Origin of the sequence: Methylibium rhizosphaerae, assembly GCF_006386545.1 — a bacterium.
GTDB lineage: Bacteria > Pseudomonadota > Gammaproteobacteria > Burkholderiales > Burkholderiaceae_C > Pseudorivibacter > Pseudorivibacter rhizosphaerae.
On the sequence record NZ_SWAR01000002.1, the window covers coordinates 1 to 110780 of the forward strand.

Below are 110780 nucleotides of genomic sequence, written 5' to 3' on the forward strand. Positions count from 1 at the left end.
GGGCCGGCTTGGGAGCGGCCCGGCGCTCGGCCCGCAAAGATGTCTGCCCCTCGTCCGGCGGGTACGCCGGCCGATCCCCCGGGGGGATGCGGGCCGGCTTGGGAGCGGCCCGGCGCTCGGCCCTCGACATCCAGGTTGACACAGGGTGTCTCATGCGTGACGCCCCGCGTAGTCGCGCGCGAACTGGTAGGCCACCCGGCCGGAGCGCGAGCCGCGTTCGAGCGCCCAGACCAGCGCTTCGGGCCGGGCGGCCGCGATGGCCTCTTCGCTCACGCCGAAGCTGCGCAGCCACTGTGCCGCGATGGTGAGGTATTCCTCCTGGCTGAACGGATAGAAGCTGATCCACAGGCCGAAGCGTTCGGACAGCGAGATCTTCTCTTCCACCACCTCGCCGGGGTGCACTTCGCCGTCGTCGGTGTGCTGGTAGGTGAGGTTCTCGCGCATGTACTCGGGCAGCAGGTGCCGGCGGTTCGACGTGGCGACGATCAGGACGTTGTCGCTGGCCTGGGCCACCGAGCCGTCGAGGATGGACTTGAGCGCCTTGTAGCCGGGCTCGCCTTCGTCGAAGCTCAGGTCGTCGCAGAACACGATGAAGCGCTCCGGCCGCGGCGCCACCAGGTCGACGATGTCGTGCAGGTCCACCAGGTCGCTCTTGTCCACTTCGATGAGGCGCAGGCCTTGCAGCGCGAACTCGTTGAGGCAGGCCTTCACCAGCGACGACTTGCCGGTGCCGCGGGCCCCGGTGAGCAGCACGTTGTTGGCGCTGCGGCCGGCCACGAACTGCTGCAGGTTGCGGGTGAGCCGGTCCTTCTGCGGATCCACCTCCTTCAGGTCGGCCAGGTGGATGGTGGCCACGTGCCGCACCGGCTCGAGCCAGCCGCCTTGCAGCAGGCCGCTGCGGCGGCGGTAGCGGAAGGCGATGGAGGCGGCCCAGTCGGGCGCCCGAACCGGCTGCGAGTCCGGCCCGGGCAGCAGGCCGTCCAGGCGCTGCAGCAGCGTCTCGGCACGCTGCAGGAGTTGATCGACGGAAGACATGGTTCGCGAGTTTAGTGGGCGGGTGACGGGCCCGGCCGGCCCGGTCACGGCAGGCGGACCACCTGGCCTTCGGCCACCGCGTACACCTGGTCGCCTTCTGCAGGGCGAATGGGGTGCATGCCGGTGAATTCGCCGAACGCGGGCAGCACGCCGACGGCCTCGCCGAACCAGAAGCACGGCAGCCGCAGCCGATCGAACGCCCGCCCTCCCACACTCACGCACGGATGCCAGTGACCGGCCAGCACATAGGCGCCCGGCAGGGCGCGAGGGTGGTGGCACAGCGCGAAGCCGCCCAGCGGCAACGGCTCGTCCACCACGCAAAACCCCAGCGCCGGCGGCGGGTCTCCGGCACGGTCGTCATGGTTGCCGCGCACCAGCGTCAGCGCCAGTTGCGGCTGCTCACGCCGCCACTGCGCCAGCGCGGCGAGCGTGGATGCGGCATGCGAATGCTCGGAATGGAGAAAGTCGCCGAGAAAGACCACCTGCTGCGCCCCGGTGGCCCGTGCCAGCGCCGACACGCGCGTCAGCCCTGCCGTGGTGGTGCCCCGCGGCACCGGCACGCCGAGCTTGCGAAACGACACCGCCTTGCCGACGTGCGCGTCGGCAATCAGCAGGCAGCGTTCGTCGGGCAGGTAGGCGGCCTTGTCGGCCAGCAGCACGAGCGGCCGTCCGGCCAGCTCGATCTCGACCATCTGGCTCTCAGTGGATCAACTGGCGCAATGATGCTTCCAGATGCTCGGTGGGCAGGCGCTTGAAGCCGGAGCGGGCATAGCGCTGCAGGCGACCGAGCGCGAAGCTCGTGAGCACCGAGGCCAGCGCCTGCGAATCGACCGTCGGGGTCTGCGAGCCGCCGGCTTCGGCCGCGGTGCGCAGGCTCTGGCGGAACTGCGACTCGAGCCGGTCGAAGAACTGGTTCATGCGCGCCGACAGGCGCTCGTTCTCGAACACCAGCGCGTCACCGACCATCACACGGGTCATGCCGGGGTTCTTTTCACCGAACTGCAGCAGCACGGTGAGCATCTTCTGCGCTTGCGCGGCCCCATCGCCTTCACGCTCGGCGATCTGGTTGACCAGCGTGAACACGCTGCTCTCGATGAACTCGATGAGCCCCTCGAACATCTGCGCCTTGCTGGCGAAATGGCGGTACAGCGCCGCCTCGCTCACCTCGAGCTTGGCGGCCAGCGCGGCGGTGGTGATGCGTTCGGCACCCGGCTGCTCGAGCATGTGCGCGAGCGTCTGCAGGATCTGGATGCGGCGTTCACCGGGCTTGGGCCGCTTGCGACCCGAGCTCTCCTCGGTGGTGCCGTTGGGGATGGCCGTTGCCTCTTCGGCCGCTGCGGCGGTGGTTTCTTGGGGCAGTGTGTTCACAGCGCGCGTAACTTTTGTAGCGAGCGGATTCTCGCACGGCAGTATGGTGGCCGACGTCGCAGGTAAACACCAACTTCCGGACCGTGAACGTTGCGTGCGACATACCGCTGCATCCAGACACTGTGCATTCCTACACGCTTGGCGGCTTTCTGATGCGCCAGCGTGTCTTCCACCAGCACGCAGCGCGCGGCCGGCAGCCCGAGCCGCGCCAGCACCATGCGGAACATCCGCGCATCAGGCTTGGGACGCAGCTGGCCGAACATGCGCATGCCCTCGATGCTGATCACGCCGTCGAAATGCACGGCCAGGCCGAGTGCGGTGAGCACGCGCCGGGTATAGGCGGCCGGGGCGTTGGTCAGCACGTACTTGCGGCCGGCGAGACGCCTGAGTGCGGCGCGGTCATGGGCATGGCTGCGCAGCCTGGCCTCCAGCTCCGGCAGGCGGTGGGTGTGCTCCAGGAAATGCGCGGCGCGGATGCCGTGGTGGCGCTCCAGCCCCAGCAGCGTGGCGCCGTAGCGCTGCCAGTAGTGGCGGCGCAGAAAGTCGGCTTCGTCGTGGGGCAGGGCCAGCTCGCGGGCGATGTAGTCGTTCATCGCGCCGTCGAGCATCGAGAAGGCCGAACACGACGCGTCGTGCAGGGTGTTGTCGAGGTCGAACAGCCACACCCTCGGCTTCATGCCGGCACCAGCTCTGCGCTGAAGTAGTGGCCGGGTGCCGGCGACTCGAACCGCAACTCGTGGACGGCCGCCACGCGGTGCGCCACCGGCTGCAGGAAGCGCGGGCCGTCGAACACGAAGGTGTGGAACTCGCCGTTTTCGCCGCAGGCGTCCACCCCTTCGGGCAGGCGTGAGAGGAAGGCCTGGCCGTATTCGGCGCCGCAGAAGCTTGCGTCCAGCCAGCGGGCGTCCACGCACACCACCCGCGCCCGGAAGCCCAGGTCGATCACCTGTTGCGCCAGCGCGCGACGGTCCTGCTGCCACAGCGGCAGCAAGGCCGAGAGGCCCGCTGCAGCACAGACCTTCTCTTCCCAGTCGCGGTGCGGCTGCAGGTCGATGTCGCCGAACACGCCGCAGGTCAGCCCCTGGGCCGCGAATCGCCGCAGCTGGTCGACGAACACCGCTTCGTAGTCGCGCCAGGAGGCGCTGCGCATCACCAACGGAATGCCGAGCGCCGCGGCCTGCGCGGCCATCAGCTCGCGGGAGATGGCATGCGAGCGCGAACGCTCGCCGGTTTCGTCGTACATGGCAAGCAGCGCCTCGACCCGCACGCCCGCATCGAGCGCGCGGTGCAAGGCGAGCACGGAGTCCTTGCCGCCGCTCCAGGAGAAGAACGCCCGGGTCTGCGCAACCGGGGGCGCCATCAGTGCGAACGGATCATGGTCCCGTAGGCCTGATCGGTGAGGATCTCCAGCAGCATGGCGTGCGGCACTCGGCCGTCGATGATGTGGACGGCGTTCACGCCGCTCTTGGCCGCGTCGAGCGCGGAAGAGATCTTGGGCAGCATGCCGCCGGAGATGGTGCCGTCGGCGAACAGCTCGTCGATCTCGCGGGCCGACAGGTTGGTGAGCAGCTTGCCGGACTTGTCGAGCACGCCGGGCGTGTTGGTCAGCAGCATCAGCTTCTCGGCCTTCAGCACCTCGGCCAGCTTGCCGGCCACCACGTCGGCATTGATGTTGTAGCTCTCGTTGTTCTCGCCGAAGCCGATGGGGCTGATGACCGGGATGAACTGGTCGTCCTGCAGCGCCTTCACCACGCTCGGGTCGATGGAGACGATGTCGCCGACCTGGCCGACGTCGTGTTCCTTGGCGGGGTCGTCCTTGTCGCGCAGCTTGAGCTTGCGCGCGCGGATCATGCCGCCGTCGCGGCCGGTGAGGCCCACGGCCTTGCCGCCCACCGCATTGATGAGGCCCACGATGTCCTGCTGGACCTCGCCGCCCAGCACCCACTCGACCACTTCCATGGTCTCCTCGTCGGTGACCCGCATGCCCTGGATGAAGGTGCCCTTCTTGCCGATGCGGGCAAGCGCCTCGTCGATCTGCGGGCCGCCGCCGTGCACCACCACCGGGTTCATGCCCACCAGCTTGAGCAGCACGATGTCCTCGGCGAAGTCTTGCTGCAGCTCAGGGTCCGTCATGGCATTGCCGCCATACTTGATGACCAGCGTGCGCCCATGGAACTTGCGGATGTAGGGCAGCGCCTGCGACAGGATCTCGGCTTTCTCGCGCGGCGCGATGTGCGTCACGTCGGCACCGTGGTGGGCGGCAAGGGAACCAGCAGGGGGCTCGGTTTTCATGGGAAGGCCTTCTGTGAAAACGCAGCGATGATGAAGGTGGAAGATGCACGTGAAATGCTGCGCTGCATTGTAGATAGACGTATCGGTGCGGCATGCGAACGGAACCCCGCCCGCACCCGCCGGGTTCGAATCGCAGGCGTCAACCGGAGTGCCGCGCCAACCATTGAAAGAACCACGCCATGAATCACTCTCACGACCGTCGCCGCTGGCTGCTCTGCGCCGTGGCGCTTGCGGTGGCCGGCCCGGCCGCCGCGCAAGGCGACTCCCGCCCGCTGGTCGAGGTCTGGAAGTCGCCCACCTGCGGATGCTGCAAGGACTGGGTGGCGCACCTCGAAGCCAACGGCTTTGGCGTGCGCGTCCATGACGAAGGCAACACCAATGCGCGTGCGGCATTGCGCATGCCCATGAAGTACGGCTCCTGCCACACCGCCAAGGTGGGCGGCTATGCCATCGAGGGCCATGTGCCGGCACGCGAGATCAAGCGACTGCTGAGGGAGCGCCCGGCCGCCATCGGCCTGGCGGTGCCCGGCATGCCGGTCGGCTCGCCTGGCATGGACGGCCCCGACTACGGCGACCGCAAGGATCCCTACGACGTGCTGCTGGTCCAGGCCGAAGGCAAGACGAGCGTCTACCAGTCCTACCGCTGACGGTTGAAACGCAGGCGGCCGCACCCACCCTCAGATCCCCGAGACTCAAGGAGCCCACGATGAAATCGACCCTGAAACGCCTGGCCATTGCTGCAGCCGTCGCGCTCTCGCTGCCCGCGCTGGCGCAAACCGCCGAAGGCGAGGTGCGCAAGATCGACAAGGGGGCCAGGAAGATCACGCTCAAGCATGGCGAAATCAAGAGCCTCGACATGCCGGCCATGACCATGGCCTACCAGGTCAAGGACGCCGCCCTGCTCGACAAGGTGAAGGAAGGCGACAAGGTGCGTTTCACCGCCGACAAGGTCGGCGGCACCTACACCGTCACCTCCATCGAAGCGGCCCGCTGAGCCTTCACTGGCTGTGCACGCCGCGCACAGCGGGCGATGCGGGTGCATCGCCCTGCGGCTGTGACAGCGCCAGCACGATGCCGCACACCTCCTGCGGGCTGGCATGGCTGCAGGCCTGCTGCAGCAGTTCGAGCTGGCGCTCCAGCGTCTTCAGCGATGCCAGCCGCTCTCGCACGTGGCCCAGGTGCTCGGCCACCACCCCGTCCACCCTGGAGCAGTCGGCGCCCGGCTGGTCGATGTAGTCGAGCAGCACGCGCACCTCGGGCAGGCTCATGTCGAGCGCCCGGCAGTTGCGGATGAAGCGCAGGCGCTGCAGGGCCGCGTCGCCGTAGCTGCGGTAGTTGTTCGCCCCGCGCGACGCGGGCGGCAGCAGGCCTGCCTTCTCGTAGTAGCGCACCGTGTCCACGTCCATGCCCGCGGCCTGCGCCAGCTCGCCGATTCGCATTTGCGCCTCCTGATGACCCTGGTCACTGTAGCGGCTTGACCCTGGAGCGACTCCCGGGTTTTCAATGCGGGCATCGCAAGCACAGGAGGAACCCCTTTCATGTCCGGCCATCACGACCATTGCCACGACCACGGCTGCAGCGCGCCGGTCGCCGACAGCCCGCGCTACCGACGGGTGTTGTGGGCGGCGCTGTTGGTCAACGCCGCCATGTTCGTCGTCGAAGTGGCCGGCGGCCTGAGTTCCGGCTCGGTGTCGCTGCTGGCCGATGCGCTGGACTTCGCCGGCGACGCGGCCAACTACGGCATTTCACTCGCAGTGCTCGGCATGGCGCTGGCGTGGCGCTCGCGGGCGGCCGTCGTGAAGGCCCTGTCGATGGGCGCCTTCGGCGTGCTGGTGCTGGGGCGCGCCGCCTGGGCCGCCCTGGGCGGGGTGCCTCCGGAGCCGGTCACGATGGGTGTGGTGGCGGTGCTGGCGCTGGCAGCCAACGTCGGCGTGGCCTGGATGCTCTATGCCTTCCGCGAAGGCGACGCCAACATGCGTTCGGTGTGGCTGTGCAGCCGCAACGACGCGATCGGCAACGTGGCGGTGATGGGCGCCGCGCTCGGGGTGTTCGGCACCGGCACGGTGTGGCCCGACGTGCTGGTGGCCGCGGTGATGGCGCTGCTGGCGCTGTCGGCCACGGTGACGGTGTTGCGCCTGGCGCGGCGGGAGCTGGCGGACGATGCCGCCCGCCAGCAGCTCCCGGCGCGTCAGAAGTGAATGCCCCGCATCATCTGCTGCAGCGCGATGGCCTCGGGTGACAGGTTCGGCTTGGCGCTCTTGTCGCCCTTGGCCGCATCGCTGTCGGGGAACATGCGGAAGCTGGTGTTCATGACGATCTGCGCGACACGCGGCACCAGCGCATGCAGCAGCTGGCCGGTGATGCCCAGCCGCGTGGCGATGCGCACCGGCTTGTAGACGCAGGCCTGCGCGATCAGGTCGGCGGCCTCCTCGGGCGCCAGCGTCGGCACGTTGTTGTAGATCTTGGTGGGCGCGATCATCGGCGTGCGCACCAGCGGCATGTTGATGGTGGTGAAGGTCACGCCCACGTCGGCGAACTCGCTGGCGGCGCAGCGCGTCCAGGCGTCGAGCGCGGCCTTGCTGGCCACGTAGGCCGAAAAGCGCGGCGCATTGGTCAGCACGCCGATGGAGCTGATGTTCACCACGTGGCCGCGCTTCTTGGCCACCATGCCGGGCAGCAGCCCCATCGTGATGCGCAGGCAGCCGAAGTAGTTGAGCTGCATCGTGCGCTCGTAGTCGTGGAAGCGGTCGTAGCTCGACTCGATGGCGCGCCGGATGGACCGGCCAGCGTTGTTGATGAGGAAGTCCACGCCGCCGAACTCGCGCTCCAGCCAGGCCACCAGTTCGTTGCAGCTCTGCTCGTTGGCGATGTCGGCCGAGTAGGTGTGGACCTTCGCGTCCTTGCCGGCGAAGTCGAGGATCTCCCTCTTCGCCTCGGCCAGCTTGTCTTCGTCGCGTGCACAGATCACCGTCACCGCGCCGGCCTCGGCGAACTTCTTGGCTGCGGCCAGGCCGATGCCCGACGAGCCGCCCGTCACCAGCACCACCTTGCCGCCGGCGGTGCCCTTGAGCGACCGGTCGATGAAGAGGTCCGGGTCGAGGTGGCGCTCCCAGTAGTCCCACAGGCGCCAGGCGTAGTCGTTCAGGCTGGGGCATTCGATGCCCGAGCCCTTCAGTGCCGCCAGCGTGTCGCGGCAGTCGAAGCGGGTCGGGTAGTTCACGAAGGTCAGCATGTCGTCGGGCAGGCCCAGGTCCTTCATGACCGCGTTGCGCACGCGGCGCACCGGCGCCAGCGCCATCAGCCCCTTCTTCACGCTCTTCGGGATGAAGCCCAGCAGCGCCGCGTTGATGAACAGGTTCATCTTCGGCGCGTGCGCAGCCTTCGAGAAGATGTCGAGCACGTCGCCCACGCGGTAGCCCACCGGATCCACCAGGTGGAAGCAGCGCTTGTTGAGCTCGGCCTTGCCGGCCGGCAGGTGGCTGATGTGGTCGAGCGCATTGACGACGAAGTCGACCGGCACGATGTTGACGCGCCCGCCTTCGAGGCCCACCGAGGGCATCCACGGCGGCAGCAGCTGCCGCATGCGCTGGATCAGCTTGAAGAAGTAGTAGGGCCCGTCGATCTTGTCCATCTCGCCGGTGGTGGAGTCGCCCACCACCATGGCCGGGCGGTACACGGTCCAGGGCACCTTGCATTCCTTGCGCACGATCTTCTCGGACTCGTGCTTGGTCATGAAGTACGGGTGGTCCAGGCCCTCCGCCTCGTCGAACATGTCTTCGCGGAACACGCCTTCATAGAGGCCCGCCGCGGCAATGGAGCTCACATGGTGGAAGTGCCCGGCCTCGATGGCCTTGGCGAACTCGACCACGTTGCGCGTGCCTTCGATGTTGACCTGCACCTGCGACTCTTCGTCGGCCTTGAGGTCGTAGACCGCCGCCAGGTGGTACACCGAGTCGATCTGGCCCTTGAGCTGCTTGATGTCGTCGGCCGACACGCCGAGCTTGCGGGTGGTGAGGTCGCCGAACACCGGACATGCGCGGTTCTTGCCGACGCCCCAGAACTGCAGCAGCTCGGCCACCTTGCTCTCGCTTTCGGGTCGCAGCAGGAAGTAGACGACCGAGCCGCGCCGCTCGAGCAGCTTCTTGACGAGCCTCTTGCCGATGAAGCCAGTGGCGCCGGTGACGAAATACTGCATGCGGTCCTCCAGTGATGATCTGTCTTGTGGATCGGCGGATTCTTCACGATCTGTTGCGGCGCAGCGCTGCGCGCTTTCCCGAAGGTACCCATAGAGGGTGTGCCCTAGAGAATTAGGCTGTCGTTTCTATCGACGCTTTTTATAGTTCACGCTCACGGAGCGCCGAGGTGGCGCCTTCCGGTGCACACCCTGAAGGAACGCAGAACATGGTCAAGAAGCTCCAGAAGCTGGCAGAAAAGAAAACCGCCTCGGCCGGCGGTCTGCTCGACAGCCAATTCGCCGGCACCGTGAAGGACTCCGCCCAGCAGATCTGGCTGGCCGGCCTGGGGGCGTTTGCCAAGGCGCAGGAAGAAGGCGGCAAGGTGTTCGAAGCGCTGGTGAAGGAAGGCGTGTCGATCCAGCGCAAGACGCAGGCCGTCGCCGAAGAAAAGATCGGCGAGGTGACCAGCCGCATGACCAACCTGGCGGGCGACGTGCAGAACAAGGCCGGCAAGCAGTGGGACAAGCTCGAGTCCATCTTCGAGGAGCGGGTGGCGCGCGCAATGGGCAAGCTCGGCGTGCCGTCCAGCAAGGACGTCGACGCCCTGATCAAGCGCATCGACGAACTGAGCGCCCAGGTGGCCAAGCTCTCGGGCGGCAAGGCGCCCGCGGCCAAGAAGGCTGCCCGCACCACCACTGCGGCCAAGACCAATGGCGCTGCCAAGCCGGCGGCCAAGCGCAGCACCGCGCGCGGCAAGGCGGCCTGAGCACGCTGTCCGTTCGCAACGCAAAGGGGCGCGAAAGCGCCCCTTCCCTTTTGGCGCGGCCCTTCAGGATCGGGTCGCCGCCGAAACGAAGTACTTCTTCAGCAGCACCGGTGTCAGCTCGAAGACGCCTGCCGAGAAGGTGGCGGTGAAGCACACCTCGCTCGGCTTGTCCGGGTTGGCCAGCAGCGCCACGAACAACCAATCGGCGCCCGGGCGACGCCACAGCAGCAGGTGCGACGGCGCAAAGCCGTCGGCCTGCAGCGCCGGATAGCGCTGCTGCATCGCGACAGTGACCTGCAGGCGGTCGCCGGCATCGAGCAGCGCGCTGTTCTGGCCGATGCTGAACTCGATGGCGTCGTGGCTCACGCAGCTTTCGATGCGCGCATGCGTGCCGCCCTTGTCGAAGATGCGCGGCAGCTCCTGCGCCGTCACCGCCGCAGGCGACAACGCCGCCGCCGCCGCAAGGGCCGCCAGCCGGACATGGCACACGCTCATCTTCATGCGCGCGAGCATGCACCCAAACGGCACCGTCCGCAGCCTCGGCCCTGCCCCTGTTGCGGCAGCCGCTCGGACGTAAGACTTTGATAACACCGCGGCACAAGCACCGCGCGACTCCTAAAGTGCCTTGCTGCAGCGCAAGAAAACGGGCTGCGCCATCACGCCAAGGAGGCTGCCGATGAACGCCTGCTGCCCCATCTGCGAAGCCAGCACTTACCAGTACCTGTTCAAGGTGCTGCCGCAGTGCGAACACGGCAGCATCGTGCGGTGCAGCCGGTGCGCGCACTGCTACAGCCTGCTGGCCGCCAACGTGGATGCCGCCGCCTTGTACAGCGACGAGGTCTATCAGGTGGTCGAGAACCGCCAGTCGATCTTCGACCGCATCCTCAACTGGGAATACGGCCACGTGCTCGAGCAGCTGGCACGGCTGCGCCCGGCGAAGGGGCGGCTGCTCGACTTCGGCGGCGGCAAGGGCAAGTTCGGCTGGCTGGCGCGCGAGGCCGGCTGGGACCCGCGCTGCGTGGAAACCTCGACCGCCCGTGCCGCCTATGCCCGCGAGGTGTACGGCCTCGACGTGGACACGAACTTCTACGAGCGCGGCCCGCTGTTCGGCGGTCATTTCGACGTGGTGACACTGTTCCACGTGCTGGAGCACCTGCCGCATCCGCAGGCGCTGCTGGGCGAGCTGGTCGCCGCCAACCTCAAGCCCGACGGCCTGCTCGTCATCGAAGTGCCCAACATCAGCAGCTGGCAGGCGCGGCTGGCCGGCAACCGCTGGATGCACCTCGACGTGCCGCGCCATATCCAGCATTTCTCGCCGCAGCGGCTCGCGCGACTGCTGGGCGACATGGGCTTCCGGCCGGTCAGGACCACCTACGCCTCGGTGCACCTGGGCGTGCTGGGCATGCTCGACAGCCTGATGAAGCGCTTCGGCTACGGCGGCAACATCATCTACGAGCTGAAGAACCGCAGGACGCCCGCACTGATGGCCAAGGTCGCGCTGGCGCTGCCGTTCGCGGCGCTGCTCGAGGGGCTGGCATCGATGGCCGGCAAGGGGGGCGTGATCCGCATGTACCTCGTGCGGACCCAGATCCAGGAGCCCGGGTCCCGGGAAAGCACGCACGCGTTCTAGACCGCCCGCTCAACGGCAGACCGAGGGCCGCGACCTACACTGGCCCGCATGCCTTCCAAGCCCAGAAGCACCGGCCCTCGCATCGGACTCGCCCTTGCCGGCGGCGGCCCGCTGGGCGCCATCTACGAGATCGGCGCGTTGTGCGCCCTCGAGGAAGCCATCGACGGACTGCAGTTCAACGCCTGCGAGGGCTATGTGGGCGTGTCGGCCGGCGGCTTCGTCGCCGCGGGCCTTGCCAACGGCATGACGCCGCGCGAGCTGTGCCAGTCGTTCATCGAGAACGAAGGCCCGAGCCGCGACGTGTTCGACCCGGCCGCGCTGATGCGGCCGGCCTGGAACGAATACGCAAGCCGCCTGTGGAAGCTGCCCGGGCTGCTGGTGGGCGCAGGCCTCGACTACGCCTTCGGCCTGGCCTCCCGGGGTGCCGTGCTCAACCAGCTCGGCCGCGCCGTGCCCACTGGCCTGTTCACGAACGATGCGGTGCATGAACGCCTGTCACGGGTGTTCTCCGCGCCGGGCCGCACCAATGACTTCCGCCGGCTGAAGAAGCGACTCGTGCTGGTGGCGGTGGACCTCGACACCGGCGAGGCGGCGCCCTTCGGCACGCCCGGCCATGACGACGTACCCATCTCGGTGGCGGTGCAGGCCAGCGCGGCACTGCCGGGGCTGTTTCCGCCGGTGCAGATCGGCGGGCGCCACTATGTGGACGGTGCCCTGCGCAAGACGCTGCATGCCTCGGTGCTGCTCGAGCAAGGGCTCGATCTGCTGTTCTGCCTCAATCCGCTGGTGCCTTACGACGGCAGCGAGGCGCCGCGCCGCCACGACGAACCGCGCCACAAGGGCGCGGTCGACCGGCTGGTCGACGGCGGACTGCCGCAGGTGCTGTCGCAGACCTTCCGGGCCATCATCCGTTCGCGCATGGAGCTCGGCATGAAGGGCTACGAGCGCCAGTACCCCGGCACCGACATCCTGCTGTTCGAGCCGGAGCCGGGCGACGCGAAGATCTTCTTCACCAACCCGTTCAGCTACTCGCAGCGCCGCTGGCTGGCCGAACACGCCTACCAGGAGACGCGCCGCATGCTGCAGGCGCGGCGCGGCGCGATCCAGGCCACCCTGGCCCGGCACGGGCTGTCGCTCAACGGCACGGTGGTCGACGACCCGCGGCGCTCGCTGGTCGATCCGCGGCCGCGCCCTGTGGGTCGCGCGAACCAGGCGCTGCGCCGGCTCGAGACGGTGCTCGACGACCTGGAACACCGCCTGGCGCCGGCCTGAGCAGTAGTCACAGCCCGCCGGGAAAGAACCACAGCAGCACGGCCGTCATGGTGAGGTAGCGGGCGAACTTGCCGATCGCCATGTACACCACGCACGGCCAGAACGGCAGGCGCAGCCAGCCGGCCACCGCGCACAGCGGATCGCCCACCAGCGGCAGCCACGCCAGCAGGCAGGCCTTGGCCCCGAAGCGCTCGAGCCACTTCAGCGCACGTGCCTCCACGTGCTTGTGGGTCACGCGCTCGTAGGCGCGCTCGATGCCGTAGCCCATCCAGTAGCTGATCGCGCCGCCCACGGTGTTGCCGGCGGTGGCCACCAGCACCGCCGGCCAGAAGAGGTCGGGGTTGAGCGTGATCAGCCCGTACACCGCCGGCTCCGAGCCGATGGGCAACAAGGTCGCAGACACCAGCGCCACCACGAACACGGTGGACAAGCCGTATTGGGGCAGCGACAGCATCGCGAGCAGCGACTCGATCCATGCTTCCATCGGCGCGCATTATTGGCGCAGCAGCCGTTCGCGACACGCCGGCGCGGTCGATCCCAACCGCTATACTCTGCCTCCTTTTTCAGCACCGCCTTCTCGGGCCACTCCCCGTTTCGACCCATGCGCATCGGCCCGTTCGAGCTGCCCAACCGATTGTTCGTGGCGCCCATGGCAGGCGTGACGGACCGGCCGTTCCGCCAGCTGTGCAAGCGGCTCGGAGCGGGCTATGCAGTGAGCGAGATGGTGACGTCGCGACGCGACCTGTGGACGAGCCTCAAGACCTCGCGCCGGGCCAACCACGACGGAGAGGCCGCACCCATCGCGGTGCAGATCGCCGGCACCGAGCCGATCATGATGGCCGAGGCCGCGGTCTACAACATCGAGCGTGGCGCGCAGATCATCGACATCAACATGGGCTGCCCGGCCAAGAAGGTGTGCAACAAGTGGGCCGGCTCCGCGCTGATGCAGGACGAGGACCTCGCGCTGCGCATCGTCGATGCCGTGGTCACCGCGAGCGCGCCGCACGGCGTGCCGGTCACCTTGAAGATGCGCACCGGCTGGTGCCAGCAGCACAAGAACGCGGTCAGCATCGCGCGGGCCGCCGAAAGCGCCGGCGTGGCAATGCTCACCGTGCACGGGCGCACCCGCGAGCAGGGCTACAAGGGCCAGGCCGAGTACGACACCATCGCCGCGGTGAAGGCCGCGGTGGCCGTGCCGGTGGTGGCCAACGGCGACATCACCTCGTCCGAGAAGGCACGCGAAGTGCTGGCCGCCACCAGGGCCGATGCGGTGATGATCGGCCGCGCAGCACAGGGGCGGCCGTGGATCTTCCGCGAGATCGCGCACTTCCTCGACACCGGCCGGCACCTCGAAGCGCCGGCCGTGGCCGAGGTGCGCGACCTGCTGGTCGAGCACCTGCACGACCACTATGGGCTCTACGGCGAATTCACCGGCGTGCGCACGGCGCGCAAGCACATCGGCTGGTATGTGCGCGGCCTGCCGGGCGGTGAAGTCTTCCGGGCCCGCATGAACACGCTGGAAAGCAGCACGACCCAACTGGCCGCCGTGGTCGAGTACTTCGACGCGCTGGCCGAACGACACGAGCGCCTGCCCACGACGCAGGAGCTGGACATGAACCTTCTCGATCAAGAAGCCGCATGAATAACGAAACGCAAGTCCATCTGGAGCAGGCATGAGCAAGAAGCACATCGAAGAGTGCCTGCGTGACAGCCTCGAGGTCTATTTCAAGGACCTGCGCGGCGCCGAGCCGCATTCCATGTACGACATGATCCTCAAGACCGTCGAGAAGCCGCTGCTCGACGTGGTGATGCAGCACGCCGACGGCAATCAGTCGCGCGCCGCCGAATGGCTGGGCATCAACCGCAACACGCTGCGGCGCAAGCTCGTCGAGCACAAACTCATCAAATAGTGATCTGTGACTGGTGACTGGTGGCCAGAGATGGCTCACTGTCTTCGCCAGTCGCGCGTCACCAGGCACCGTCACTGGAATTGAAATGACCACCGCCCTCCTCTCCGTTTCCGACAAGACCGGCATCGTCGAATTCGCACAGGCGTTGCACGCCGCCGGCGTGAAGCTGCTGTCCACCGGCGGCACCGCCAAGCTGCTGGCCGACAAGGGCCTGCCGGTCACCGAGGTGTCCGAGGTGACCGGCTTTCCCGAGATGCTCGACGGCCGCGTGAAGACGCTGCACCCGCGCATCCACGGCGGCCTGCTGGCGCGCCGCGACCTGCCGCAGCACATGGCCGCGCTGAAGGAGCACGGCATCGGGACCATCGACATCCTGGTGGTGAACCTCTACCCGTTCGCGCAGGCCACCGCGCGTCCCGACTGCACGCTCGAAGACGCGATCGAGAACATCGACATCGGCGGCCCGGCCATGCTGCGCGCGGCGGCCAAGAACTGGCAGGACGTGGCGGTGGTGATCGACCCGACCGACTACGAGCGCGTGCTGTCCGAGCTGAAGGCGGGCAGGATCGAGCGCAACACCAAGTTCATGCTGGCCAGGAAGGTGTACGCGCACACCGCGGCCTACGACGGCATGATCACCAACTACCTCACAGCGCTCGAAGAAGGCGCAGAGCAGCGCACCGCCGACGTGCCCGCGCGCAACGAGTATCCGGCCGTCTACAACCTGCAGCTCGTGAAGACGCAGGACATGCGCTATGGCGAGAACCCGCACCAGAGCGCCGCGTTCTACCGCGACGTGAAGCCGGTCGGCGGCAGCCTCGCGCACTACCGCCAGCTGCAGGGCAAGGAGCTGTCGTACAACAACATCGCCGACGCCGACGCGGCCTGGGAATGCGTGAAGACCTTCGACGCGCCGGCCTGCGTGATCATCAAGCATGCCAACCCCTGCGGCGTGGCCGTGGGCGGCACGGCGGCCGAGGCCTACGGCAAGGCCTTCAAGACCGACCCGACCTCTGCCTTCGGCGGCATCATCGCCTTCAACCAGCCGCTCGACAAAGCCGCCGCCGAGCTGGTGGCCAGGCAGTTCGTCGAGGTGCTCATCGCCCCGAGCATCACCGCAGAGGCGCGCGCGGTGTTCGCCGCCAAGCAGAACGTGCGCCTCCTCGAGGTGCCGCTGGGCAGCACCCCCAACCCGATGGACTTCAAGCGGGTGGGCGGCGGCATGCTGCTGCAGTCCGCCGACGCGAAGAACGTGGCGGCCAGCGAGCTGCGCGTGGTGACGAAGCAGCAACCCTCGCACGAGCAGATGCAGGACCTGCTGTTCGCCTGGAAGGTCGCCAAGTACGTGAAGAGCAATGCCATCGTGTTCTGTGCCGGCGGCATGACGCTCGGCGTGGGCGCGGGGCAGATGAGCCGCATCGACTCGGCGCGCATCGCCTCCATCAAGGCCGAGAATGCCGGCCTGTCGCTCAAGGGCTCGGCGGTCGCCAGCGACGCGTTCTTCCCGTTCCGCGACGGCCTCGACGTCGTGTGCGACGCCGGCGCCACCTGCGTGATCCAGCCGGGCGGCAGCATGCGCGACGACGAGGTCATTGCGGCCGCCGACGAACGCGGCATCGCCATGGTGCTCACCGGCACCCGCCACTTCAGGCACTGACCACGAGAGCGGATGCTGACGCTCGCCGAATTCGCCGGCCTCGTACTCGCCTTCATCGCGCGCCTCATCACCGGCGCGCAGGGCCACTGGTACGGCAGCCCGCCGAAGGCGGAACAGCGCATCTACTTCGCCAACCACCAGAGCCACCTGGACTGGGTGCTGATCTGGGCGGCGCTGCCGCGCGACCTGCGCACGCTCACGCGGCCGATCGCGGCCAAGGACTACTGGACCGCCAGCCGCTTCAAGCACTGGCTCACCCGCGAGGTGTTCAACGCGGTCTACGTGAACCGCCAGCGCACCGACGACCAGGACCCGCTGGAGCCGCTGGTGGCCGCGCTGAAGAACGGCGACTCGCTGGTCATCTTTCCCGAGGGCACCCGCAGCAACAAGGGCGAGCCGCAGTCCTTCAAGAGCGGCCTGTACCACCTGGCCGAGCAGTTCCCGCAGGTGCAGCTGATCCCGGCCTGGATCGACAACGTGCAGCGCGTCATGCCCAAGGGCGAGGTGGTGCCGGTGCCGATCCTGTGCTCGGTGACCTTCGGCGCCCCGATGCAGCTGCAGCCGGGCGAGGACAAGCGGGCCTTCCTCGAGCGGGCGCGTGACGCGGTGACGGCGCTGCGCAAGGTGGCCGCATGAAGGCGATCTTCAAGGCGCTGCGCGAACTCTCGGTGGACCAGCAGGTCGGCCTGCTGTTCCTCATGCTGTTCGGCATCCTCGTCGTCGTCACCGCCACCGCCTTCCTGCTGTCGCTGCGCGGCGGCGGGCGCGACTTCTTCGACCGGCACGAACGCTTCAAGCGCGACCTGCGCGCGGTGTGGGTGAGCGCCACGCTGTTCTGGCTGGCCTGGGTGTCGGGCCCGGTGGGCGCCACGCTCCTCTTCGGCGCGTTCTCCTTCCTTGCGCTGCGCGAGTACATCACGCTGATGCACACCCGGCGCAGCGACCACCGCAGCCTGATCCTGGCGTTCTTCTTCGTGCTCCCGCTGCAGTACATCGTGGTGGCCAACCGCAACTTCGACCTGTTCAGCGTGTTCATCCCGGTCTACGTTTTCCTGGCCATTCCGGTGGTAAGCGCGCTGGCCGGCGACCCCGAGCGCTTCCTCGAGCGCAACGCGAAGATCCAGTGGGGCATCATGGTCTGCGTGTATGGCCTCTCCCATGCGCCGGCGCTGCTGCTGCTCGAGTTCCCGCGCTACGAAGGCCGCGGCGCCTTCCTGGTGTTCTTCCTGGTCTTCACCGTGGCCACCGCCCAGATCGTGCAGGAGGCCGCCAGCCGGCTGCTGCGGCGTCGGCCGGTGGCACGGCTCATCAGCCGCTCGTTCTCGATCCGCGCCTGGATGATCGGCTCGGTGGTCGGCGCGCTCAGCGGTGCGCTGCTGTACTGGATCACGCCGTTCAAGGTGGGGCAGGCGCTGTCGATGGCCTTCATCGCCGCAGCGGCCGGCACCCTGGGCGAATTCGTCATGAAGGCCCTCAAGCGCGATGCCGGCGTGCGCTACTGGGGCAACCGCTCGTCGGTGACCGGCGCGGTGGGCCTGCTCGACCGCGTGGCGCCGCTGTGTTTTGCCGCGCCGGTGTTCTTCCACTCGGTGCGCTGGTACTTCCAGCTCAGCCGCTGAACGCGCCATGCGCATCCTCGGTATCGATCCCGGCCTGCAGACCACGGGCTTTGGCGTCATCGAAGTGGAAGGGGCGCAGCTGCACTACGTGGCCAGCGGCACCATCAAGACCCGCGACGCAGCCCTCGGCGACCTGCCGGGGCGCCTGAAGATCATCTTCGAAGGGGTGTGCGAAGTGGTGCGCCGCTACGAACCGGTTGCGGCCTCGGTCGAGATCGTGTTCGTCAACGTCAACCCGCAGTCCACGCTGCTGCTCGGCCAGGCGCGCGGCGCGGCGCTCGCGGGGCTGGTGAGCTGCAGCCTGCCGGTGGCCGAATACACCGCGCTGCAGATGAAGAAGGCCATCGTCGGCCACGGCCATGCACGCAAGGAGCAGATCCAGCACATGGTGCAGCGCCTGCTGTCGCTGCCGGGCGAACCGGGCCGCGATGCGGCCGACGCACTCGGGCTGGCCATCACCCATGCGCATGCCGGCCGCTCCATGGCCGCGCTCGAAAGCGCAACGTCGCTGCAGCGCCGTACGCACGCCCAGTACCGCCGCGGCAGAACGCTCTGAGCGGCAGAAATTCTTTCGGCAACAAACGCCTCTCGAAGGTCGTTTTGCCATGCGCTCCTGCTCTTCCCGCATGAGTTGATGCGACCGCTGCCGCATTGACACCGCAAGTTACGGTGCTTGCATTGCGCACGCCTTCAACAAAGGAGTGCGGCTGCATACGATGCGCCGGTGCTCTCTGGACATGCAGCGCATGCCCCGCGTCCGGCGGCTGCCACGAAGTGTTGCTGCCGGTGAGCGCACCTCCCCCAAACCGCCGGCCCGGGCGTGAACATTGCGTAGCTCGCCCGTCCGTGGCAGCCGGCATGTCGCGACGCCGGGTATGAACATGACCGCGCATCTCGAACACAACCACCGATCTGCATTGATGCCCCAGGAACAGCGGAACACGCGCGTGTTCCTCAATGCGCCGCAGTCCACCGGCAGCTTCATCTCGGCCTTCCTGGAACCCGCGCTCATCATCGCCAGCTTCATCGCGGCCAGCATCGCCGGCGGTGCCCCGGTCGACCGCTCTGGCATCGCGATGTGCCTGCTGGTGTTCGCGCTGTCGTTCCCCGGCGTGAACCGCTTCAAGCAGAAACCGCTGAACGCCGCCATCGACGTGCTGCTGTCGTGGAGCACGCTGCTCACCATCCTCGCCCTGTGCGGCTATGCCACCGACAGCTTCAAGCTGTTCGACGAGCGGGTGCTCGTCGGCTGGGGCGTCGGCACGCCGCTGCTGCTGTACGCCGCGGCGATCGCCGGCGGCGCCTGGCTGCGCCGCGAAGCGCAGCAGCCCTCGGCGCGCCGTGCCGTCGCGGTGGTCGGAGGGGGCCCGCTCGGGGTGCGCGTGGCCGGTGCCCTGGCCAAGCAGCACGAGTTCGGCGTCGACTTCGCCGGCTACTTCGACGACCGCATCGACGACCGGCTCGCGCCCGAGGCGCGAAACAGGCGCCTGGGCTCGCTGAACGAGCTGCGCGACCACGTGCTGCGCCACGGCATCAAGGAGGTCTACATCACCTTGCCGCTCGGGTCGCAGCCGCGCATCGTGCAGCTGCTCGCCTCGCTGCAGGACACCACCGCGTCGCTGTACTTCGTGCCCGACGTCTTCGGCATCAGCATCGTGCAGGGCCGCCTGCAGGAAATCGACGGCGTACCGGTGGTCGGGCTGCTCGAAACCCCCTTCACCGGCGCCAACCGGCTGATCAAGCGCCTGTCCGACATCGTGCTGGCCAGCATCATCCTGGTGCTGATCTCGCCCATCCTGGCAGCGGTGGCCATCGGCGTGAAGCTCAGCTCCCCGGGGCCGGTCATCTTCAAGCAGAAGCGCAACGGCCTCGACGGCGGCGAGATCACCGTCTACAAGTTCCGCTCGATGCGCACGCAGGACAACGGCCCGGTGATCCAGCAGGCCACCAAGGGCGACCCGCGCGTCACGCCGTTCGGCGCCTTCATCCGCAAGACCTCGCTCGACGAGCTGCCGCAGTTCATCAACGTGCTGCAAGGCCGCATGAGCATCGTGGGGCCGCGCCCCCACGCGGTGGCACACAACGAGCAGTACCGCCGCATGATCAAGGCCTACATGGTGCGCCACAAGGTCAAGCCCGGCATCACCGGCTGGGCCCAGATCAACGGCCATCGCGGCGAAACCGACACCGTCGACAAGATGCAGGCGCGCGTGGCCTTCGACCTGGAATACCTCTCGAACTGGTCGCTCGCGCTGGACCTGCAGATCATCGCGCGCACGATCAAGCTCATGCTGTTCGACAGAAACGCCTACTGACGCAGGTCGCTCGTGGAGGGGCGACGTTCCTTGTTTGACCACGCGGCCCGAAAGAGCCGCCACAACATCATGAAAAGCGCTCGTCTCCCGCTTCCGCGGCGCCATGTCGCCGTTGCCTCCTGCCTCGCCTTCGCTGCCATCGGCAGCAACGCGCAGGACGAACCCAGCCCCTACTGGATCGGCGTGTCGCAGAGCTTCACGCACGACAGCAACGTGTTCCGCAGCGAGTCGGGCACGCCCAAGGCAGACGACTGGATCAGCAGTACCGGCCTGCTGGCGGGGCTCGACCAGCCGCTGGGCCGCGGCATGCTCAGCGTCGACCTGGCGGCCAACCACAACAAGTACAAGAACCTCGAGCAGCTCGACAACACCGACCACAACGCCAGCGTGAAGCTCGACTGGGCCAGCATCGAGCGCCTGTCGGGCGACGTCCGCGCCTACCACCGGCGCTCGCTGCAGCAGTACGAGCAGCAGGCCGGCAGTGGCGGGTCGTCGGCGCGATCGGCGGTCACGGTGCGCGGCGGTGCCGCGCAGCTGCGCCTGGGCGTGGTGACGCGCTGGACCCTCGAAGGCGGCGGCGCTTACGACGAGAGCGAACACCAGGCGCCGTTCGACAACCGCAACCTGCGCCAGTCGTCGGTCAACGCAGGCCTGCGATTCCGCCCCAGCGACCTCTTCAGCTGGCGCCTGGGCGCGCGGCACAGCGAAGGCAAGTACCCGCGCTTCATCGACCCCGGCAGCCTGCTGGTGGTGGGCGACGAGTTCAAGCGCGACGACGTGGACCTCACCACCACCTGGGCGCCCACCGGCAACAGCACCCTCAGCGCCCGCGTGGCCTATACGCGGGAAGATCACTCGGCGCTGTCACAGCGCTCGGCCAAGTTCTGGAGCGGGCTGCTCAACTACGACTGGAAGCTCACCGGCAAGACTTCGATGCGCTTCGCGCTCTCGCACGACAGCAACGCCGGCTCGGCCGACATCGACTACGGGCTGTACAGCGACCAGTCCAACGACACCCAGCGACGCACCACCGCACAGGCCTCGGTGCGCTGGGATGCGACCTCGAAGATCATGGTGTATTCGAGCCTCTCGCACAGCCGCCGCAAGATCGACGACGCGTTCTTCCTCACCTTCGAAGGACAGCCGCCGTCTCCGCAGTTCGCCAGCGGCAAGGACCGCACGACCACGGCCACGCTGGGCGCGAAGTACCAGTTCAGCCGCGGCCTGGGCTTCGCCTGTTCGGTCTCGCACGAGAAGCGCTCGGTCAGCGGCGACACCTCCGGCGTGAGCTATCCCTACGACTTCACCACCGGCGGCTGCAACGTCCAGTTCGTGCTGCGATGAACGACTGTTGCACGCGCGAATGCGGCAACTGTCTCCGATGAAACGGTGGGTAAGTGGTGCGGTTTTCATACAGCGTTCCAACACAGAATCTTCGCAGCTGACCTGCAGGGCGTGGCCCTGTGCAGCATGCACGCATGTGCAAGCGACACGACTTCCTCGTTGTTGTGCTCGACATGCCGGCGCCGATCGAGGTGTGCAAGAGCCCTAGTGGCGGTTGTTGCGCCAAGGCCAGGGGCCGGTATCCCCAGACAGCAACCAGGAAGAAGAAACGCCGTCTGGGCATGCAGCTTGCCGTTCAGACCGCCCCGTCATGTGGTTCGGCTTTGTCTCGTCCCCTCAATGTGTTTGCAACTTCGGGAGAAGTGAAATGAAGCAGAAGTTAGTAGCGAAGAAGCTGCTGCTGGCCGCGGGCGCCTCGGTGGCGATGCTCGCGGGCACATCGGCCCAGGCGCTCGACGTTCCCTGCCCGGTGGGCATCGGACTCGACCAGTGCTACGTGGGTGCGGTGTCCGGCAAGAAGCGCAACTTCAGCGACTGGACCATCGGCGATCTGTCGGTGGAAACCTTGTCGAACGTGCTGGGCAACTTCTTCACCCTGGGTCTCGACCTGAAGGAAGTGAAGATCTTCGACGAAACCAACACGTACACCGACACCAAGGTTGCCGACGGCGTGAGCTTCGACAACGTCGCTGAAGGCCTGTACACGGTGCGCATCTCCGGCCTCATCACCGGCCCGAAGGTCTATGGCCACCACTACGGTGCCTACGCCGGCGGCTTCAACGTGACGCCGGTGCCGGAACCTGAAACGTATGCGCTGCTGCTGGCAGGCCTGCTGGCCGTCGGCTACGTGGCACGCCGCCGCTCTCAGGTGTAAGCGCCCCGACTCCTCCACAAGAGGAAAGGCCCCCCGGGTGTTCCCTCCCCGGCGGGCCTTCTTGCTTTTCGGGCCTCGCGTACGCGGGCCTGGCGTGCGCGCTTCAGGCCTTGCGGTCGGCCACCACGCCGCTGCCCGCCTCCTGCGGCAGGTGCTGGAGCAACAGCGTCTCGTAGGCGCCGAGGATCTGCGGCCAGGTGAGGCCGTCCTCGAAACGCCGCACGCTGGCTGCGCGCATGCGCTCGAGCGCCGACGGGTCGGCCAGCACTTCGGTCAGCACGCGATCGAACGAGCCGGCGTTGCCGAAGTAGCGCGCACCTTCGCCCGCCACCCAGCGATTGAACCGGTTGTCATGCGCGATCACCGCGTTGCCGGCGCCCAGGGCCTCCACCAATGAAGGGTTGGTGCCGCCGACCTGGTGGCCGTGCACATAGGCCGCGCTGTGGAAGCGCAGGGCCTGCACCACCGGCTTGTCATAGATGGCGCCGAGGAACTTCACCTCGCTGCCGGCGGCTTCCTGCACCGCGCGGTGGTACGCGTTGTCGGCCGAGTAGTTGCCGAGCACCGCGAGCTGCAGGCCGCGCGGCCGCGCGGAAAAGCCCTGCACCACCTCGAGCAGCGAATTCTCCGGCTCCGGCCTTGCCACCAGCGTGAGGTAGCGGCCCGGCTCCAGCCCGCGCTCGCGCACCGGCAGCTCGGGCATGGACTCGATGCGGTCGGCCCCATAGGCGATGGTGGTGATCTTGTCGGCGCGCACCCGCGAGCTCAGGTGCACCTTGATCTGCGGGTGGTCGGCCACCAGGTGGTCGCCCAGCCAGCAGCCTGCCCAGTCGTTGAACCAGAACCAGGTCTTGGCCACCGGACCCCACTTGGCGCGCGACCACTCGATGCCGTCCATGTTGATGATGTTGGGCACGCCGCGCAGCCGCAGCAGCGCGCAGAAGACCGCGGTGTTGTAGCCCAGCGTGAGGCACAGGTCCCGGTGGTGCGAAGCATGCAGCGTGGCCTTCCAGTCGAACTGCACCGTGCCCTTGGGCCCCGTCGCGCGCACCGGGATGCGCACCCGCTCCACCCCGCGCCAGCGGTCTTCGAACATCGGGCCGGCGCCGTCTTCCTGGCAGTACACCACCACCCGCCAGCCGCGTTCCACCAGGTGCAGCGAGAGGTGCTCGGCAAAGGTTTCGAAGCCGCCATGGGCGGCCGGCACGCCGCGCGTGCCGAGGATGCGCAAGGTCTTCGGTCGGTCTGTCATCTGAGTCCAGGTCATGAAGGTTCGGCCAGCGCCACGCCCAGGGAGTCATACAGCTCCAGCGTGGCCCGCTGGTAGCGCGAACGGTTGAATTGTTCGGCCACGCGCGCTCGTGCTGCGCGGCCCATGCGGGCAAGGTCGGCATCGCCGGCGTGCTGCACCTGCGCCAGCCGCTGCGCGAGTTCGGCCTTCGAGCGGCTCTCGAAGACCCATCCGGTTTCGCCCTCGTCGATCAGTTCGGGAATGCCGCCGATGCGTGCGCCGATCACAGGCTTGCCGAGCGCCATGCTCTCTAGCACGCTCATCGGTGCGTTCTCGTACCACTCGGAAGGCAGCACCACCGCACGCGCGCCGCGCACCAGCTGGTGCAAGGGCTCGCCGCTGCGGTAGCCGAGGAACTCCACGTCGAGCCCCGGCAACGACGCCGACAGCGCCTTCAGCGCTGCCTCCTCCGGCCCCGTGCCCGCCACCTTGAGCGACACACCGGCCTCGTGCGCGGCCCGCAGCAGCGTGGCCACGCCCTTCTCGGGCGCCAGCCGGCCGAAGTAGAGGAAGTAGCGCCCCGGCTCGAAGCAAGGCTCGAAGGCGGCAGCATCCACATAGTTCGGGATGTAGGCGAAGCGCTCGCGCGGCCAGCCCCATTCGACGAACTTCTCGAGGAAGAAGCGGCTGGGCACGACCACCTTGTCGAGGTGCTTGCGATAGGTGTCGAGCAGCCGATGCAGCCCGCTTTCGGCCGCCACGACCGCACTCACGCCCACCGAGCCGCGCATGCATCGGTGGCGCAGCACGTTCAGCACGGAACCGTCGCGGCAGCGCTCGCACGGCCCGTCGTCCTGGAGCATGCGGTAGGCCGGGCAGAGCAGCTTGAGGTCGTGCGCGGTCATCACGACGGGCACGCCGGCCTGCTGCAGCGTGGGCAGGATGGACGGCGAATGGTGGTGGTAGATGCAATGCACATGGGCGATGTCGACCGGGTGCTCCGCCAGCAGCGCGCGCAGCTTGCGCTGCGCCTCGAACGAATAGATGACCTTGGTGGCCATCACGAGCTTGCGCGCCGGGCTGTAGTCGTGTCCGAATTCCAGTTCGTCGATGAAGTAACGCGACCAAGGCGTCTCGAAGTTCTTCGGGTGGTGCATCGCGAAGTAGGCGACGTTCCAGCCCAGCGATTCCATCAGCGCGGCATGTTCGAGGTACACCACGTCGGAGCCGCCTCGGCGGTAGTGGTAGGTGTTGACGTTGAGCAAGCGGGGGACGTTCAGGCGTTTCATCGCGACCCCGCCTGCCGGTCGCTACCGTGGGCGGGCCTCCTGCACGGGCGGTGGGCGGGGCGGCCTGCCGGCCCGTTGTAGCGGCAGACGCGGCGTCACGACACCACCCGCACGCCCAGCGAGGCGTAGAGGTTGAGCATCGCGTCGACATAGCCCGCGCGGTGGAAGCGTTGTTCCACGTGCCGCCGCGCGGCACGGCCCATCTCGATGAGTTGCGCATCGGAGGCCGCCATCGCGTTCTGCAAGCACTGCGCCAGATCAGGTACCGAACCGCTCTTGAAGATCCATCCTGTTTCACCTTCAACAATCAGTTCCGGAATGCCACCGATTCGCGCACCAATCACCGGCTTTCCGAGGGCCATGCTTTCCAGAACGCTCATGGGTGCGTTCTCGTACATCTCGGTCGGCAGCACGACCACCCGTGCACGGCGTACCGCTTCATGCAGCGCCTGGCCGCTCTGGTAGCCCAGGAACTGGGCCTTGCCCCCAAGCGATGCATTGAGTGCCTTGAAATCGGCCTCGTGTGCACCGGTCCCGAGCAGCTTGAGCGGCACGCGGGCCTCGTGCGCGGCACGCAGCAGGGTCGCCACGCCCTTCTCTTTGACGAGGCGTCCCAGGTAGAGGACGTGGTCGCCCGGCTCGTAGCGCGGCATGAAGCGCGGCGCGTCCACGTAGTTCGGGATGTAGACGAACCGGTCGCGCGGCCAGCCCCATTCGATGAACTTGTCGCGCAGGAACTGGCTGGGCACGACCACCTTGTCGAGGTGGCGCTGGTAGCTGTCGAGCCAGCGATGCACGCCGGCCTCGACCGCGACGATCGCGCTGGCCGCGAGCGAATCGCGCACGCAGCGGTGCCTCACCACGTTGAGCAGCGAGCCGTCGCGGCAGCGCTCGCACACCCCGGTGCGGTTGAGCATCTTGGCCGACGGGCAGATCATCTTGGTGTCGTGCGCCGTCATGACGACGGGCACGCCCGCCTGCTTGAGCGTCGACAGGATGGACGGCGAGTGATGGTGGTAGATGCAGTGCAGGTGAGCGATGTCGACCGGGTGGTCGGCCAGCAGCGAACGCAGCTTGCGCTGGGCCTCGAACGAATAGACGGCCTTGGTCGCCTTCACCGCCTTCTGCAGCAGCGAGTACTCGTGCCCGAACTCGATCTCTTCGATGAAGTACTTCGACCAGGGCGTGTCGAGGTTCTTCGGGTGCTGCATCGAGAAGAAGGCGCTGCGGAAACCCAGTTCCTCCATCAGCGCCGCATGGTCGAGGTACACCACGTCGGAGCCGCCGCGACGGTAGTGGTAGGTGTTGATGCTCAGCAGCGTGGGCATGTCGGCTCGTTTCATGCGCCGGCCCCTCCGGTGGCGGCGGCGGCATGCACCGGCGTGCCGGCGGCTTCGTCGGCCGGGCCCTGCGGCACCGGCCCGGCACGGCGCGCGCCGGCATTGAGCTCGACCAGCGGGCTGGCGTGCGTCCAGGCGGCGATGTAGCGGCTGTTCTTGCCATAGCTGTTGTCGTCGACACGGTGCGGCATGGCCAGCAGGCACGACAGGATGTGCGCATGCAGGCGGTCGCTCTCGACCCGCTCGTAGCGGGAGAACAGCGCCACGGCACGCTGCATGATGCGGTCGGCCCGCTGTTGCCACCAGTGCGCGAACCAGTTGCCGAACAGCCCCTGGGCGCCGAGCCGGCGGCCGGCCTGGGTGACGACGCGCTCGATCTGCCGCAGCGTGAAGCGCCAGCCCGGGCCGATGAGGTCGTCCCAGTCGAAGCTGCCGCTGGCTGCGCCGCTGCCGCCGGCGGCGGCCTCGCCGTCGCGGCGGCGCAGGTGCAGCACGCCCTGCCCCTGCTGGGTGCGGCGCAGTGGCCAGAGCTGGTGGGCCATGTCGGGCATCAGGTACACATGTTCGGTGAGCTGCTGCGCCACCAGGCGCGAATGCTCGTCACGCACGCAGATGTGCAGGTCGGGATGGCCGGCGCACACGGCCCTGCAACGCTCGAAAGCGGCCGGGTCCTCGAAGTGCAGGCTCTGCGGCATGACGACGATGCGGCAGTCCGGGCGCTTGGCGATGAGGTGCTCGCGAAACGCCTGGAACGGGCCGTAGATGTCGCCAAAGTTGCCGCCTCCGTGGAACACCAGCACGTCACCGCTGCGCGCCCAGCTGGCGTCGTAGTTGAAATACATCGCGCTGCGCGTCGGCGTGAGGCGGTGCGTCTCGAAGAACTTCAGCGTGCCGGCCATGATGAGCAGGTCGCCCACGTTGCCGTGCATGGGCACGTCGAGATAGTGAAGGGGGCGGCCGGACAGCAGCGGCAGCAGCGGCGCATGGGCAGCCTTGAGCCGCTCCATCAGGCGGGCATGGGCCTGGGCAGGGGTGATGTTCGACATGTCTTTCAGGTCGTTCGACTTCGGTGTATCGGCGAGGATCAGTTGACCGTTGCGGCCGCTTCGGCGCGAGGGGCAGCTTGCGATGGAAGCACCCGCCGCAGGAACTCGGTGCGCACGTCGTGGCCGGCCTCCAGCGGGAACTTGCGTGCGAAATGACGGCCCGAGGCCAGCACCCGCGGCAGGTCGGCGGCCGCCAGCGCATCCGGCCCGGTGCCGCAGCCGTCCCAGTAGAGGGCGTGGTTGCCGGGGCGCACCACCAGCGGCAGGCCGGCGGCCTGCGCGCAACTCACCAGCGTGTGCAGGTAGGCCTCGTCGGGGATGTGCGAGCGCTCGAAGTGGCGGGTGAGCCGCGGCAGCGCGTCGCGTGTGCGCAGCAGCCAGTCCACGCCGCGGCGGCTGGCGCCGAACCACTGGCTGCCGATGGCCAGGCGCTGCCCGCCCAGGCAGCGCAGCCGCTTGCGGTGCCGCCAGGCAATGGCCATCAGCACCTGGTAGCCGACCCATTGCCGCACACGCGCCACCGGGCCGTCAGCCACGCCGGCCAGCTGCAGGTTGATGTTGTTGACCTGCGCATGCCCGGCGCGCTGCCATGCCCAGACCGTGGCCAGCCGGGCGGCACGGCGCAGCCAGCCCGGCTCGGACAGGTAGCGCCAGCCGTGGCTGAGCAGCGACTGCGGCTCATCGAGCGGGCACATGTCGATCATGAAGTCGGGCTGCTCGCGCCGCAGGTGGCTTTCGAACTCGGCCACCGGACGCACCGGCAGGCAGCTTTCGGACAGCAGCTGGAAATGCGTGACCTCGCGGTCTTCGAGCGCCCGTTCCATCAGCCGCATGGTGGCCGCCACCAGCGACCAGTCGCCCCAGGCGGTGGACACCGGGTCGCGCAGCACGGTCACGTTGGGCTGCAGCGGCTGCAGCACCGGCACCTTGGTGAAGTCGTGGTGCACGTAGACGGGGTGGGGTGCGACCGCGCGCGCGATCTCGTCGATGAACTGCTCGGACTGCTTCGACGACAGCACGCCGAAGGCGATGCGCAACGGCCGCTGCTGCGCGCCGCCTGCAGGCGGGGTCGGCGGCGGCGCCACCGGCGGCAGGCCGCCACCCGGGCCGGCGCGACCGGCGAGGTCCTGCGCGAAGGCCCGCAGACTGGGCCCCAGCATGACCCAGGCGAGCAGCGTGAACACCAGCGCCACGAGCAATGCGGCAGCGGCCCAGTGCACACCGGCCATGCGCAGCAGCCAGCCGCCGGCCACCGAGACTGCGCCGGCCACCCCGACCAGCATGCTGCCGCGCCAGTCGTGCCGGTAGTCGTAGCCGCGCTGGCGCAGCCGCGAGACGACCCATCGGTTGCCGGCGATGAGGCCGCAGGCGTTGGCCACCGGAAAGGCCAGCGCGCCCAGCGCCGGCAGCAGCAGCACCGCACCCAGCACCGACGCCGCCACCAACGCATTCGACGGGATGAGGTCCTCGTAGCGCTCCACCGTCTGCACCAGCACCTCGATCTGCTGGCGCTGCGTTTCCAGCAACAGCACCACGCAAAGGCCCAGCAGCACCGCGAGCGACTCGCCGGCGTACTTGCCGCCCGAGATCACCGCCAGCGACTCGCGGCCGGCCACCGCCAGCACGGCCAGCACGCCGCCCACCAGCAGCACGTTGATGAGCACCACCTGGCTGCTGACCTCGGCAATGGCGGGGAAGCTGCGCTCGCGCGCCCAGCGCGCCACGATGACAGGCCGGATGAGCCCGACCATCAGCTGGGCCGGCAGGTAGCGCTTCAGGTATTCGTACAGCGACTGCGCGAAGCCGTAGTTCGCCACCGCGGGTGCGGACAGCATGTGGCCGGCCACCAGCCGGTTGGTGTTGCCGCCATACGGCAGGATCGCCAGGTGCTGCACATAGCCGGCCGCGGCAAACCGCACCATGGCCCGCAGGCGGCCCTGCATCCACCGGCCGTCGGCTGCGCTTTCGGTGGCGGCGGCCTTTTCGTACAGCACCTTCACCAGGCCGGCAGCCAGCACCAGCATGCAGGCGGCGTCGGCCGCGGCCTCGACGTAGATCACGTCGATGAGCGACACCTCGCCCCCGCGCTGCATCAGCCAGGCCATGCCCACCATCCGCAGCAGCGCCGCGAGCGAAAAGCCGGTCTGCGAAATGCCCTGGTGCAGGGTGGACTCGAGCACCTGCGAGAAGAAGTGCCCGGTCGAGCGCAGCACCACCACCGCCAGGAAGGCGCTCACCACCGCGCCGCCGCCGGCAATGCCCACCAGCTGCGCCAGGCCCGATGACGCACCATGCAGCACCACCGCCAGCAGCACCATCGCCACCGTGCGCATGCCGATGGCGCCCCAGACCAGCCGGCGCAGCGACAGGCGGTACTGCTTCTCGTAGAGCTCGGGCACGTAGCGCAGCAGCACATGCCCAAGGCCCAGGCCCGACAGCGCGGTGGCCAGTTCCACCAGCGCGACCAGCACGGTGTAGTCGGCAAAGGCCTGCAGTGACAGCGCACGCACCACCAGCACCATGGCCAGGAAGCCGCACACGGCCGAGACGCCCTTGCCCAGCAGGAAGTGCACGATGCCGCGCCGCACCCGCTCGCCGGAATAGCGGCTGCTGATCATCCGCGTGCCCCCACGATTTCGCGATAGCGCGCATGCACCTTGCGCGCGATGACGGTGTAGGTGCGGTGCGCGGCGACCCAGCCGGGCCCGCGCGCCGCCATGGCCTCGGCCTGCTCGGGATAGTCGAGCAGGCTGACGATGGCCTCGGCGAAGTGCTCGGCGCCCCACAAGGTGCAGACGCCGGCGCCGCTGTCGCGGATGATGGCCGACTGCTCCGGGTGGTCGTTGCACACCACCGGCCGGCCCAGCGCCATGTATTCGATGAGCTTGGTGGGCGAGGTGGAGGCGAGGATCTTGGTCGGATAGAACGGCGACAGGCACACCGATGCGCTGGCGGCGAGGTCCCAGGCCTGCTCGATGGGGACGAAACCGGTGAAGGTGACCGAATCAGCCAGCCCCATGCTGCGCACCAGCGACTCGAGCGCGAAGCGCTCGTCGGGCGTGTCGCCCTCGCCCACCATCACCAGCGTGGCCTGCGGACATCGCTGCTTCACCAGCGCGAAGGCCCGCACGATCTCGTCGAGCCGGCGCACGGCGGACAGCGTGCCGAGGTAGACGATGCGTTGCGGCACGATGTCCTGGTGCCGCTCGCGCGTCCACTCGAGCAGGCGCGGCGGCACACCCATCGGCACCGAGGTCATGCGCGCCAGCGGAATGCCGTAGTCGGCAAGGTCCTCGCGCATCTGCTCGCTCTGCACGAAGCAGTGGTCGGCCGCCGGCATGATCACGCGGTACAGCAGCCAGGCTGCCAGGCGCCCCTTGGTGCGCAGCAGCCAGCCCTTGAAGCCGGGGGTCTGCTCGCCCATCTCGACCGCGAACTCGGGATACGGGAACGAGCACCAGTAGACGAACTTCTTGCGGCTCGCCCTCGCCACCACCAGCGCCACCAGCGAGGCGAGGTACTTGTCGCGCACCTGGATCACGTCGAACTGCCCGGCGCCCGCGCGGGCGATGCCGGCCCAGTCGGCCAGCCAGTACGACAGGCGGTTCAGCCGCCGCCCCCACCAGGAGTTCCACGCCGCCGGCACATGGGCCACCTGGCCGAGGTAGCTGCGCCGCTCGCCGGCGCCGGCCTGCGCATCGCGCGCCATGTACCACTCGGTGTTCACGCCGAGGTCCTTGAGCGAATGCGCCACCAGCTCGGACAGGTCGACGCGATAGGCCGGGTAGCGGTCGTTGATGGAGTAGTACAGGCGGATCAAGAGAACGCTCTCCAAACGTCAGCGATATGCGTTGCGAGGAGAAGGCCTTCACGCACAGAGATGCGGAGCGGCCGCCGCGGAACCGGCTTTGCCGGGCCGCTGGGGGCGCCCCCTTGAGGGGGAGCGCTGAAAGCGCTACGGGGGTGGGCCATGTTCGTCAGGGCTCGACGATCGAGAACACGGAGCGCGGCGGGACACACCAGCTGCTGCGCTTGCGATCGGCTGCCACGCTCGCGGCCTGGGTCTGCATCTCGACCTTGCGCGGCTGCGCGGCGTCGTTGTCGATGCTGGTGTCCTCGGCGGTGATGAAACGCAGCTGGGCCCGCCCGGCCGCGCGCCGCTTCGCGCCTGCCCAGTCGATGTCGAGCGCCATCGGCTGCTGTGCCCGGTTGATGCCCAGCACGCTCACCCGGCCGTCGGCGCCGCGCATGGCCACCAGCCGCTGGTCGTATCCGCCGCCGTAGCGGGCCGCCTTGGTGGGCTGGTAGTCGAGCTTCACCACGTCGTCCAGATACGCGTCGCGCAGCACCCGCATGCCCCAGTAGATCGGCGAGGCGAACAGCTTGTTGCTGCCCGCATCGCGCCGCACCAGCTGCCAGGGGCCCTGGGTGGCCAGCGCATGCCAGTTGGCGGCGGCCACGCTGGTCATGGGCATCAGCGCGAGCATGAAGTCGGCGGTGGAGATGGCACCCCCAAGGCCGCTGGCCTGGTACCAGTTGTCCTGCCACTTGGCCTTGCTGCCCTTGGGCGGCTCGGCCGGCCAGCGCGCGTGTTCGGTCACGTACACCTGTGCGTCGGGCCGCATCGCCTTCCAGGTGTCGCCGAAGTTGCGCACGTAGCCGATGGCCGACGGCACGTCGATGCCGTCGTAGTAGGGGTGGATGGCAAAGCCCTGCACCCGCGGCGCGAGCGTGCGGGCCAGCTCCTTGTTGAAGGCGGCCGTGTCCTCGGCCTTCAGGCCCCACGGCGCGCTGCGGCCATGGGCCACCCACACCGCGTCGGGCAGCACCGTGTTCACCTCGGCGCGGGCCGCCTCGGCGCGCTCCACGTATTCGGCCGCGCCGATCTTGTAGGGCTCCCAGTCGAGCTCGTTGCCCAGTTCGAGCGCCATCACCCGGCAGCCCTTGCCGCCGGCGCAACCGAAGCCGGGCGTGCTCTTCACCACCTCGGCGAACTGCCGGCTCGGACCCTTGAGCCCGGCCGGCGGCAGCGGCTTCTTGTAGGGCCCCATCAGGTTGAGGGTGAGGATGGCGCGGCCGTCCACCGCCTGCACGAAGCGGGCGAATTCATCGGGCCCGAAGTCGGCCTTCGCATAGCGCTCGTAGTCGGCATGCAACGCGATACGCTTCTCGCGCGGTCCGCGGGTGGCCTCGCCCCAGTCGAACCAGTTCGACGGCGTGCCGCCGGGGTAGCGGTACAGCGCCCCCTTGAAAGGCTTGAGCAGCTCGATCAGCTCGGAGCGCACCTCGCCGTCGCCTTGCAGGTAGCCCATCTGGAAGTCGCGCCACGGCACGTTGAAGCCGAACAGCTCGCGCGGCGCATTGGCGCGCTGCACCTGGTCGGCCGACACGGTGGCGCGCAGCTTCAGCGCGTCGGGCTGCTCGCAGGCCTGGGGCCAGGCCGCAGTACAGCAGAGGGAGAGCGCGCAGGCGGCCAGCAGGCGCCCGGATTCAACGCAACGCATGGGCTTCCCTTTTCGCTTGCCAGGAGGCCACGCCGAACATGATGGCCGGGATGACGAAGAGCCGTGGGTCCTGGAAGGCCGGCGAGCTGATCGACAGCACCAGCGTGTAGAGCATCATCCCGGCCGCGGCCAGCCAGTAGCCGTGGGCCACGCCGTAACGCTCGCGCCGCGCGCGCGACACCGCATGGCACAGCAGCGCGAGGTAGCTCAGCAGCAGGAAGCCCGCGCCGGCGAAACCCATCTCGGCGATCGGGTTCGGCCAGTAGGTGTCCATCAGGAAGTCCTGTTTGCCGAACCACCAGTAATTGCGAAAGCCGAGTTCGTAGTACAGCGACGCGTCGAACTTCTCGGCGCCCGCGCCGGCATAGGTGCCGAGCCCGGAGCCCAGCGGAAAGTGCTGCTGGGCCACATGGAAGGCGCCCACGAACAGCTGGGCGCGCGGGATCTCGATGGCGGTGGTGGCCGGGCCCAGGCCCCAGTAGGCCATCTCGCGCTGGATGTTGTCGGCGAACACGAACACGAACGCGACCACCACCGGCGCGGCGACCAGCGCGACGATCATCAGGTTGCGCACCAGCTTGTCGGGCCGCGACAGCAGCACGATCACCGCCAGCGCGAGCGCGCAGGCCACCATTTCCTGGCGCTGCACCGAACACACGATGAGCAGGCCATACACCACGACCAGCCAGCCCCAGCGCGCGCCTTCGCCGCGCACCACGCTGCAGGTGCGGCCCATGCACAGCAGCGCAAACAGCGCCGAGATGCTGGCCAGGAAGGACGGATGCTCGAACAGGCCGATGGCACGCGAGGGCAGAAGCCCGGTCGGGTCGGCCGACGGCGAACCGGCGCCGCGGTACAGGAGCTGGAAGTAGGCGCCCGGCGCGGCCCATTCGAAGATCACGAACAGCAGCATCGGCAGCCAGGCCCACTTCACCACGCGCCACAGCCAGCGCTCGGTGCTGTCGTCCCAGCGCAGCGCGTAGCCCAGGCACACGAGCAGCAGCGGCTTCAGGTCGGAGAACAGCTGGTAGGCACCCGCCACCGGCCGCGTGCGGCCGGCCCACGACGACACCAGCGCCAGCACCAGGCTCACGCCGAAGGCCCACACCGCCAGCTTGAGCCAGCCGGACTGCCGCACGTCGGCCGCGAAACGGCCGATGCCGAGCACCGAGATGCCCAGCAGCGCGAGCTGCCACGGCCCGAACAGGCCGACGGCGGCGACCCGGGCCAGCATGGGCAGCCCCAGCAGGCCCGCCAGCACGATGCACAGCAGCCATTCGCGGCTGCCGTCGCCGCTGCGGTAGAGCAGCCAGGCGGCGGCCAGCAGCACGGCGCCGAGCGCGCCGAGGATGGCCAGCACCTGCCAGCCGAACAGCGTGGCGGCCGCCACTGCCAGCGCGAGCAGGCACAACACCAGCGCGTCGCGCAGCACCCACGACCAGCGCCAGCCGGAAAAAGGATTGCGCAGGCTGGAGAGTCCCTGCATCACCGGACTTCGCTCCCCATGAGGCGCCGGCGCACCGCGGTCGGCACGGCCGCCGCCAGCGCCCGCACGAACTCGTGCTGCACGCGGAATTCCTCTTCGAACTGGTCGCCGATGGTGGAGACGCGAAACACCAGGCCATCGGGCACCAGGCCCTGCAGGCCGTAGTGCATCTGCGCGAGCTTGCGTTGCAGCCCGCCGTCGGCCGCGCGCTCGCCCACGGTGGTCCAGTAGGTCAGCGGCTCGGGGCGCTGCGGTGCCTGGGTGATGAGGCGGCGCGCCGGGATGAGGTGGCCGTCGCCCACGTCGAGCGGCACATGCCGCACCTCGCGCACCTCGAAGCCCTGGGCCGGATAGCAGACGTCGGGCAGGTGCACCGACAGCGTGTCGCTCTGCTCGCGGCCGTAGGCGATCGAGAGCATCACCATGCGGCGTTCGGTGTCGCTCACGTAGCTGCGGCTGAGCAGCTCGGTGTAGAACTCGTCGAGCTTGGCCTGCGTCTGCGGATTGACGATGCCCCGCAGGCCGCCTTCGGCTGCCCGCCAGCGGCCGAAGCCCTTCGGCACGCTCTGCTCGAGCGCGATCGGCGGCCACAGCTCGGCCATGCGCCGGGTCGGCGTGAGCAGCGCGCCGGCCACCGAGGCGCTGCCCATCAGTGCCGAGGCCGCGGCCGCGCGCACCAGGAAGCTGCGCTTGTTCATGCCTGCACCCTGTGCCTGTTGCGCCATTGGAGTCCCAGGCGGATGAGCGAGTCCACGGCCACCGTGAGGAACAGCGCCACCACGAACAGCACGATGCCCGAGAAGCCGTGCAGGAAGCCCTGCCCGGCCTCGTCGCCCAGGTGGTAGGTCACCAGGCACAGCGTGATGACGCGCACCACGTTGGCCGAGAACGAGATGGGCACGATCAGCACCGCGAGCGTGACGTTGCGCGCCAGCGACTGGTGCTTGAACACGTTGAGGTACAGCAGACCCAGCGCCTCGAGCGCGAACAGCGTGTTGAGGCCGGCACAGGCATCGGCCACCAGCAGCTGGTACTGGCCCACCTGCAGGGTGACGCCGTTGCGCGCGATCGGGTAGCCCAGCAGGTGCAGCACCTGTTCGGCGACGACGGACACGCCCATCTTCATCGGCTGGGTGAGCGTGTCCACCACCACGCCGGGCAGCGGAATCAGGAAGAGCAGGAAGAACAGCGCGAAGGTCAGCGGCCGCAGGCCGGCCGGCCCCTTGAGCAGCAGCACGATGGCGATGAGCACCGGGATCATCGAGCCGATCTCGAACAGCAGCACGTCCTGCGAGCGGCCGAAGGCCTGCATCAGCACGGCCGGCACCAGCATCAGCCAGCCCAGCCACGGCATCGGCGCATCGGGCGTCTTCATCACGTCGGCCCAGCGGCGGGCGATGAGCCACACGGCCAGCGCGAAGACGATGGGGCCGTGGCCCTGCTGGTCGGTGGCCCACACGCCGTGGGCCAGGCGCCAGACGGTGGGGCCGTACAGGGCGATGAGGCCGGCGCCGGCCACCAGCCAGGGCAGGCTGGCCGCCTTGACCTCGGGCGCAAGCCGCGGCGAGAAGGAGGGGTTCAAGGCCATGTGGGAAACCAGCGACGTCAGTATTCGTTCATCACCACGCCGCCGAGCCGGGCCGGACTCTGGCCCAGCAGGCCGACGAATTCCTGCAGCATCGCGGCGCGGGTGCGGTCCTTGCGGGCGATGACGATGGCGGCGCCGCACTTGGCGGCGATGACGCCGGCGTCGGACCCGTGCACGGCGGCGGGCGTGTCGACCACGATGTGGTCGAACTTGTTCAGCAGCTCGCGCATCAGCAGGTTGAATGCGGGCCGCTCCACCAGTTCGAGCGGGTTGGGCGGCACCGTGCCCACCGGCATGACGAACAGGCTGGGCAGGTCGCGCACGTTGTGGATCACGTTGTGCGCCTCACGGCCCGACAGGATGCCGGAGAGGCCGTTGCCGTTGTCGATGTCGAACACCTGGTGCTGGCGCGGGTTGCGCATGTCGGCGTCGATCAGCAGCGTGCGCGCGCCCAGCTGGCTGAACGCCACCGCGGTGTTGGCCGCGAAATAGGTCTTGCCGTCGCCGCTGTCGGGGCTCACCACCGCGAGCGCGCGGCGCATCGGGTCCTGCCCGTTGAACAGGCGCATCATCAGCTGGCTGCGGATGGCGCGGAAGGCTTCGGCGCGCTGGCTGAACGGCTGGTTGGCGACCACCAGCTCCGGGTTCAGCTTCTGGCCGGTTTCAGCCGCATAGGGGTAGTGGAACTGCTGCGACAGCGCCCAGAGGACGTCCTCGGTGCTCACGAAGCCGAGCGTGACGGCGGCCTCGCCGAACTTGAGGTCGCGCTCGCGCTGCAGCGCGACCACCTTGCCGACCTGTTCGTCGGTCAGGTGGCGCAGCTGCCGCAGGATCTCGCCGATGGAGCGGTCCTGCACCACGCCGGATTCGGTGCGGGTCTGTGCGTCTTCGGTCTCCCCGCCGTGGTAGCCGAGCGCGGCGGGTCGTGCCGAGGCGGCGGAGGCGGAGGCGGCGGAGGCATGCATGTTGGGTTCTCGGCGCACGGTGTTGGCTCTTTCCGTTCTGGGAGCTCGCCGTCAGCGGCCCGGGCGCGGCAGCTGGCCCCACAGGCGCCGCTGCAGCAGGTTGGGTTGCTGGGGCGCGAGCAGGCTCCGGTGCGGCCGCAGCATCACGCCGATCACGGGCTGATCGAGCAGTTGCGTGAGCTGCTCGGGGCTGCGCACGCGACGGTCGATCAGTTCGCGCAGCAGCACGGTGGCCAGGGCCAGCAGCGTGCCGGCCACGGCCGCCAGCGCGGCATTGAGCTTCAGGCGCGGCGACGAATGCCGGGTCGGCTCGGACGCCTGGCTCAGCACCGACACGTTGGTGAGCTGGGTCTGGCTTTCGATGCTGGTCTGGGCCAGGCGCGCATGCACCGCGTCGTAGGCACGCTGGGCGTTTTCAACGTCGCGCTGCAACACCGACAGCTCGTCGCGCTGGCCCTTGAGCGACAGCACGCGTTCACGCTGCGCGTTGAGCATGGCCCGCACTTCGTTCTCGCGCTGGCGGTTGATGTCGGCGTTCAGCCCCACGCTCTTGCCCACCCGCGACATCTCGCTGCGCAGGCGCGCGCGCAGCTCGGCGATGGCCGCCTTGGCTTCCACCACCTGCGGGTGCGCATCGCCCAGCCGGGCGTTGAGCTGCTGCAGCGTGGTCTCCTGCCGCGCGAGGTCGGCCTTCAGGCTCGACACCAGCGGGTTGTTGATGACGTCACTCAGCTGGTCGAGGGACTTGCCGGCCTGGCCCTGCCGGCTGGTGCTTTCGGCCGAGATGGCCTGCAGCGCCACCAGCTGGGTGGACAGCTCGTTCAGGCGCGCGGTCTCGACGTCGAGCTGCTCGATGTTGCCGACGATGCCCTTTTCCTGCTGGTAGGCCGAGAGCTTCTTCTGCGCCTTCTCGAGCTCTTCGCGCAGCTGCTTGCCGCGCTGGTCGAACAGGCTGCTGTACTGGCGGGCCGGATCGACACGCAGCTCGACGCCGGTGTCCATGTAGGCCTGCACGAAGGCGTTGGCCATGGTGGCGCTGAACTTCGGGTCCGGCGACTTGTAGCCCACGCTGATGACGTTGCTCTCGCGCGAGGGCCGCACGTCGAGGTTCTTCTGCAGCAGCTCGGCGATCCACACGGTGAGGTCGCCGCGGCCTTCGGTCTCGTCCTGCCACTGCTGGCGCAGCACCGGGTCGAGCGTGAGCTTGAGCTCGCGCACCACCCGCTGCGCAACGCGGTCGCTTTGCAGGATGTCGACCTGGGTGGCCATGTAGGCCGGGGTGGCGGTGGCATTGAGCACCATGCCCTGGATGGGGTCCGGCGAGCGCACGTCGGCCACCACGGCCGCCACGGCGGTGTACTGCTTGGGCAGGATCAGGCTCACCGCCACCGCGACGGTGACGGTCAGCAGGAACACCACCAGCGCCGACACCCAGCGGGCACGCAGCACGGAAAGGAACTGACTGAAGGTCATGGCGGCTCCGGATCAGAAAAGGCTCTCGCGGACGTAAATCACGTCGGAGTCGCGCAGGGTCGAGTCCATGGTGGGCTGCAGCACCTGCACATTGCCGTCGGGTCCGCGGCGGTGCAGCTTCAGCCCCTTGGCGGTGCCGCGCTGCGTGAGGCCGCCGCCTGCGGCCAGCGCCTGCATCACGGTCATGTTGCGTTCGAGGCGCAGCGCGCCGGGCCGCTGCACTTCGCCGTAGATGTAGAACACCGGCATGCGGTCGACGTAGACCACGTCGCCGTTGAGCACGATGGGGTCGGCCGACGGCGCAGTGGCGCCGAACAGGTTGGGCAGGTCCACCTCGACGCGGAAGGGCTTGCCGTCGCGCTGGCCGGAGAGGGTGGCGACGTCGCTGCCGTTGGGCGCCACGCCGCCTGCCAGGGCCACGAGTTCGGACAGGCGCAGGCCGGTCACCTCGATCGGATAGCGGCCCGGCTTGTTGACCATGCCCAGGACCGACGCCTGGTGGCCGCGCACCTGCATGACCATCACACTCACCTGCGGCTGCTTGACGAAATTGCCCTGGCGCAGGCCGTCGGCGATCGCCTTTTCGGCCGACACGACCGACATGCCACCCAGGCGGACCTGGCCGAGCAGCGGGTAGCTGATCGACCCCGTCTCGGAGACACGGGCTTCCAGGGTCAGCTCGGGGTTCTGGAAGACGTTGACGCGAACCACGTCGCCGGGGCCGAGCACGTAGTCGCGCTGGGCCTGCACCGGTGCCTGCGCCGCAGCGGCGGCAGCCTGTGCGCGGGCCGCAGCGGGCGCGGGGCCGCCGGGCGCCACCGCGGTGGTCACGGCCGCCGGCAGGCGGTTGGCCGAGGACACCGCGGCAGCCGTGGTGGCAGTGCCGGACGACGACACCGCCGGCGAGGCCGCGGGCGTGGCGACCTCCGGTCCGCTCGGCGCGCTGCCGCAGGCCGACAGGGCGAACGACAGCAACAGGGCCAGCAAGTTGGCAAGGGTGGCGCGAGGATCCATGGTCTTCAACAAGGGCAAGTGACGACAGTGGAAGCACGCACGCAGCGCAACGGGCGATGCGCGGGGCGCGTGTTTCCTTCCGGTGGACGGCCGCGTGCGTCTAGTTCGCGGTCGGTGAAGAGGCGGCGTCGGCCGGCGCCTGTGCGAAGGCGCCGACGTATTCGATCTGTGCCTTGGCGCGTAGCGCCTTCAGGTCCTGCTCGAAGACCTGCCGCTTGCGTTCGTTGACGAGGAAGCGCTCGATGCGGGGCGCGGCGGCGGCTTCGTCGAGCGGCGCGGGGCGGGCCTCGACGAGGTACACCACCTTGGCGCCGCCGGGCGCGGTGAGCACGAGCGACTGGCCCGGACCCAGGCTGGCCACCCGGTCGACCACCGCCATCGGCAGCGACTCGGGGGCGGTGGAGCTCTGGCGCACCTCGTGCCGCAGGCCGGCCGCGCGCAGCTGGGCCGAAAGCTCCTCGGCGTTGCGAGCCGTGGCGAGCTTGGACTGCAGCTGCTGGATCTGCTGCGGCGTAGCCTCGATGTTCACTTCACGCAGGTCGTAGATGCGGCGCTGGGCGAACAGCAGCGGCTTGGCCGCGTAGTACTGGCGGATCTCCTGGGCGGTGGGCTTGGAGATGCTGGAGCTCATGCGTTCGAGGTAGGCCCGCGCGACGATCTCGCGGCGGGCAGCGTCGACCGCCTGCATGACCTGCGGGTCGCGGTCGATCTTGAGTTCCTCGGCCTTCTGGAGCGCGAGCTGCTGGTCGATCAGGCGCTCCACGGCCTCCTGGCTGAGCTGCTGCTCCTGGCCCGGAGCCACCGAGCCCTGCCGCTGCAGCATGAAATTGACCTGGTGCACCGAGATCTCGTCCTTGTTGACCTTGGCCGCCACCTGGGTGGCGGTCTTGTCGGACTTCGCGCCGCAGGCTGCCAGCAGCAGCACGAGCGCCACACCACAGACGGATCGACCGATGCGCGACGGCGCAGGCCAGCGAGAGATAGACGGCGTTTGCATGAGAGCGGTACTCCACAAGTCCGGCTGTTCACGTGCCGATGAGGCACCGCCGGTTCGAGCGTGACACCCCGGACAGCGCGCGGGAGCGCACGACCGGGGACTCGGGTTCTCACTGAGTCTAGTGACGCGACTTGTGAACTACTGCGCTGTCGGCGCAGAGGAAACCGTTGTTGCAGGGCGCTTACGAGGGCTGCTTCCAGGCACGCGATGTGCCGGTCCCGTCTTCTGCAAATCTTGCAATGGACGCGTCAAAACGGCCGCGCGACCGTGCGCCGCTAACGTTTGCTCACGTCTTGAGGGTCGCCGGACCTACTCGCCCAGCAGCGCGCCGATGAGGTGGCGAAAGATGGCGATGTTGAAGGTGGCCAGCACCACCACCAGGGCCCAGCGAAACCAGGCCCGGGCGCGGCGATACCAATCGCGGTCGTCGGTGATCAGGTTGACGACGAAGCACAAGCCCGACACCAGCAGCGTGAGGCTCAGCAGCACGATCGCTGCCCAGTAGACGATGGTCATGTCAGCCCCTGCCTCACACCATGATGGCCAGGCGCTCGAGGATGAGCACCGCGAAAAAGCCCAGCGCGGCCAGCACCGTCCACTTGACGATGACGAGCCCGCGCCGCCGCCACACCGCCTGGCCGGTGCCGATGTACATCGCAAAGCAGAGCACGCCCGCCAGCAACAGCAGCAGGACGATCCAGCGGAAGATCAGCATGTCGGCCGAGCCCTTGCACGAAGCGAGCGCTCACCAGGCCGGCGCCAGCTCGGCGAAACCCTGCGGCGCCTGGGCTTCGTCGTCGAAGGTGACGAACTCGTGGGCCGAGGCATCGGCCAGCAGCGCACGCAGCAGCTTGTTGTTGAGCGCATGGCCGCCCTTGTAGGAGGTGTAGGCAGCCAGCAGCGGCGTGCAGGTGAGGTAGAGGTCACCGATCGCGTCGAGGATCTTGTGCTTCACGAACTCGTCGTCGTAGCGCAGGCCGTCGCTGTTGAGCACCCGGTAGTCGTCGACCACGATGGCGTTGTCCATGCTGCCGCCCAGGGCCAGGCCGCGCGAGCGGGCCATCTCCACGTCTTTCGTGAAGCCGAAGGTGCGGGCGCGTGCGATGTCGCGCTTGTACTGCCCGGAGGCGAAGTCGAAGGTGACGTTCTGGCCGGTCTGGTCGACCGCCGGGTGGTCGAAGTCGATCTCGAAGCTGAGCTTGTAGCCGTGGTAGGGCTCGAGCCGGGCCCACTTGAGCGAGCGGCCCTCGCCTTCGCGCACTTCCACGGTCTTGAGCACCCGCAGGAAGCGCTTGGGCGCGTTCTGCAGCGCAATGCCGGCGCTTTGCAGCAGGAACACGAACGACGCGGCCGAGCCGTCGAGGATGGGCACTTCCTCGGCGTTGATGTCGATGTAGAGGTTGTCGATGCCGAGCCCGCAGCAGGCCGACATCAGGTGTTCGATGGTCTGCACCTTGGGGGCGCCCGGGTCGCCGCCCGGCGAGATGGTCGAGGCCATGCGGGTGTCGCACACGGCACCGGGCGTCACGGGAATGTCGACCGGCTGGGGAAGGTCGACCCTGCGGAAGACGATGCCGGTGTCGGCAGGCGCCGGCCGCAGCACGAGTTCCACCCGCTGGCCGCTGTGGACGCCCACGCCGACGGCGCGGGTCAGGGACTTGAGGGTGCGCTGCTGCAACATGGTCGCCATTCTAAGAAGGTGCGCTGGGGAGGTCGCTCCAGCAATGGACCGGCCCCGCCGCTCTCTTCACAGAGCGGCGGGGCTCGGCCGACGAAGGTGCAATGGCTTAGATGAACAAGATCGATCGGGCGACGGGGTTCTAGTCCGCCTGCTTGCGCAGGAACGCCGGAATCTCGATCTCGTCCATGCCATTGCTCGCCAGCGCGTCGACCTTGGCCGCGGCCTGCGTGCGACCGCTGCGCCACACGCTGGGCACGTTCAGGCCGCCGTAGTCGTGCTGCGCCGCCGGGCCGCTCACCGTGTTGGTCAGCACCGGGATGTTGTCGGTGCCGGTGCGCTGGGCGACCGTGTTGTGCACCACGGTCATCGGCGCAGCGGCCCGCTTGGCAGGGGCCAGGCCGGTCGCGATCACGGTCACGCGCATCTGGTCGCCCAGGCTCTCGTCGTAGGCAGCGCCGAAGATCACGTGGGCATCTTCCGCGGCATAGCGGCGGATGGTGTTCATCGCGTTCTTGCTTTCGCTGAGCTTCAGGCTCGAGCGGCTGGCGGCAATGAGCACCAGCACGCCGCGCGCGCCGGAGAGGTCCACGCCTTCGAGCAGCGGGCAGGCCACGGCGCCTTCGGCAGCCTTGTGGGCGCGGTCGGGGCCGCTGGCGATGGCGGTGCCCATCATGGCCTTGCCGGGCTCGCTCATCACCGTCTTCACGTCTTCGAAGTCGACGTTGATCGACGCGTCGATGTGGATGATGTCGGCGATGCCGCCCACGGCGTTCTTGAGCACGTCGTTGGCCTGCTTGAAGGCCTCGTCCTGCGACACGTCGTCGCCCAGCACCTCGAGGAGCTTCTCGTTGAGCACCACGATCAGCGAGTCGACGTTGGCTTCGAGCTCGGCGAGGCCGGACTCGGCCTGCTTCATGCGGCGGCCGCCCTCGAAGTCGAAGGGCTTGGTCACCACGCCCACCGTCAGGATGCCCATCTCCTTGGCCACGCGGGCGATCACGGGGGCCGCACCGGTGCCGGTGCCGCCGCCCATGCCGGCGGTCAGGAAGATCATGTGGGCGCCGTTGATGGACGCACGGATGCGGTCCACCGCCTCTTCGGCCGCGGCGCGGCCGGCCTCGGGCTTGGAGCCCGCGCCCAGGCCGGTGGTGCCCAGCTGGATGAGGTTGTGGGCGGACGAGCGGTTCAGCGCCTGGGCGTCGGTGTTGGCGCAGATGAACTCCACGCCCTGCACGCCTTCGCTGATCATGTGTTCGACGGCGTTGCCGCCGCCGCCGCCGACGCCGATCACCTTGATCTGCGTCCCGAGGTTGAACTCCTCGATCATTTCAATAGGCATTTGATACCTCCTTCGTCGTCGTCAAGCAGTTGCCATTGCATAAAAGGGAACATGTCGTCGTTCATCGAGAGCCGATCCAGCTGTGCTCAGAAATTGCCGATGAACCAGTCTTTGACGCGGCCGAACAGGGTCTGCACAGACCCCGCCTGCTGCGCCGCCTTGATCCCGCGTGAACGCGCGATCCTTGCTTCTTCGAGCAAGCCCATCACGGTGGCCGACCGGGGGTTGGCCACCATGTCAAACAAAGCGCCGGAGTACGTGGGAATGCCCTTGCGTACCGGCTTCAGGAAGATGTCTTCACCCAGCTCCACCATGCCGGGCATCACCGCCGCGCCGCCGGTCAGCACGATGCCGCTGGAGAGCAGCTCTTCGTAGCCGCTCTCGCGGATGACCTGGTGCACCAGCGAGAAGATCTCCTCGACGCGCGGCTCGATCACGCCGGCCAGCGCCTGGCGGCTCAGCATGCGCGGTGCGCGGTCACCCAGCCCCGGCACCTCGACCTGCTCGCCCGGGTCGGCCAGCAGCTGCTTGGCCACGCCGTAGTCGACCTTGATCTCCTCGGCGTCCTTGGTGGGCGTGCGCAGCGCCATCGCGATGTCGCTGGTGATGAGGTCGCCGGCGATCGGGATCACCGCGGTGTGGCGGATGGAGCCATCGGTGAAGATCGCCACGTCGGTGGTACCCGCGCCGATGTCGACCACCGCCACGCCGAGGTGACGTTCGTCTTCGGTCAGCACCGCGGCGCTCGAGGCGCTCGGGTTCAGCACCAGCTGTTCGACCTCGAGCCCGCAACGGCGCACGCACTTCACGATGTTCTCGGCCGCGCTCTGCGCGCCGGTCACGATGTGCACCTTCACCTCCAGGCGCCCGCCGCTCATGCCGATGGGCTCCTTGACCTCGTGCCCGTCGATCACGAACTCCTGCGGCTCGACCAGCAGCAGCCGCTGGTCGTTGGGGATGTTGATGGCCTTGGCCGTCTCGACCACGCGCGCCACGTCGGTGGGTGTGACCTCCTTGTCCCGCACGATCACCATGCCGGTGGAGTTCTGCCCGCGGATATGGCTGCCGGTGATGCCGGTGTAGACGCGGCTGATCTTGCAGTCGGCCATCATCTCGGCCTCTTTCAGGGCCTGCTGGATGGACTGCACGGTGGCGTCGATGTTGACCACCACGCCGCGCTTCAGGCCATGCGAGGAGGCCACGCCCAGGCCTGCCACGCGCAGCTCGCCGCCGGGCAGCACCTCGGCCACCACCGCCATCACCTTGGCGGTGCCGATGTCCAGGCCGACGACCAGATCCTTGTATTCCTTGGCCATGGTGTTGTGTGTTCTCGTTTACTTCGTTTTCTTGGCCTGCAGGTCCACCGTCGTGATGCCCTTCAGGCGCACCGCGTAACCGGTGCTGTGTCGGAGGTCCGCGTACTCGAGCGGCCGCTGGTAGCGCGCGATCACCTGCGTGACCGTGTCGACGAAGGCCTCGGTGCGCGCCAGCACTTCCTCGGCGCCGCCGCGGCCGAGCTCGATGTCGGCGCCGGTGTCCAGTTCGACGCGCCAGGAGCCGCGTTCCGAAAGCTTCAGTTCCCTGAGCTGCGCCCCGTCGAGCCGCGCGATCACCGGCGCGAGCCGGCGGTACAGGTCGAGCATCAGCGCCGCGCTGCCCTCGGGACCCTGCAGCGTGGGCAGCGCGTCGTCTTCCACGTCACCCAGGTTCACGTCGAACACCTCGCCGAAGGTGTTGACCAGCTGGTCGTCGCGGTCGTCGCGGTGCCAGTAGGCCGCCGGCCGATGCTCCTCGAGCCGCACGGCCAGGCGGTCGGGCCACACGCGCCGCACGATGGCGCGCCGCACCCAGGGCACCGCCTCGAAGGCCTGCTGGCTGCGTGCCAGGTCCAGGGTGAAGAAGTTGCCGACCAGCTTGGGCGCCGCATTGGCGCGGATCGTCGTCACGCTGTTGCGCGACACGTCGCCGTCGACCTGGATGCCCCGGATCGAGAACAGCGGCAGCCGCGCCAGCCACATCACCACCAGCCCCGCAAACGCGAGCGCCGCCAGCACGAACAGGAAGCTCGCGCTGGCGTTCATCACGCGGATGTCGAAGGGTTGGGGCGCAGCGGCGTCCATCTCTTTTCTCTTCTTTGCCAATCAACCGTCCAGGGCCGCGCTGGCCAGCAGGTGCAGGCACAGCTGCTCGTAGCTCATGCCGTTGCTGGCCGCCGACTTGGGCACCAGCGAATGCGAGGTCATGCCCGGCGAGGTGTTCATCTCGAGCAGGAAGGGCTTGCGGTCGCTCCTGCGGATCATCAGGTCGGCCCGTCCCCAGCCGCGGCAGCCGAGCGCGCGATACGCCGCCACCACGATGCGCTGGATCTCGGCCTCCTCGGCCGCCGGCAGCCCGCTCGGGCAGAGGTACTGGGTGACGTCGGTGAAGTACTTGTTCTGGTAGTCGTACTTGCCCTCCGGCGCCACGATCCGGATCACCGGCAGCGCGCGCGCGCCGGCGCCCTCGCCCAGCACCGGGCAGGTCACCTCTTCGCCTTCGATGAACTCCTCGCACAGCACGTCGGGGTCGTACTTCACCGACAGCGCCACCGCCTCCTGCATCTCGGAGTAGCCCGCGACCTTGGTGATGCCGATCGACGAGCCTTCGCGCGGCGGCTTCACGATGAGCGGCAGGCCCAGGTCGTCGGGCACGGTGCGCACCCGCTCGCGCGTCTGCTGGTCTGGCGACAGCCACACATAGCGCGGCGTGGGCAGGCCTTCGGCGATCCAGACGCGCTTGGTCATCACCTTGTCCATCGCGATGGCCGAGGCCATGACGCCGGAGCCGGTGTACGGTATGCCCAGCAGTTCGAGCGCGCCCTGCACCGTGCCGTCTTCGCCGTGCCGGCCGTGCAGCGCGATGAAGCAGCGCGCGAAGCCCTCGCGCTTCAGGTCGTCGAGCGGCCGCTCGGCGGGATCGAAGGCATGCGCGTCCACGCCCTGCGACTGCAGCGCGGCCAGCACGCCGCCGCCGGACATCAGCGAGATGTCGCGCTCGGCCGAAGTGCCGCCCATCAGCACGGCGACCTTGCCCAGCAACTTCACGTCTACCTTGCTCATGCCGTGCCTCCTTTCAGGCGCTCGACCACCAGGGCCGGCACGCCGCCGATGGAGCCCGCACCCATCGTGATGACCACGTCACCGGCGCGCGCCTGTTCGACCACCGTCTGCGGCATGGCGGCGATGTCGTCCACGAACACCGGGTCCACCTTGCCCGCCACGCGCAGCGCGCGCGCCAGCGCACGGCCGTCGGCCGCGACGATGGGTGCCTCGCCGGCGGCGTACACCTCGCCCAGCAGCACCGCGTCGGCCGTGCCCATGACTTTCACGAAGTCCTCGAAGCAGTCGCGCGTGCGGGTGTAGCGGTGCGGCTGGAAGGCCAGCACCAGCCGGCGGCCCGGGAAGGCACCGCGCGCCGCGGCGATCACCGCCGCCATCTCGACCGGGTGGTGGCCGTAGTCGTCGATCAGCGTGAACTCGCCGCCGCCCTGCGCTTCGGACACCGGCAGTTCGCCATAACGCTGGAAGCGCCGCCCGACGCCGCGGAACTCGGCCAGCGCCTTCACGATGGGCGCATCGGCCAGCTCCAGTTCGGTGGCCACCGCGATGGCGGCCAGCGCGTTGCGCACGTTGTGCTCGCCCGGCAGGTTGAGCGTGACGTCCAGGTCGGGCATGCGCACACCGTTGCGGCGCTGCGCGGAGAAACGCATCTGACCGCCTTCGAGCGCCTGCACGTTCACCGCGCGCACCTGCGCGTCTTCGCCGAAGCCGTAGGTCACGATCGGGCGCGACACCAACGGCATGATCGACCGCACACCGGGGTCGTCGGCACACAGGATGGCCGCGCCATAGAACGGCATGCGGTGAATGAAATCGACGAAGGCCGCCTTCAGCCGCGCGAAGTCGTGGCCGTAGGTGTCCATGTGGTCGGCGTCGATGTTCGTGACCACCGCCATCACCGGCAGCAGGTTGAGGAACGACGCATCGGACTCGTCGGCCTCGACCACGATGTAGTCGCCCGAACCCAGCCGCGAGTTGGCGCCGGCCGCATTGAGTCGCCCGCCGATCACGAAGGTCGGGTCCACGCCGGCCTCGCCCAGCACCGAGGCCACCAGCGAGGTGGTGGTGGTCTTGCCGTGCGTGCCGGCGATGGCGATGCCCTGCTTCAGGCGCATCAGCTCGGCCAGCATCACCGCACGCGGCACCACCGGCACGCGCGCAGAGCGCGCCGCGATCACCTCGGGGTTGTCGCCCTTCACCGCGGTGGAGGTGACGATGGCGTCGGCGCCCTTGATGTGTTCGGCGTCGTGGCCGACCGCCACCTTCATGCCCAGCGCGGCCAGCCGGCGCAGCGTGGCACTGTCGGCCTGGTCGGAGCCGGAGATGGTGTAGCCCAGGTTGAGCAGCACCTCGGCAATGCCCGACATGCCGGACCCGCCGACACCGACGAAATGGATGTGCTTGACTGCGTGTTTCATCTGGAAGGCTCCTTCACGAGCCTGTCGAGTTCGTCGGCCACCCGCGAGGCGGCTCGGGGCCGGGCCAGCGCGCGGGCCTTTTCGCCCATGGCCTGCAGATGGGTTCGGTCCAGGCCGCGCAGGGTGTCGGCCAGCTTCTGCGGCGACAGCTCGGCCTGCGGCAGGTGCATGGCCGCGCCGTGCTGCGCCATGAACTGCGCGTTGTCGCGCTGGTGCGAGGTGGTGCTCACGATCAGCGGCACCAGCACCGAAGGCACGCCCGCCGCGCACAGCTCGCTCACGGTGACGGCACCGGCGCGGCAGACGATCACGTCGCACTCGGCCAGCCGGCGGGCCATGTCGTCGATGAAGGCGACGACTTCCACGCCTTCGCTGATGCCGGCCTTGGCATAAGCGTCTTTCACCGCATCGCGGTTGAGCTGGCCGGTCTGGTGGGTGACCAGCGGGCGTTCGCCGGGCGCCATGAGCGCCAACGCGGCCGGGACGGTGTCGTTGAGCACGCGCGCACCGAGGCTGCCGCCGACCACCAGCATGCGCAGCGGGCCGCTGCGGCCGGCAAAGCGTTCGGCCGGCGACGGCAGTTCCTCGATCTCTTCGCGCACCGGGTTGCCGGTGACGACCGCGCGCTTGATCTTGGCGGCCGCGGCGCCATCGAAGCCGAAGCCGACGCGGTCGGCCACCGGCAGCAGTGCGCGGTTGCTCATCAAGAGCGACGCATCGGCATTCACCAGCATCAGCGGCTTGCCCAGCAGGGTGGCCATCACGCCGCCGGGGAAGCACACATAGCCGCCCATGCCCAGCACGACGGTGGTGGCGCGGGCGCGCAGGATCTTCAGGCACGACCAGAAGGCGCCCAGCATGCGGATGCCACCGGTGAGCGTGTGCAGCAGCCCCTTGCCGCGCAGGCCGGAGAACGAGATGGTGTCGAGCGGAATACCTTGCGACGGCACCATGCGGTTTTCCATGCCTTGCGTGGTGCCGAGCCAGCTCACCGTCCAGCCGCGGCGCTGCATTTCCTGCGCGACGGCGAGGCCGGGGATGATGTGGCCTCCGGTGCCGGCGGCCATGATGACGAGGTGGCGAGTCATTGGCTCGCTCCTCGTTGGGTTTGACCTACTTTGCAAGACCGCGCCGGGTCGCGCCCCGGCAGGCCGGAACAACAAGGCACCAACGCAGAGAAGCAACGAGCCATCACGCCCTCCCTCCCCGCATCAACTGCCGGTTCTCGATGTCCACCCGTACAACGATGGCCAGCGCCACGCAGTTCCAGAGAATCGCCGACCCCCCGTAGCTCATCAGCGGCAAGGTCAAGCCCTTCGTCGGCAGCACCCCCAGGTTCACCCCCATGTTGATGAACGCCTGCCCGCCCATCCAGATGCCGATGCCCTGGGCCACCAGCCCGGAGAACACCCGGTCCAGCGCGATGGCCTGGCGGCCGATGTGGAAGATCCGCCGCGTGAGCCAGAAGAACGCGACGATCACGCACATCACGCCGACGAACCCGAGCTCCTCGCCGATCACCGCGAGCAGGAAATCGGTATGCGCCTCCGGCAGGTAGTGCAGCTTCTCGACGCTCGAGCCCAGCCCCTGCCCGAACAGCTCGCCGCGGCCGAACGCGATCAGCGAGTGCGACAGCTGGTAGGCCTTCCCGAGGGTGTATTTCTCGTCCCAGGGGTTGAGGTAGGCAAAGATGCGCTCGCGCCGCCATTCGCTGAAGGTGATCATCAGCACGAAGGCGCCCACCAGCACCGCGGTGATGAGGAAGAACATGCGCCCGTTGACGCCGCCCAGGAACAGGATGCCCATTGCAATGGCGGCGATCACCATGAAGGCGCCCATGTCGGGCTCGGCCAGCAGCAGCAGGCCCACCACCGCCAGCGCGATCGCCATCGGCGCCACCGCGCGGAAGAAGTTCTCCTTGATGTCCATCTTGCGGACCATGTAGTCGGCCGCATACAGCGCGATGGCGAGCTTGGCCAGCTCCGACGGCTGGAAGCTCATGAAACCCAGCGGGATCCAGCGGCGCGCACCGTTCACGCCCTTGCCGATGAAAGGCACGAGCACGAGCACCAGCAGCAGCAGTGCCACGACGAACAGCCACGGCGCCGACTTCTCCCACACACGCATCGGCAGCTGCACCGCCACCAGCGCCGCCAGGAGGCCGGTCGCGATGAACAGCATCTGCCGCGTGAGGAAGTGCGTCGGCGCGTAGCGGGCGAACTTCGGGTTGTCCGGCAGCGCCACCGAGGCCGAATAGACCATCACCATGCCGAGCGCCATCAGTGCGACCGCCATCCACACCAGCGTCTGGTCGAAACCGGCCAGGCGTGCCGGCTGCCCCGAGGACACGCTCACCCAATCGCGCACCGGCACATGGCCCGCGCCGGCATCGCGGTCGCGGCCCGGCCACCACGACGACGGCCGCAGCCGGCCGAACGCGGCGGCGGCGCGCTCGCGCAGCGCCACGAGGCTGAAGGCCGAGATGCGCGCCATCGTCACTGCAGCGACTCCCCGTGTTCGGCGGCCAGTGCCTGCACGGTGTTCGCGAACACCTCGGCGCGGTGCGCGTAGTTGCGGAACATGTCGAGGCTGGCGCAGGCCGGGCTCAGCAGCACCGCGTCTCCGCTCGCGGCCTGCTGGAAGCACCAGGCGGTGGCGGCCTCGAGGGTGTCATGGCGCTCCAGGGGCACGTTGCTGGCGGCCAGCGCGTGCGCAATGAGGCCCGCGTCGCGTCCGATCAGCGCCACCGCACGCGCATGGCGCGCCACCGGCTCGGCCAGCGGCGAGAAGTCCTGGCCCTTGCCGTCGCCGCCCAGGATCACCACCAGCTTCGCCGGCAGCTTGTCGGCCCCCAGGCCGTTCAACGCCGCCACGGTGGCGCCGACGTTGGTGCCCTTGCTGTCGTCGTAGGCCTCCACGCCGTTCACCGTGCCGAGGTACTCGACCCGGTGCGGCTCGCCGCGGTATTCACGCAGGCCGTGCAGCATCGGCGCCAGCGGGCAGCCGATGGCAGTGGCCAGCGCCAGCGCAGCCAGCGCATTGGCGGCGTTGTGGCGCCCGCGGATGCGCAGCGCGTCGGCCGGCATCAGGCGCTGGATGTGCAGCTCTTCCTCGTCGTCGTCCTTGCGGCGCTTGATGGTTTCGTCGGCCTCCATCGCGCGCGCCAGCCAGGCCATGCCGTTGGTCGTGACGATGCCGAAGTCCCCGGGGCGCTGCGGCGCGTCGAGGCCGAAACGCACGGCCTTGCGCACGATGGGCCTGGCGCCGCGGCCCTTCACCGGAATGGGCGCCGGGACCATCTTCTCGACCAGCGGGTCGTCGCGGTTGACCACCATCACCGCGTCCTTGCCGTAGATGCGCGCCTTGGCGGCGGCATAGGCCGGCATGTCGCCGTGCCAGTCGAGGTGGTCCTGCGTGACGTTGAGCACCACCGCAGCGCTGGGCTCGAAACCTTGCGCGCCGTCGAGCTGGAAGCTGGACAGCTCGAGCACCCACACGTCGGGCAGGTGCTCGAACACCGGTGCGGCAGGCGGCGGCGGCGCGAGCTGCAGCGGGGCGTCGTCGTTCGACGCGGCGGCAGCGGCTTCGCTGGCGAGCGCAGCAACCTCATCCCTGCCTTCTCCCTCAAAGGGAGAAGGCGCGTCATGCCCCTCTCCCTCTCCTTCTCCCCCTGCGGGAGAGGGCTGGGGTGAGGGCGGCGGCGACTCCGCTGCCGCCTCTTCTTCCGGCACGGACACCGGTTCGAGGTCCAGCGCATCGGCCAGCGTCTGCAGCATCGTCGGCCCGACATTGCCGGCCACCGCCACCCGCCTGCCCGCCCGCTCGACCAGCTGGCCGGTCATCATCGTCGTGGTGGTCTTGCCGTTCGTGCCGGTGATCGCCAGCACCTTCGGCGCGTAGCGGCGCTCCTCCTTCAGGTCGGCCAGCGCCCGCGCGAACAGCGTGAGCTCGCCCTGGACCAGCAGGCCGCGTTCGGCAGCCGCATCGAGCAGGGCCGCGACCTCGGCATCGCGCGGCGAAAGGCCCGGGCTCTTGAGCACGAGCTGCATGCCCTCGAGCAGCGCCGGGGCGAACGGCCCGCTCGCGAATTCGGCGTCGCTCACATGCTGCCTGAGCGCCTCGAGCTGCGGCGGCGCCTCGCGCGTGTCGGCCACGCGCACGCGCGCGCCGCAGCGCGCCGACCAGCGCGCCATCGCAAGGCCCGAGTCTCCCAGCCCGAGCACCAGCACGTTGAGACCGTTCAGATGTTTCATCTTCTTCGGCTCACCGCAGCTTCAACGTGGACAGGCCCACCAGGCACAGCAGCATGGTGATGATCCAGAAACGCACCACGACCTGCGTTTCCTTCCAGCCGGACTTCTCGAAGTGATGGTGGAGCGGCGCCATCAGCAGGATGCGCCGGCCTTCGCCGTACTTCTTTTTCGTGTACTTGAACCAGGCCACTTGCGCCATCACCGACAGCGCCTCGACCACGAAGATTCCGCCCATGACGGCCAGCACGACTTCCTGCCGCACGATGACCGCGACGGTGCCCAGCGCGCCACCCAGCGCGAGCGCTCCCACGTCGCCCATGAACACCTGGGCCGGGTACGCGTTGAACCACAGGAAGGCCAGGCCCGCGCCGGCCATCGCGGCACAGAAGATCAGCAGCTCGCCTGCGCCGGGGATGTGCGGCAGCAGCAGGTACTTCGAATAGACCGCGTTGCCGGTCACGTAGCAGAAGAGACCGAGCGCCGAGCCCACCATCACCACCGGCATGATGGCCAGGCCGTCCAGGCCGTCGGTCAGGTTCACCGCGTTGCTGGAGCCCACGATCACGAGGTAGGTGAGGATCAAGAAGCCGAATACGCCCAGTGGATAGCTCACCGTCTTGAAGAAGGGCACGATCAGGTCGGCCTTGGGCGGCAGGTCGTTCGAGAAGCCGCTCTGCACCCAGCGCAGGAAGAGCTCGAGCACCCGCAGGTTCGAGGTTTCCGAGACGCTGAACGCGAGATACAGCGCCGCCACCAGCCCGATGACCGACTGCCAGAAGTACTTCTCGCGCGAGCGCATGCCCTCGGGATTCTTGTGCACGACCTTGCGCCAGTCGTCGACCCAGCCGATGGCCCCGAAGCCCAGCGTCACCAGCATCACGATCCACACGAAGCGGTTGGTCCAGTCGAACCACAGCAGCGTGGACGTGCCGATGCCGATGAGGATCAGCACGCCGCCCATGGTCGGCGTGCCGCGCTTGGACAGGTGCTCCTGCACGCCGTATTCGCGGATCGGCTGGCCGATCTTCAGCTCGGCAAGCTTGCGGATCACGAAAGGCCCGAAGGCCAGGCCGATCAGCAGGGCCGTCATGGCGGCCATCACCGCACGGAACGTCAGGTACTGGAAGACGCGCAGGAAGCCGAGCTCGTCGGGGTAGAGCACCTGCAGCCAGGCGGACAGGCTAACCAGCATGGGCAGCTCCCTTCAATGCAGCCACCACTTGCTCCATCTTCATGAATCTCGATCCCTTCACCACCACGGCGCCGGCCGCAGGGGCTTGTGCCTGTTGCACGGCGGCGATCGCATCGGCCACCGCATTGAAATGGCGAGCGGTGGCGCCGCCGGCGTCGCGGTAGGCCTCCACCGCGTGAGCACTGGCAGCGCCAACCGCCCATAGAAACTCCACGCCCTGCGCGGCTGCGTGCGCGCCCACCTCGCGGTGGAAGGCCGGCCCCTGGTCGCCCACCTCGCCCATGTCGCCCATCACCAGCCAGCGCGGGCCTGGCAGCGTGACCAGCACGTCGATGGCTGCGCGCATCGAGTCGGGGTTGGCGTTGTAGGTGTCGTCGATCAGCGTGACGTCGCGTTCGTCCTGCCTGATGCGCTGCACCTGCGAACGGCCTTTCACCGGCTCGAAGGCCTCCAGGCCCCGCACGACGGCGTCGAGCGGACAGCCGGCGGCCAGCGCACAGGCCGTGGCCGCCAGCGCGTTCTTCACGTTGTGCCATCCGGCCACGCGGACCCGGGCCGCGGCCTCCCCCGCCGGGGTGTGCAGGCTCAGCACCCAGTGGTCCACCGCCCACGTCGCGGCGCCGGTCACGTCGGCCGGGCCCTGCAGTGCAAAGCCCAGCAAGCGACGCGAACCGGCGAGTTGCCGCCAGATCGGGGTGTGGGCTGCATCGTCGAACGGAAACACGGCCGCGCCGTCGGCAGGCAACGCCTCGATGACGGCGCCGTTTTCGCGGGCCACCGCCTCGACCGACTGCATGAACTCCTGGTGCTCGCGCTGGGCGTTGTTGACCAGCGCGACCGTGGGGGCCGTCCAGCGCGCCAGCAGCGCGATTTCGCCCGGGTGGTTCATGCCGAGCTCGACCACGCCGGCACGGTGCTGGCCGACGCCGGAGCGGTTGAGCCGCAGCAGCGTGAGCGGCACGCCGATGTCGTTGTTGAAGTTGCCTTCCGTCGCGAATGCCGCAGCCCCATGCCAGGCGCGCAGGATGCTCGCGATCATCTGCGTCACCGTGGTCTTGCCGTTGCTGCCGGTCACCGCGATGAGCGGCAGGTCGAACTGCGCCCGCCACGCCGCCGCCAGGTCGCCCAGCGCCTGCCGGCTGTCGGCCACCAGCAGGCCGGACAGCCCGGCTTCGGCCACGCCCCGCTGCGCGATCACCGCCACCGCGCCGGCCGAGCCGGCCTGCGGCAGGAAGTCGTGCGCGTCGAAGCGTTCGCCCTTCAGGGCCACGAACAGGTCGCCCGCCTGCAGCGTGCGGGTGTCGGTATGGACGCGTGCGATGGCAACGCTGCCGTCGCCCACCAGCCGGGAGCCCGGCAGCAGCGCATGCGCCTGGGACAGGGTCATCATCATGTCGCGCTCCTTGCGCGCAAGACTCGCGCCGCCTCTTCGACGTCGGAAAAGGCGTGTTTGATCCCTGCGATTTCCTGGTAGTCCTCGTGCCCTTTGCCGGCAATCAGCACGACGTCGCCGGCCGCGGCCGACGACAGCGCCTGGCCGATCGCCACCCGCCGATCTTCGACCACCGCGGCATCGGCCGGCCGTGAAAGACCTGCAACGATGTCTTGCAGGATGGCCGCCGGCGCTTCGTTGCGCGGGTTGTCGCTGGTAACCACCACACGGTCGGCGAGCCGCTCGGCGATGCCGCCCATCAGCGGGCGCTTGGTCGCGTCGCGATTGCCGCCGCAGCCGAACACGCACCACAAGGCGCCACCGCGTTCCTGCGCGAACGGGCGCAGCGCGAGCAGGGCCTTCTCGAGAGCATCGGGTGTGTGCGCATAGTCCACCACCACTGCCGGCTGGGTTGCCGCGGCCGGCACCCGCTGCATGCGCCCCGGCACCGGCGTGAGGCCGGCGCAAGCCGCTGCGGCATCGGGCAGCGCGACACCCAGCGAGCGCAACGCGCCGATCACGGCCAGCAGGTTGCCGACGTTGTAGTCGCCGATGAGCTGCGTCCGGACCCGGGCGGTGGCCGCGCCTTCGCGCAGGTCGAACGCCAGGCCGCCCTCGTGGTAGCCCATGCCGGCGGCACGCAGCCGGGCGCCAGCCTCGCCGCTGGAATACGTCCACAGCTCGAGCCCGCCGCCGGCCAGCCGCGTGGCCAGTTGCCGGCCCTGGTCGTCGTCGACGTTGACCACGGCGGCGCGCAGCCCGGCCCAGCCGAACAGCGCCTCCTTGGCAGCCCAGTAGGCTTCCATCGACCCGTGGTAGTCGAGGTGGTCCCGCGTGAAGTTGGTGAACAGTGCCACTGCGATGTGCGTGCCGACCAGGCGTTGCTCGACGATGCCGATCGACGAAGCTTCGATGGCGGCAGCGGCCAGTCCCTGCTCGAGGAAGCCTCGGAAGGCGCGTTGCAGCGTCACCGGGTCCGGCGTGGTGAGGCCGGTGTGCGCGACCTGGGGCGGCACGCCCACGCCGAGCGTGCCCACCACACCCGCGCCGCGGCCCAGGCTCGACAACGCCTGCGCCACCCACCAGCTGGTGGAGGTCTTGCCGTTGGTGCCGGTCACCGCCACCACGTCGAGTGCGCGGCTCGGTTCGCCGTAGAAGCCGCTCGCGATCTCGCCGGTGGCGGCCTTCAGGCCGCGAAGGGCGGCAATGCGGTCGTCGTCGAAGGCGAAGCCCTGCACACCCTCGGCTTCCACCAGGCAGGCCGGCGCGCCGGCCGCCAGCGCGCCGGCGACGAAGCTGCGCCCGTCACGGGCATAGCCGGGCCAGGCGATGAAGGCGCTGCCCGGCGCGACGTTGCGGCTGTCGGTGGTCAAAGCCACGGCACCGCGCGTGCGCAGCCAGCGCAGCGCGTCGTTTGCGGATTGCAACTCGAGCAGAGCCATCAGAAGCTCTCCTCCACCGCCGGCATCTTGTGGGTCACGATCTGCGGCTTGACCTCGATGTCCGGCGGCACGCTCATCATGCGCAGCGTCTGCTGCACCACCTCGCTGAACACCGGCGCGGCCACGTCGCCGCCGAAGTACTTGCCGGCATTCGGCTCGTCCACCATCACGGCCACCACGATACGCGGATTGGAGATGGGCGCGAGCCCGACGAACCACGAGCGGTATTTCTTGTCGGCGTAGCCCTTGCCTTCCTGCTTGTGCGCGGTGCCGCTCTTGCCTCCCACCGAGTAGCCGATGGTCTGCGCCTTCGGCCCGGTGCCGCCGGGGCCTGCGGCCATCTGGAGCATCTTGCGCACCGCCCGGGCGGTTTCTGGCGAAACGACACGCACGCCGGCCGCGGGCTGCTCCTGTCGGGTGATGGACACCGGCATCAGCTCGCCGTCGTGCGCGAACACGGTGTAGGCGCGCGCCAGCTGGAACAGCGAGGCGGACAGGCCGTAGCCGTAGCTCATCGTCGCCTGCTCGATGGGGCGCCAGGTCTTGTACGGGCGCAGCCGGCCGCTCACCGCGCCGGGGAAGGCGATCTGCGGCCGCTGGCCCAGGCCGATGGCGCTGAACAGCTCCCACATTTCGCGCGGCTGCATCTGCATCGCCATCTTCACCGTGCCGACGTTGCTCGACTTCTGGATCACCTCTTCGACCGTGAGTGCGCCGTGCGGATGCGCGTCGTTGATGGTGGAACCGGTGATGGTGATGCGCCCGGGCGCGGTGTCGATCACCGTGCTGGGGCGCACGCGGCGGGTTTCGAGCGCCCAGGCAGCGATGAAGGGCTTCATCGTCGAACCGGGTTCGAAGGTGTCGGTCAGCGCGCGGTTGCGCAGCTGGGCACCGGTGAGGTTCTGGCGATCGCTGGGCGAATAGCTCGGGTAGTTCGCCAGCGCCAGTACTTCGCCGGTGGCCACGTCGAGCACCACCACCGAGCCGGCCTTGGCCTTGTGCTCGGCGACCGCGTCGCGGATGCGCTGGTAGGCGAAGAACTGCACCTTGGAGTCGATCGACAGCTCGATGTCGCGGCCGTCGGCCGGCTGGACGCTGTCGCCGATGTCCTCGACGACGCGGCCCAGGCGGTCCTTGATGACGCGGCGCGTGCCGTCGCGGCCGGAGAGGTCCTTCTGGAAGGCGAGCTCGATGCCCTCCTGGCCCTTGTCTTCGACGTTGGTGAAGCCCACCACATGCGCGGCCGCCTCGCCTTCGGGGTACTTGCGCTTGTATTCCTGCAGCTGGTAGACGCCCTTGATGCCGAGTTCCTTGACCTGCAGAGCCACCGTTTCGTCGACCTGGCGGCGCAGCCAGACGAAGTTCTGGTTCTCGGCGAACCGCTTGTCGAGCTCGGCGGGCGTCATGCCCAGCAGCCTGGCCAGCTGGCGGCGCTGCGCCTTGGTGGCTTCGAGGTCCTTCGGAATGGCCCACAGCGAAGGCGCCGGTACGCTGGAGGCGAGCAGCAGGCCGTTGCGATCGGTGATGCGGCCGCGGTTGGCCGGCAGGTCGAGCGTGCGCGCGTAGCGGTTCTCGCCTTGCTTCAGATAGAAGTCGGTCGAAAACACCTGGATGTAGGCAGCCCGGCCGATCAGCACCAGGAAGGCCGCCCCCACGCCGGCCACCAGCAGCTTCGAGCGCCACGGCGGCGTCTTGGCCGCCAGCAGCGGGCTGGTGGCATAGCGCACGCTGCGCGACTGCGCGCCGGCCTGGCGCGGCGCGTTCTGCGAGTTGCGGCGCAGCCAGCGCATCATTGCGAGGCTCCTTGCTGCGGCGGCGCTGCCTGCGCCGGCGTCGGCGCCGGCGTGCCGCCCGGCACCACGTACTCGGTGACCGCCGCGTTCGCGGTGCGCATCTGCAGCTTCTCGCGCGCCACGCGCTCCACGCGCAGCGGCGTGGCCTGCGCCCGCTTGTCCACCTGCAGCCGCTCGAAGTCGGTATCGAGGGTGCGCTCCTCGGCGCGGGCGCGGTCGAGCGCGGCGAACAGGCGGCGCGACTCGTACGAGGTCTTCACCAGGTACAGGCTGCTGGCCAGCAAGGCCAGCAGCAGCACGATGTTCAGCCGCGTCATGCCGCGGCCCCCATCGGTGCGTCAGTGCGCTCGGCCACACGAAGAATGGCCGAACGTGCCCGCGGGTTGTCGCGCACCTCGGCTTCACCCGGCTTGATGCGCGCCAGCGCCTTCAGCAGCGTGGGCTTGGGCTCGGCAAACGGCGCGCGGCGGTCGACCTCATGCTTGCTGTGACGCGCGATGAAGGTCTTGACGATGCGGTCTTCGAGCGAATGGAAGCTGATGACCGCCAGCCGCCCCTTGGGCGCCAGCACGGCAAGCGCCGCGTTCAGCCCCTGTTCGAGCTCCTCAAGCTCGGCGTTGACGAGAATCCGTAGAGCCTGAAATGTGCGCGTAGCAGGGTCCTGGCCCGGTTCGCGGGTTTTGACCGCGCGAGCCACGACTTCGGATAGCTCACCGGTGGTTCGAACAGGACGCCCGCCTTGCCGGCGAGCAACAAGCGCCTTTGCAATCGGAATAGCAAACCGTTCTTCCCCATAGTCGCGTATCACCTCCGCAATGCGGCGCTCGTCCGCGCCCTCCAAGAATTCCGCCGCGCTCTGCCCTCTTGTGGGGTCCATGCGCATGTCCAGCGGGCCATCGAAACGGAAGCTGAAGCCGCGTTCGGGGTTGTCGATCTGCGGCGACGACACGCCCAGGTCGAGCAGCACGCCGGCCACCGCGGCAATGCCGCGCCCAGCCAGCACCGCGCCCAGTTGCGCAAAGCTGGCGTGCTCAATGGCAAAACGCGGGTCCGAGACCCGCGTGGCACCTTGCGTTGCGTGTGCTATCGCATCGGGGTCCTTGTCGAAGGCGACGAGCCTGCCTTCCTTCGAAAGCTTCTCGAGCACGAGCCGCGAGTGGCCGCCGCGGCCATAGGTACCGTCGACGTAGACGCCGCCAGGCGAGGTGACCAGCGCATCCACCGCCTCGTGCAACAGCACGGTGCGGTGCTGCCAGGGCCCTTGTGTCGGTTCCATGGCGGCGGCGCTCAGAAGGTGAAGTCCTTGAGCACCTCGGGCATGCCTTGCTGCATGACCTCGGCCTCGTGCGCGGCGTGGCGCTGGGCATCCCAGAGCTCGAAATGGCTGCCCATGCCGAGCAGCATGACGTCGCGGGTCAGTCCGGCGGCCGCGCGCAGCTCGGGCGAGATGAGCACGCGTGAGGAGCCGTCGATCTCGACGTCCATGGCGCTGCCGAGAAAGATGCGTTTCCAGCCGGAAGCCGACATGGGCAGGGCGGCGATGCGGTCGCGAAACCCTTCCCAGGCCGGCCGCGGAAAGAGCATCAGGCAGCCGTCAGGGTGCTTGGTGACGGTGAGTTGCCCGTTCGCGGTGGCCATGAGCACGTCGCGATGGCGCGCAGGAACGGACAGCCGCCCCTTCGCGTCCAGCGCCAGCGCCGAAGCCCCTTGAAACACAACACTCGCCACAATTACCCACTAAAGTGCACTTTCTCCCACTGTAGCGGATGCCCCACAGAAGGGTCAAGACGAGATGTAAGAAAAACTCAATGGAATCAAGCACTTACGCGGCACTTCGCACACAGCCTGAAACAAAAAGTCCTTCAAAAAGAAGGACTTGCAGAAGTGACTGGAAGTGATGGATGAGGAGTCCGCCAGCTTAGGGGGACGTCCGGGGCCCAAAAGCCGGGCAGGTGTTGGAAGGCTAGCCGTTGACGGCGGCCGCAGCGCGCAGCTCGTCCACGGTGTAGCCCTCCTTGAGCAGGGCGTCGCGCAGCCATTGCGGGTGCGCGCCGTCACCGTTCCAGGTCTGGCCGGTCTTCGGATGGCGGTACTTGACGGCTTCAGCGGGCCGATCGGCCGCCGAAGCTGGCGAAGGCGAGCGGTGCGGGGCACGCTCGAGCTCTTCAGGCGTGATGGACCAGTACTCCATCAGCGTGCGGATCTGATGGATGATCGCGGCCTTTTCCCGAAGGGAGGAGGGGTGGTCGTCGGCGCTCACAGCCACTGGCAACAAGCGCCGACGCCGGCCGGAATGCGCCTCAGGTGGCGCTGGCGGCCTCGAGTTCCTTGCAGGACGGGGCGCAGACGGACTGCGTCTTGCCCAGCAGCTTGACGGACTTCAGCGCGGCGCGCGGACGGTGCTTGCCGCAGCGGAAGCAGGACATGGTGGCGGCACCGAAGGCGCCGGTGGAAACGAAGGGAGAGCCCGACGCCTTGCTTCGATAGCGCAGGCCGTCGTCGTGGATGGAGGTCTTGACTGCGTCTTTTGCCATTGATGTCGCAACGCGATGCGTTGTCTGGGGAGAGGCCGCCCGGGGCGGCGAAGGCGCTATTTTCCTTCATGCCGAGCCTCCCCGTGTAAACGGGGGTGTTCCACCGTGCCCGGACCGACGCTTTTTACCGGTCCCAGTGTCCGGCCGCATTCAGCAGGCGAACGACTTCGTCGTCGCTCGTCTGCTCGAAGTCGCCGAAATAGAAGCCCACCGAATGGAAGTCGTGCAGGGCCAGCGGACAGACCAGCTCGTCGGCCAGGGGCGCCAGCGCATCGAGCGAACTCTGCGGCGCCACCGGCACCGCAAGCACCGTGCGCCGCACCCCGGCCGCCGACAGCGCCCGGAGGGCTGCACGCACCGTACCGCCGGTGGCGATGCCGTCATCGACCAGCACGACGCAGCGGCCTTGCAGCCGGGGCGGCGGCCGGTCGCCGCGGTAGAGGCGCTTGCGCTCGGCGATCAGCTGCAGCTGCTCGCGGATCTCGTCCTCCACGTACCCCGGGGACGGCCGCACCATGTCCATCACGTCGTCGTTGAACACCGGCTGCGGCGACTCGCCGTCGACGACGGCCCCGAGCCCCAGCTCCGGGTAGCCGGGCGCACGCAGCTTGCGCACCATCAGCAGGTCGAGCGGCGCCTCCAGGGCCCGGGCGATCTCGAAGGCCACAGGCACCCCGCCTCGGGGCAGGGCCAGCACCAGCGGTCGTTCCGGCCGGAGGTGGGTCAGCAGCGACGCCAGCTGGCGGCCGGCTTCCGCACGGTCTGCGTAGTGCTGGCGCGCCGAGCTGGACATGTCGGTCCGGGCTGCCCCGCCGCTACAGCCGGCCCTCGCGCTGCCATTCGCGCAGCGTGCGGACCATGTCCTGGTCGTTGGCCAGCCAGGCCTGCTCGCGCAGGGACTGCAGCTGCGCGTCCAGCCCTCCGCCGGCGACGGTTTCGTCGCTGGTGTAGACGAACCGCAGGAACAACGCGCCGGGGCCCGGCTCCTCGATGGTGATGCTCAGGCGCACGCTGGGCATGCCTTCCTGCGGCAGCGGCTCGAAGTGCAGGCCCCGTTCGGCATCGAGCCGCACATGGTCCTCGATCACGAGCGCGCCGAAATGGACCTGGCGGCGCAGCGGCTGTGCATCGCCCTCGCCATGGCCATCTGCCAGCTCGCAGCGATCAGGACCGAGTGGAAACGCCTGCGGCGTGCGGGCTCGCGCCACGAGGCCGCGCCAGAGTTCGGCGCGTGTCATGGGAGTGACGACCGGGTTGCCCGCGTCGTTGATCTGGATGAGGTGTTCGAAACGCATGGATGCGGCAGCTTACGCCATGCCGTCCCAGCGGACCGAGTCACCTCGTTGCGAGCATTGACGGCGCCGCCACCACTGGCTGGGCTTGCTGGGCACCTTGCTGCTGACCTTGCTGCAGCAGGCGCTGTGCAGACGCACGATGTTCGGCCGCCAGCGACTCGAGGCTGCGGCCCGAGCGCTCGACCACCTGCTGGAGCGCCGCGATCTCGCCCCGTGCGCCCATCTGCTGCGCATACTCGTTGACCTGCCGCACTCCTTCGCAGCGGGTGTCTTCGAGCAGCTTGCCGACGCTCACCGCGGCATGCCCGTAGGCCTCGCGCTTGAGCTCGGCTTGCGCCAGCTGGGATTCGCTCCAGCCGACGCGCCGGGCGATCGTGAGGCCGAAGTTGTGGTCGATGAGCGACGTGCCCCGCTCCAGCAGCACGCCGGCGATGCCGGTGCAGACCTGCAGGCGGTTGGCGTCCTTCACCGCGTCGTTGGAGCAGTACTGCGCCACACGCTGGTAGCCGGGCATCGGCAGCGAAGCCTGCATGGCGATCACTCGCGTGTAGACGGCCGGCCACAGGTACGCCGGCACGTCGGCCGGCAGGTGCGTGCGGGCCAGCCCGGGCAGCAGGCCGAAGAAGGTTTCGCTTGCCTGGGCATGTGCGATCCGGTACATCGCCTCGGCAAACGCGCCGCCGTCACGACGGTTCTGCGCTGCTTCGGCGGCAAACATCCAGGGCACCGCATTGCGCGCGTCGAGCTGCGCCCACTGGTCGTACGAAATGAGCTGGCAGCCGCCTCGCCGGCCTTCGAGGGCGCCGGTGCTCTGGCAGGCCTGCACCGCGAGTGCATAGACCGCCGGGTCGCGCGAATCGACCGCCAGCTTCGCCAGAGCGTTCACCGGCTGGGTGGCACCGGCCACGTCGTCGTCAGGCGGCGCACTGGCCGCCGCGGGCGTGCCGGCGATACGTGAGCGCTGCTCCAGAGCGACGCCCACCTGCTGCGCCACCTGCATCGACAAGCCCGCCGCCCGGGCGCGCGCGTCACCCGCGAGCAGGCGCTCGATCAGGCGCCGCAGCGCGGTGTCGACGTCGGTGAGCGTGCGTTTGCGAAAGGCCTCGGACTCGAGTTCGGCTCGGGCCAGCGAGCCCAGCCCGCAGACCTCGACCTGGGCCGGGCGTTCTTCGGCGGCGGCAACGCGCGGCGCGGCCGTCGGCACCACAGCCGGCTGCTGGCGTTGCGGAGCAGAGGCACGGGGCTGGCCTGGCGCGGCCGCCACGCGTTCGGCCGAAACGGTTGCGGGCGCGACCGGGTGCCGATGCCAATAGGCAAGCGCCGCGAGCACCAGGCACACGACGACAACGCCGCGACCCCAAGCGTCGATGCGCCAACTCTCTCTTTCCCTGTCGCCCCTCATGGCGCGAAATGATAGGCAAGACGGACCGGGCGACCCGTAACGAAACGCTGGCTTCGTGGGCTCACTGCAACCGTCGCCTGACCCACAGCCAGGCGACCAGGCCCACGTTCATCATCAGGAACGAAGCCACGGCGAGCGCCAGCGTGGAGTGCATCACCAGCGGGGCGATCACGCCGGCCACGATGCCGTTGGCGACGCTGCCGATGAAGGCCTGCAGCGACGAGGCCATGCCGCGCCGTTCGGGGAAGAGGTCGAGCACCATCAGCGTGACGACCGGCACCATCAGCGCCCAGCCGAAGGCGAAGATGCCAATGGGCAGCAGCGCCCAGCTCACGTGGGCCGGCCAGATGAAGTTGGCCGCCACGTTGACCACCGACACCACGCTCATGATCACGAAGCCGCGGCGGATCTGCCGGCGCGGCTCGATCCTGCCGGCCAGGCGGCCGCTCGCCCAGGCGCCGCCCATGATGCCGGCGATGGTGAGCGAGAAGAACCAGAAGAACTCGGTGGGGCCGAGCTTGAGGTGCTGGCCGAGGAAGGTGGGGGCCGACAGCACGTAGAGGAACATGCCGTTGAACGGCACGCCGCTGGCCAGCGCCAGCATCAGGAACCGGGGGCTGGAGCCGAGCTGCCAGTAGCCGCGCATCAGGTTCGGGATGTTGAACTGCTGGCGGTGCGTGACGTGCAGCGTTTCGGGCAGCAGCTTGTAGTTCGCCACCAGCAGCAGCAGGCCCACGCCGGTGAGGAACCAGAAGATCGCGTGCCAGTCGGCATGCACGAACAGGAAGCCGCCGACGATGGGCGCCACCGCCGGCGCCACGCCGAAGTAGATGGTGACCTGCGACATCACCCGCTGCGCATCGGCCGGCGGAAACATGTCGCGGATCACCGCGCGCGACACCACGATGCCGGCACCGGTCGACAAGCCCTGCAGCGCGCGGAAGAACACCAGCGCGCCGATGCTTTCGGACAGCGCGCAGCCGGCCGAGGCCAGCGTGAACACCGCGATGCCGGCCAGCACCACCGGCCGCCGCCCGAAGCTGTCGGACAGCGCGCCGTGGAACAGGTTCATGAAGGCGAAGCCGAACAGGTAGGCCGACAGCGTCTGCTGCATCTGCACCGGCGTGGCCCCCACCGAGGCGGCGATGCCGTCGAAGGCCGGCAGGTAGGTGTCGACGGCGAACGGGCCCAGCATGCCAAGGCAGGCGAGCAAAACGGCAAGGGCCCAGCGCGGTGCGCGCCAGAGCGTGTGGGCATCGGGATTCATCGGCTGCCTTGTTCTTGTGGTTCCGCTTGTGGCGGAAATGTGTGAAGCAAGCCGATAGGCCGGATTCTGTGCGTCAGGTCGCCCTGACGTGACCGCCATTCCTCTGGGCCATGGATCGCTCGCATGGCTCGGTGCTACCTACCCGCCGGCTCCGCGGGCCGCATCATCGCCGGCCTATTTGGTATTGCTGCGCGTAGAGATTGCCCGTTTCACCCGAGGCGTGCCGCGCATTCGCGCGGGCAACGCCTCGACTCGTCTCTGTTGCTCTGATCCTCACCTCACGGTGGACAGGTGTTACCTGCTACGCTGCCCTGCGCAGTCCGGACCTTCCTCCAGTGCGGCATTTCTGCACTTGCACCAGCGGCGGTCTGGCTTGCTTCACGGGCGCGATTATCCAGCCATCCGAGCCAGAATCAGCGGCGCAGCTGCACCAGGAGACCTCATCTCATGAAAGTCAACAACGTCCTCGAAACCATCGGCGCCACGCCGCACATCCGCCTCAACCGGCTGTTCGGGCCCGGCGCCGGCAGGCACGAGATCTGGGTGAAGTCGGAGCGCAGCAACCCCGGCGGCTCCATCAAGGACCGCATCGCGCTGTCGATGATCGAAGACGCCGAACGCTCCGGCGCGCTCAAGCCGGGCGGCACGATCGTCGAGCCCACCTCCGGCAACACCGGCATCGGCCTGGCCATGGTGGCCGCGGTCAAGGGCTACAGGCTGGTGCTGGTGATGCCCGACAGCATGTCGGTCGAACGGCGCCGGCTGATGCTGGCCTATGGCGCGACCTTCGAGCTGACGCCGCGCGAGAAGGGCATGAAGGGCTCGATCGCCCGCGCACAGGAGCTGGTGGCCGGCACGCCCGGCGCCTGGATGCCGCAGCAGTTCGAGAACCCCGCCAACATCGACGTGCACGTGCGCACCACGGCCCAGGAGATCCTGGCCGACTTCCCCGACGGGCTCGACGTGCTGATCACCGGCGTGGGCACCGGGGGCCACATCACCGGCTGCGCGCAGGTGCTCAAGAAGGCGTGGCCCGGGCTCAAGGTGTTTGCGGTGGAACCGACCGCGTCGCCGGTCATCAGCGGCGGGCAGCCCGCGCCCCACCCCATCCAGGGCATCGGCGCCGGCTTCATTCCGAAGAACCTGCAGACCGAGCTGCTCGACGGCGTGATCCAGGTGGAAGCCGAAGCGGCGCGCGAGATGGCGCGGCGCTGCGCACGCGAGGAAGGGCTGCTGGTGGGCATCTCCTCGGGCGCCGCACTGGCTGCGGTGGCCCAGAAGCTGCCCGAGCTGCCGGCCGGCTCTCGGGTGCTGTGCTTCAACTACGACACCGGCGAGCGTTACCTCTCGATCGAAGGCTTCCTGCCAGCCTGAAGGGGCCGGAACACTTCCTCATCGTCATGGAAGCCGGGCACCTCGTTGCCCGGCCACCAGCCCGGCACGCCGAGCACCGGCAGCGGCAGGAAGGGCTTCGGCACCAGTGCCGAGGCGTCGAGCTCCGCACCCGGCACCCCCACCCACACATGGGCGGTGATCGACTTGTACGGGGTGACCAGCTTCTCGAGCAGCGCGTGGCCGAACAGCGTGAGCTTCACCTCCCGCTGCCAGCGGTCGCGCTGCGTGACGAGCAATCCTTTCCAGTCGCGCTCGCGCAGGCGCTGCACCAGGTCCGCCGGCGCCTCCAGCAGCGCGGCGTTTTCGTCGAACAAGGTGAGCGCGTCGCGCAGCGGGCCGCGCGCCGTGCCCACGCCGTGCGCCGCCACGGCTTGCGCCTGCAGCTCGTTGAGCCGGCGCTTCAGCACCGGCCAGTGCAGCCACATCAGGCCGTTGAAGAAGTCGTGCAGGTTGTCGCGCGTGGGCACGCAGGCGGTGCGGTGGATGAAGGCCTCGTAGGCTTCGCCCTCGGGCTGGGCTCCTTGCGCCACGAAGTGCAGTTCGCCGCCTTCGAGCCGCAGCCCGCCCTGGCCCGACAACACCCGGTTGAGCGCACCGGCCACCGTGCCGCAGGCGGCCGCCAGGTTCGCCACTTCCTCGCCGCAGCGGCGATACGGCGCAAGCCAGGGGCGTGACCAGTCGATCGCCGGCAGCATCACCTGGCCCGCGTCCGCAACCGGGCGGCCGAGGAGGGCCCCGCCACTTGCACGTCCACCCCCAGCGCCGCCACCTCCGGCCAGGCGCGGTCGGTCACCAGCGTGTGCACCTGGGACCAGGCGGCCACCACGAAAGGCGCCACGTTCTGCTGCTTGGAATGGTCGGCGAGGATCAGGGTGCGGGTGGCGGCGGAGATCATCGCGCGCTTGATGGCCGCATCGGCCTCGTCGCTCGCGGTGATGCCCATGCGTGCATCCAGCGCGCAGGCCCCGGGCACGGCCCAGTCGGCCCGGCAGTGGGCCAGCAGGTCGTGGGCGGCCGGCCCCCACAGCGCACGCTGCTGCGGCTGCCAGGTGCCGCCGGTGATCAGCAGCTGCACAGCCGGGTCGCGATCGAACAGGGCCGCCACGTCGAGCGCGTTGGTGATCACGGTGAGCGGACGCGCCGTCACAGAGCGTGCCATCGCCAGCGTGGTAGACCCGGCATCGAGGATCACCGTCTGCCCGGGCTCGATGAGCTGCGCGGCCGCATGGCCGATGGCGTCCTTGGCCTTGGCCAGCACCCCGGCGCGCGCCTCGAAGCCGAGCCGCGCGGTGTCGAGCATCACGGCACCGCCGTGGGTCTTCTGCAGCGCCCCCTGGGCTTGAAGCTCGAGCAGGTCGCGCCGGATGGTGTGTTCCGAGACCTCGAGCATTCGAGCAAGATCGAGCACCTCCACCCTGCCCTGCTGCTGCAGCCACTTCAGGATGCGGGCACGCCGCTCCTCCGCGAAACGCGGCAATGCATCGGCGGGTTTGGGCACGGGTTTGACCATGGCGCGATTCTAGTCACACACCATTGCTCGAATATGCTCTATATTGCTCGAACGTTTTCGACTCGCTCGCCGCCCCGCCCGCCATGCGCCGCCCTTCGCTTGCCCCTGCCACTGCCGCCCGCCTGGCCATGGCGGTGATCTTCTTCGTCAACGGCGCGGGCTTCGCCAGCTGGGTGTCGCGCATCCCGGCGGTGCGGCAGGCGCTCGACCTCAGCGACGGCCAGCTCGGCACGGCGCTGTTCGCCATCGGCGCCGGCGCGCTGGCGGCCTTTCCGCTGGCCGGCCGCGGCTGTGCCGTGCTGGGCGCGCGCGCACTCACCGTGGCGTCCACCTTCATCTTCTGCTTCGCACTGCCGCACCCTGCCCTGGTAGGGGTGCTGTCGTCGTTTGCGGTCACGCTGTTCCTGCTGGGCGCAGCCAGCGGCGCCATGGACGTGGCGATGAATGCGCTGGCGGTGGAAGTGGAGGCCCGGGTGGGCAAGCCCATCATGTCGTCGCTGCACGGCATGTGGAGCGCGGGCGGGCTGGCGGGCGCAGGGCTCGGCGCACTGATGGCCCGGCTCGACGTGTCGCCGGCGGCTCACCTGGCCGCCACAGCGGCCGTGCTGGCGCTGGGCGCGGCTGCGGTGATGCACTGGCTGCCCCGCAGCGAACCCCGGCCGCAGGCCAAGGCGGAGCCGCGTTTCGCGCGGCCCGAGGCCGCGATGGCCGGGCTGGGCGGCATCGTCTTCTGCGCCTTCCTGATCGAAGGCGCCATGGCCGACTGGAGCGCGGTCTTCCTGCACGACAGCCTGGGCACGACCGCGGCGGTCGCAGCCGTGGGCTACGCCGTCTTCTCGCTCACGATGATGAGCATGCGTTTCGCCGGCGATGCGCTGGTGGCCCGCTGGGGCCCGGTGTCCCTGCTGCGCATCACCAATGCGCTGGCCGCCTCGGCGCTGGGCCTTGCGCTGTGGAGCGCCCATGCCGGCATCACCATGGTGGCCTTTGCGCTGGTCGGCCTGGGCGTGGCCACCGTGGCGCCGCTGGTGTTCGGCGCCGCGGCGCGGCGCGCGAGCCGCCGCCCGGGCCGCAGCGCCGGCCAGGGCATCGCGGCCATGGCCACCCTGGGGTATGGCGGCTTCCTGCTCGGGCCGCCCTTCATCGGCTGGCTGGCCGAAGCCACCAGCCTGCGCACGGCGCTGGTGTTGCTGGCGGTGCTGGCAGGCGTGATCGCCACGCTGACCCACCACCTGCGAGAACCGGCCTAGCGCAAGCTCAGTCGACCAGCTTCCAGGCCAGCGTTTCGCCGCCGCGCAGCGGCTTGAGGCTCGCTTCGCCGAAGGGCAGCGCCTCGGGCAGCGTCCAGCCTTCCTTCTTGAGCGTGACGGTACCGGTGTTGCGCGGCAGGCCGTAGAAGTCGGGGCCGTGGAAGCTGGCAAAGGCTTCGAGCTTGTCGAGCGCGCCCACCGCCTCGAACGCCTCGGCATACAGCTCCATGGCGCTCAGCGCCGTGTAGCAGCCGGCGCAGCCGCTGGCATGTTCCTTCAGGTGGGCCGGATGGGGCGCGCTGTCGGTGCCGAGGAAGAACCTGTTCGAGCCCGACGTTGCGGCGTCCACCAGCGCAAGCCGATGCTCCTCGCGCTTGAGCACCGGCAGGCAGTAGTAGTGCGGGCGGATGCCGCCGGTGAAGATGGCGTTGCGGTTGTAGAGCAGGTGGTGCGCGGTGACGGTGGCCGCCGTATGCGCATCGGCCTCGCGCACGTACTGGGCCGCGTCCTTGGTGGTGATGTGCTCCACCACGATCTTGAGTTCGGGGAAGTCGCGGCGCAGCGGGATGAGGTGGCGATCGATGAACACCGCCTCGCGATCGAATACGTCCACGCCCGGGTCGGTCACCTCGCCGTGCACCAGCAGCTTCAGGCCCGCGCGCTGCATGGCCTCGAGCGTGGCGTAGGTCTTGCGGATGTCGGTGACGCCGGCATCGCTGTTGGTGGTGGCGCCGGCCGGGTACAGCTTGAGCGCCACCACACCCGCGTCGGCCGCACGCCGGATCTCGTCCGGCGGAGTGTTGTCGGTGAGGTAGAGCGTCATCAGCGGCTCGAAGGCCAGGCCCTTCGGCACCGCCGCCTCGATGCGCTGACGATAGGCCAGCGCCTGTGCCGCGGTGGTCACCGGCGGCTTGAGGTTGGGCATGATGATCGCGCGGGCGAACTGGCGGGCGGTGTCGGGCACCACGGCCTGCAGCGCGGCGCCGTCACGCACGTGCAGATGCCAGTCGTCGGGGCGGGTGATGGTCAGGGAGGTGGGACTGCTGCTCATGGGCGCGGATTTTCTCACCCGCCCATGGCGTCAGGTCGCCTGGCGGCTGCGCTGGCTGTGGTAGTAGGCCACCTTGCGGGCGCGCATCACGTCGCCCAGCGGGCGGTGGTCCATCAGGCCGCTCCATGGGTCGAACATGGCGGCCTCGACCTCGGTTTCGAGCTGCCGGCCCGAATCGCCGTCGAGCGGCTGCACCGGGAGCGTGAGGCGGCCCACGGTGAGGTAGGGTGCGGCGGACTCGGGCCAGTCGACCGAGGCATCCTCGATCGGCGTCTGCGCCTCGTCGGTGAAGAACTGCAGCTGCAGCTCGTATTCGAGCGCCTCGCGCGCCACCCGGCGGCGCATGTCGGCGGCCCAGTCGCCCTTCGCCGCGGCATCGGGTGCCTGGCCGGGCGGCGGCGACAGTCGCACCCTCACCGCATACGGGCCGCAGGCCATCGGCAGCACGCTGTGGAAGGGCTCGGTCGCAAAGCCGCTGAAGGGCCGCGCCATGACGGCGCCGAAACGCGCGATGAAACGCAGCCCGCCGGCGAGTCCGTAGGCGGCGAACAGGTGCTTGATCAGCGCACCCTTGCCGCGCGAAGCGGCCAGCACGAGCGCCACGAATTCGTCGCTCTTCGCGAAGGCGAACGCGGTCTGGTTGATGAGCAGGAAGTCCTGCGAGCCCGCCTCGCCCGAGCCGAGGGCGCTGGGTCCGTGCACGCCGAGCACCTTGATCGCGAAGCCGCGGATGTCGGGCTCGCGGTCGGAGCCGCGGTCCATGCTGCCGTTGGACAGCCGCACCAGCGCCTCATGCACGCCGGGCCGTTCGAACAGGCCGTGCCGCGCATGCGAAGGCAGGCCGGGCAGCACCTCGAGGCTCGCACGCAGGGCCAGCAGCTGCTTGCGATGCAGTGCGCGGCCATTGCCATACCGGGCGCTCTTGCGCTGCTGCATCTCGTCGAGGTCGCGCGCGAACTGCGCATACCGCTCGCCTTCGCCCGGGCGGATGTCTTCCTTCCATGCAGTGCTCGGCTGTCCCATGGCGCGCGCCTCCTCGTCAGCCAAAAAAGAAGCTCCCCGCGGGGAGCCTTTCGTCAGTGCTGCAGGATCTTCGACAGGAAGTCCTTGGCCCGCGGCGAGCGGGCGTCGGGGTTGCCGAAGAATTCTTCCTTCTTGCAGTCCTCGATGATCTTGCCCTGGTCCATGAAGATCACGCGATGGCTCACCTTCTTGGCGAAACCCATCTCGTGCGTCACGCACATCATGGTCATGCCCTCGTGGGCCAGCTGCACCATCACGTCGAGCACCTCGCCCACCATTTCGGGGTCGAGCGCCGAGGTGGGCTCATCGAACAGCATCACGATCGGGTCCATGCTCAGCGCGCGGGCGATGGCCACCCGCTGCTGCTGGCCGCCCGACAGCTGGCCGGGGAACTTGTCCTTGTGGGCCATGAGCCCCACCCGGTCGAGCATCTTCAGGCCGCGCTTGGTGGCCTCGTCCTGGTTGCGGCCCAGCACCTTCACCTGCGCGAGCGTGAGGTTCTGCGTGACCGACAGGTGCGGGAACAGCTCGAAGTGCTGGAACACCATGCCCACGCGCGAGCGCAGCTTGGGGAGGTTGGTCTTGGGGTCGGACAGCGAGATGCCGTCGACCACGATGTCGCCCTTCTGGAAGGGCTCGAGCGCGTTGACGGTCTTGATGAGGGTGGACTTGCCCGAGCCGGAGGGCCCGCACACCACGACCACCTCGCCCTTGTTGACGACGGTGGTGTTGTCGGTCAGCACCTGGAAGCTGCCGTACCACTTGCTGACGTTCTTGATTTCGATCATTGCGGACATGTTGTGGTCCTTCTTAGCGAATGATGGCGATCTTCTTCTGCAGGCGCTTGACCAGCATGGACAGGCTGAAGCAGATGATGAAGTAGACGACCGCTGCGATCAGGTAGCTCTCGACCGGCCGGTTCAGGTTCTTGGCGGTGAGGTCGAAGCCCTTGAGCAGGTCGTAGGCGCCGATGGCATAGACCAGCGAGGTGTCCTGGAACAGGATGATGGTCTGCGTCAGCAGCACCGGCAGCATGTTGCGGAAGGCCTGCGGCAGCACCACCAGCTGCATGGTCTGGCGGTAGCTCATGCCCACCGCGTAGCCTGCGTACACCTGCCCCTTGGGCACCGACTGGATGCCGGCCCGCATGATCTCGGAGTAGTAGGCCGCCTCGAACAGCGTGAAGGTGATGACGGCCGACAGCTCAGCCCGATGGTTCGCACCCCAGGTGCCGGCGATGGCGCTGTAGAAGCCGCCCGGAATCAGCAGAAAGAACCACAGGATCACCATGACCAGAGGCACGCTGCGCATGGTGTTCACATAGGCCGCCGCCGGCAGCACAAGCCACTGCTTGCCCGACAAGCGCATCAATGCCAGCAGTGTGCCGATCACGATACCGCCGACCATCGCAACGAGCGTCAGCTGAATCGAGAAGAACAGCCCCTTGAGGATGAAGTTCTGGATGATGTCCCAGTTCAGGAAACCGAAATCGAGGTTCAGCATCACTTGCCCCCCCCGATCATTCCCGGCACTTGCAGCTTGCGCTCGATGAACACTGCTACACGATTGATCGCAAACGCGGACACGAAGTACATCGCAGTCACGACGAGGTAGACCTCGATGCCGCGCGACGTCTCCTCCTGCAATTGCATGGCGATCCAAGCCAGTTCCGTGATGCTGACGGCGAAGGCGGCGGCGGAGTTCTTGATGATGTTCATCGACTCCGACGTCAGAGGCGGAATGACGATGCGAAACGCCATCGGCAAGAGCACGTACCGATAGGTCTGCGGCAGGGTCAGGCCGATCGCCAGGCCTGCATAGCGCTGCCCACGGGGAAGACTCTGGATTCCGGCTCGAACCTGCTCTGACACACGTGCGGACGTGAAGAAGCCGAGCGCGAACACCACAAGCACGAAGCTCGGCACGCCATGCAACGGCGGGAAGATCTCCGGAAATACGTGGTACCAGAGGAATATCTGGACCAACAACGGAATGTTGCGGAACAGCTCTGTCCAGGCGTCTCCAAACAAGACCAACCACTTGTTGGGAGTTGTGCGGAGAATGCCCACAAGCGCGCCGAGCACCAGCGCAACAATCAACGCCAGCCCCGAGACGGACAGCGTCCATCCCCAGGCCGACAACATCCAGTCGAGGTAGGTGATATCACCACCACTGCCGAAGCAGCGTGGCACCTGCTCGCCACTAATGGTGTCCCTGCAGAACACCTGCCAATCCCAACTGCCCAAGGCCGCCTCCGTCGTTCGTCGAGTTATCGCCGGGTGGGTAGAAAAGGAACGCGGCGGACGGTGCCGCCGCGTCGATGAGCTTAAGCAAGCCCCAGGCCAAAAGCCTCAGGGCTTACGCGCAAGAAAGGCGAGCCTTACTTCTTGGCGTACTCTTCCATCGGCTTGTCGTTGGGGTTCGCCCAGGCCGCCTTGGTGGCCTCGGACAGCGGCAGGCCCACCTTGGTGTTGGACGGCGGGATCGGCTGCATGAACCACTTGTCGTACAGCTTGGCCAGCGAGCCGTCCTTGATCTGGGCCTTGATGCTGTCGTCCACGGCTGCCTTGAAGGCGGGGTCGTCCTTGCGCATCATGCAGGCGATCGGCTCGACCGACAGCACCTCGCCGACGATCTTGAAGTCCGCCGGGTTCTTGGACTTCGAGATGTTGCCGGCGAGGATCTGGCCGTCCATCACGAAGGCGTCGGCGCGGCCCGACTCCAGCAGCAGGAAGCTGTCGGCGTGGTCCTTGCCGAACACTTCCTCGAAGTTCACGCCGCCGGCGCGCTCGTGCTTGCGCAGCGTCTGCACCGAGGTCGTGCCGGTGGTGGTGGCGACCTTCTTGCCGTTCAGCTGGGCGATCGAGGTGATGCCGGAGTTCGCCTTGGTGGCGATGCGCACTTCCTCGACGTAGGTGGTCACCGCGAAGGCCACGTCCTTCTGGCGCGCGGCGTTGTTGGTGGTGGAGCCGCACTCGAGGTCGACGGTGCCGTTCTGCACCAGCGGGATGCGGTTCTGAGACGTGACCGGCTGGTACTTGACGTCCAGCTTGGGCAGGCCGAGCTTCTTCTGCAGGTCGGCCACGATGCGGTTGGCCATTTCGGTGTGGAAGCCGGCGTACTTGCCGTCACCCAGCGTGAAGGCCAGAGCGCCCGAGGACTCACGCGTGCCGATGGTGATCGAGCCGGTGTCCTTGATCTTCTTCAGCGTGTCGGTGGCTTGCGCGTATGCCGTGCTCGAGGCGACGGCGGCGACAGCCAGGGCCAACAGGGTCTTCTTCATGAGAGCTCCTTCAGTGGATGGATGGGTGAAGAAACAACGGGATTCTAGGGAGCCGGGGATACGTGGAACCACTTAGTACGACCCCCGGGACAAAAGGAAATCGCAGTCTGTCAGTAGGGCACCTGGTCGCTGGGGTACTTCCAGAAGTCCTTGAGCAGGTAGCTCATCGGCAGGTTCAGCGAAGTGTTCTTGGGCGGGATGGGCTTGGCGAACCAGCGCTCATAGATGGCATAGGCCTCGCGGCTGTTGACGAGGCGCTTCATCTCGTCGTCGACGATCTTCTTGAATTCGGGGTCGTCCTTCGGGAGCATGATGGCCAGCGGCTCGATGGTGAGGAACTTTCCCACCACCTTGAGCTTGCCCGGCTCCGGGCGCCCGGCGATGAGTCCGAACAGCAGCACGTCGTCCATCACGAAGCCGTCGGCCTCGCCTTTTTCGACCATCTCGACCGCGCGCGAATGGTCGGGGGCCTCGAGCACCTCGATGCGCAGCAGCCGCTCGCGGTTGGCCGCCTCCACCGCCTTGAGCGGCGTGGTGCCCTTGGTCGACACGAGCTTCCTGTTCTCGAACTGCTGCAGGTCCTCGATGCCGCTGTCGGCCCGCACCATGTAGCGCGCCCCGGTGATGTAGTGCGGCACGGTGAACGCCACCTTCTGGCGGCGCTCGGCGTTGTTGGTCGTCGAGCCGCATTCGAGGTCCGCCTCGTGGGCAACGATGGTCTCGATGCGGTTGGCCGGCGTGACCATCCTGAATTCGACGCCGAGCGCCGGCATTTCGAGTTTCTTGCGCACGGCTTCGGCCACCTTCAGGCACAGGTCCACGGCATAGCCCACAGGGCGCTTGTTGGCATCGAGGTATGAAAACGGCACCGACGATTCGCGGTGGGCAATCACGAGCTTGCTGCCACCGGCCTTGAGCCGGTCGGTCACCGGCCCGGCCTGGGCACCGAGCGAAGACAAGAGGGCCAGGCAGGCGGTCAGGCGGAACATCCAACGACGGGAAATGTGCATTTGAACTCCATGCATCAAATAGGGGTGCGGTAGAGCACAACCCGTGCCGGAGCGCCTGCTGCTGCCGTTGCTGCGGCAGGCACCGGTCGCCGCCGATGTTCACGAAACTGTCACCTCGCTGTTACTGGCGGCGGGACTGTACGCACCGGGCCGTCGAGCGGCTAATGCTGTTTGAACGCGGGGTCATGCATCGAACGCATGACACATCAGGGTTTGTACGGGGTGTGCTAGCGAGCGATTGTGCGCTGGCCAGCAGGCCGCCGGAGGCCTCAAACCCGTGCGTTTTGCAGGAAATCCCAAAGTGCCTGCACGCCGGCCTTGGTGTGCCGGGCGGACTCCGGGCGTTCGCGGTAGATCCGCACTTCCATGGACACATCGAAGCCTGCGCCGTCGGGCGCGGCCAGCACCAGCTTGCGGCTGCGCAGCTCCTTCTTCACCGAGCTCGCCGGCAGGAAGGCCAGCCCGTGGCCTTCGAGCGCCATCGCCTTCAGGCCCTCGGCCATGTCGGTCTCGTAGATGGCGTCGAGCTGCAGGGGGCTCGCGGCCTGCTTGACGATGAGCTCGACCAGGCGCCCGAGGTAGGCGCCGCTCGCATAGGCCAGGAAGGGAATGCGCTCGCTCGGGCGCCCCGGCAGCTTGAACAGCGGCACGCCGTCGGCGTTGGCCTTGGCATACGGCGCCAGCGTCTCGTGCCCCAGGCTGCGCATCTCGTAGCGTTCGGGGTCGAGCTGCAGCGGCTGCGAAGGGTGGTGGTAGGCGATCAGCAGGTCGCAGCTGCCTTCGGTCAGGCGCATCACCGCGTCGTGCACGTTCATCGCGATGAGGCGGGTCTTGACCGGCCCGAAGTCGCGCTTGAGGCCCAGCAGCCAGTGCGGGAAGAACGCGAACGCCAGCGTGTGCGGCACGGCGAACTCGATCATGTCCTGCCCGGCCACCTGGTGGCTGCGCATCATGTTGCGGGTGGTCTGCAGGTTGCCGAGGATCTCGAGCGCCTGGGCCAGGAAGGTTTCGCCGGCCGGCGTGAGCCGCGTCGGGTAGGACGACCTGTCCACCAGGTCGGCGCCGGCCCAGGCTTCCAGCGCCTGGATGCGTCGCGAGAACGCCGGTTGGGTGACGTGGCGCAGCTGGGCCGAACGCGAGAAGCTGCGCGTTTCAGCCAGGCTGACGAAGTCTTCGAGCCATTTGGTTTCCACGCGCGGAAGTGTAACAAGGGGCTCCCGGCCGGCACCTTGCCGTCGCCAGCCCTGCCCGCATCAGGCCTTGCCGGCCTTCCATTCGGCCAGCTCCACGCTCACCGAGTCGTCGCCGTCGCCGCCGATCCAGACCTGAGCGTCCTGCACCGTCACCTGCAGCCGCATGGTGCGCCGGGCCAGGCCCGCCAGCGCCTTGCTGTGTTCCTCGGCCAGATGCAGCACGCGCAACCGCTCGAGCTTCTCGAGCTCGCGGCGGTTCTGCTCCCACCAGACCTCGGCCGCACGGCCGAAGGTGATGAGCACCAGCTCGCGCGTACGGTGATGGGCCTTGCGCAGCAGCTTCTCGTCGGGCTGGCCCACGTCGATCCACAGCTCGATCTCGTCGACCAGGTTGCGGCGGTAGAGGTCCGGCTCGTCGTTGTCGGTCATGCCGTTGCCGAAGGCCAGCGGATGCTGGTCGTCGCCGGCCGCGAACAGTGCGTAGGCCAGCAGCCGCACCATCAGGCGCTCGTCGTTCTCGGACGGGTGCTGGGCGATGGTGAGGGCATGGTCGCCGTAGTAGCCGCGGTCCATGTCGGCGATCTGCAGATCGGCCTTGTAGATGGTTGCCTTCAGAGCCATGAAAGGTGGGGGATCGGTCGGTAGTGGTTCGCCGCACATTGGACCAGACGATGCGACCGGCTACCATGCGCTGACTGCCTGAAGGAAAGGAGAGCTCTTTGGCCACGCCGAACTATTCCTACGAGAAGCGACAACGCGAGCTCGCCAAGAAGAAGAAAAAAGAAGAAAAGCTCAAGAAACGGGCCGAGCGCACGACGGGCAGCGGCGACGCTGCCGAGGGCGAGGCGGCATCCCCCGACGCCCCCGAAGGCCAGCCGCCGGCCGATCAGCCTCCCGAATAGCCGCCGCCTGCGCTACAGCGGCGGCGTCGCCACGGCCGCCGCACTGCCGGCCGCCACGGCCTCGGCGGCCGGCGCCCCGGCCTCCTGCAGCCGCCACATCTGGGCATAGCGCCCGCTGCGGGCCAGCAGGCTCGCATGGCTGCCGCGTTCGACGATGCGGCCCGCCTCCATGACCAGGATCTCGTGCGCATCGACCACCGTCGACAGACGGTGCGCGATCACCAGCGCCGTCTTGTTGCGCGCCGCCGATTGCAGCTCGGCCTGGATGGCGCGTTCATTGGCCGAATCGAGCGCCGAAGTGGCCTCGTCGAACACCAGGATCGGCGGGTTCTTCAGCAGCGTGCGGGCGATCGCCACCCGCTGCTTCTCGCCGCCCGACAGCTTGAGCCCCCGTTCGCCGACGATGGTGTCGTAGCCCTTGGGCGTGGACGCGATGAAGCCGTGGATGTGGGCCGCCCTGGCCGCCGCCTCCACCTGCTCGCGGCCGGCGCCCGGCTGGCCGTAGGCGATGTTGTATTCGATGGTGTCGTTGAACAGCACCGTGTCCTGCGGAACGATGCCGATGGCCCGGCGCACGCTGCCCTGGGTCACCTCGCGCAGGTCCTGGCCGTCGATCGTGATGCGCCCGCCCTGGACGTCGTAGAAGCGGAACAGCAGCCGCGCAAGGGTCGACTTGCCGGAGCCGGACGGCCCGACCACCGCAACCTTCCTGCCGGCCGGGATCTCGAAGCTCACGTCATGGAGGATGGGGCGGTCGCGCTCGTAGGCGAAGTCGACATGTTCGAAGCGCACCGTGGCGCCTTCGATCCGCAGCTCGGGCGCGCCCGGCTTGTCGGCCACCTCGCGCTCTCGCTCCAGCAGGCCGAACATCTTGTCGAGGTCGGTCAGCGCCTGCTTGATCTCGCGGTAGATCACGCCCAGGAAGTTGAGCGGGATGTACAGCTGGATCATGAAGGCGTTGATCATCACCAGGTCGCCCAGCGTCAGCGTGCCGGCCACGACGCCTTCGGTGGCGCGCCACAGCATCGCGATCAGCGCGGTGGCGATGATGAGCTGCTGCCCCGTGTTGAGGACGGACAGCGTGGTCTGCGACTTGAGCGCGGCCTTGCGCAGGCGCTCGAGGCTTTCGTCGTAGCGCCGGGCCTCGAAGCTCTCGTTGTTGAAGTACTTGACCGTCTCGTAGTTGAGCAGCGAATCGATGGCGCGGGTGTGCGCCTTCGAGTCGAGCTCGTTCATCTGCTTGCGGAACTGGGTGCGCCACTCGGTGACCGTGATGGTGAACGCGATGTAGAGCACGAGCGCCGCTGCGGTGATCCAGGCGAACAGCGGATCGAACTGCAGGGCCAGCAGGGTGAGCACCAGCCCCACCTCGATGAGCGTGGGGAAGATGCTGTAGAGCGAATACGAGATGAGCGTGTGCACCGCGCGCGTGCCGCGTTCGATGTCGCGCGTCATGCCGCCGGTCTGCCGCTCGAGGTGGAAGCGCAGGCTGAGTGCGTGCAGATGCTGGAAGGTCTCGAGCGAGATGCGCCGCGACGCGCCTTCGGTGGCCTTGGCGAACACCAGCTCGCGCAGTTCGGTGAACAGCGACGTGGACAGGCGCAAGGCGCCATAGGCCACCAGCAGCCCGACCGGCACCACCAGCAGCGCCTGCGCCGAACCGGGCGTGATGCTCAGCGAATCGACCAGCTTCTTCAGCAGCACCGGCACGCCCACGTTGGCCAGCTTGGCCGCCACCAGGAAGGCGAGCGCCACCGCCACCCGCAGGCGGTAGTGCCACAGGTAGGGCAGCAACCGGCGCAGGGTGGCCCAGTCCGAGCGGGGCTTGGGAGGCTGTGAGGAACTACCGGCCTCCCCTTCGGGCAGGCTCATGGCGACGCGGCGCATCGTGGAAGAATCGCGGGGTTGTTTTGGGGAAGTAAAGCGTATGGCCGAGTTTTCAACCACCGCCCTGCTGGTGCCGGACAGTTTGCCGCAAGGCATGGAGCTCGTCATGCGAGTGGCGCCGATGCCCGCCGACGCCAACGGCAACGGCGACATCTTCGGCGGCTGGATCATGGCGCAGGTCGACCTGGCCGGCTCGGTGCAACCGGCGCGCATTGCGCGCGGGCGCATCACCACCGTGGCGGTCAACCAGTTCGTGTTCAAGCAGGCCGTGTCGGTGGGCGACCTGCTGAGCTTCTATTCGAAGGTCGAGCGCATCGGCAACACCTCGATCACCGTGCATGTGGAGGTGTTTGCCGAGCGCAACCCGGCCGCGCCGCAGCTGGTGAAGGTGACCGAAGCCAACCTCACCTACGTGGCGATCGACCGCGAAGGCAAGCCCCGCCCGATCCCCAGGGAGTGAGCGGTCTCGGGCGCGTGCTATCCTCGCGCCCGTCCAGGAGAAGCGGCCCGCGTGCCCTACCGAAGGCGTATCCCTCAGAACGCTCAGGTTCAATGACTGGACCTTCCGATTTCGAACAGCTGGAGAGCGCCGCGCGGTTTCGCAAGCAGCCGTGGCGGCCGCCGAAGGGGCAAGCGGCCATCGAGGCGATGGCAGCGAATCTCTCAGGCAAAAGGACAGCGAGGGCCGGTGAACCGCAGGGCGGTTCACCGGCCCTTTCGCTTTCCTGGAGTCTGAAAGATGAAAGTCATCGTCCTGGGTGCCGGCGTGATCGGCGTGTCCACCGCCTGGTATCTCTCCAAGGCCGGCCATGAAGTCACCGTGCTCGAGCGCAATGCCGGCGCTGCGCGCGAAACCAGCTTCGGCAACGGCGGCCAGATCTCGGTGAGCCATGCCGAGCCCTGGGCCAACCCGGGCGCGCCGTGGAAGCTGCTCAAGTGGCTGGGCCGCGAGGATGCGCCGCTGCTGTTCCGCCTGCGGGCCGACCCGGCGCAATGGCGCTGGGGCCTGCGCTTCCTGCTGGAGTGCCTGCCCTCGCGCTCGCGGCACAACATGATCCAGCTGCTCAACCTGGGCACCTACAGCCGCGCCAGCCTGCAGGCGCTGCGTGCCGAAACCGGCATGCAGTACGACCACCTGGAGCGCGGCATCCTGCACTACTACACCAGCCAGCAGGAGTTCGATGCGGCGCAGGAGCCGGCGCGCATCATGCGCGAGCTGGGCTGCGAACGGTCGGTGATCGATCGCGACGAGATCGTGCGGCTGGAACCGGCGCTGGCGCACATCGCACCGAAGCTGGTGGGAGCCACCTACACCGCCGCTGACGAATCCGGCGACGTGCACCTGTTCACCACGCGGCTGGCGGCGCTGTGCGAGGCGCGCGGCGTGCGCTTTCGCTACGGCGTGCGGGTCCAGCGGCTGCACCAGGCAGGCGCGGAGCTGAGCGGCGTCGAATTCGCCGCCGAAGACGGCCGCTACGAACTCGCCACCGCCGACGCCTACGTGCTCGCGATGGGCAGCCACAGCGTGCAGTTCGCCAGCCAGCTGGGCGTGCCGCTGGCCATCTACCCGGCCAAGGGCTACTCGGCCACGCTGCCGGTGCTGGACGATTCGAAGGCCCCGCAGGTGAGCCTCACCGACGACGAATACAAGCTGGTGTTCTCGCGGCTGGGCAACCGCCTGCGGGTGGCCGGCACGGCCGAGCTGAACGGCCACGACCTCTCGCTCAACCGGGTGCGCTGCGAAGCCATCGTGAAGCGCACGCTGGAGATCTTTCCCGGCGTGAGCCGGCCGGAGCTGGCGAGCTACTGGGCGGGCCTGCGGCCGGCCACGCCGGGCAACCTGCCGTACATCGGCCAAAGCCGTATCGGCAAGCTGTTCCTCAACACCGGACACGGCACACTCGGCTGGACCCACGGCGCAGGCTCGGGCCGCGCGCTCGCCGAGATCATCGGCGGGCGAAAGCCTGAGGTCGACTTCGCGTTCTGCGGCGCCTGAAGTCAGTCCACGAAGAAGTCGGGGATGAAGTCCTTCGTCCCCGGCACCACGCTGTAGGGCTCCAGGTCGGTGATGCCGTGCTTCGCGAGCACCTCGTCGTCGATGAAGAAGTTGCCCGTCGTCGCCTTCGCGTCGCTGGTGAGGATGAAGTAGGCCGCATCGGACAGGATCTCCGGCTTGCGGCACAGCTTCACGTCCACCCCCGGGATCATTTGCAGCGCGGCGGTGGCGATCGCGGTGCGCGGCCACAGCGAGTTGACCGCGATGCCGTAGGGCCGGAATTCGCCCGCATGGCCCAGCGTGCATTCGCTCATGCCGTACTTGGCCATGGTGTAGGCGACATGGTTCTTGAACCAGTGCTCGCGCATCGACAGGGGCGGCGACATGTTGAGCACGTGCGGGTTGCGGCCCTTCTCGGCCGCCTTCTGCAGGTGCGGCAGGCAGGCCTGGGTGCACAGGTAGGTGCCGCGCACGTTCACGCCGAACATCAGGTCGAAGCGCTTCATCGGCGTCATGTGGGTGGGCGTGAGGCTGATCGCGCTGGCGTTGTTGACCAGGATGTCGATGCCGCCGAAACGCTCCACCGTGCGGGCCACCGCATCCAGCACCGAGGCCTCGTCGCGGATGTCGCCCGCGATCGGCAGCGCCTGGCCGCCGGCAGCCTGGATCTCCTCCGCCGCCGAGTAGATGGTGCCCGGCAGCTTGGGGTTGGGATCGGTGGTCTTCGCGATGATGGCGACGTTGGCGCCGTCGGCCGCGGCACGCCTGGCGATGGCCAGGCCGATGCCGCGCGAAGCGCCGGTGATGAACAGGGTCTTGCCTTTGAGGCTCATGGTCTGGTCTCCTCCAAGAGTTGCTGGACGATGAATGCGGCGATGGCTTCGCCGCACACGCGGTACACCTCGGGTCCGGGGTGGAAGCCGTCGCGGGCCATCACGTCGGGCGTGAGCCGCAGGTCGATCGGCACATGGCTCACGCCCTGCTGGCGCGCCGCCCAGGCGGCCTGGGCTGCGTCGAGCCGGCGCGCGTCGCGTCCGATCACCGCGCGCAGCGGCTGGGGCAGCAAGGGGAATTCATGCATCGGCGGCAGCGGCGCGAACACCACCTGCGCCACGCCGGCCCGCTCGCGCAGCTGGCGCACGAGTTGGTCGCGGGCCAGCAGTGCACGGTGGGGCGGCAGCTGCTCGACCACGTCGTTCACGCCGAGCACGACCACCGCGATGTCGGCCCGGTGCACCGGCGTGTTGTTCAGCAACTCGCAAGCGGCCGGGGTCGACACACCGGAGCGCGCAACCAGCTGCCAGTGCACGCGGCGCCGGCCGTCCGTTGCGATGGCGCGAGTCAGGTGGCCCGCGAAGGCCTCGTCCTGCGTGTCTGCGCCGACGCCCGCGCCGGACGAGTCACCCACGATGAGCAGGCGCAGCGGAGCGCCCTGCCCGACCGCACCTTCGCGGTCGCCTGCCGCCTCGGCCAGCGCCACCGCCCGCTGCCGCGCTCCACGCGCCTGCCACAACAGCAGCGGGCCGAGCGCGATCTTGGCGAGCAGGGTCATGCCGGCGCCCCTTTTCAGAGCTTCGAGAAGTCCGGCTTGCGCTTCTGCATGAAGGCCGTCATGGCCTCGCGTGCCGCCGGCTCGCGCAGCATGCGGGCGAAGTGGTCGCCTTCGGCATCCATGCGGCTGGCGGCCTCCTGCAGGCCCTGCTTCATGAGCGCCTTGGTGACCCGGATCGAACCCGACGGCTTGGCGGCCAGCTTGGCGGCCTGGGCCTGCGCATAGGCGTTCACCTCGCCCGGCGGCAGCACGCGGTTCACGATGCCGATCTCGGCGGCTTCTTCGGCATAGAACGGTTCGCCCAGCAGGAGCTTCTCGGCCGCGCGCTGGTAGCCCAGCAGCTGCGGCAGGAGGTAGCTGGAGCCGGCCTCCGGGCACAGGCCCAGGTTCACGAACGGCAGGCTGAAGGCGGCGTTGTCGCCGGCGTACACCAGGTCGCAATGCAGCAGCATCGTGGTGCCGATGCCCACGGCGGCGCCGCACACGGCCGCGACGATGGGCTTCGGGAAGGACTGCAGGGTGTGCAGGAAGCGGAACACCGGCGCCTCGTCACGTGCATCGGCCGAGGGCGGCGCGGCCAGGAAGTCCTGCAGGTCGTTGCCGGCAGTGAAGATCTGCTCATGGCCCTGGATCACCACGGTGCGCACCGCATCGTCTCCGGCGGCCTCCTTGAGCGCGTCGGCCAGGGCCGCATACATCGCCTGGGTGATGGCGTTCTTCTTGTCGAGGCGATTGAAGGTGAGCGTGAGCACCGCGTTCTCGAGGTGCACGAGGATGTCGGACATGGTCGTCTCCAGGGGAAAAGCTGTTGTGTTCAAACGGCGGCCGAGGCGCCCAGCCAACGGGGCACCTGCGGCCACAGGGCCGCCTGCATCTTGTCGCGGAAGAAGCCGAAATGGCCGATGCGCTGCACGCCCAGCGCCTGCGGCTTCACCGTCTCGAAATGCACCGGCGCGCCCGCATACAGGCTGTGCAGGCGGCGCACGCCGCGGTCGGTCATGTATTCATCGTCGGGAAAGATCAGCGCCGTGATGGGCGTGCGCACCTGCGCATATTGCGCCCGCACCGCCTCGCCTTCGCTGCCCACGTAGTCGGGGTGCATGCACCAGCGGCGCCACTGCAGCATCACGCCGGCCGGCAGGTTGCCCACCTTCTTCAGCCGCTTGCCGGGGAAGTAGCCGCTCAGGGCGATGGAGACCGGCGCCACCACATGCCACAGCCACCAGGCGTAGTAGCGCAGCGGCCTGGCATTGAGCCTGGCATAGCCGGAGCCCGAAGCCACGGTGAGCACGCGCTCGAAGCGGTGCCGGTTGGGCAGCAGCCCGAAGATCTGCCCGCCCAGGCTGTGACCCACATAGCTCATCGGCAGGCCCGGGTGGCGCTGCGCCGCGGCTTCCACCACGGCCGGCAGGTCGCGCTGGGCCCAGTCATGGATGTCGGCCTTGAAGCCCTTCAGGGACGCCGGCGCCGAGTCGCCCATGCCGCGGTAGTCGAAGGTGACGACCGCCATGCCCTGCTGGGCGAGCCAGCGCGCGAAGGGCTCGTAATAGGCCTGGCGCACCCCCATCGCCGGTGCGATGACCACGAGCCGCGAGGCCGGCCCCTGCGCGGGGCCGAACGACTGAGCCTGCAGGCGCTGGCCGTCGGTGGTGAGCACTTCGAAGATCTGCTGCATGGTCATCGTCTCCTCGTGGGCGGGGCGTCGATCAGGCGCGCACCACTTCCTGCCAGTGGTTGGCCAGGTGCATGAGGTGGGCGCGGGTGTAGTCGGGCTTGTCGAGCTCGCCATAGGCGAAGTGCGGGCGCAACACGCCGTTGTAGGCCTCGAAGTCGCGCAGCGCCTTCAGCACCCGTTCCATGGCGGTGGGCAGCGCATCGGGCGCCGACAGCGCAGGCGCACCGGGGATCGGCTCGTCGAGCGAATGGTTCATCGCGCCGCGCGCCTTGAAGACCGCGAAGGCCGCTGCGCCTACCGTATGCCGGAACAGCGCCGGCTTCATTTCTGGAAAGCCGCTCATCGAGAACTCGATGCTCTGCGCCGCATGGTCGAGCATCTGCGCGAGCGACCAGGCGCCGCTCGAGCGCCAGCCCGAGGCCAGCCCTTCGATCGCCTGGCGGGCAGCCGCCAGGTCGGCGAAGCCCTTCACGTCGGCCGCCGCGCAGCCCGCCAGCGGCGCAGCGGCTGCGGCCATCAGCACGTCCCGCCTGCGCATGCCCATGCCCTTGTCCCTCCACAAATGACCCGGGGCCGCCAGCACCGGAAGTGATGGCGGCCCCGTGTTGTCGTCAGCCGGGTGAACCGATCAGACGCGCTCGAAGATGCCGGCGGCGCCCTGGCCGGTGCCGACGCACATGGTCACCATGCCGTACTTCAGGTTGTGGCGGCGCAGCGCATGCACGACGGTGGCGGCGCGGATGGCGCCGGTGGCCCCCAGCGGGTGGCCCAGCGCGATGGCGCCGCCCATCGGGTTCACCTTCTTCGGGTCCAGGCCGACGCTGTTGATGACGGCCAGCGACTGGGCCGCGAACGCCTCGTTCAGCTCGATCCAGTCGATCTGGTCCTGGGTGAGGCCGGCGTACTTGAGCGCGGCCGGGATGGCCTCGATCGGGCCGATGCCCATGATCTCGGGCGGCACGCCGCGGGCGGCGAAGCTCACGAAACGGGCCAGCGGCTTCAGGTCGTACTGCTTGATGGCCTTTTCGCTGGCCAGGATCAGCGCACCGGCGCCGTCACTGGTCTGCGAGCTGTTGCCGGCGGTGACGCTGCCCTTGGCGGCGAACACCGGCTTCAGCTTGGCCAGGCCCTCGAGCGAGGTGTCGGGGCGCGGGCCTTCGTCGATCTCCACCGTGCGGGTCTTGACCACCTGCTCGCCGGTGGCGAGGTTGGGCACACGAGACACCACCTCGATCGGCGTGATCTCGTCCTTGAACTCGCCGGCGGCGATGGCCTTGAGCGCGCGCTGGTGCGACTCGAGCGCGAAGGCGTCCTGCGCCTCGCGGCCCACCTTCCACTGCGCAGCCACCTTCTCGGCGGTGAGGCCCATGCCGTAGGCGATGCCGACGTTCTCGTCCTTGGCGAACACCTCGGGGTTGAACGAAGGCTTGTTGCCGCCCATGGGCACCAGGCTCATCGACTCGGCGCCGCCGGCGATCAGCACGTCGGCCTCGCCCACGCGGATGCGGTCAGCGGCCATCTGGATGGCGGTGACGCCCGAGGCGCAGAAACGGTTGACGGTGACCCCGCCCACCGGGTGCGAGAAGGCCAGCGCCATCGCGATGCGTGCCATGTTCATGCCCTGCTCCCCCTCGGGGAAGGAGCAGCCGATGATGGCGTCCTCGATCGCCTTGGGGTCGAGCGAGGGCACCTGGGCCATCGCGCTCTTCACCGCGGCGACCAGCAGGTCGTCGGGACGCGTGTTCTTGAAGTAGCCGCGGCCGGAACGTCCGATCGGGGTGCGCGTGGCGGCGACGATGTAGGCGTCTTGAACTTGCTTGGCCATGTCTAGGCTCCTGTTGATTCAGCTCCCTCTCCCGCCGGCGGGAGAGGGTTGGGGTGAGGTTGGGCGGCTTCGGCGATGACCTGAAGAACGCCTTCAAGGTTGGACAGGACTTCGTTGTTCCAGAAGCGGAGCACGTGCAAGCCGCAAGACTCGATGACTTGCGTCCGCAGGTCGTCTCGCCGCACGGCATCGCATTGGGCGTGCTGGCCGCCGTCGATCTCGACGGCGAGGCGCGCTTCAATGCAGGCAAAGTCCAGCACGTAGCCTTCGAGCGGATGCTGGCGGCGGAACTTGAGGCCGCCAAGTTGCCTTGCGCGCAACTTGCTCCACAACAGCGCTTCAGCGTCGGTGGAGGACCGGCGCAGAGCACGTGCCACCCTCACCCCTGCCCTCTCCCGCGCGCGGGAGAGGGAGTTGTCGGGCGCACCTGCCCCCTCTCCCGCCTGCGGGAGAGGGTTGGGGTGAGGGTGCATGGAAGCCATCTGCTGCAACTCAGTTGCGAACGGGCTTGCCCGTCTGCAGCATGCCCATGATCCGTTCCTGGCTCTTCGGGTGCTCCAGCAGGCCGCAGAAGTGCTTGCGCTCCAGCGCCATCAGGTATTCCTCGGTCACCAGCGAGCCGGCGTCGACGTCGCCGCCGCACACCACGTCGGCGATCAGCGAGCTGATGTGGAAGTCGTGCTGGCTGATGAAGCCGCCGTCGCGCATGTTGGCCAGCTGGCCCTTGATGGTGGCGATGGCATTGCGGCCGGCCACCGGGAAGGCAGCCCTGGCCGGGGCGCCGTAGCCCGACTCGAACATGGCCTTGGCCTGTTGCACGGCGACGTACAGCAGTTCGTCCTTGTTCGGCACGATCACGTCGCTCCACAGCAGGTAGCCCAGCTTGCGGCTTTCGATCGCGCTGGTGCCCACCTTGGCCATCGCGGCGGAGGTGAAGCCGTCGATCAGGAACTTCTGGATGTCGGCGTTCGCATTGCCGGCGGCGGCCATCTCGGCGGCCCGGCGGGCGATGTAGGTCAGGCCGCCCGCACCCGGGATGAGGCCCACGCCCACTTCCACCAGGCCCACGTAGCTTTCCATCGCGGCCACGCGGCGGGCCGAGTGGATGGCCAGTTCGCAGCCGCCGCCCAGGGCGATGCCGCGGATGGCCGAGACCACCGGCACCGTGGCATAGCGGATGCGCAGCATCGCGTCCTGCAGCTTCTTCTCTTCAGGGGCGATGCCCTTGGCGCCCTTGGCCATGAACACCGGCATCAGCGCCTCGAGATTGGCGCCGGCCGAGAACACGTCGTCCGGCGACCAGATCACCAGGCCCTTGTAGCTCTGCTCGGCCAGTTCCACCGCCTTCAGCAGGCCTTCGGTGACGGTCGGGCTGATGAGGTGCAGCTTGGCGGTGATGCTGGCGATCAGCACTTCGCCGTCCAGCGTCCACACGCGCACTTCGTCGTTCTTGAAGACTTCGGTGCCGGCCTTCAGCGGCTCGACGGCGCCTGAGCCCGACACGTTTTCCGGGAAGTACTGGCGCTGGTAGACGGCCAGGCCGCTGCGCGGCACGTAGGCGCCCCTGGCCGGCGACCACGAACCTTCGGCGGTGTGCACGCCGGTGCGGCCGTCGAACACCCAGGCCGGCAGCGGCGCCTTGCTGAGCGCCTTGCCGGCGTCGATGTCTTCCTTGATCCAGTTGGCCACCTGCTGCCAGCCGGCCTCCTGCCACAGCTCGAACGGACCCTTCTGGGTGCCGAAGCCCCAGCGCATCGCGAAGTCCACGTCGCGCGCGGTCTCGGCGATGTCGGCCAGGTGCACCGCGGCGTAGTGGAAGCCGTCGCGCAGGATGGCCCACAGGAATTGCGCCTGCGGGTTGGTCGATTCACGCAGCAGCTTCAGGCGCTCGGCCGGGGCCTTCTTGAGCATGCGGCCCACGATCTCGTCGGCCTTGCCGCCGGCGGGCACGTACTCGCCCTTGGCCGGGTCCAGGCGCAGGATGTCCTTGCCGACCTTCTTGTAGAAGCCCGCGCCGGCCTTCTGCCCCAGCGCGCCCTGCTCGATGAGCTTCGCCACCACGGCAGGCGTGCCGTAGGTGGGGAAGAACGGGTCGTCGGCCAGGTTGTCCTGCAGCGTCTTGATGACGTGGGCCATGGTGTCCAGGCCCACCACGTCGGCGGTGCGGAAGGTGCCCGAGCTGGCGCGGCCCAGCTTCTTGCCGGTGAGGTCGTCGACCACGTCATAGGTGAGGCCGAACTTCTCGGCCTCGATGATGGTCGCCAGCATGCCGGCGATGCCCACGCGGTTGGCCACGAAGTTGGGCGTGTCCTTGGCGCGCACCACGCCCTTGCCGACGGCGGTGGTGACGAAGCTCTCGAGCTGGTCGAGGATCTGCGGCTGCGTGGTGGGCGTGGGGATCAGCTCCACCAGGTACATGTAGCGCGGCGGGTTGAAGAAATGGATGCCGCAGAAGCGCGGCTTGATCTCTTCGGGCAGCGCCTCGGACAGCCTGGTGATCGACAGGCCCGAGGTGTTGGACGCCACGATGGCGTGCGGCGCGATGAACGGCGCGATCTTCTTGTAGAGATCGAGCTTCCAGTCCATGCGCTCGGCGATGGCCTCGATGATGAGGTCGCAGTCCTTCAGCTGCTCGAGGTGCTCTTCGTAGTTGGCCTGGCCGATCAGCGCGGCGTCTTCGGGCACGCCCAGCGGGGCCGGCTTCAGCTTCTTGAGGTTGTCGATCGCCTTGCTGACGATGCCGTTCTTCGGGCCCTCTTTCGCGGGCAGGTCGAACAGCACGACCGGCACCTTCACGTTGACCAGATGGGCGGCGATCTGCGCGCCCATCACGCCGGCGCCGAGCACGGCGACCTTGCGGACTTGGAATCGACTCATCGTTGTTTCTCCAGGTATTCGTTGGAACAGGCGCCGGCGGTCACTCGACCCGCACCCAGGTTTGCGTGCGGTAGAACGGGCCGATGTAGCCGCGCATCTCAAGCTTCCTGCCGCCCTCGACCGGCTTGAGCCGCGTCTTGTAGGTCTTGCCGTTGTTCGGATCGAGGATCTCGCCGCCGGTCCAGGCTTCCTTGTCCTCGGCGTCCTGCTTCACGTTGCGGATGATGGTGAGCCCGACCACCGGCTGACCCTTGCGCGCATCGGTGCACTTGTCGCACTTCGCGTCCTGGTTCTTCGGGTCGAAGATCTTCTCGATCCTGCCGCTGAGCACCCCACCGCTGTCGGTGATGCGCACCAGCGACTTCTCGGTCTTGCCGTCGTCGTCGATGGTCTTCCACAGGCCCACCGGCGTGTCCTGCGCAAAGGCGGCACCGCCGGCGGCGAGCGTGAAGCTCAAGGCAAGGCAACGAACCACAGCTCTCATGGCGTCTCCCTTCGGTTGGATGCGAGCGAACGCGACGGCGAGGCTCAGAACAGCGCCTCTTCCATCTCGAGCGGCTTGAGGCCGGCGCGGGCGGTGCGGATCAGGCTCGCGGTCTCGGGCAGCAGCTTGGCGAAGTAGAAGCGGGCGGTGGCGAGCTTGGCCTTGTAGAACGGGTCGCCGCTGTCCTGCTTGGCCAGGGCCACCTTGGCCATGCGGGCCCAGAAGTAGGCGAACACCAGGTGGCCGCACACGCGCAGGTAGTCGACCGCGGCCGCGCCCACTTCGTCGGCGTTGCCCATGGCCTTCATGCCGATCTCCATGGTGAGCTTGGTGACCTTGTCGCCCAGGTCGGCCAGCGGGTTCACGAACTCCTGCATGTTCTCGTTGACGCCTTCGTCCTCGACGAACTGCTGCACGATCTTGCCAAACTTCTTGAGTTTCGCGCCGTTGTCGGCCAGCACCTTGCGGCCCAGCAGGTCCAGCGACTGCACGGTGTTCGTGCCCTCGTAGATCATGTTGATGCGGGCGTCACGGACGTACTGCTCCATGCCCCACTCCTTGATGTAGCCGTGGCCGCCGAACACCTGCATGCAGTGCGACGTGGCCAGCCAGCCGTTGTCGGTGATGAAGGCCTTGATGATGGGCGTGAGCAGGGCCACGATGTCGGCCGAGTCGCGGCGCACGTCCTCGTCGTCGGTGGCGAGTTCCTTGTCGAGCTCCAGCGCGGTGTAGATCGCCATCGCGCGGCCGCCTTCGGCGAAGGCGCGGGCGGTCAGCAGCATCTTGCGCACGTCGGGGTGCACGATGATCGGGTCGGCCGGCTTGTCCGGCGCCTTGGGGCCTGACAGCGAACGCATCTGGATGCGGTCCTTCGCATAGGCCACCGCGTTCTGGTAGGCCACTTCGGTGAGGCCCAGCGACTGGTTGCCCACGCCCAGGCGGGCTGCGTTCATCATCACGAACATCGCCTGCAGGCCCTTGTTGGGCTGGCCCACCAGCGTGCCGACCGCGCCTTCGAGCACGATCTGGGCGGTGGCGTTGCCGTGGATGCCCATCTTGTGCTCGAGGCCGGCGCAGTACACCGGGTTGCGCGCGCCCAGCGAGCCGTCCGCGTTGACCACGAACTTCGGCACCACGAACAGCGAGATGCCCTTGCTGCCCTCGGGCGCGTCCGGCAGGCGGGCCAGCACCAGGTGCACGATGTTCTCGGCCAGGTCGTGTTCGCCGGCAGAGATGAAGATTTTCTGGCCGGTGATCTTGTAGGTGCCGTCGGCCTGCGGCTCGGCCTTCGTGCGCAGCATGCCGAGGTCGGTGCCGCAGTGCGGCTCGGTCAGGCACATGGTGCCGGTCCATTCGCCGCTGGTGAGCTTGGGCAGGTAGGTGGTCTTCTGCTCGGGCGTGCCGTGCGCATGCAGCGCCTCGTAGGCACCGTGCGACAGGCCGGGGTACATGGTCCAGGCCTGGTTGGCCGAGTTCAGCATCTCGTAGAAGCACTGGTTCAGCGTGACCGGCAGGCCCTGGCCGCCGTATTCCGGGTCGCAGCTCAGCGCCGGCCAGCCGCCCTCGACGTACTTGGCATAGGCCTCCTTGAAGCCCTTGGGCGCCTTCACCTCGTGCGTGGCCTTGTCGAGGGTGCAGCCTTCCTCGTCGCCGCTCTGGTTGAGCGGGAACACCACTTCGGCCGCGAACTTGCCGCCCTCTTCGAGCACGGCGTTGATGGTGTCGGCATCGACCTCGGCGTGCTTGGGCAGCGCCTTCAGTTCGTCAACCACGTTCAGCACTTCGTGCATCACGAACTGCATGTCACGCAGCGGCGGGGTGTAGGTGGCCATGAAAACTCCTGGTCAGGCTGGTCGATGTGAAAAGGTAAAAAGCGTCAGCGGCCGCTGTTCTTGGCCGGCTTGGCTGCGGAGGTCTTGCGTGCAGGCTTGGCCGTGATCGACGTCACCGTGGCATTCGGCGTGCCGTCGGTCACCTCGGTGGCGAGGATGCGGTCGAAGCCCTTGTAGGCCCGGTCGATGGCGCCGGGGTTGCGCATGAACCGCGCGTCGTGGTGCAACGCGAGGATCAGGCCGTGGATCTCGAACAGGATCTGCATCGCGTCGGCATCGGGCTTCAGGTGGCCTTCCTCGATGGCGATGCGGATGGCGCGCTCGAGCGCGCGGTGCCAGGCGCGCACCATGCCGGCCAGCGCATCGCGCACCGGGCCCGGCCGGTCGTCGAACTCGACCGCACCGCTGATGTAGATGCAGCCGGAGTCGATTTCGACGGACACACGCTTGACCCAGCGGTCGAACATGGCGCGCAGGCGCGGCAGGCCGCGCGCCTCGCGCACGGCCGGGTAGAAGACTTCTTCCTCGAACTTGGCGTGGTACTCGCGGATCACCGAGATCTGCAGTTCCTCGCGCGAGCCGAAGTGGGCAAACACGCCCGACTTGCTCATGTGCATCATTTCGGCGAGCGCGCCGATCGACAGGCCTTCGAGGCCGATCTGCGATGCCAGGCCCAAGGCCGCCTCGAGGATGGCGGCGCGCGTCTGCTGGCCCTTTTGCAACCCGCGGGTCTCGCGGGCTGCCTTGACGCTGATGACGTTGCTGTTGGGCGGTGGCACGGTGATGCACAAATAAAACGAACGGTCGTTCTATTTTGCAGAAATCCGTGTCAGCGGTGTTGGGCGTGCGAGCCTTTTTCTAGAGCCTGTTGCCTAGAGGCCGCAGCAACTGCGTCGCGGGACCTGAGGAAAACCCTTAGCCGGTTCCGGCGTTCGCCGGGAGAGATCCTGACGCGCCGGTGCAATGTAGCGCCGCCACCCGGCGACGCAAGTCGGTCCATCCCGCACGGCCGCGCCGGCTCAGCCGGCGATGCGCCGCCGGCGGCCCGTGGCCCACACGATCAGCACCACCAGCGCCAGCGTCGCGCCCTGCAGCCCGAGGCCTTGCACGGTGGGGTGGATGCCCAGCAGCGGCAGCGACAGCGAACCCCAGGCGGTGGCGTCGAGCACGCCGGCCTCCTGCAGCGCAGCCACTCCGCTGCCCACGAACACCACCGCCAGCAGTGCCAGCAGGATCGAGGTCGCCGCGAAGAACGGCCCGATCGGCAGCCGGACGCTGTAGCGCAGGATCGCCCCGCCCAGCAGGGCCAGCAGCACGGCGGCGCAGGCGATGCCGCCGAGGACCGCATGCTGGCCGTCGGCGCCGACCTGGGCCCACAGGGTTTCGTAGAAGAGCACCACCTCGAACAGCTCGCGGTAGACGGCCAGGAAGGACACACCCGCCATGGCCCACAGCGTGCCCTTGCCCAACGCCGATCCCACGTGCTCGCGGATGAACGCGTTCCAGGCCTGCGCGTTCGAACGGCTGTGCAGCCAGTAGCCCACGTACAGCAGCATGGCCGCCGCCAGCAGGGCGGTCACGCCCTCGGTCAGCTCGCGGTTCGCGCCCGAGATGCCCACCACGTACCGGGCCACCGCCCAGGTGAGCGCGCCCAGCGCCACGGCGGCCAGCCAGCCGGCATGGATGTACGGCAGCGCATCGCGCCGGCCGGTCTTCTTGACGAAGGCAATGATCGCCGCCAGCACCAGCAGGGCTTCCAGCCCCTCGCGCAGCAGGATCAGCAGGGCGCTGAAGAAGGCCGCCGCAGGAGACAGGCTGCCGCCGGACAGTTTGGCCTCCACCCGGTCCAGCAGCGCCATCACCTGTTTCGCCTGCTGCGCCACCGCCTCGGGCGGCCGGCCTTCGCCGATGGCGGCGCGCAAGGTCATCATCTGCGCCTCGGTTTCGGTGCGCAGCGGCGCATCGACGTTGTCCAGCGCAGCTTCCACCAGTTCGAAGCCCTCGAGGTAGGCCGCGATGGCGAGCCGCCGCGCCGCCTCGCGTTCGCCCCGGCCGTAGGCCGCCACCGCTTCGGCCAGGGTGTCGCGAGCAAAGGCCAGCGGCGACGGCGCGGCCGCCAGCACCTCCGCCGGCACCTGGGTGAGATAGGCGCGCACCGCATCGAGCCCGGCGTGCTGTGCTGCGAGTGCCTGCGGCGTGCCGGTCACGAGCGCGCGCAGGTTCCCGAACACGCCGCGGCCCTCGCCCCGGCGCCAGCGAGCCTGCCCGTCGGCACGCGCCTCGGCGCTGTCGCGCAGGCCGCCGACGTAGAACGCCAGGGCCCAGCGCTCGGCCTCCGACAACTCGGCAAAGCCGCGCATCGGCGTGCCGCCGACCCCCAGCGTGACGGTGTTGTACAGGCCGTACAGGCTGCGCTGCTGCATGCGGGCGGCATCGTGGAAGTCGCTGGGCGCCGGGTCCATGCCGCGTGCCAGCGGGCCGTCACCATGGCCTTGCGCGCCGTGGCAGGTGGCGCATTGCGCGGCGAACAGGCGCTGGCCCAGTGCCAGGTCGGGCGCGCTGCGTGGCGCCACGCTCAGCTGCCAGGCCCGCATCACGCCGGCACGCAGGTCACCCGCGAGCGCCGCGACTTCGGCACCGGGCGCCTTGGCGTCGATGCTTTCGACCAGGCGGCGGGCCTTCTCGACCAGCCCTGCCTGTTCCGCCACCGCCGGCAACTGGCCGAGCAACACCACGGCCTGCGTGGCGAACTCGCGCTGTTCCTGGTACTCGGCCTCGTCGAGCACCGTGCCGTCACGCACGAAGCCCGGATAGTCCACGCCGACGTAGTCGAGCATGTGGACGATGGTCTGAGCCTTCGCATCGTCGCCGGTGGTAGCGGCCCAGGTCGTTGCGCTCAGCAGCGCGCTGGCAAGGACCACCGACAGCAGCCGCAGGGGGCCGAGGGCGGCGGAAAGGGTTCGGAACAGTTCGACCATGGCGCACCAAATGAGAATTGTTCTCATTTTAAGAGGCCCGCGCCGAGGGGCGAGCCTGACCCAGGTCAAACGCCGGTCGCGGCGCTACTCGTCCGCGTCGAACTCGGGAGCGGCGCCGTCCTCGTCGCGCGCATGCCGGTCGAGCACCGCCTTCAGGTCCTGCGCCTCCTCGAAGAAGCGCCGGGTGTCCACCGCCGGCGCCACGCGCAGCAGCGGCGGCGCCAGCGTGGTCACGTACAGCTCGTCGAAGAAGCGGTCGTTGACCTGGTAGCTGCGCGCCAGCATGACGACGACGCCGGCCACGAACGCCCCCGCAGTGGCCGCGGCCAGCAGGCGCCTGCGCGCCGGCAGTACCAGCGACAGGTGCGCCAGCACCATGGCCGCCAGCACCGCACCGACGGCGAGGTCAGTGATGCGGCTGGCGAATTCCCACGACAGCGCATAGGCCAGCAGCGGCAGCACCAGCGCCACCACGCCGCTGGCCAGCAGGTACACCAGCGCCACGCGCACGTGAGGCCAGAACTCGAACCGGTGCTGGAACAGCTTGGAGCCCAGCGCCCACAGCCCGCACCACAAGGCCAGCGCCACCGGGCCGCCCGCCAGCACCGGCAGGTAGTCCGACAGGCGCCCGCCCGGGTCGGTGTTGAGCCACAGCTCGGCCATGTTCCAGGCCAGCAGCACCGCCGTCATTGCGGCCAGCAACCCCCAGCCGCCGCGCGGCTCGGGCGCCATGGCCTTTTCGGGCGCCAGTGCGTCGACTGCCCTTCGCACCCGCAGCCGGGTGCTGCCCAGCTGGAAGGCTTCTCCGCCGGCGAGTTCGGCGCGTTCGCCGCCAGCCATGCGCTTGCCGCCCACGCGCGCGCCGTTGAGCGTCGCCTCGAGGTGGAGCGAGAGTCCTGTGGCGGTCTCGTCGAGCGTCGCGTGGTGGGGGGCCACATGCGTGTCGTCGAGCACCACGTCGTTGTCGATGGCGCGGCCCACGCGCACCGGCCAGCGCAGCACCGGCACCGCCAGCCGCGCATGGCCGTCGCGGTCGAGCACCTCGACCAGCGCGAGCTTTTCGGGAGCCGGGTTCAGCGCTGGCTGGTGGTCGCTTCGCTGCTGCTCGTCCATGCGTAACCCTTCAGGTAGTGCTCGCCCAGCTTGAGGGCGTTCTCGAAACTCACGCCGCGCGCATCGAAGCGGCCCTGCACGCCGATGGTCGGCTGGTCCACCGTGGCCACCAGCACGCTCAGGTCGTACAGGCCGGTGAGCTTCTTGTAGGCGCGCATGCACAGCACGGCGCGCAGCGGCAGGCCGCCCTGCTGCACGTAGCGCTCGCGGCACTGCGGCGCGGTGCGGTCGCGGCTGGCACGTCCACCGAAGCTTTCGTTCTTGAAGCTGTCGGAATAGCGGTCCGCGAACCGCAGGCTGCCGAGCTTGCGGCCGTCATAGGCCTCGTGGCGCACGGAGAGCGATCCGGTGGTCAGCCAGCCCGACACGAAGATGCGCGTGTCCATCTCGCAGTCGGAACGTTCGAACTCCAGGCCTTTCTCGTCGGCCGGGGTGCTGCGGCCCCAGCAGCGCATGAAGTCTTCCTGCGGCAGCGGGATCACGTACTGCGGATGGCCGGCGCTGCGCCAGGGCTGGGCGAGGAAGCGCTCGGTCAGCGTGGCCTGGTGCACCACCAGCTGGCGGGTGAGCTCTGGGTAGGCCGGCTGTGTGATGGGCTGGGCATTGCGGCCGCGCTGCAGCAGGTCTTCGGCAAACTGCGCCGGCACCAGGAAGCTCACCTGTTCGCCGTCGCGACGCGCCGCCACGTTGATGCCCATGACCTGGCCGCGTTCATCGAGCGTGGGGCCGCCGCTCACGCCGGCATTGAGCGAGCCGGCAAAGAACACGGTGGGATAGAAGCTGCGCTCGACCAGCCCGTTGTAGGTGCCTTCGAGCACCGCGAAGCCGACGTCGAGCGGATTGCCCAGCGAATAGATGCGCTCGCCCTGGTGCACCGGCGTGTGGCGCGGCCGGAAGCGCAAGGCGCCGCGGCCGGCGATCGCGGCCGGATCGGCCACCTTCACCAGCGCGAGGTCGTGGATGGCATCGAAGGCCAGCAGCTGAAGAGGGCCTTCCTTGCGGTCGGCGGTGCTGTAGATGAGGCGATAGCGCTCGGGCTGCAGCGCGGCCTGGCTCACCACGTGGTAGTTCGTGATGATGTGGCCCTCGTTGCTGACCAGGAAGCCGGAGCCGACGCTGGCCTGGCTGTCCTGCCCCTTGAGGAGCGTGCGCACCTGCAGCAGCTGCGGGCGCGCGAATTCATACAGTCGCTGCGCCGAAGCCGACACCGGCACGGGCGCCGACGCTGCAGGCGCGGCAGGATCGGGCGGCGGCGTCTGCGTCTGGGCCTGCGCAGCACCCAGCGGTGTCAGCAGCAAGGCAGCCAGCGCACTCGTCCACAATCGGGCGGCAAGACGACTTTTCATCGGGCCATTCTAGGGACGAGAGACGGCTCGCTTCGGGAGTAACGGCATGAAGATCACGATCGTGGGCCTCGGGGCCGTGGGCGGGCTGCTGGCAGTCAGGCTGGCGCAGGCCGGGCATGTGGTGAGCGCGCTGGCGCGCGGCGCCACCTTGCAGGCCGTGCGCGAACGCGGGCTGGCACTGGTGGCCGAAGGCCGTCGCTCGCGGGCCTCGCTGCAGGCGGCCGACAACGCCGCGGCGCTGGGCGAGCAGGAGCTGGTGATCATCGCGCTGAAGGCACAGACGCTGCCCGCGCTCGCGCCCTCGCTGGCCCCTTTGCTGTCCGCCGACACCGTGGTGCTGACCGCGATGAACGGCGTGCCGTGGTGGTTCCTCGAAACACCGGCGCTCGCGCAGGTCCTGTCGCCGGCCGAACGCCGGCTGACGAGCGTCGACCCCGACGGGCGCATCGCCGCCAGCCTGCCGATCGAGCAGGTGCTCGGCGGCGTGGTGCACCTCACGGCACGGGTCGAGCAGACCGGCGAAGTGGTGCACGGCTTCGGCAACCGGCTCATCGTGGGCGAACCGTGCGGCGGCCTGTCGCCGCGCGTGCATGCGGTGGCCGAGGCCTTGCGCAGCGGCGGCTTCACCGTCGAAGAAAGCGCCGACCTGCGCCACGACCTCTGGTTCAAGCTGTGGGGCAACATGACCACCAACCCGGTCTCGGCCCTGACCGGCGCCACCGCCGACCGCATCCTCGACGACCCCTTCGTGGCGGCCTTCTGCCTGCGCGCGATGGCCGAGGCGGCGGCGGTGGGCGAAAAGATCGGCTGCCCGATCGCGCAAAGCGGCGAGGAGCGCCATGAGGTGACCCGCCGGCTCGGCGCGTTCAAGACCTCGATGCTGCAGGACGCCGAAGCCGGCCGGCCGCTGGAGCTCGACGCACTGGTCGGCGCGGTGGTCGAGATCGGCCGCAAGGTCGGTGTCGCCACGCCCAACATCGACGCCCTGCTCGGTCTGACGCGGCTGATGGCGAACACCCGCGGGCTGCTGCCGCGCTGAACCCAGGCGCCCGGAGCAGCCGGGTGCGTGACGGGTTCAACACTCTTGTCCTCTTGTCTGCTTGAGTTCGCCGGCCCTCGTCCGATAAGCCACGAGCGCGACGGCCGGGTTGACGGCCGTCAATTCCCGACCGAGCGACAACGAGATGAACTTCCTTTGCAGTTTCAAGATCGGCCCCCGCCTCGGGGCCGCCTTCGCCCTGGTGCTGATGCTGACCATCGGCGCCGCCCTCTCCGGCATCTACCAGCTGAACGGGGCCGTCGAGGCCTATGTACGCCTGCTCGGCTATGAAGTCGCGCATGAGCGCTCCACCGCGCAGATCGAGGTGCACTTCAAGACGCAGGTTCAGGAGTGGAAGAACGTCCTGCTGCGCGGCAAGGACCCGAAGCAGCTCGAGAAATACTGGGCCGCCTTCCAGAAGAGCGAACGCGAAGTCGCGCAGAACGCCCGCGCACTGCATGACGCATTCGACGCGTCCGACGACGCAGAGATCCGCAAGCGCGTCGACGCGTTCATGACGGCCCATGCCGCGCTGGGCGCCGCCTACCGCAAGGGCTACGACGCCTTCGTGGCGGCCGGTTTCGACGCCTCGGCAGGCGACCAGGCGGTGCAAGGTGCCGACCGCGAGCCGTCGAAGCTGCTGACCGAGATCGTGGCGGCCAATGTGAAGGGCCAGGCGGCGGCGAACGAACGCGCCAGCGCGCGCGCCCGGCAGGCCACGCTGTGGTCGGTGAGCCTGATGCTGGCGTCGTGCGTGCTGGCCGCGGTGCTCGCCTGGCTGGTCACTCGGTCGCTGACCCGGCCCATCGCCAGCGCGGTCAAGGTGGCCGAAACCGTGGCATCGGGCGACCTGACCTCGCACATCGAGGTCGTCGGGCGCGACGAAAGCGCCCAGCTGCTGGCCGCGCTCAAGCGCATGAACGACAGCCTGGTCAACATCGTCGGCCAGGTGCGCGACGCCTCGGAATCCATTGCCACCGGCTCGTCGCAGATCGCCAGCGGCAATGCCGACCTGTCGCAGCGCACGGAAGAGCAGGCCAGCAACCTGCAGCAGACTGCCGCCTCGATGGAGCAGCTCACCGCCACGGTGAAGCAGAACGCAGACACCGCGATGACCGCCACCCAGCTGGCCGGCTCCGCCTCCTCGGTGGCCGAGGAAGGCGGCTCGGTGGTGAGCCGCGTGGTGCACACCATGGGCGACATCAGCGAGAGCTCGAAGCGGATCGCCGACATCATCGGCGTGATCGACAGCATCGCCTTCCAGACCAACATCCTCGCGCTCAATGCAGCGGTGGAAGCGGCGCGCGCGGGCGAACAGGGCCGCGGTTTCGCGGTGGTGGCCGGCGAGGTGCGCAGCCTCGCGCAGCGCAGCGCGCAGGCGGCCAAGGAGATCAAGAGCCTCATCGGCGAAAGCGTCGGCAAGGTGGAAGCCGGTACGCGGCTGGTCGGCGACGCCGGGGAGACGATGGACAGCATCGTGTCGCAGGTCCGGCGCGTGAGCGACCTGATCAGCCAGATCAGCGCGGCCAGCATCGAGCAGTCGGGCGGCATCGGCCAGATCGGCGACGCCGTGCAGCAGCTCGACCACGTGACCCAGCAGAACGCGGCGCTCGTGGAGCAGTCGGCCGCCGCCGCCGAAAGCCTGAAGCAGCAGGCCGCGCGCCTGGCAAACACCGTGTCGGTGTTCCAGCTGGCACACGAACAGTGACCAGTGACTCGTGACCAGTGACCTGTGAATTCACGAGTCACCAGTCACAAGTCACTGGTCACTACGACCAAGGGGGCAGTTGAGCTTGGCACCCTTGTTGCTCTATGCTCCGCAGGTCTGTGGATAACAGACCCTACAAACAGGAGCGGGTCATGGATGTGCTTCAACTCGACGTATCCGGCCGCCCGCAGGCCTGGATCTCGGCGAAAGAAGCAGCCGTGATCTACGCCTGCGACGGAGTCGCCTGGACGCTGGGCGATCCTTTCTGGGTGCTGCGCGGCGGCACCCAGCGCCGCACCGGGCTGCAGTCGCGCATCGAGGTGCATCCCATCATCGCGGTACGCGGCGCCATCCCCAGCCGGGCCTGGCGCACGGTGCCGGCGCTGTCGAACCCCAAGCTGTTCGCGCGCGACCGCTACCTGTGCGCCTACTGCGGGCACCAGTTCCCGCAGGACGACCTGACCCGCGAACACATCCGGCCCACGTCGCGAGGCGGCGGCGACACCTGGATGAACTGCATCACCGCCTGCCGGGGCTGCAACGGCCGCAAGGGCAACCGCATGCCCGAAGAGGCCAACATGTCGCTGATCTACCTGCCCTACGTGCCCAGCCTGCACGAAGACATGATCCTGCGCGGCAGGCGCATCCTGGCCGACCAGATGGAGTTCCTGCTGGCCAGCGTTCCGAAACACAGCCGCCTGCACGGCTAGCGCTTGCGACGGCCCGTCCTGGCGAAAGGACACATGCCATGAAGACCCTGCTTTCCGTGCTGGCCGCGGCGGCGCTGGCGGCCTGCTCCACGACCAGTCCCGACGTCGTGCAACGCAGCGAGGCCCAGCGGCTGTCGCAGGTGCAGGACGCCACCGTGCTCAGCGTGCGGCCGGTGGTGGTGGACGGCACGCAAAGCGGCACCGGCGGGGTGACCGGCGCGGTGGTGGGCGGCGTGGCCGGCTCGTCGGTGGGCGGCAGCCGCGAGGCCGTGGTGGTGGGCGTCCTGGCCGCGGTGACCGGCGCAGTGGTCGGCAACGCCGTCGAGCGGGCCGCCACGCGCGAGGACGCCTACGAGATCCTGCTGCAGCTGCCCAGCGGTGAACGCCGCTCGGTCGTGCAGGCCAAGGGCAGCGAGGTGCTGCAGCCCGGCGATGCGGTGATCCTCGTCACCACCGGCGGCAAGACCCGCGTGACCAAGGCGCCGCCGGTGCGGCCGGCGTCGTAGGCCTGCAGCCGGCCCCTGCGCAGCGCCCGTCGCGGCGCTGTGCTTCAATCGGCGCGGTCCGAGTCCACCCTCCGCCGCACCTTGCGCCTGGCTGCCCTTCTCCCGCTGCAAGCCGTTGCCTTCCTGGGCCATGTCGGCCTGTCGGCGGCCGGCGCCCTGCGCCACGGCAGCGCGTTCCGGTCGGGCGACTTCATCCGCATTGCGGCCGACTGCAGCGCCCGCTCGCTGCCCATCGTCTTCGTGGTCAACCTGCTGGTGGGCGCCATCCTGGCCTTCGTCGGCGCGGTGCAGCTGGTGAAGTTCGGCGCCGGCATCTACGTGGCCGACCTGGTGGGCATAGCGGTGGCCCGCGAGATGGCGGCGGTGATCACCGCGGTGGTCATGGCCGGGCGCACGGGCGCGGCATTTGCCGCGGAGCTCGCGACCATGCAGACCAACGAGGAAATCGATGCGCTCGAGGTGCTGGGCCTGCACGCGGTGGACTACCTGGTGCTGCCGCGCGTGCTGGCCCTGCTGGGGCTGATGCCGCTGCTGTTCGTGTATGCCTGCCTGACCGGCCTGCTGGGCGGGCTGCTGGTGGGCGGCGGCATGCTGCACATTGCGCCGGCCGCCTACTTCGACCGCACCTTCGAAGCACTGAGCATGGCGCATGTCGGCCTCGGCTTCACCAAGTCGTTCGTGTTCGGCGCACTGGTGGCCATCACCGGCTGCTACTACGGCCTGCATGCGCAGCGCAGCGCCGCCGGCGTGGGTCAGGCCACCACCCGCACGGTGGTCGCCAGCATCGTCGGCATCATCGTGATCGACGCGGTGTTCGCGGTCTGCGCCAACGCCCTGGACATATGACACCGCTGCTGGCCGTCCACGACCTCGAGATGCGATTCGGATCGCGGCTCATCCAGGCCGGCGTGTCGTTCACGCTCGAGCGCGGCTGCATCTTCGCGGTGATGGGCGGCAGCGGCTGCGGCAAGAGCACGCTGCTCAAGCACCTCATCGGCCTGCTGCCGCCGCATGCCGGGCGCATCGAATACGACGGCGTGGACTACTGGAAAAGCGGCGACGCCGAGCGGCAGCGTTTGCGCGCCGGCTTCGGCATGCTGTTCCAGAGCGCGGCGCTGTGGTCGTCGATGAGCGTGCTCGACAACGTGCTGCTGCCGCTGGAGCGGCAGACCACGCTCGACGCCCGGCAGCGCGAGGCGCGCGCCCGCGAGGTGCTCGAATGGGTGGGCCTGGCCGAACACGCCGGCAAGGCGCCTTCCGAACTCAGCGGCGGCATGAAGAAGCGCGCCGGCCTGGCGCGTGCCATCGCGGCCGAGCCGCCGCTGCTGTTCCTCGACGAGCCCTCGGCCGGGCTCGACCCCATCAGCTCGGTGCGGCTCGACGAGCTGATCCTCGACCTGCGCGAGCGCACCGGCGCGGCCGTGGTCATGGTGAGCCACGAGCTGCCCAGCCTGCTGGCCATTGCCGACGACGGCATCTTCCTCGACGCCGACAGCCGCCGCCCCATCGCCCATGGCAGCCCGCGCCGGCTGCGCGATGATGCGCAACACCCCACCGTGCGGGCTTTCCTGCGGAGGGAAACTCCGGCCCGTCAAACCCCGGTCATCTCATGAAACGCCACGCCCTCCTCGTCGGCAGCTTCCTCATCGGCGCCCTGGTACTGGCAGTGGCCGGCGTGCTGTGGCTGAGCGGCGCCGACCTGTTCCAGCAGCAGGTGCGTGCGGTCATCTACTTCAAGGGCAACGTGAGCGGCCTGTACATCGGGGCGCCGGTCACCTTCCGCGGCGTGCAGGTGGGCCAGGTCATGAACATCGGCATCGAGGTCGACCGGCAGACGCTGGCGGCCAGCATCCCGGTGCATGTGCGGCTGCAACCGTCGGCCGTGTACGTGAACGGCGGCAACGAGAAGGCGCCCATCGACATCGACCAGCTGGTGCAGCGGGGCCTGCGTGCCCGGCTGGTGGCGCAGAGCTTCGTGACCGGACAGCGCGCCATCGACCTCGACTTCGCACCCGACACGCCGGCCGAGCGCCTGGGCCGCAACGGCGGCGAGCCCGAGATCCCGGCGCAGCCCGACCGGTTCGGCGCGCTCATCGACCAGGTGGCCGAGCTGCCGCTGCGGCAGACGGTCGAGGACCTGCGCCACACGCTGCAGGCGCTGCAGAAGACGCTGACCACCGCACAGGCCACGCTCGACATCACCGCCAGGGAGGTGAGCGCCACCGCCGGCGAAGCGCGCCGGACGCTTGCCACGGCCGCCGGCGCCATCCAGCAGGTCGAACGAAATGCCAACGTGACGCTGGCCTCGGTCACCCGTTTGTCAGAGACTACGCGCGACACCGTGGCCGGTGTGCAGCCCGAGCTGCAGAGAACCCTCACCGGTGCACGCGAGGCTGCAGAATCGGCGCGCCTGGCGATGGACCGGGTGGCCGAGCTCACCGCCCCGGGCGCACCGCTGCGCGACGACCTCGACATTGCCGTGCGCGACCTGTCGCAAGCGGCACGCAGCCTGCGCGACTGGGCCGAGCTGCTGGAAGAAAAACCCAACGCCGTGATCTTCGGGAACCGTCCATGAACCTGCTTTGCAGATTGCCCCGCGTCGTTGCCCTGCCGGTGCTGGCGCTGCTGGCGGCCGCGCTCGCCGGCTGCGCCAGCCGCGAGCCGCGCCCGACGCTGCTCACCGTACCGGCCGCTGCGCGACCCGCGCAGGGCGCCAGCGTCTCGAGCATCACGCCGGTGCCGCGCCAGCCGGGGGCGGTGCTGGCGGTGCGGCGGCTCGGGCTGCCCGAATACATCCAGGCGCGGCGCGTGCGCTACCGCGCCGACGCGAGCACCCTGGCCGAATGGCCCAACACCTTCTGGGCCGAACGCATCGAGGTCGGGCTGGCCCGCGAGTTCCAGGCCGCGCTGCGCCAGGCCTTGCCCGGCTGGCAGCTGTGCGACGACGACTGCTCGGAGCGCAATGCCACGCTGAGCGTGCAGGTGGACCTGGCGCCGCTCGACTTCGTGCGCAACCGCCTCACGCTGCAGGCCCATGCCCGCATCGTGGTGAGCAGCCTTCCGGCCGCCTCCGCCGGGGGCAAGCCGGGCACGGTGGCAGCGCCGCCGCGCCCGCTGCTGACGCTGGAGCGCAATTTCGAGCTGGCCGCGAGCGCCGACACGCCGCAGGCCCATGCCCAGACGCTGTCGGACCTGCTGGAGGCGCTGGCCTTCGCGGTGGCAGAAACCGCGCAGCGTGCGCAGGCAGCCCCTCGCTGAAGACGCTCGCGCCGGCGGCGCTACTCCAGCACGATGTTGTGGGCCTTCGCGATGCCCCGGTAGAACTGGATGCGCTGCTGGATCTCCTGCCGGTACTCGGCCGGCTTCACGTTCTCCGGGACCATCGCACCGCGTTTGCGCCAGGCCTCCTGCGTCTGCGGGTCGCGCAGCACGGTGCGCATGGCTTCGTAGAGCTGGGCAACGATGGGCTCCGGCGTCCTGGCGGGCGCGGCCAGGCCGGACCACGAGGTGAGGTTCAGGTCGGGCAGCTTCAGCTCCTCGAAGGTGGGCACGCCGGGCAGTTGCGGCACCCGGATGGGCGACGCCGCCGCCAGTGCACGCAGGCGGCCGTCCTCGATCATGCTGAGGTTGGACGACAGGTTGTTCCAGGTCATGTGCACCTGTCCGCCCAGCAGGTCGTTGAGCGCCGGCCCGGCCCCGCGGTACGGGATGTGGGTGATGAACACGCCCAGCTTGGCCTTCAGCAGCTCCATGCTCAGGTGCGCCACCGAGCCCTTGCCTGACGAGGCGTAGTTCAGCTTGCCCGGGTTGGCCTTCACGTACTTCAGGAACTCCGCGAAGTTCTTCACCGGCAGCGCCGGGTTCACCAGCAGCACGTTGGCCAGCCGGTCGATCAACGTGATGGGCGCGAAGTCGTTGACCGCGTCATACGGCAGGCTGGCCGACACGGCGGGGTTGACCACATGGGTGGACTGCGACGCGACGATCAGCGTGTGGCCGTCGGGCGGCGCCTTGGCCACGTAGGCGGAGCCGATCGCGCCACCCGCGCCGGCCTTGTTCTCCACCAGCACCGGCTGCCCCAGCACCTTGCTCAGCCGGTCGGCGACAGCCCGGCCCGCCTGGTCCACCGAGCCGCCGGGCGCGAATGGCACCACCAGCGTGATCGGACGGCTCGGGTAGCGCGCAGGTGCCTGGCCCAGCGCAGGCAGGGCGATGGCGCCGGTGAGGCGGCAGGCGGCGCCGACGAAGCTGCGGCGGCCCATGGAAGTGGTCATGACGGCTCCTGTTGAGATGCGAGGCAAGCGTAGGCAGCCCGGGGCCCATGGGCAAACGACAATCCGGGCTGCACTGATAACCCGATGTAATCGGCCATGCGGTTCAAGTCGCCTTCATTGCCCGAGTTGCATGCCTTCCTGGCGGTGTGCCAGCTGGGCAGCTTCCGCCAGGCGGCCGACGTGCTGTGCGTCACGCAGGCCGCCGTGAGCCGCGCCGTGCAGCGCCTCGAGCAGCGGCTCGAATGCACGCTGATCGACCGCTCGGGCGCACGGGTCCAGCCCACGGCGCGAGGCCGTGAATTCCAGGCGCTGGTGGAGCCCCACGTGGCCGGTCTCGAAAACGCCATCGGCCAGCTCGGGCTGGGCGCCGCCCGGCGCAAGCTCCGGGTGAGCGTGGTGCCCACGCTGTGTACCCGCTGGCTCGTGCCGCGGCTCGCGAAGTTCTCCGCCCTGCACCCCGACATCGAGGTGGAGCTGCGGCCCTTCCGCCTCGACGAGGACTTCGCGCGCGACGACGTGGATCTGTGGATCAACCTGAAGCGCCATGCGCGAGCCTGGCCGCGCGGCATCCGCGCCCGCTACCTGCTGGGCCGCGAGATCCTCCCGGCCTGCACGCCTGCACTGGCCGGCGGCCTGCGCGAGCCTCGCGACCTGCTCGGCATCACGCTGCTGCAGCACATCAACTTTCCGGGCAACTGGGCCCTGTGGCTGCACAAGAGCGGCGGGGTGGACACGCCCCCCAGGCTCGGGCCGGGGTTCGACCTCGGCAACAACCTGATCGCCGCCGCCTGCGCCGGCATGGGCGCCACCGTGATCCAGCCCTGCCTGATCGAGGCGGAGCTGGCCAGTGGGCAACTGGTGCTGCCGTTCGGCGCGGCCGTCGCCACCGACCGCGGCTACTACCTTTGCAGCCGCGCCGCCCTGGCCGGCAATGCGGCGGCACAGCGGTTCACCCAGTGGCTGCTCGCCGAGTCGAGGGCCAGCACCCGCCGCTTCGGGCCGGGCTCGCGCGACGCCTCCTGAGCCGGCCTCAGCCCAGGTAGACCCGCCCTTCGGGGTAGCGGATGGCGTCGGCCGTGCCGCGCGCCAACATGAGCCCCAGCGCCAGCGGCCCGATGCGGCCGAGGAACATGATGACCACCAGCACGCCGCGGCCGAAGTCGTCGAGCCGGGTGGTGGTGCCGCGCGACAGCCCGGTGGTGCCGGTGGCCGACACCGCCTCGAACATCAGGTCGAGGAAGCTGCCTTCCTGGGTGGCCACCAGCAGGAACACGCCGAACATCGCGACGATGAGGCTCAGGAACACCAGCGCCAGCACCCTCAGCATGTCGACCGTGGAGACGGTGCGGCCGAAGGCCGACGGCGACGTCGAGCCGCGCAGGAAGGCCAGCGTGGCGATGACCAGCACCATGAACGACGACACCTTGATGCCGCCCGCGGTGGAGGTGCTGCTGCCGCCGATGAACATCTGCGACATGGTCATGAAGGCGGTGGCGTCCGTTAGGGCGCTCACGTCCACCGTGTTGAGGCCGGCGGTGCGGAAAGACACCGCCTGGAACAGCGAGACGAGCAGCCGGTCGGCCACGCCCGCATGCTGGCCCAGCGTGCGCGGGTTGTGCCATTCGAGCGCCGCGAACATCACCGTGGCCCAGACCACCAGCGCGGCCGTGCCCACGAGGGTGAGCCGGGTGTGCAGCGACAGCGCCCGCCAGCGGCGCCGGTTGGCCACCTCGTCGATCACCGAAAAGCCGATGCTGCCCAGCAGGACCATCGCGATGAGGACGAAGTTCACCCAGCCGTCGGTGGCGTAGCGCACCAGCCCGTCGGGCCACAGCGCGATGCCGGCGTTGTTGAAGGCCGACACCGCGTGGAAGAGCGCGCGGAACAGACCCTCGCCCCAGCCGAATTCCGGCACGAGGCGCACCGCCAGCGCCAGCGTGCCGGCGGCCTCGGCTGCCCCCACCACGGCGGCGATCACCACCACCAGGCGCATCAGGTCGCCCAGCGAGGTCTGGTTCAGGTCTTCCTTGAGCACCAGCTGCTGGCGGATGCCCAGCCGCTGGCCGAGCAGGGCCAGCACCATCACGGTGAAGGTCATGATGCCCAGGCCGCCCAGTTGGATGAACGCCAGCAGCAGCCATTGCCCGGTGCGGGTGAGGTCGCTGCCGGCGTCCACCACCGCCAAGCCGGTCACGGTGACCGCAGACGCCGCGGTGAACAGCGCCTCCATCCAGGTGAACGGGCGGGTCGTCACGCCGGGCAGCAACAGCAGGGCGGTGGCCACCACGATGAGCACGAGGAACAGCAGGGCCAGCACCGCGGTGGGCGGCAGGCGGATCACCTGCCGCTGCGCAGCGGTGAACGGCGCCTCGATGGACGACCAGTGCTTCAAAGCTTCTCTCGCGAGAAGCGCCGCAGCGCCGCCAGCGTGCCCAGCAGCACCAGCCGGTCGCCGCGGCGCAGGGGGCGCTGCTGCAGGTCGCCGGTGGTGGCAGGCTCGCCTTCACGCTTTGCAGCCAGCACGCCGACACCGTAGTCCTCTGCGAGCCTGAGCGTCGCGGCCGTCTGGCCGTCGAGCGCCTGCGGCACCTCGAGCTCGACGATGTAGTCGTCGCCGCCCAGCGCGATGTAGTCGAGCACGTGCGGATAGATCATCGTGCGTGCCACGTGCACGCCCACGTGGTGCTCCGGGTTCACGATGCGGTCGGCGCCCAGCCGCTCGAGGATGCGGTGGTGCACCGGGGAAGCCGCCTTCACCCAGATGCAGGGCACGCCCAGGCTCTTGAGCGCCAGCGTGCACAGGATGTTGGATTCGAGGTCCTCACCGATGGCGACGACCGCGCCGTCGTGGTCGGCCACGCCCAGCTCGCGCAGCACCTTCTCGTCCTGCGCGTCGGCGATCACTGCATGCGACAGTTCCTCGGCGATGCGGTTGACGTGTTCGTCATTGCGGTCGATGCCCAGGACCTCATTGCCCAGGCGCTCGAGCTCGCGAGCGACCGTGCTGCCGAAGGTGCCCAGGCCGATGACGGTGTACTTGAGTTTGCTCATGCGCATCTATCGATGGGTCCATCTTTGTCAGTGAGTCGAAGGGGCGACCTTACCCGCCTTTCCTGCGCGGCATCGCAGTGCCCGGCTCCTCGATCGGATAGCGATGCGGCGCCCAATACCGCCCGATGGGCGCGTGGCCGCGGGCGTGCTCGAAGAAGTCCTGCCAGTAGCGCGCGGCCACCCAGATGGCCTCCGGGCACGAGGCCCGCGCCTCCAGCCCCGGCGTGAGGTCGAGGTTGGCCGCCGCGCACACGGTCTCGAGCATGCAGGCCGAGGGCAGTCCGAAGTTGTCGTGCAGCGGGTTCGGCGTGCGCGCCGCCCCCCAGGCGAAGGCGAGCCAGCGCAGCACGTGCTCCAGCGCATCGAGCGTGGAGCGCGACTTGCGAAAGCGCTGCACCGCCTCGAGGATCCTGGCCTGCGGCACCGGCAGCGCGATCAACGCGATGTTGGGGTAGCGCCGGGTGTCGTCGAAGTGCCGCAACGGGCGCACCACCACGCCGTTGTTGCGGGTCGAGAAGTCGGGCCCCTCGGGCTGCACCAGCGGCACGTGGATCGCCCGGGCGCCGGCCACGCTGTTGGCCTTGAGCTCCACCAGGATGGCCTCCGACCAGAACGAGGGCAGCATGTCGCTGCGCAGGTGCGACTGCGCAATGCGCAGCCGGAAGGCCATGGTGTCGGAGCCGCCCAGCAGCACCACGTAGCTCCAGTCGCTGCTGCCGCCCGTGTCCATCTGCGCCACCGCCCGTTCGCCCCATTGCGTGTTGCTTTCGGCGAGCGGCCGCTCCAGCGGCGTGAACAGCGGGTTGGCGGTCTTCGATGTCGAACGGGCTTGCCTGAGCATGGGGCTCCTCCTCGTGCTTCAACTGCTGCGCAGGGGAATGCGCTCGGTGGATTGCGACTTCGCGATCGCCTTGTCGGGGTGGACGGCGTAGTAGGTGGCCTGGAAGTCGACGCCGTTGCCGGCGCGCGAGAACGACAGCACCGCCACCTGGTCGCCGCGCTGCTTGAACAGGGTGCGCAGCCCGAAGCGGCGGTTGTCGCCGAAGCGCTCGGGCACGTCTTCCGGCTCGGTGTGGCGCGGCCAGGGCGGCGGCTTGCCGAAGATGCCGCGCACCCCGGCCCACGACTCGCGCGCCGCGTCGGCAAAGGGCACGCGGATCAGCCGCGACGGCGAGCAGATCACCTCATGGAGCAGCGTGCGGCCGCTGCGCAGGTCGGTGCCGCTGGCCACCCGGCCCCAGTGCACGTCGCCGGTGATGTAGAGCACCGGCACGCCGGCATCGGCCAGCCGCTCGATGGCACGGTACAGCGGGTGGAACTGCTCGTAGTTGGCCAGCTCCGCGTCGACGTTGCGCTTGTCGGACTCGCGCTGCGGCGCGTCGATGAACAAGGCCTGGCCCGACGCGAGCAGCCCCACGGCCGGCTGCCCCGCCGCCCGGGCCGCCAGCAGGTCGGCGGCCCACTGCTCCACCGCCGCCATGGTTTCCTCGCTCATCAGCCGCTCGAACCTGTCATCGCGCCGGCACCGTGTGTCGATGAGCAGCAGCTTCAGCGGCTCGACGTCGATGCGCTGGGCGCCATGGGCGCCGGTGCGCTGGTAGTCGTCGTACAGGGCCAGCGCGGCATCGGCCCAGCGCCTGCGCACCGCGCCGCGCCAGGTGTTGGGCAGCTGCTTCTGCTCGAAAGGGTAGTTGTTCCAGAACTCGTGGTCGTCGGGCAGGCAGGCCACCGGCGCGCGCGCCAGCACCGGCCCCAGCCCGGCGATGCCGAGCGCCGACGAGGCCCAGTTGCGGCGGTACTTCTCGCCCAGGCGCTGCGACAGCGCCGGCTCGGTTTCCGGCAGGTCCTCGAACAGCGGCAGGTCGAGGTACACCTGGTCGCCCAGCATGAGCGTGAGCTGCGGCGAACGCTGGATCTGCGACACGATGGTGCCCAGCAGGCCGCTCGCGTCTTCAGGCTGGAAGTAGCACGAGCACAGCAGGATGTTGAAGCTGCCGTCGAGCACCTGCGGCACCGCATGGGGCAGCGCGGGCGTGACCAGCTCGTGGCGCCAGGCACCGGCCTGGACCTCCACCCGGTAGGGCCGCCCGGGCTGCGGCACCACGAAGCTGAACACGCCGCGGTGGTTCGCCGGCAGGCCGCCGGGGCCGGTGGTGCGGTCGCGTATGGGGGTCAGCGCCGGCGCGCCCAGCGGTGTGGCCGGCTGTCCGTCGATGCGAAACGCCAGCGGCGGCGGCTGCTCGGTGTCGAACAGGCCGACCCACAGCCGGATCAGGCCGGGTTCGGCTGCCTGGGCATACGCAGCAAGACTCATGGGGCCGGATCATTGCACCGGCCCGCGGCTTGTCCAACCCTCTCGAGGGTCAGACCGCCTCGACCTGCCCGCTGCGCAGCGACCGGGTGATGGCCAGCCCGATGCGGGTGGCCTCGGTGGCATCGGCCAGCGTGAGCGGCAAGGCCCGCTCGCCGCGGCAGGCATCGACGAAGGCCTGCATTTCGGCGGCAAAGGCGCCTTCGAAGCGCTCGAAGAAGTCGGCCAGTGCCACATGCCGCACGCCATGCGCGTCGCTCGTGACCACGCGGTCGCGCGCCGCGCCGTGGCCCACCAGCAGCTTGCCTTGCGTGCCGATGACCTCGGTGCTGGTCTCGTGGCCGTGGGCAAAGGTGCGCGAGGCATAGAACACCGCCCGGGCGCCGCCTTCGAACTCCACCGTCGCGAAACCGTTGTCCACGTCGCCGAGGGGCTCGAGGCCCTTGTGGATCGCCACGGTGCCGGTGGCGAACGCACGCTCGGCCCTGGGGTTGCCGAGCATCCAGCGGGCCAGGTCGATGTCGTGCACGCTGCAGTCCATGAACAGGCCGCCAGAGGTGGGTGCGAAGCGGATGAAGGCGCCGGACTCGTCGTTGCGGTCGCAGGTCTGCGACCGCACGATGAAGGCGCGGCCGATCCCGCCCGCATCGACCGCCGCCTTGG

The 110780-nt window shown here is 68.8% G+C and carries 108 protein-coding genes, 1 other RNA gene, 1 pseudogene and 2 riboswitches (1 of these 112 running past the window's edge); of the genes and pseudogenes, 29 read left to right on the top strand and 81 right to left on the bottom strand.

The genetic code is table 11. From position 1 onward, the window contains the following. Nucleotides 1-150: 150 nt before the first annotated feature. From E8D38_RS01300 to argB, 6 genes are read right to left on the bottom strand one after another with little or no spacing between them, the layout of a single operon-like run. Nucleotides 151-1035: an ATP-binding protein gene (locus tag E8D38_RS01300; RefSeq protein WP_140625923.1), complete on the bottom strand. Its 885-nt coding sequence runs from the start codon at nucleotides 1033-1035 to the stop codon at nucleotides 151-153. A 44-nt stretch (nucleotides 1036-1079) separates the two neighbouring features. Then, nucleotides 1080-1727 (bottom strand): ligase-associated DNA damage response endonuclease PdeM, encoded by a 648-nt coding sequence (pdeM, locus tag E8D38_RS01305; RefSeq protein ID WP_140625924.1) that lies wholly within the window; start codon nucleotides 1725-1727, stop codon nucleotides 1080-1082. A 7-nt stretch (nucleotides 1728-1734) separates the two neighbouring features. Next, nucleotides 1735-2349, bottom strand: a complete 615-nt coding sequence (slmA, locus tag E8D38_RS01310; protein ID WP_246099317.1) for a nucleoid occlusion factor SlmA — start codon at nucleotides 2347-2349, stop codon at nucleotides 1735-1737. Nucleotides 2350-2399: 50 nt separating this feature from the next. Then, nucleotides 2400-3080, bottom strand: coding sequence for a pyrimidine 5'-nucleotidase (locus E8D38_RS01315; protein WP_140625925.1), 681 nt, complete (start codon nucleotides 3078-3080; stop codon nucleotides 2400-2402). Then, nucleotides 3077-3763, bottom strand: a complete 687-nt coding sequence (locus tag E8D38_RS01320; protein WP_140625926.1) for a Dph6-related ATP pyrophosphatase — start codon at nucleotides 3761-3763, stop codon at nucleotides 3077-3079. The genes E8D38_RS01315 and E8D38_RS01320 overlap by 4 nt, the downstream gene beginning before the upstream one ends. After that, complete coding sequence (gene argB / locus E8D38_RS01325) at nucleotides 3763-4695, bottom strand: acetylglutamate kinase (RefSeq protein ID WP_140625927.1); 933 nt, start codon at nucleotides 4693-4695, stop codon at nucleotides 3763-3765. The genes E8D38_RS01320 and argB overlap by 1 nt, the downstream gene beginning before the upstream one ends. 179 nt (nucleotides 4696-4874) lie before the next feature. Between argB and E8D38_RS01330 the strand changes: the two genes are divergently transcribed. Together E8D38_RS01330 and E8D38_RS01335 are read left to right on the top strand one after the other, a co-directional pair. Continuing rightward, nucleotides 4875-5342, top strand: a complete 468-nt coding sequence (locus E8D38_RS01330) for a DUF411 domain-containing protein (RefSeq protein ID WP_140625928.1) — start codon at nucleotides 4875-4877, stop codon at nucleotides 5340-5342. A gap of 59 nt (nucleotides 5343-5401) precedes the next feature. Continuing rightward, complete coding sequence (locus E8D38_RS01335) at nucleotides 5402-5689, top strand: copper-binding protein (RefSeq protein WP_140625929.1); 288 nt, start codon at nucleotides 5402-5404, stop codon at nucleotides 5687-5689. A 4-nt stretch (nucleotides 5690-5693) separates the two neighbouring features. On the opposite strand, the gene E8D38_RS01340 is transcribed toward E8D38_RS01335, so the two are convergent. After that, on the bottom strand, nucleotides 5694-6134 hold the full coding sequence (locus tag E8D38_RS01340; RefSeq protein ID WP_140625930.1) for a Cd(II)/Pb(II)-responsive transcriptional regulator: 441 nt from the start codon (nucleotides 6132-6134) through the stop codon (nucleotides 5694-5696). 99 nt (nucleotides 6135-6233) lie between these two features. Here E8D38_RS01340 and E8D38_RS01345 point away from each other — a divergent pair, with 99 nt between their 5' ends. Next, nucleotides 6234-6893 (top strand): cation efflux transmembrane domain-containing protein, encoded by a 660-nt coding sequence (locus tag E8D38_RS01345; RefSeq protein WP_140625931.1) that lies wholly within the window; start codon nucleotides 6234-6236, stop codon nucleotides 6891-6893. Here the strand turns inward: E8D38_RS01345 and E8D38_RS01350 are convergent. After that, the gene (locus E8D38_RS01350) at nucleotides 6884-8890 is read right to left on the bottom strand and encodes an SDR family oxidoreductase (protein ID WP_140625932.1); all 2007 of its coding nucleotides are present in this window, start codon (nucleotides 8888-8890) and stop codon (nucleotides 6884-6886) included. The two genes, E8D38_RS01345 and E8D38_RS01350, sit on opposite strands and share 10 nt — an antisense overlap. 206 nt (nucleotides 8891-9096) lie before the next feature. Between E8D38_RS01350 and E8D38_RS01355 the strand changes: the two genes are divergently transcribed. Continuing rightward, the gene (locus E8D38_RS01355; protein ID WP_140625933.1) at nucleotides 9097-9636 is read left to right on the top strand and encodes a phasin family protein; all 540 of its coding nucleotides are present in this window, start codon (nucleotides 9097-9099) and stop codon (nucleotides 9634-9636) included. Nucleotides 9637-9699: 63 nt separating this feature from the next. On the opposite strand, the gene E8D38_RS01360 is transcribed toward E8D38_RS01355, so the two are convergent. Beyond that, on the bottom strand, nucleotides 9700-10137 hold the full coding sequence (locus tag E8D38_RS01360; protein WP_140625934.1) for a hypothetical protein: 438 nt from the start codon (nucleotides 10135-10137) through the stop codon (nucleotides 9700-9702). A 175-nt stretch (nucleotides 10138-10312) separates the two neighbouring features. Here E8D38_RS01360 and E8D38_RS01365 point away from each other — a divergent pair, with 175 nt between their 5' ends. Then, nucleotides 10313-11266 carry a class I SAM-dependent methyltransferase gene (locus E8D38_RS01365; RefSeq protein WP_140625935.1) on the top strand — a complete coding sequence of 318 codons (954 nt, stop codon included), beginning with the start codon at nucleotides 10313-10315 and terminating at the stop codon, nucleotides 11264-11266. Between the two features lie 48 nt (nucleotides 11267-11314). Continuing rightward, entirely contained in the window at nucleotides 11315-12538 is a 1224-nt protein-coding gene (locus E8D38_RS01370; protein WP_140625936.1) for a patatin-like phospholipase family protein, read from the top strand. Nucleotides 12539-12545: 7 nt separating this feature from the next. On the opposite strand, the gene E8D38_RS01375 is transcribed toward E8D38_RS01370, so the two are convergent. Then, the gene (locus E8D38_RS01375; RefSeq protein ID WP_140625937.1) at nucleotides 12546-13022 is read right to left on the bottom strand and encodes a YqaA family protein; all 477 of its coding nucleotides are present in this window, start codon (nucleotides 13020-13022) and stop codon (nucleotides 12546-12548) included. A 117-nt stretch (nucleotides 13023-13139) separates the two neighbouring features. Here E8D38_RS01375 and dusB point away from each other — a divergent pair, with 117 nt between their 5' ends. The 9 genes and pseudogenes from dusB to E8D38_RS29450 form a co-directional block, all read left to right on the top strand. After that, on the top strand, nucleotides 13140-14180 hold the full coding sequence (gene dusB, locus E8D38_RS01380) for a tRNA dihydrouridine synthase DusB (protein WP_140625938.1): 1041 nt from the start codon (nucleotides 13140-13142) through the stop codon (nucleotides 14178-14180). A gap of 31 nt (nucleotides 14181-14211) precedes the next feature. Next, nucleotides 14212-14448, top strand: a complete 237-nt coding sequence (locus E8D38_RS01385) for a Fis family transcriptional regulator (RefSeq protein WP_140625939.1) — start codon at nucleotides 14212-14214, stop codon at nucleotides 14446-14448. Between the two features lie 85 nt (nucleotides 14449-14533). Further along, entirely contained in the window at nucleotides 14534-16105 is a 1572-nt protein-coding gene (gene purH / locus E8D38_RS01390; protein ID WP_140625940.1) for a bifunctional phosphoribosylaminoimidazolecarboxamide formyltransferase/IMP cyclohydrolase, read from the top strand. Nucleotides 16106-16117: 12 nt separating this feature from the next. Next, a complete protein-coding gene (locus tag E8D38_RS01395) occupies nucleotides 16118-16741 on the top strand; it encodes a lysophospholipid acyltransferase family protein (protein WP_140625941.1) in 624 nt (207 codons plus the stop codon). Next, entirely contained in the window at nucleotides 16738-17724 is a 987-nt protein-coding gene (locus E8D38_RS01400) for a phosphatidate cytidylyltransferase (protein ID WP_181178883.1), read from the top strand. The genes E8D38_RS01395 and E8D38_RS01400 overlap by 4 nt, the downstream gene beginning before the upstream one ends. A gap of 7 nt (nucleotides 17725-17731) precedes the next feature. Then, entirely contained in the window at nucleotides 17732-18280 is a 549-nt protein-coding gene (ruvC, locus tag E8D38_RS01405; RefSeq protein WP_140625942.1) for a crossover junction endodeoxyribonuclease RuvC, read from the top strand. 364 nt (nucleotides 18281-18644) lie between these two features. Next, nucleotides 18645-20039 carry an undecaprenyl-phosphate glucose phosphotransferase gene (locus E8D38_RS01410; protein WP_140625943.1) on the top strand — a complete coding sequence of 465 codons (1395 nt, stop codon included), beginning with the start codon at nucleotides 18645-18647 and terminating at the stop codon, nucleotides 20037-20039. 69 nt (nucleotides 20040-20108) lie between these two features. Next, a complete protein-coding gene (locus E8D38_RS01415) occupies nucleotides 20109-21383 on the top strand; it encodes a porin family protein (RefSeq protein WP_140625944.1) in 1275 nt (424 codons plus the stop codon). A gap of 598 nt (nucleotides 21384-21981) precedes the next feature. Continuing rightward, nucleotides 21982-22257 (top strand): annotated as a pseudogene (locus tag E8D38_RS29450) (FxDxF family PEP-CTERM protein); the annotation flags it as partial. Nucleotides 22258-22360: 103 nt separating this feature from the next. On the opposite strand, the gene E8D38_RS01425 reads toward E8D38_RS29450, so the two are convergent. The 39 genes from E8D38_RS01425 to rnpB all read right to left on the bottom strand — a co-directional run bounded on the left by E8D38_RS01425 (nucleotide 22361) and on the right by rnpB (nucleotide 64716). After that, complete coding sequence (locus E8D38_RS01425) at nucleotides 22361-23509, bottom strand: DUF1972 domain-containing protein (RefSeq protein WP_140625946.1); 1149 nt, start codon at nucleotides 23507-23509, stop codon at nucleotides 22361-22363. Nucleotides 23510-23520: 11 nt separating this feature from the next. Then, nucleotides 23521-24777 carry a glycosyltransferase family 4 protein gene (locus tag E8D38_RS01430; RefSeq protein ID WP_140625947.1) on the bottom strand — a complete coding sequence of 419 codons (1257 nt, stop codon included), beginning with the start codon at nucleotides 24775-24777 and terminating at the stop codon, nucleotides 23521-23523. A gap of 95 nt (nucleotides 24778-24872) precedes the next feature. Further along, nucleotides 24873-26120 (bottom strand): glycosyltransferase family 4 protein, encoded by a 1248-nt coding sequence (locus E8D38_RS01435; protein ID WP_246099303.1) that lies wholly within the window; start codon nucleotides 26118-26120, stop codon nucleotides 24873-24875. Beyond that, nucleotides 26117-27163 carry a polysaccharide pyruvyl transferase family protein gene (locus tag E8D38_RS01440; RefSeq protein ID WP_181178884.1) on the bottom strand — a complete coding sequence of 349 codons (1047 nt, stop codon included), beginning with the start codon at nucleotides 27161-27163 and terminating at the stop codon, nucleotides 26117-26119. The genes E8D38_RS01435 and E8D38_RS01440 overlap by 4 nt, the downstream gene beginning before the upstream one ends. A 38-nt stretch (nucleotides 27164-27201) precedes the next feature. Next, nucleotides 27202-29781 (bottom strand): beta-1,6-N-acetylglucosaminyltransferase, encoded by a 2580-nt coding sequence (locus E8D38_RS01445; RefSeq protein WP_140625949.1) that lies wholly within the window; start codon nucleotides 29779-29781, stop codon nucleotides 27202-27204. Beyond that, nucleotides 29778-30983 carry a glycosyltransferase family 4 protein gene (locus E8D38_RS01450; protein WP_140625950.1) on the bottom strand — a complete coding sequence of 402 codons (1206 nt, stop codon included), beginning with the start codon at nucleotides 30981-30983 and terminating at the stop codon, nucleotides 29778-29780. Before E8D38_RS01450 ends, E8D38_RS01445 begins: the two co-directional genes overlap by 4 nt. Before the next feature lie 157 nt (nucleotides 30984-31140). Continuing rightward, nucleotides 31141-32667, bottom strand: a complete 1527-nt coding sequence (locus E8D38_RS01455; RefSeq protein ID WP_140625951.1) for a hypothetical protein — start codon at nucleotides 32665-32667, stop codon at nucleotides 31141-31143. After that, a complete protein-coding gene (locus E8D38_RS01460; RefSeq protein ID WP_140625952.1) occupies nucleotides 32654-34153 on the bottom strand; it encodes a hypothetical protein in 1500 nt (499 codons plus the stop codon). The genes E8D38_RS01455 and E8D38_RS01460 overlap by 14 nt, the downstream gene beginning before the upstream one ends. Next, nucleotides 34153-34851 carry an exosortase-associated protein EpsI, B-type gene (gene epsI / locus E8D38_RS01465; protein WP_181178885.1) on the bottom strand — a complete coding sequence of 233 codons (699 nt, stop codon included), beginning with the start codon at nucleotides 34849-34851 and terminating at the stop codon, nucleotides 34153-34155. The genes E8D38_RS01460 and epsI overlap by 1 nt, the downstream gene beginning before the upstream one ends. Continuing rightward, nucleotides 34848-35741: an exosortase B gene (xrtB, locus tag E8D38_RS01470; RefSeq protein ID WP_140625954.1), complete on the bottom strand. Its 894-nt coding sequence runs from the start codon at nucleotides 35739-35741 to the stop codon at nucleotides 34848-34850. Before xrtB ends, epsI begins: the two co-directional genes overlap by 4 nt. A gap of 17 nt (nucleotides 35742-35758) precedes the next feature. Further along, nucleotides 35759-36706, bottom strand: coding sequence for a polysaccharide biosynthesis tyrosine autokinase (locus tag E8D38_RS01475; protein WP_140626168.1), 948 nt, complete (start codon nucleotides 36704-36706; stop codon nucleotides 35759-35761). Between the two features lie 51 nt (nucleotides 36707-36757). Beyond that, entirely contained in the window at nucleotides 36758-38179 is a 1422-nt protein-coding gene (gene epsF / locus E8D38_RS01480; RefSeq protein WP_140625955.1) for a chain length determinant protein EpsF, read from the bottom strand. Between the two features lie 12 nt (nucleotides 38180-38191). Continuing rightward, nucleotides 38192-39193, bottom strand: a complete 1002-nt coding sequence (epsE, locus tag E8D38_RS01485; protein WP_140625956.1) for a polysaccharide export protein EpsE — start codon at nucleotides 39191-39193, stop codon at nucleotides 38192-38194. Between the two features lie 100 nt (nucleotides 39194-39293). Then, on the bottom strand, nucleotides 39294-40190 hold the full coding sequence (locus E8D38_RS01490) for an EpsD family peptidyl-prolyl cis-trans isomerase (protein WP_140625957.1): 897 nt from the start codon (nucleotides 40188-40190) through the stop codon (nucleotides 39294-39296). Nucleotides 40191-40499: 309 nt separating this feature from the next. Continuing rightward, the gene (locus tag E8D38_RS01495; protein WP_140625958.1) at nucleotides 40500-40706 is read right to left on the bottom strand and encodes a hypothetical protein; all 207 of its coding nucleotides are present in this window, start codon (nucleotides 40704-40706) and stop codon (nucleotides 40500-40502) included. A gap of 13 nt (nucleotides 40707-40719) precedes the next feature. Then, nucleotides 40720-40905, bottom strand: coding sequence for a hypothetical protein (locus E8D38_RS01500; RefSeq protein WP_140625959.1), 186 nt, complete (start codon nucleotides 40903-40905; stop codon nucleotides 40720-40722). 30 nt (nucleotides 40906-40935) lie between these two features. Beyond that, nucleotides 40936-41871, bottom strand: coding sequence for a UDP-3-O-acyl-N-acetylglucosamine deacetylase (gene lpxC, locus E8D38_RS01505; RefSeq protein WP_140626169.1), 936 nt, complete (start codon nucleotides 41869-41871; stop codon nucleotides 40936-40938). A 139-nt stretch (nucleotides 41872-42010) separates the two neighbouring features. Then, complete coding sequence (gene ftsZ / locus E8D38_RS01510) at nucleotides 42011-43210, bottom strand: cell division protein FtsZ (protein ID WP_140625960.1); 1200 nt, start codon at nucleotides 43208-43210, stop codon at nucleotides 42011-42013. A gap of 86 nt (nucleotides 43211-43296) precedes the next feature. Then, nucleotides 43297-44526: a cell division protein FtsA gene (ftsA, locus tag E8D38_RS01515; protein ID WP_140625961.1), complete on the bottom strand. Its 1230-nt coding sequence runs from the start codon at nucleotides 44524-44526 to the stop codon at nucleotides 43297-43299. 18 nt (nucleotides 44527-44544) lie between these two features. Continuing rightward, nucleotides 44545-45330, bottom strand: coding sequence for a cell division protein FtsQ/DivIB (locus tag E8D38_RS01520; RefSeq protein WP_140625962.1), 786 nt, complete (start codon nucleotides 45328-45330; stop codon nucleotides 44545-44547). A gap of 21 nt (nucleotides 45331-45351) precedes the next feature. After that, nucleotides 45352-46308 (bottom strand): D-alanine--D-alanine ligase, encoded by a 957-nt coding sequence (locus tag E8D38_RS01525; protein WP_140625963.1) that lies wholly within the window; start codon nucleotides 46306-46308, stop codon nucleotides 45352-45354. Continuing rightward, nucleotides 46305-47726, bottom strand: a complete 1422-nt coding sequence (murC, locus tag E8D38_RS01530; protein ID WP_140625964.1) for a UDP-N-acetylmuramate--L-alanine ligase — start codon at nucleotides 47724-47726, stop codon at nucleotides 46305-46307. Before murC ends, E8D38_RS01525 begins: the two co-directional genes overlap by 4 nt. After that, a complete protein-coding gene (murG, locus tag E8D38_RS01535) occupies nucleotides 47723-48814 on the bottom strand; it encodes an undecaprenyldiphospho-muramoylpentapeptide beta-N-acetylglucosaminyltransferase (protein ID WP_140625965.1) in 1092 nt (363 codons plus the stop codon). Before murG ends, murC begins: the two co-directional genes overlap by 4 nt. Nucleotides 48815-48917: 103 nt before the next feature. Then, a complete protein-coding gene (gene ftsW / locus E8D38_RS01540) occupies nucleotides 48918-50219 on the bottom strand; it encodes a putative lipid II flippase FtsW (protein WP_140626170.1) in 1302 nt (433 codons plus the stop codon). A 2-nt stretch (nucleotides 50220-50221) separates the two neighbouring features. Then, a complete protein-coding gene (gene murD, locus E8D38_RS01545) occupies nucleotides 50222-51979 on the bottom strand; it encodes a UDP-N-acetylmuramoyl-L-alanine--D-glutamate ligase (protein WP_140625966.1) in 1758 nt (585 codons plus the stop codon). Between the two features lie 10 nt (nucleotides 51980-51989). Beyond that, on the bottom strand, nucleotides 51990-53171 hold the full coding sequence (gene mraY, locus E8D38_RS01550; RefSeq protein WP_140625967.1) for a phospho-N-acetylmuramoyl-pentapeptide-transferase: 1182 nt from the start codon (nucleotides 53169-53171) through the stop codon (nucleotides 51990-51992). Next, on the bottom strand, nucleotides 53161-54561 hold the full coding sequence (locus tag E8D38_RS01555) for a UDP-N-acetylmuramoyl-tripeptide--D-alanyl-D-alanine ligase (RefSeq protein ID WP_140626171.1): 1401 nt from the start codon (nucleotides 54559-54561) through the stop codon (nucleotides 53161-53163). Before E8D38_RS01555 ends, mraY begins: the two co-directional genes overlap by 11 nt. Further along, nucleotides 54561-56045: a UDP-N-acetylmuramoyl-L-alanyl-D-glutamate--2,6-diaminopimelate ligase gene (locus tag E8D38_RS01560; RefSeq protein WP_140625968.1), complete on the bottom strand. Its 1485-nt coding sequence runs from the start codon at nucleotides 56043-56045 to the stop codon at nucleotides 54561-54563. The genes E8D38_RS01555 and E8D38_RS01560 overlap by 1 nt, the downstream gene beginning before the upstream one ends. Continuing rightward, nucleotides 56045-57835: a peptidoglycan D,D-transpeptidase FtsI family protein gene (locus E8D38_RS01565; RefSeq protein ID WP_140626172.1), complete on the bottom strand. Its 1791-nt coding sequence runs from the start codon at nucleotides 57833-57835 to the stop codon at nucleotides 56045-56047. Before E8D38_RS01565 ends, E8D38_RS01560 begins: the two co-directional genes overlap by 1 nt. Further along, nucleotides 57835-58155: a cell division protein FtsL gene (ftsL, locus tag E8D38_RS01570; protein WP_140625969.1), complete on the bottom strand. Its 321-nt coding sequence runs from the start codon at nucleotides 58153-58155 to the stop codon at nucleotides 57835-57837. Before ftsL ends, E8D38_RS01565 begins: the two co-directional genes overlap by 1 nt. Beyond that, nucleotides 58152-59114: a 16S rRNA (cytosine(1402)-N(4))-methyltransferase RsmH gene (rsmH, locus tag E8D38_RS01575; protein WP_140625970.1), complete on the bottom strand. Its 963-nt coding sequence runs from the start codon at nucleotides 59112-59114 to the stop codon at nucleotides 58152-58154. Before rsmH ends, ftsL begins: the two co-directional genes overlap by 4 nt. Before the next feature lie 11 nt (nucleotides 59115-59125). Further along, on the bottom strand, nucleotides 59126-59554 hold the full coding sequence (gene mraZ / locus E8D38_RS01580; protein WP_140625971.1) for a division/cell wall cluster transcriptional repressor MraZ: 429 nt from the start codon (nucleotides 59552-59554) through the stop codon (nucleotides 59126-59128). A 247-nt stretch (nucleotides 59555-59801) separates the two neighbouring features. Further along, nucleotides 59802-60104 (bottom strand): H-NS histone family protein, encoded by a 303-nt coding sequence (locus E8D38_RS01585; protein WP_246099319.1) that lies wholly within the window; start codon nucleotides 60102-60104, stop codon nucleotides 59802-59804. Nucleotides 60105-60138: 34 nt separating this feature from the next. Beyond that, complete coding sequence (locus tag E8D38_RS01590; RefSeq protein ID WP_140625972.1) at nucleotides 60139-60372, bottom strand: hypothetical protein; 234 nt, start codon at nucleotides 60370-60372, stop codon at nucleotides 60139-60141. Between the two features lie 124 nt (nucleotides 60373-60496). After that, nucleotides 60497-61165: a phosphoribosyltransferase gene (locus tag E8D38_RS01595; RefSeq protein WP_140625973.1), complete on the bottom strand. Its 669-nt coding sequence runs from the start codon at nucleotides 61163-61165 to the stop codon at nucleotides 60497-60499. Nucleotides 61166-61187: 22 nt separating this feature from the next. After that, complete coding sequence (locus E8D38_RS01600; RefSeq protein WP_140625974.1) at nucleotides 61188-61667, bottom strand: SRPBCC family protein; 480 nt, start codon at nucleotides 61665-61667, stop codon at nucleotides 61188-61190. Nucleotides 61668-61707: 40 nt separating this feature from the next. Continuing rightward, the gene (locus E8D38_RS01605; protein WP_181178886.1) at nucleotides 61708-62871 is read right to left on the bottom strand and encodes a hypothetical protein; all 1164 of its coding nucleotides are present in this window, start codon (nucleotides 62869-62871) and stop codon (nucleotides 61708-61710) included. A 259-nt stretch (nucleotides 62872-63130) separates the two neighbouring features. After that, entirely contained in the window at nucleotides 63131-64336 is a 1206-nt protein-coding gene (locus E8D38_RS01610; protein ID WP_140625976.1) for a multidrug effflux MFS transporter, read from the bottom strand. Nucleotides 64337-64375: 39 nt separating this feature from the next. Beyond that, nucleotides 64376-64716, bottom strand: an RNA gene (rnpB, locus tag E8D38_RS01615) — RNase P RNA component class A. A 67-nt stretch (nucleotides 64717-64783) separates the two neighbouring features. Here rnpB and cysK point away from each other — a divergent pair. Then, nucleotides 64784-65710: a cysteine synthase A gene (gene cysK / locus E8D38_RS01620; RefSeq protein ID WP_140625977.1), complete on the top strand. Its 927-nt coding sequence runs from the start codon at nucleotides 64784-64786 to the stop codon at nucleotides 65708-65710. On the opposite strand, the gene E8D38_RS01625 is transcribed toward cysK, so the two are convergent. Both E8D38_RS01625 and E8D38_RS01630 read right to left on the bottom strand, forming a co-directional pair. Next, nucleotides 65677-66426, bottom strand: coding sequence for a DUF3025 domain-containing protein (locus tag E8D38_RS01625; RefSeq protein ID WP_140625978.1), 750 nt, complete (start codon nucleotides 66424-66426; stop codon nucleotides 65677-65679). The two genes, cysK and E8D38_RS01625, sit on opposite strands and share 34 nt — an antisense overlap. Next, nucleotides 66426-67241, bottom strand: coding sequence for a DeoR/GlpR family DNA-binding transcription regulator (locus tag E8D38_RS01630; protein WP_140625979.1), 816 nt, complete (start codon nucleotides 67239-67241; stop codon nucleotides 66426-66428). Before E8D38_RS01630 ends, E8D38_RS01625 begins: the two co-directional genes overlap by 1 nt. 83 nt (nucleotides 67242-67324) lie before the next feature. On the opposite strand from E8D38_RS01630, the gene E8D38_RS01635 reads away from it, so the two are divergent. Then, complete coding sequence (locus E8D38_RS01635; RefSeq protein ID WP_140625980.1) at nucleotides 67325-68491, top strand: MFS transporter; 1167 nt, start codon at nucleotides 67325-67327, stop codon at nucleotides 68489-68491. Between the two features lie 7 nt (nucleotides 68492-68498). On the opposite strand, the gene pyrC is transcribed toward E8D38_RS01635, so the two are convergent. The 9 genes from pyrC to E8D38_RS01680 form a co-directional block, all read right to left on the bottom strand. Beyond that, complete coding sequence (pyrC, locus tag E8D38_RS01640; RefSeq protein ID WP_140625981.1) at nucleotides 68499-69542, bottom strand: dihydroorotase; 1044 nt, start codon at nucleotides 69540-69542, stop codon at nucleotides 68499-68501. Between the two features lie 30 nt (nucleotides 69543-69572). Beyond that, the gene (locus tag E8D38_RS01645; RefSeq protein WP_140625982.1) at nucleotides 69573-70565 is read right to left on the bottom strand and encodes a catalase family protein; all 993 of its coding nucleotides are present in this window, start codon (nucleotides 70563-70565) and stop codon (nucleotides 69573-69575) included. 53 nt (nucleotides 70566-70618) lie between these two features. Continuing rightward, the gene (locus tag E8D38_RS01650; protein ID WP_140626174.1) at nucleotides 70619-71353 is read right to left on the bottom strand and encodes an amino acid ABC transporter ATP-binding protein; all 735 of its coding nucleotides are present in this window, start codon (nucleotides 71351-71353) and stop codon (nucleotides 70619-70621) included. A 22-nt stretch (nucleotides 71354-71375) separates the two neighbouring features. Further along, entirely contained in the window at nucleotides 71376-72068 is a 693-nt protein-coding gene (locus E8D38_RS01655; RefSeq protein WP_181178887.1) for an amino acid ABC transporter permease, read from the bottom strand. After that, nucleotides 72068-72811 (bottom strand): amino acid ABC transporter permease, encoded by a 744-nt coding sequence (locus E8D38_RS01660; RefSeq protein WP_140625983.1) that lies wholly within the window; start codon nucleotides 72809-72811, stop codon nucleotides 72068-72070. Before E8D38_RS01660 ends, E8D38_RS01655 begins: the two co-directional genes overlap by 1 nt. 134 nt (nucleotides 72812-72945) lie before the next feature. Further along, entirely contained in the window at nucleotides 72946-73848 is a 903-nt protein-coding gene (locus tag E8D38_RS01665) for an amino acid ABC transporter substrate-binding protein (protein ID WP_140625984.1), read from the bottom strand. A 110-nt stretch (nucleotides 73849-73958) separates the two neighbouring features. Beyond that, on the bottom strand, nucleotides 73959-74858 hold the full coding sequence (locus E8D38_RS01670) for an amino acid ABC transporter substrate-binding protein (RefSeq protein ID WP_140625985.1): 900 nt from the start codon (nucleotides 74856-74858) through the stop codon (nucleotides 73959-73961). A 269-nt stretch (nucleotides 74859-75127) separates the two neighbouring features. Continuing rightward, nucleotides 75128-76051, bottom strand: a complete 924-nt coding sequence (locus E8D38_RS01675) for a LysR substrate-binding domain-containing protein (protein WP_140625986.1) — start codon at nucleotides 76049-76051, stop codon at nucleotides 75128-75130. A 60-nt stretch (nucleotides 76052-76111) separates the two neighbouring features. Beyond that, nucleotides 76112-76672 (bottom strand): YaeQ family protein, encoded by a 561-nt coding sequence (locus tag E8D38_RS01680; protein ID WP_140625987.1) that lies wholly within the window; start codon nucleotides 76670-76672, stop codon nucleotides 76112-76114. 98 nt (nucleotides 76673-76770) lie between these two features. Between E8D38_RS01680 and E8D38_RS01685 the strand changes: the two genes are divergently transcribed. After that, nucleotides 76771-76953: a hypothetical protein gene (locus E8D38_RS01685; RefSeq protein WP_140625988.1), complete on the top strand. Its 183-nt coding sequence runs from the start codon at nucleotides 76771-76773 to the stop codon at nucleotides 76951-76953. A 12-nt stretch (nucleotides 76954-76965) separates the two neighbouring features. Here the strand turns inward: E8D38_RS01685 and E8D38_RS01690 are convergent, their stop codons facing one another. Beyond that, nucleotides 76966-78840: an ABCB family ABC transporter ATP-binding protein/permease gene (locus E8D38_RS01690; protein ID WP_140625989.1), complete on the bottom strand. Its 1875-nt coding sequence runs from the start codon at nucleotides 78838-78840 to the stop codon at nucleotides 76966-76968. A gap of 40 nt (nucleotides 78841-78880) precedes the next feature. Between E8D38_RS01690 and E8D38_RS01695 the strand changes: the two genes are divergently transcribed. Continuing rightward, nucleotides 78881-79300 carry an acyl-CoA thioesterase gene (locus E8D38_RS01695; RefSeq protein WP_140625990.1) on the top strand — a complete coding sequence of 140 codons (420 nt, stop codon included), beginning with the start codon at nucleotides 78881-78883 and terminating at the stop codon, nucleotides 79298-79300. Nucleotides 79301-79324: 24 nt separating this feature from the next. After that, nucleotides 79325-79409: riboswitch (glycine riboswitch) on the top strand. Then, a riboswitch (glycine riboswitch) is annotated at nucleotides 79410-79529 on the top strand. It abuts the riboswitch before it with no gap. Between the two features lie 50 nt (nucleotides 79530-79579). Next, nucleotides 79580-80836 (top strand): D-amino acid dehydrogenase, encoded by a 1257-nt coding sequence (locus tag E8D38_RS01700; protein WP_140625991.1) that lies wholly within the window; start codon nucleotides 79580-79582, stop codon nucleotides 80834-80836. Nucleotides 80837-80838: 2 nt separating this feature from the next. Here E8D38_RS01700 and E8D38_RS01705 read toward each other — a convergent pair whose 3' ends face one another. The 14 genes from E8D38_RS01705 to E8D38_RS01770 all read right to left on the bottom strand — a co-directional run bounded on the left by E8D38_RS01705 (nucleotide 80839) and on the right by E8D38_RS01770 (nucleotide 96518). Continuing rightward, on the bottom strand, nucleotides 80839-81669 hold the full coding sequence (locus E8D38_RS01705) for an SDR family oxidoreductase (RefSeq protein ID WP_140625992.1): 831 nt from the start codon (nucleotides 81667-81669) through the stop codon (nucleotides 80839-80841). Next, nucleotides 81666-82388 (bottom strand): SGNH/GDSL hydrolase family protein, encoded by a 723-nt coding sequence (locus E8D38_RS01710; protein ID WP_140625993.1) that lies wholly within the window; start codon nucleotides 82386-82388, stop codon nucleotides 81666-81668. The genes E8D38_RS01705 and E8D38_RS01710 overlap by 4 nt, the downstream gene beginning before the upstream one ends. A gap of 14 nt (nucleotides 82389-82402) precedes the next feature. Next, nucleotides 82403-83173, bottom strand: a complete 771-nt coding sequence (locus E8D38_RS01715) for an enoyl-CoA hydratase (RefSeq protein ID WP_140625994.1) — start codon at nucleotides 83171-83173, stop codon at nucleotides 82403-82405. Between the two features lie 29 nt (nucleotides 83174-83202). Then, nucleotides 83203-84063, bottom strand: a complete 861-nt coding sequence (locus E8D38_RS01720) for an alpha/beta hydrolase family protein (protein ID WP_140625995.1) — start codon at nucleotides 84061-84063, stop codon at nucleotides 83203-83205. Nucleotides 84064-84094: 31 nt separating this feature from the next. Continuing rightward, nucleotides 84095-84607 (bottom strand): DUF1569 domain-containing protein, encoded by a 513-nt coding sequence (locus E8D38_RS01725; protein ID WP_140625996.1) that lies wholly within the window; start codon nucleotides 84605-84607, stop codon nucleotides 84095-84097. Between the two features lie 84 nt (nucleotides 84608-84691). Next, entirely contained in the window at nucleotides 84692-85888 is a 1197-nt protein-coding gene (locus tag E8D38_RS01730) for an acetyl-CoA C-acyltransferase (protein ID WP_140625997.1), read from the bottom strand. Between the two features lie 2 nt (nucleotides 85889-85890). Next, on the bottom strand, nucleotides 85891-86265 hold the full coding sequence (locus tag E8D38_RS01735) for an endonuclease domain-containing protein (protein ID WP_246099305.1): 375 nt from the start codon (nucleotides 86263-86265) through the stop codon (nucleotides 85891-85893). Between the two features lie 115 nt (nucleotides 86266-86380). Further along, nucleotides 86381-88765 carry a 3-hydroxyacyl-CoA dehydrogenase/enoyl-CoA hydratase family protein gene (locus tag E8D38_RS01740; protein WP_140625998.1) on the bottom strand — a complete coding sequence of 795 codons (2385 nt, stop codon included), beginning with the start codon at nucleotides 88763-88765 and terminating at the stop codon, nucleotides 86381-86383. A 40-nt stretch (nucleotides 88766-88805) separates the two neighbouring features. Then, nucleotides 88806-89249 (bottom strand): DUF2147 domain-containing protein, encoded by a 444-nt coding sequence (locus tag E8D38_RS01745; RefSeq protein ID WP_140625999.1) that lies wholly within the window; start codon nucleotides 89247-89249, stop codon nucleotides 88806-88808. 44 nt (nucleotides 89250-89293) lie between these two features. Next, nucleotides 89294-91081, bottom strand: a complete 1788-nt coding sequence (locus tag E8D38_RS01750) for an acyl-CoA dehydrogenase C-terminal domain-containing protein (RefSeq protein WP_140626000.1) — start codon at nucleotides 91079-91081, stop codon at nucleotides 89294-89296. Between the two features lie 44 nt (nucleotides 91082-91125). Next, on the bottom strand, nucleotides 91126-91860 hold the full coding sequence (locus tag E8D38_RS01755; protein ID WP_425462737.1) for a TetR/AcrR family transcriptional regulator: 735 nt from the start codon (nucleotides 91858-91860) through the stop codon (nucleotides 91126-91128). A 240-nt stretch (nucleotides 91861-92100) separates the two neighbouring features. Next, complete coding sequence (locus E8D38_RS01760; RefSeq protein ID WP_140626001.1) at nucleotides 92101-94059, bottom strand: cytochrome c/FTR1 family iron permease; 1959 nt, start codon at nucleotides 94057-94059, stop codon at nucleotides 92101-92103. A gap of 84 nt (nucleotides 94060-94143) precedes the next feature. Continuing rightward, entirely contained in the window at nucleotides 94144-95172 is a 1029-nt protein-coding gene (locus tag E8D38_RS01765; RefSeq protein ID WP_140626002.1) for an FHA domain-containing protein, read from the bottom strand. After that, the gene (locus tag E8D38_RS01770; RefSeq protein ID WP_140626003.1) at nucleotides 95133-96518 is read right to left on the bottom strand and encodes a S1C family serine protease; all 1386 of its coding nucleotides are present in this window, start codon (nucleotides 96516-96518) and stop codon (nucleotides 95133-95135) included. Before E8D38_RS01770 ends, E8D38_RS01765 begins: the two co-directional genes overlap by 40 nt. A gap of 46 nt (nucleotides 96519-96564) precedes the next feature. Here E8D38_RS01770 and E8D38_RS01775 point away from each other — a divergent pair, with 46 nt between their 5' ends. The 8 genes from E8D38_RS01775 to E8D38_RS01810 all read left to right on the top strand — a co-directional run bounded on the left by E8D38_RS01775 (nucleotide 96565) and on the right by E8D38_RS01810 (nucleotide 103739). After that, nucleotides 96565-97557 carry a 2-dehydropantoate 2-reductase gene (locus tag E8D38_RS01775; protein ID WP_140626004.1) on the top strand — a complete coding sequence of 331 codons (993 nt, stop codon included), beginning with the start codon at nucleotides 96565-96567 and terminating at the stop codon, nucleotides 97555-97557. A gap of 145 nt (nucleotides 97558-97702) precedes the next feature. Beyond that, nucleotides 97703-99265, top strand: a complete 1563-nt coding sequence (locus tag E8D38_RS01780) for a methyl-accepting chemotaxis protein (RefSeq protein WP_181178888.1) — start codon at nucleotides 97703-97705, stop codon at nucleotides 99263-99265. Between the two features lie 152 nt (nucleotides 99266-99417). Beyond that, on the top strand, nucleotides 99418-99975 hold the full coding sequence (locus E8D38_RS01785; protein ID WP_140626005.1) for an HNH endonuclease: 558 nt from the start codon (nucleotides 99418-99420) through the stop codon (nucleotides 99973-99975). Nucleotides 99976-100013: 38 nt separating this feature from the next. Continuing rightward, nucleotides 100014-100481, top strand: a complete 468-nt coding sequence (locus E8D38_RS01790; protein WP_140626006.1) for an outer membrane lipoprotein — start codon at nucleotides 100014-100016, stop codon at nucleotides 100479-100481. Nucleotides 100482-100562: 81 nt separating this feature from the next. After that, nucleotides 100563-101327: an MlaE family ABC transporter permease gene (locus E8D38_RS01795; RefSeq protein ID WP_181178889.1), complete on the top strand. Its 765-nt coding sequence runs from the start codon at nucleotides 100563-100565 to the stop codon at nucleotides 101325-101327. Next, nucleotides 101324-102094 (top strand): ABC transporter ATP-binding protein, encoded by a 771-nt coding sequence (locus E8D38_RS01800; RefSeq protein ID WP_140626008.1) that lies wholly within the window; start codon nucleotides 101324-101326, stop codon nucleotides 102092-102094. Before E8D38_RS01795 ends, E8D38_RS01800 begins: the two co-directional genes overlap by 4 nt. After that, a complete protein-coding gene (locus tag E8D38_RS01805; RefSeq protein WP_140626009.1) occupies nucleotides 102091-103056 on the top strand; it encodes an MlaD family protein in 966 nt (321 codons plus the stop codon). The genes E8D38_RS01800 and E8D38_RS01805 overlap by 4 nt, the downstream gene beginning before the upstream one ends. Next, on the top strand, nucleotides 103053-103739 hold the full coding sequence (locus tag E8D38_RS01810; RefSeq protein WP_140626010.1) for a PqiC family protein: 687 nt from the start codon (nucleotides 103053-103055) through the stop codon (nucleotides 103737-103739). Before E8D38_RS01805 ends, E8D38_RS01810 begins: the two co-directional genes overlap by 4 nt. Before the next feature lie 20 nt (nucleotides 103740-103759). Here E8D38_RS01810 and E8D38_RS01815 read toward each other — a convergent pair whose 3' ends face one another. Next, a complete protein-coding gene (locus E8D38_RS01815) occupies nucleotides 103760-104755 on the bottom strand; it encodes a Bug family tripartite tricarboxylate transporter substrate binding protein (protein WP_140626011.1) in 996 nt (331 codons plus the stop codon). 96 nt (nucleotides 104756-104851) lie between these two features. Here E8D38_RS01815 and E8D38_RS01820 point away from each other — a divergent pair, with 96 nt between their 5' ends. Then, nucleotides 104852-105778: a LysR substrate-binding domain-containing protein gene (locus tag E8D38_RS01820; protein ID WP_140626012.1), complete on the top strand. Its 927-nt coding sequence runs from the start codon at nucleotides 104852-104854 to the stop codon at nucleotides 105776-105778. Between the two features lie 7 nt (nucleotides 105779-105785). On the opposite strand, the gene E8D38_RS01825 is transcribed toward E8D38_RS01820, so the two are convergent. The 5 genes in view from E8D38_RS01825 to E8D38_RS01845 are tightly spaced (at most 49 nt apart) and all read right to left on the bottom strand, a layout consistent with a single transcriptional unit that may run on beyond the window. Further along, complete coding sequence (locus tag E8D38_RS01825) at nucleotides 105786-107147, bottom strand: TrkH family potassium uptake protein (protein WP_219851612.1); 1362 nt, start codon at nucleotides 107145-107147, stop codon at nucleotides 105786-105788. Next, nucleotides 107144-107806, bottom strand: a complete 663-nt coding sequence (locus E8D38_RS01830) for a potassium channel family protein (RefSeq protein WP_140626013.1) — start codon at nucleotides 107804-107806, stop codon at nucleotides 107144-107146. Before E8D38_RS01830 ends, E8D38_RS01825 begins: the two co-directional genes overlap by 4 nt. Before the next feature lie 49 nt (nucleotides 107807-107855). Then, nucleotides 107856-108647 carry a hypothetical protein gene (locus tag E8D38_RS01835; RefSeq protein WP_140626014.1) on the bottom strand — a complete coding sequence of 264 codons (792 nt, stop codon included), beginning with the start codon at nucleotides 108645-108647 and terminating at the stop codon, nucleotides 107856-107858. Between the two features lie 18 nt (nucleotides 108648-108665). Further along, complete coding sequence (locus E8D38_RS01840) at nucleotides 108666-110120, bottom strand: metallophosphoesterase family protein (protein ID WP_140626015.1); 1455 nt, start codon at nucleotides 110118-110120, stop codon at nucleotides 108666-108668. Nucleotides 110121-110169: 49 nt separating this feature from the next. Continuing rightward, nucleotides 110170-110780, bottom strand: the 3' portion of a protein-coding gene (locus E8D38_RS01845) for a Gfo/Idh/MocA family oxidoreductase (RefSeq protein ID WP_140626016.1). 409 nt of this gene lie beyond the right edge of the window; 611 of the gene's 1020 nt are visible here — the last part of the coding sequence; its start codon lies beyond the right edge, outside the window; it ends in the stop codon at nucleotides 110170-110172.

Bases quoted from the DNA above. Each gene is read 5' to 3' on its own strand.
- E8D38_RS01300 (WP_140625923.1), bottom strand. From the start codon at position 1,035: ATGTCTTCCGTCGATCAACTCCTGCAGCGTGCCGAGACGCTGCTGCAG.
- pdeM (WP_140625924.1), bottom strand. From the start codon at position 1,727: ATGGTCGAGATCGAGCTGGCCGGACGGCCGCTCGTGCTGCTGGCCGAC.
- E8D38_RS01315 (WP_140625925.1), bottom strand. From the start codon at position 3,080: ATGAAGCCGAGGGTGTGGCTGTTCGACCTCGACAACACCCTGCACGAC.
- E8D38_RS01320 (WP_140625926.1), bottom strand. From the start codon at position 3,763: ATGGCGCCCCCGGTTGCGCAGACCCGGGCGTTCTTCTCCTGGAGCGGC.
- argB (WP_140625927.1), bottom strand. From the start codon at position 4,695: ATGAAAACCGAGCCCCCTGCTGGTTCCCTTGCCGCCCACCACGGTGCC.
- E8D38_RS01330 (WP_140625928.1), top strand. From the start codon at position 4,875: ATGAATCACTCTCACGACCGTCGCCGCTGGCTGCTCTGCGCCGTGGCG.
- E8D38_RS01335 (WP_140625929.1), top strand. From the start codon at position 5,402: ATGAAATCGACCCTGAAACGCCTGGCCATTGCTGCAGCCGTCGCGCTC.
- E8D38_RS01340 (WP_140625930.1), bottom strand. From the start codon at position 6,134: ATGCGAATCGGCGAGCTGGCGCAGGCCGCGGGCATGGACGTGGACACG.
- E8D38_RS01345 (WP_140625931.1), top strand. From the start codon at position 6,234: ATGTCCGGCCATCACGACCATTGCCACGACCACGGCTGCAGCGCGCCG.
- E8D38_RS01350 (WP_140625932.1), bottom strand. From the start codon at position 8,890: ATGCAGTATTTCGTCACCGGCGCCACTGGCTTCATCGGCAAGAGGCTC.
- E8D38_RS01355 (WP_140625933.1), top strand. From the start codon at position 9,097: ATGGTCAAGAAGCTCCAGAAGCTGGCAGAAAAGAAAACCGCCTCGGCC.
- E8D38_RS01360 (WP_140625934.1), bottom strand. From the start codon at position 10,137: ATGAAGATGAGCGTGTGCCATGTCCGGCTGGCGGCCCTTGCGGCGGCG.
- E8D38_RS01365 (WP_140625935.1), top strand. From the start codon at position 10,313: ATGAACGCCTGCTGCCCCATCTGCGAAGCCAGCACTTACCAGTACCTG.
- E8D38_RS01370 (WP_140625936.1), top strand. From the start codon at position 11,315: ATGCCTTCCAAGCCCAGAAGCACCGGCCCTCGCATCGGACTCGCCCTT.
- E8D38_RS01375 (WP_140625937.1), bottom strand. From the start codon at position 13,022: ATGGAAGCATGGATCGAGTCGCTGCTCGCGATGCTGTCGCTGCCCCAA.
- dusB (WP_140625938.1), top strand. From the start codon at position 13,140: ATGCGCATCGGCCCGTTCGAGCTGCCCAACCGATTGTTCGTGGCGCCC.
- E8D38_RS01385 (WP_140625939.1), top strand. From the start codon at position 14,212: ATGAGCAAGAAGCACATCGAAGAGTGCCTGCGTGACAGCCTCGAGGTC.
- purH (WP_140625940.1), top strand. From the start codon at position 14,534: ATGACCACCGCCCTCCTCTCCGTTTCCGACAAGACCGGCATCGTCGAA.
- E8D38_RS01395 (WP_140625941.1), top strand. From the start codon at position 16,118: ATGCTGACGCTCGCCGAATTCGCCGGCCTCGTACTCGCCTTCATCGCG.
- E8D38_RS01400 (WP_181178883.1), top strand. From the start codon at position 16,738: ATGAAGGCGATCTTCAAGGCGCTGCGCGAACTCTCGGTGGACCAGCAG.
- ruvC (WP_140625942.1), top strand. From the start codon at position 17,732: ATGCGCATCCTCGGTATCGATCCCGGCCTGCAGACCACGGGCTTTGGC.
- E8D38_RS01410 (WP_140625943.1), top strand. From the start codon at position 18,645: ATGCCCCAGGAACAGCGGAACACGCGCGTGTTCCTCAATGCGCCGCAG.
- E8D38_RS01415 (WP_140625944.1), top strand. From the start codon at position 20,109: ATGAAAAGCGCTCGTCTCCCGCTTCCGCGGCGCCATGTCGCCGTTGCC.
- E8D38_RS01425 (WP_140625946.1), bottom strand. From the start codon at position 23,509: ATGACAGACCGACCGAAGACCTTGCGCATCCTCGGCACGCGCGGCGTG.
- E8D38_RS01430 (WP_140625947.1), bottom strand. From the start codon at position 24,777: ATGAAACGCCTGAACGTCCCCCGCTTGCTCAACGTCAACACCTACCAC.
- E8D38_RS01435 (WP_246099303.1), bottom strand. From the start codon at position 26,120: ATGAAACGAGCCGACATGCCCACGCTGCTGAGCATCAACACCTACCAC.
- E8D38_RS01440 (WP_181178884.1), bottom strand. From the start codon at position 27,163: ATGTCGAACATCACCCCTGCCCAGGCCCATGCCCGCCTGATGGAGCGG.
- E8D38_RS01445 (WP_140625949.1), bottom strand. From the start codon at position 29,781: ATGATCAGCAGCCGCTATTCCGGCGAGCGGGTGCGGCGCGGCATCGTG.
- E8D38_RS01455 (WP_140625951.1), bottom strand. From the start codon at position 32,667: ATGCGTTGCGTTGAATCCGGGCGCCTGCTGGCCGCCTGCGCGCTCTCC.
- E8D38_RS01460 (WP_140625952.1), bottom strand. From the start codon at position 34,153: ATGCAGGGACTCTCCAGCCTGCGCAATCCTTTTTCCGGCTGGCGCTGG.
- epsI (WP_181178885.1), bottom strand. From the start codon at position 34,851: ATGAACAAGCGCAGCTTCCTGGTGCGCGCGGCCGCGGCCTCGGCACTG.
- xrtB (WP_140625954.1), bottom strand. From the start codon at position 35,741: ATGGCCTTGAACCCCTCCTTCTCGCCGCGGCTTGCGCCCGAGGTCAAG.
- E8D38_RS01475 (WP_140626168.1), bottom strand. From the start codon at position 36,706: ATGCATGCCTCCGCCGCCTCCGCCTCCGCCGCCTCGGCACGACCCGCC.
- epsF (WP_140625955.1), bottom strand. From the start codon at position 38,179: ATGACCTTCAGTCAGTTCCTTTCCGTGCTGCGTGCCCGCTGGGTGTCG.
- epsE (WP_140625956.1), bottom strand. From the start codon at position 39,193: ATGGATCCTCGCGCCACCCTTGCCAACTTGCTGGCCCTGTTGCTGTCG.
- E8D38_RS01490 (WP_140625957.1), bottom strand. From the start codon at position 40,190: ATGCAAACGCCGTCTATCTCTCGCTGGCCTGCGCCGTCGCGCATCGGT.
- E8D38_RS01495 (WP_140625958.1), bottom strand. From the start codon at position 40,706: ATGACCATCGTCTACTGGGCAGCGATCGTGCTGCTGAGCCTCACGCTG.
- E8D38_RS01500 (WP_140625959.1), bottom strand. From the start codon at position 40,905: ATGCTGATCTTCCGCTGGATCGTCCTGCTGCTGTTGCTGGCGGGCGTG.
- lpxC (WP_140626169.1), bottom strand. From the start codon at position 41,871: ATGTTGCAGCAGCGCACCCTCAAGTCCCTGACCCGCGCCGTCGGCGTG.
- ftsZ (WP_140625960.1), bottom strand. From the start codon at position 43,210: ATGCCTATTGAAATGATCGAGGAGTTCAACCTCGGGACGCAGATCAAG.
- ftsA (WP_140625961.1), bottom strand. From the start codon at position 44,526: ATGGCCAAGGAATACAAGGATCTGGTCGTCGGCCTGGACATCGGCACC.
- E8D38_RS01520 (WP_140625962.1), bottom strand. From the start codon at position 45,330: ATGGACGCCGCTGCGCCCCAACCCTTCGACATCCGCGTGATGAACGCC.
- E8D38_RS01525 (WP_140625963.1), bottom strand. From the start codon at position 46,308: ATGAGCAAGGTAGACGTGAAGTTGCTGGGCAAGGTCGCCGTGCTGATG.
- murC (WP_140625964.1), bottom strand. From the start codon at position 47,726: ATGAAACACGCAGTCAAGCACATCCATTTCGTCGGTGTCGGCGGGTCC.
- murG (WP_140625965.1), bottom strand. From the start codon at position 48,814: ATGACTCGCCACCTCGTCATCATGGCCGCCGGCACCGGAGGCCACATC.
- ftsW (WP_140626170.1), bottom strand. From the start codon at position 50,219: ATGGCGCGCATCTCGGCCTTCAGCCTCGTGGCGCTGCGCGAGCGCGCC.
- murD (WP_140625966.1), bottom strand. From the start codon at position 51,979: ATGAAACATCTGAACGGTCTCAACGTGCTGGTGCTCGGGCTGGGAGAC.
- mraY (WP_140625967.1), bottom strand. From the start codon at position 53,171: ATGCTGGTTAGCCTGTCCGCCTGGCTGCAGGTGCTCTACCCCGACGAG.
- E8D38_RS01555 (WP_140626171.1), bottom strand. From the start codon at position 54,561: ATGATGACCCTGTCCCAGGCGCATGCGCTGCTGCCGGGCTCCCGGCTG.
- E8D38_RS01560 (WP_140625968.1), bottom strand. From the start codon at position 56,045: ATGGCTCTGCTCGAGTTGCAATCCGCAAACGACGCGCTGCGCTGGCTG.
- E8D38_RS01565 (WP_140626172.1), bottom strand. From the start codon at position 57,835: ATGCGCTGGCTGCGCCGCAACTCGCAGAACGCGCCGCGCCAGGCCGGC.
- ftsL (WP_140625969.1), bottom strand. From the start codon at position 58,155: ATGACGCGGCTGAACATCGTGCTGCTGCTGGCCTTGCTGGCCAGCAGC.
- rsmH (WP_140625970.1), bottom strand. From the start codon at position 59,114: ATGGAACCGACACAAGGGCCCTGGCAGCACCGCACCGTGCTGTTGCAC.
- E8D38_RS01590 (WP_140625972.1), bottom strand. From the start codon at position 60,372: ATGGCAAAAGACGCAGTCAAGACCTCCATCCACGACGACGGCCTGCGC.
- E8D38_RS01595 (WP_140625973.1), bottom strand. From the start codon at position 61,165: ATGTCCAGCTCGGCGCGCCAGCACTACGCAGACCGTGCGGAAGCCGGC.
- E8D38_RS01600 (WP_140625974.1), bottom strand. From the start codon at position 61,667: ATGCGTTTCGAACACCTCATCCAGATCAACGACGCGGGCAACCCGGTC.
- E8D38_RS01610 (WP_140625976.1), bottom strand. From the start codon at position 64,336: ATGAATCCCGATGCCCACACGCTCTGGCGCGCACCGCGCTGGGCCCTT.
- cysK (WP_140625977.1), top strand. From the start codon at position 64,784: ATGAAAGTCAACAACGTCCTCGAAACCATCGGCGCCACGCCGCACATC.
- E8D38_RS01625 (WP_140625978.1), bottom strand. From the start codon at position 66,426: ATGCTGCCGGCGATCGACTGGTCACGCCCCTGGCTTGCGCCGTATCGC.
- E8D38_RS01630 (WP_140625979.1), bottom strand. From the start codon at position 67,241: ATGGTCAAACCCGTGCCCAAACCCGCCGATGCATTGCCGCGTTTCGCG.
- E8D38_RS01635 (WP_140625980.1), top strand. From the start codon at position 67,325: ATGCGCCGCCCTTCGCTTGCCCCTGCCACTGCCGCCCGCCTGGCCATG.
- pyrC (WP_140625981.1), bottom strand. From the start codon at position 69,542: ATGAGCAGCAGTCCCACCTCCCTGACCATCACCCGCCCCGACGACTGG.
- E8D38_RS01645 (WP_140625982.1), bottom strand. From the start codon at position 70,565: ATGGGACAGCCGAGCACTGCATGGAAGGAAGACATCCGCCCGGGCGAA.
- E8D38_RS01650 (WP_140626174.1), bottom strand. From the start codon at position 71,353: ATGATCGAAATCAAGAACGTCAGCAAGTGGTACGGCAGCTTCCAGGTG.
- E8D38_RS01655 (WP_181178887.1), bottom strand. From the start codon at position 72,068: ATGCTGAACCTCGATTTCGGTTTCCTGAACTGGGACATCATCCAGAAC.
- E8D38_RS01665 (WP_140625984.1), bottom strand. From the start codon at position 73,848: ATGAAGAAGACCCTGTTGGCCCTGGCTGTCGCCGCCGTCGCCTCGAGC.
- E8D38_RS01670 (WP_140625985.1), bottom strand. From the start codon at position 74,858: ATGCACATTTCCCGTCGTTGGATGTTCCGCCTGACCGCCTGCCTGGCC.
- E8D38_RS01680 (WP_140625987.1), bottom strand. From the start codon at position 76,672: ATGGCTCTGAAGGCAACCATCTACAAGGCCGATCTGCAGATCGCCGAC.
- E8D38_RS01690 (WP_140625989.1), bottom strand. From the start codon at position 78,840: ATGCGCCGCGTCGCCATGAGCCTGCCCGAAGGGGAGGCCGGTAGTTCC.
- E8D38_RS01695 (WP_140625990.1), top strand. From the start codon at position 78,881: ATGGCCGAGTTTTCAACCACCGCCCTGCTGGTGCCGGACAGTTTGCCG.
- E8D38_RS01700 (WP_140625991.1), top strand. From the start codon at position 79,580: ATGAAAGTCATCGTCCTGGGTGCCGGCGTGATCGGCGTGTCCACCGCC.
- E8D38_RS01705 (WP_140625992.1), bottom strand. From the start codon at position 81,669: ATGAGCCTCAAAGGCAAGACCCTGTTCATCACCGGCGCTTCGCGCGGC.
- E8D38_RS01710 (WP_140625993.1), bottom strand. From the start codon at position 82,388: ATGACCCTGCTCGCCAAGATCGCGCTCGGCCCGCTGCTGTTGTGGCAG.
- E8D38_RS01715 (WP_140625994.1), bottom strand. From the start codon at position 83,173: ATGTCCGACATCCTCGTGCACCTCGAGAACGCGGTGCTCACGCTCACC.
- E8D38_RS01720 (WP_140625995.1), bottom strand. From the start codon at position 84,063: ATGCAGCAGATCTTCGAAGTGCTCACCACCGACGGCCAGCGCCTGCAG.
- E8D38_RS01725 (WP_140625996.1), bottom strand. From the start codon at position 84,607: ATGGGCATGCGCAGGCGGGACGTGCTGATGGCCGCAGCCGCTGCGCCG.
- E8D38_RS01730 (WP_140625997.1), bottom strand. From the start codon at position 85,888: ATGGCCAAGCAAGTTCAAGACGCCTACATCGTCGCCGCCACGCGCACC.
- E8D38_RS01740 (WP_140625998.1), bottom strand. From the start codon at position 88,765: ATGAGTCGATTCCAAGTCCGCAAGGTCGCCGTGCTCGGCGCCGGCGTG.
- E8D38_RS01745 (WP_140625999.1), bottom strand. From the start codon at position 89,249: ATGAGAGCTGTGGTTCGTTGCCTTGCCTTGAGCTTCACGCTCGCCGCC.
- E8D38_RS01750 (WP_140626000.1), bottom strand. From the start codon at position 91,081: ATGGCCACCTACACCCCGCCGCTGCGTGACATGCAGTTCGTGATGCAC.
- E8D38_RS01760 (WP_140626001.1), bottom strand. From the start codon at position 94,059: ATGGTCGAACTGTTCCGAACCCTTTCCGCCGCCCTCGGCCCCCTGCGG.
- E8D38_RS01765 (WP_140626002.1), bottom strand. From the start codon at position 95,172: ATGGACGAGCAGCAGCGAAGCGACCACCAGCCAGCGCTGAACCCGGCT.
- E8D38_RS01770 (WP_140626003.1), bottom strand. From the start codon at position 96,518: ATGAAAAGTCGTCTTGCCGCCCGATTGTGGACGAGTGCGCTGGCTGCC.
- E8D38_RS01775 (WP_140626004.1), top strand. From the start codon at position 96,565: ATGAAGATCACGATCGTGGGCCTCGGGGCCGTGGGCGGGCTGCTGGCA.
- E8D38_RS01780 (WP_181178888.1), top strand. From the start codon at position 97,703: ATGAACTTCCTTTGCAGTTTCAAGATCGGCCCCCGCCTCGGGGCCGCC.
- E8D38_RS01785 (WP_140626005.1), top strand. From the start codon at position 99,418: ATGGATGTGCTTCAACTCGACGTATCCGGCCGCCCGCAGGCCTGGATC.
- E8D38_RS01790 (WP_140626006.1), top strand. From the start codon at position 100,014: ATGAAGACCCTGCTTTCCGTGCTGGCCGCGGCGGCGCTGGCGGCCTGC.
- E8D38_RS01800 (WP_140626008.1), top strand. From the start codon at position 101,324: ATGACACCGCTGCTGGCCGTCCACGACCTCGAGATGCGATTCGGATCG.
- E8D38_RS01805 (WP_140626009.1), top strand. From the start codon at position 102,091: ATGAAACGCCACGCCCTCCTCGTCGGCAGCTTCCTCATCGGCGCCCTG.
- E8D38_RS01810 (WP_140626010.1), top strand. From the start codon at position 103,053: ATGAACCTGCTTTGCAGATTGCCCCGCGTCGTTGCCCTGCCGGTGCTG.
- E8D38_RS01815 (WP_140626011.1), bottom strand. From the start codon at position 104,755: ATGACCACTTCCATGGGCCGCCGCAGCTTCGTCGGCGCCGCCTGCCGC.
- E8D38_RS01820 (WP_140626012.1), top strand. From the start codon at position 104,852: ATGCGGTTCAAGTCGCCTTCATTGCCCGAGTTGCATGCCTTCCTGGCG.
- E8D38_RS01830 (WP_140626013.1), bottom strand. From the start codon at position 107,806: ATGAGCAAACTCAAGTACACCGTCATCGGCCTGGGCACCTTCGGCAGC.
- E8D38_RS01835 (WP_140626014.1), bottom strand. From the start codon at position 108,647: ATGCTCAGGCAAGCCCGTTCGACATCGAAGACCGCCAACCCGCTGTTC.
- E8D38_RS01840 (WP_140626015.1), bottom strand. From the start codon at position 110,120: ATGAGTCTTGCTGCGTATGCCCAGGCAGCCGAACCCGGCCTGATCCGG.